Below are 108719 nucleotides of genomic sequence, written 5' to 3'. Positions count from 1 at the left end.
ACCATCCACTCCGGAACGAGACCAGATACGCGAGCGGAGCGGTGACGAGCAGACAACCAAGAGCGTAGACCGCTGTCGACACAGGGTCGGGCGGGGGGAGAAACGCGGCGGGAAGCCACGCACCCATTCCCGCGATACCGACGAAGAGTGCACGTCGTTCGTCGGCGGTCGGTGGCGACTCACGTTCGCCGTGACGACGACGAGCGGCCCCGTAGTAGACGAGCGGTGCCAGTAAGACGGCGCACGCGGCACCGAGTATCTGAGCGTTCGGAATCCCGCGTTCGGCGGCGTCTTTCGAGACGTAACGGTAGAGTCCGACGACACCACCGAGTTGGAGACAGAACGCGAACAGCAGTGCGAGGAGGGGGAGTGGTTCGGAGACCATAGCCGACGAGTGGACGAGTCGGTTACTAATTCTTGCGTCTCTCAGGGGGAAGAAAACCGCCGAAACCGCGCTGCCGGGGGAGACGAGTTAGAAGTAGTCGTTCTCGGCGAGACGGTCGACTGCCTCGCGGAGTCGCTCTTCGCTGGCGGCGTAGGAGATACGGACGTAGCCCGGTGCGCCGAAGGCACTACCCGGCACGGTGGCGACGTGAGCGTCTTCGAGTGCGCCCTCGGCCCACGACTGGTCGTCGTCGTCGACGGGGAGCATCATGTAGAACGCGCCGTCGGGGACGGCGACGTCGACGTCGTGTTCGGCGAGCAGGTCGACGAGCATGTCACGGCGTTCCTCGAAGGCCGCGCGCATCTCTTCGACCGACTCGTCGGTGTTGTTCAGGGCTTCGATACCGGCGTGCTGGACGAAGTTGACGGCCGAGGAGACCGAGTGCGAGTGGAGTTTGCCTGCCTGCGAGACGAGGTCCTCGGGCGCACAGAGGTAGCCGAGACGCCATCCGGTCATCGAGTAGGCTTTCGAGAAGCCGTTGACGGTGACGGTGCGGTCTTCCATGCCTTCCAGCGAACCGAGACTGGTCTGGTCGACGCCGTAGGTGATTTCGTCGTAGATCTCGTCCGAGATGACCGTGATGTCGTGTTCGACGGCGAGGTCACGGACGCCTTCGAGAGCCTCCTCGGTGTAGACTGCACCCGTCGGGTTCGACGGGGAGTTGACGACGAGGAGTTCCGTGTCGTCGGAGACGGCGTCCCCGAGGTCGTCGAGGGCGGGTTCGAGTTGGAAGTCATAGTCCGAAAGGTCGACGCGGTTCAGACTCCCGCCGGCGAGTTTGACCATCGCCTCGTAGGAGACCCACGCGGGGTCGAGGAGGACGACTTCGTCGCCGTCGTCGACGAGTGTCTCGACCGTCTCGTAGAGCGCCTGCTTCGCGCCGGGCGTGACGATGAGGTTCTCCGGGCCGCAGTCGATGCCGTCGGCTTCCAGTTTCTCGACGATGGCCTCCTTCAGTTCGGGCACGCCGTTCGAGGGCGCGTAGCCCGTGTGGCCGGCGTCCATCGCGTCTTTTCCGGCCTGAATGACGTTCTCGGGCGTCGGGAAGTCGGGTTCGCCGACCGAGAGGTCGACGACGTCCTTACCCTCTGCCTCTAACTTGCTCGCGAGGTCGCTGATAGCCAGCGTCGCGCTCGGTTCTACACGACCAACACGGTCGGCAAACTCCATGCTCATGCTAACACCTCCACCATCTCGATGGCGGCACTAACCGCTTCCGCTCCTTTGCTAACGCGTTCACGTGCTTCGGCCCCGCTCATGCCTGGGCCGGCGACGCCGAACGAGACTGGCTTGTCCCGGTCGAGACTGACTTCTGTGAGGCCCTGTGCCGCCGCGTCGGCGATGACTTCGTCGTGTTTCGTGTCGCCGGTGACGATTGCACCGAGGACGGCGACGGCGTCGACGTCGTCGCGTCGGGCGAGTCGGTCGGCGGCGAGCGGCGCGTCGTAGACGCCGGGTACTTCGTACGTTTCGACGATGTCGGCACCCGCGTCGGCGGCGGCCTCGCGGCCAGCCTCCTCCATGGGGTGGGTGACGCTCTCGTTGAACTGCGCCACCACGAGTCCGAGTGTGACCATGCTGGCGGGTTTGCGTGGTCGGTAAAAGAGGTATTCGTTGACGGCGAATGAGTGTACATGGGACTGAGAGAGAGTGTGTGGTCGTACGTACTCGGTCCATTCGTCTGCTGAGAGTAGCTCAGTACGTTTCTGTCTGGTTCGGCGATGAGCTAGACAACACCTCGAAAGCCCACGCGCTAGCACAGCCACACCCTCCCCAACCGACTGCGCTCCTCACTCGCTTCGCTCGCTGCGGTGCTCATCCCTCACACGAGTGGCTTCCGGCGACAAGACGCCGGAAAGCCACGCGCCACGACAGTTGGTCAATCCACGGGCGCTTGGCGCGCTCTATGCGCGCCAGAAATGGGGAAGGGTAGGCACGGTGCGGTGCGGGCCTGGTGGACTGCAAGGGCGAGTGCTCCTCGACCCCTCCCGGCGACGTAAGCACCACAGAAGTGAGTGTAGCGAACGACGAGGAGCGCAACGAGACCCGGAGGGTCGAGAGCGCGAGGGCTTTGCCGAGTATCCCAAACTGCACCAGAAACAGTGAGTTCGTCAACGATTCACGCGCCTCAGTCGTCCGGCTCCACTGCCGGGTCGTACTTCTCGTACCACTCTAGAATCTCCTCTAGTCGGTGAATCGCCCGGTCCGGGTCACCGACGTTGTGGTGCTCTTCGGGATACATCACCAGTTTCGCGTCGACGTCCTGCTTCTTCGCGCTCACGTAGAGTTGTTCGGACTGGCTCGGCGGACAGCGCCAGTCCTGTCCACCGGCCATGACGAGCAGCGGCGTGTCCAGATTGCCGACGTCGGTGATGCTCGACGCCGCCTCGAAGGTCTCCGAATCCTCCCACGGCAGGCCGAACTCGTTTTCGGTCCAGACCTGACAGTCGTCGGTTCCGAACAGCGACCGCATGTCGTAGATGCCGTGTTCCGGCACGGCGGCGGTCAGCAGGTCCGTTTGGGTGACGAGGTAGCCCTGCGCGATGCCGCCGTAGGAGAAGCCGTAGCCGAAGACACGCTCGGAGTCGGCCCACCCGCGACCCACCACGTTCTCCACCCCGGCGACGATGTCGTCGACTTCGACCGTTCCCCACTGTCCGTAGAGTTCTTCGACGAACGCCTGTCCGTAGGAGGAGCCACCGCGGTAGTTCGGCCGGAAGACGAGATAGCCGCGCGAAGCAAGGACAGCGTGCGGGAAGTAGAACTGCGGTTCGTCGTAGTAGACCGGCCCGCCGTGGATGCCGACGACGAGCGGTCGTGACTCGCCATCCGGGTCGTCGGGGTCGAAGTCGGGCGGATGATAGAGCAGACCGTCGATGTCCCAGCCGTCGCTCTCGTAGCTGAAGCGGCGACAGGCGGGAAACTCGAACTCGTCGAGCAACTCGTCGTTCAGCGTCGAGAGCTTTCGAAGAGAGTCGGGGTCGCCGTCCGAGTCGAGGTCTGACACGTCAACCGAGAAGACGTCGAGACCCTCCTCGGGGTGCGAGAAGACGAGCGCGGCCGTGTCGCCCGCGACGTCGAACCCCTGAACCGCGCGGTCGGTCCCCTGCGCCTCGAAGGTTCGCTCAGCGCCCTCACCCTCGTCGGCGTCAGCATCGACCCGAATCAGCCGAGAACGAGCCTCGTCGGCGACGACGGTGTAGAGCGTCTCGTCGTCGGCCCACTGCGGCGTCCCGCTCCACGCGAGTCGGCGGTCCAACTCTGCCGTCAGCGACTCGTACTCACCCGTGTTGCTGTCGAGCGCGTACACCTGCGACGGAACCGGCGAGTGCGTCGGGTGCTGTCCGACGAACCCCAGACGGTGTCCGTCGGGACTCCATCGCGGCGAGGAGACCGTGAGGTCCGAGTCGGTGAGTTTCTCTGTCTCGACGCCCGCGGGGTCGACCGTGTAGAGGTCGGCGACGAACGTGTCGTCCGGCCGTTCGGCCCGCGTCGTCACGAACGCGATACGGTCGTCGGGCCCCCACCGAGGCTGGAGTCCGGCGAACTCGTTCGTCGTCCCGCTGCTGTACGCCTCGTCGAGACGTGTCTCCTCGCCCGTCTCGACGTCGACGACAAACAGGTAGGTCCGGACGCTGTCGAGCCACCCCTTCCCGTTCACTTTGTGCTGGAGTCGTTCGGTGACGATTGGCCCGCCGTCCTCGCGCTCGTCGAGGTACTCCTGTTCTTCCTCAGTTGGGTCGCGAGCGGCGATAACGAGTCGCTCGCCGTCCGGTGCCCAGTCGAACTCCGAGACGCCGTGCTCGCGGTCGGTCACCTGTCGGGCGTCGCCGCCGAGCGAGAGGTCGAACAGCCACACCTGCGACTTCGGGTCGTCGCCCCCGCCGTTCGCGGCGTCGGTATCTTCCCCCTCCTCGTCGCCGTCGCTCGCGCCGTCCTCGTCGTTTTCGTCGCTTTCGTCGTCCTCAGCGTCTTCCTGTCGCCCGACGCGACGTGCCGGGTCCTCCTCGCGGGCGGCCAGAAACGCCAGTCGGTCGCCGTCCGGACTCCACGTCGGACTCGACGCACCGGGCAGGCGAGTCAGTCGATGTGGGTCGCGACTGCCGTCTGTCGGTGCGACGAACAGCGAGGCGACCTGCTCGTCCTCGTCGGGAGCGTACTCCGTCGTTGTGAACGCGACGCGCTCACCGTCCGGTGAGAGCGCCAGAGCCGTCGGCCGCGTCAAGTCGTAGAGGGCGTCGAGCGGAATCTCCCGGGCGTCTGGAGCGTCTGCCGTCATACCCGAGGCGACCGGTGGTGAACACAAAAAGGTGCGTTCTCCCGACTCACGTTGCCAGTTGTCACGGCGAACCCGTCGACCGAACGCCTCTTGTCGACAGACCGACTGACGAGCGTATGGACGAACCCCACGAGCGCACTCGTGACGTGAGTCGAGAGGCGCTCGCGGACGTCGCGACGCAGGCGGCGCGGGCCGGCGGCGACTACCTCGCCGACGAGTTCCGGACCGGTCACGTCGACGCCGAGTACGGAGCCGACGACGTGAAAGCCGTCGCCGACCGGGAAGCCGAGTCGCGAGTGCTCGACGTGGTTCGCGGGGCGTTCCCCGACCACGCGCTCCACGGCGAGGAGTCGGGGCGGGTCGGCGAGAGTCGCTACGAGTGGGTCGTCGACCCGCTCGACGGCACCAACAACTTCGCGAGCGGCCTCCCGGCGTTCGCCACCGCCGTCGCTGTCCTCGACGACGGCGACCCGGTCGTCTCGGCCATCTACGAACCGCTCCCCGACACGCTCTACGTCGCCCACGACGGTGTGGGGGCGACAGTCAACGGCCAGCAGCTAGAGACAGGTAGTGACGTCGCACTCGACAACGGAACCGTCTCGTTCGTCGTCGGCCTCCCCGCGATTCGTGACGAGGAACTCGCGAAGCGAGCTGAGGCTATCGAGTCGGCGCTCGGTGACCACTGTAAACGCGTCGTCGAGACGTGGTCGCCGTGCGTCGACTGGGGACTCGTCGCCCGCGGCGCACTGGAGGGTATCGTCTGTTTCTACCCCGACGTGTACGAACAGCACGCGGGCGAACTCTTGGCACGAGAGGCGGGCGTCGTCTCGACGTCGCGAGAGGGAGTGTACGTCGGTGCCAGCGACGAGAAGACGCACGACGACTTGCTCGACGCCGTTGGCGGCGTCGACGGCGTCTGAGCCGAGCTATCGAAGCCGCCGGAGCCAATGCTGGCGGCGGGCGAGCACTGCGATGCCCACAATCGGAAGCCCGAACACGATGACGTACGGTGCGGCGTAGGCCGCGCCGACGAACGTCGCGCGGAGGACGACCACCACGCCGTCGACGGATTCGAGAAACGCCGTCACCACGCCCGTATCGTACCACGCTGCGCCGCGGACGTACTGGTACTCCGGTTCTGGTTCCGAGAGGTTGACCGTGACAGTCGAGTAGGCGACGCGGCCTTCGAGCGCACGGAGTCGCGCTTCGAGTCGCTCTATCTCCTCTTGGGTCTTCGAGAGTTCTTGGCCGACTCTGAGTACGTCTTCGGTCTCGTTGGCCCGGTCGTAGAGCGTTCGGAGACGGTCACGCTCGGCGCGGAGGTTCCCGAGTCGCGCTTCGAGGTCGACCACCTGGTCGGTCACGTCCTGCGTCGCCGTACTCGACTCTTGGACCTCGCCTTCGGCTTTGACCGTCTCGAAGAGAGCGCTGAAGTTCTCTTTCGGCACGCGAAGCACGAGCGTCCCCGTCGTCCACGTCTCGTTCTCCCAGCCGTGGACCTGTTGAGTCGTGTCGCTGACGTAGCCCCCTTGTGATTCGACGGCCGCCGTCAGATTCGCCTCCGCCGACTCGAAGTCGTCGACCTGGAGTCGTATCTCGCCAGTCCGGATGAGTTCGCGCTGGGCGACGAAGTTCGTCGTACTCGCGCTGTCGGTTCCGGCGGACTGAGCGGCCTCGCCGCCGTCTCCGCCGCTACCACTACCGCCGTTCTCGGACCCGCCAGTCGAGGCGTCGAAGTCGGTTACTTGGCCACCACTCTCGTCGCTCCCACCCGCCATACTGTCCCCTGCACCGGAACAGCCCGCCGTGACGACGAGGAGGGCGAGAAGGAGGGTCACGAGATGTTGTCGTCGCATGCGTAGACAGACGCTCGATGATGCGTTAACAGTTGTCAAGAGTCAAAGAGGCCTTTTACCCATCGACCTGCCGGCGGCGTCAAGGCGAAGTGTCCGCCACTCCAACTGGTCGTATGCACCGTGACCTGATGTCGATGACGTGGCTCGACGGGTTGTTCCTCCACTGGCCCGTCGACCCGGCCCTCGTCGAGGAGCGGATTCCGGCGGGGCTCGACGTGGCGACCTACGACGGCGACCCGTGGCTCGGCGTCGTCGCCTTCGAGATGCCGGAGATTCGGCCCCGAGGCTCGCCAATCGGACTGGGTTTTCCCGAGGTCAACCTTCGAACCTACGTCGAACCGAGCGGCGGCGGCGAACGCGGCGTCTACTTCTTCAACCTCGACGCGGGCGACGTTCTCGGCGTCGCGATGGCGCGCCTCTTCTTCGCGCTCCCGTACTACCACGCCGACATGCACGTCTCGCGGGACGGCGACGAGGTTCACTTCACTCACCGACGAACCAACCCGCACGCGAGGCCGGCAGAGTTCGACGCCGTCTACCGGCCGACAGGGTCGGTGGCCAGTGCCGAACCCGGGTCGTTAGACGAGTTCCTCGTCGAGAACTACCGGTTCTACACGGAACGAAGCGGGCTCTGGTACTGCCCGATTCGCCACGACCCGTGGCCGTTGCAGGACGCCACCGTCGAGGTGCGGGCGAACACGCTGTTCGAGGCCAACGGGTTCGAGAGACCGGCTGGGGAACCGTTGGTCCACTACGCAGGAGAACTCCACGTGACGGCCGACCGACTCCACCGCGTCTGAGCGAGACATGAAGTGGAGAGACAATAGCACTCAGGAGACGATAGAGCACTCACGACCAGAATATATAATATATCCGATATAATTATCGGGGCGTCGCTCGTTCTGTCCACCGATGGCAGAGGACACGCTCGGATTCGACTCCCTGCAGGGACCGGCCACGTCGGTGACTATCGAACTCGACCCGGAGACCGGCGGGATTCGCATCCGCCGAGAGACGGCACTCGGGACCGTCACCGAGTACGTCGACCGATGACGACGGCGGCACCGGGACCCGACTCGGTTCACGGAGCCGAATCCGCCGGGCGAGAGACCGTCGGCCCCGTGCTCGCTCGATTGGCGCAACCGACCACAGAGGAGACGACACGCATCGCCGTCGTCGCCGACCCGCACGTCACGCCGACAGCAGAAGGGACGTGGAAGGTGTATCACCGGACGGAAGCGCGGTTCAGAGCGGCTATCGACGTCGTGAACGACCTCGGACCGGACGCGACGCTCTTTCTCGGCGATCTGACCAAAGACGGCGCACCCGCGGAGTTCGCCCTCGTCGACGAGATTCTCTCGGGACTCACCTCGCCCGCCGTCGCCGTCCCGGGGAACCACGACGTACCGAAGCAGTGGGACGAGTACGAGACGCCCACCGTCGACAGTTTCGGCGACCGCTACGGCCGAGGTCGGTATCCGTTCCGCGTCGCCGTCGGCGGACTCGACCTCGTCTGTCTCGACAGTGCGACTGGCGACGGCGACCTACGAGACACGCACGTCGGGCGTGTCTCCGAGGCACAACTCGACTGGCTCGACGACACACTGGACACCCCGACTGACGCACGGACGACACGGACACCCGTCGTCGCCCTCCATCACAACCTCCTGCACGCGCGGCGACACACCGGTGAGTTCCCGGACGCAGCGTTCTACCGTCTCCAGAACGCCGACGCCCTCCGCGCGGTCCTCTCTCGGCACGGCGTTCCACTCGTCCTCTCCGGACATCTCCACTGGCCCGCCGCAGCGACGCGCGATGACGTTCGAGAGCTACTGGCTCCGGCCACGTGCTCGTTCCCGCAAGCGGTGCTCGTCCTCGACGTGACCGACGGTGGAACGACCGTCCGTCTCGTCCCCATCGCCGACCGTGAGGGCGTCGCCGAGGCGTACACGCACGCACGGACCGGGAGCGCCCACGGGCAAGGAGTCGCCGAACACGCCGAACGTGGCTACTTCGGTGACCTTCCCGCGTTCGTCGAGGGGGCGGCGAGCGAGTCGCAGGAGACCGACGTGCCGGGTTCGGCCGTCCGGTGGTCCCGATGACGGAGACGCCCGAGCTCCTTCGACTGGCCCAGCGGCTGACCCGACCCGTCCTCGACGCTACAACCGTCGTTCGCCGTGAGCGTCGCCGCTCTGTCGACGAGCGGGAGTCGTTCGAGACCTTCGGCCGACGAGTACGCCGACTCACACCGGACGCTTCGGACCCGTCGCTAGAGCCACTCAGTGGGAGGCTTTTACCCGGTGTCAGCGGCGTCCGGAGTGGTCCGACGTTGGCAGCGGTGCGTACCAGCTACACCGAGACGGTGATGGCGGTTCCACACTACCGCGAGGAGTACGACGACACGCTCGAAGAGAGTCTCACCGTAGAGTTCGGCCGCGAAGTCGCCGAAGCGGTCGTCGCCGGCGACACGCTCTCGACGGAGCTACAGGACGCACTCCTGACGGCTGCAGCACTCGCTCGCACCGAACGCGACCAGTTTGTCGAGCGTATCGACGCCGAGGACGCGTCACTCGCCGCAGTCGTCGACGGCGTTCGGCGACTGGTCGTCGACCTCGGAACGCTCGACGACACGCCGCTCCCCGACCGGTCGTTCGACGAGTTACGCGCCCTCGACCGGGAAGTCGCCAGTCTGGAACGCCAGTGCGACCGACTCGTCACCGACCGGCAGGCGTCGATTCGGTCGGCCGCCCCCGCCTCGACCGACCCCTCGCTTCAGGCGTACCTCTATCAGCACGAATCGACTAGATACCCGGTGTTGACGTGTCTCGCCGACCTCGGTGAGGTGCTGACACAGGCCCGCCGTCGCGTCCAGCGTCAGTTGACGGTGACTGCCTGAGCGTCGACGCTGGACGTTCCAGAATCGACAGCCAGCATCCGATTCTGCCACGAGTCGGTGCAGGGTACTTATATCGACGCCGACAAAACGGGCGAACATGAACCGTCTGCATCCTCGTGTTCAGCTAGTGTGGATGCTTCGTTCGGCTATCGGCGCGACTGTCGTCGGCGTCGCCGCCTTCTTCCTCAACCGAGCGACGCTCGAACTGCCCGTCTTCGTCCCCGTCGGCCTCTTCGCCGTCCTCTTGGTCGTCGGCATCGGGTTCGCCGCGCTTCGCTATCGACTCTGGGGCTACGAGGTGCGTGGAGACTCACTCTACCTCGAACGCGGCGTCCTCACCCGCGTGCGAACGGTCGTCCCGTTCGTCCGCATCCAGCACGTCGACTCCGCGCGCGGCCCGGTCGAGCGAGTGCTCGGCCTCGCCAGTACCGTCGTCTACACGGCTGGCTCTCGCGGTGCAGACGTTCGCGTCCCGGGACTCACCGCCGACGGGTCCGACGAGTTACAGGACCGCCTGAAAGGTCTCGCTATCCGGGCCGAGGGTGACGACGCGGTATGAAGCTCTCGCCGCTCTCGGTCCCCTACAAGGCGGCCCAGAAAGGCGGAAGCATCGTCTTCACGCTCGCGTTCGTCCTCTTCTCGGGTGCGTCTGCCTTTCTCGGCAGTATCGGTGGACCGCTCGTCGCTATCGGACTACTCGGCCTCGTCGTCGTCGTCCTCGTCGGCTACGAGACGCTCTACTACCAGCGCTACGACTACGACCTCACGCCGGACACCTTCGACATCCGGTCGGGCGTCGTCTCGCGCCGGAACCGCGAGATTCCGCTGCGCAGGATTCAGAACGTCGACATCAGTCGAAACGTCGTCCAGCGCGTGCTCGGCATCGCCGCACTCGACTTCGAGACGGCCGGCGGCAGCGACACTGAAGCCGCGATTCGCTACGTCACCTTCGAGGAGGCGAAACGGCTCCAGAGCGAAATCGCTCGCCTGAAACGCGGCGACGCCGAGGACGCACCCGAGGTCGAATCCGACGAGTTGTTCGCGCTCTCGGACCGCGAACTCGGCATCGTCGGCGCGCTCTCGTTCGATCTGCGCGGGCCGGGCATCCTCTTTTTCCTCCTCTCGGGGTCGATTCCGGTCGTCTCCTCGTTCTTCGAGTTCGGTGTCGAGGCGACGCTGCTCGCGCTCGGTGCCGTCGCCGTCCTCGCCGCCGTCGTCCTCGTCTCGTGGCTCGCCGGGTTCGCCCTCGCCGTCGTCAACTACTACGGCTTTCGCCTGTCGCGGACGGACGACGAACTGCTGTACGAACGCGGGTTGCTCCAGCGCTACGACGGGTCGATTCCGTTCGACAAGATTCAGACGCTCACCGTCGAGGACAACCCGCTCAAACGACGGTTCGGCTACGCCACGCTGGCTATCGAGACGGCCGGATACGCCCCGGGTCAGGGCACCCAACGCGGGTCGGAGGCGGCGGTGCCGCTCGCCGAACGTGACCGCGTGCTCTCGCTCGCCAACGACATCGAGGCGTTCGGCACGCCCGAGTTCACTCGCCCGCCCAAGCGCATCCGGCGGCGGTACGCCGCGCGCTACCTCATCGTCCTCGGCGTCGTCACTGCCCTCCTCTTCGGCGTGAACACGCTCCTCGGCGCGTCACTTCCGTGGTACGGGCCGCTCGCCGTCCTCCCACTCATCCCGATTGCCGCCCACTACAAGTGGAAACATCGCGGCTACTGGCTGGGCGAGAACCACGTCGTCACGCGAAACGGCTTCTGGAAGCGACAGACGAAGGTCGTCCCCTACTACCGCATCCAGACGGTCATCGACTCCCGGACTATCTTCCAGCGTCGCTGGCACGTCGCCACCGTCACCATCGACACTGCAGGGTCGCTCTCGCTCTCGAATCAGGACGCCGCCGCCGTCGACGTGGAGGCGACGGACGCCGAGCGAATTCGTGGAGCGTTAGAGGACCGACTCGTGACGGCGGTTGCGGAGCGTCGTTCGCACCGGCGGCAGGCGGCACAGCCGTTCATCGGGCCGGTTGAACCGGACGTGCCGGCAGAAGAAAACGGCGGCGAGTCGGCGGACGGAGACGCGGTCGACTCCGAGAGCAGTGAACAGACAGACACAACCTCCAGAGATTCTGACCCGAGTAGTGTCTAAGGACGCGGAGTCAGCGTCTCGCCGCCTGTAACCCGGTGAACATCGAACCGGCCGTCGTCTTCGGATACTTCGACACGGTCGTACACCTGCACGCGGTTGAAGTCTTCGCGTGATGTCCACGTGTTGAGACAGCCGGACCTCTCGTCACGGGATGCAAAGTCGGAACCGCAGACGCCGATTCCGTAGTTGACCCGCTTGTTCTGCCGAGCGAGCGCACGGTGAAACGACTCCGAGACCACCGGATAGTCGGTGTCGTCGACGAACTCGGCGTACTCCTCTGCGACCCAACTGTCGATAGCACCGCGCTCGACGGGGTGACTCAGAGACGCGTCGAGGACTTTCTCGGAGTGCAACTGCCCGTCTTCGTGCTCGTGTTCGACCGAGATCCACTTCCACTGAATGTAACCTCGCTTTCGGAGACCGACCATAGAGAGACAACCGCTGACTGAGGCGAGACCGATAGTCGAGAGACACGCAAGCAACGTTCGTCTGGAGGACATCGTCTCACCTCCGAAGCGGGTGAGCAAAAAGCTACAGATCTGTACCGTCTTCGAAGACCTGAAACTCCACCGCGCGGCCGTCCGGGTCGTCCGCGAAGAACTGGTAGATGTCGTACTTCTCGTTCAGATGCGGTTCCTCACGAGCGGCGTCGCCGACGCGCTCGTGCATCGCGTCGACTGCATCACGAGCGTCGTAGACGAAGGTCACGGTTCCACCGTCGTCGGTGTGGTCGCGGGCGCAGAAGCCGAAAAGCAGGTTGTCGTGCTTGAGAATCGTGCAGTCGGGCTGTTCGAGCCACGTCTCCGCGCCGACGACGGTGGTGTAGAAGTCGACGACTGCGTCGTGGTTCTCTGTCGCGAAGAAGACGATGCCGGGCATACCGAGGTGGTCGCTCGCCGTCGACTTAACTGCTCAGTGGGGCGATAGGGTGTTCTCTCAGTCTCGCCGTCTGAACCGTCGGACCACCATCGTCAACCCCTTCACCGTCAGCAGACTCGCGACGGTCACCGCGGCGAGGCGTGCCTTCCCCAGCGAGGACGCCATCCGGACCCAACTCCCCCACATCGTCGTGGGCGTCTCCGCTTCCTGCCCGGCGTGCTGGACGGCGTGTACCACGTCGTCCGTCGTCACGCCTTCGTCCGCGTCGATGACGACTTCGTGTTCCTCGTCGCCGTCTGAAATCGTCACCCGAATCGCCCCGTCGTCGAGTTCGTCGGCGGGTTCTCTCTCGGGTTCGTCGACGGAGTCGCTCGCTGTCTCGTCGGGAGAGTCGTTCTGCACCTCTTCGGTGGATTCGGCTTCGGTTTCGACTTCCTCACTGGCTTCGGCTTCCACCTCTTCACTGGCTTCGGCTTCTTGGGTCGGTTCGTCCGCTTCCTCCTCGTCGACTGTCGTCTCCGCTTCCGGTTCGTCCGACGTCTCTTCCTCGTCCGCGTCGCCGCCGAGATGCGAGTACCGGTCTTTCTTCGACATTACGAGACCACCGCCTCCGTCTCGTCGTCGGCGTCCAACTCGATGATGAGCGTCGCGAGGTCACGGTACGCGTCCAAGAGCGACTCCTGATATTTGCGCAGACCGTAGTCGTCGTGTTCGGCGTACCGGAAGATGTCGAGGTGGGCGTCCCACGCCTGTTCCATCACGTTGTAACTCGGAATGGTGATGGGGAGCACCTCGACGCCGTCGACGTCCTCCAACGACCCCTGAATCTCCTGGTTCAGAATCGACCCGTCGACTTTGTTCGGGAGGACGCCGATGACGTTCAGCGAGAAGTCCGGTTGCGCGCGCTGGAGTTGCGACTCGATGGCAGTGACCGTCTCGACGACACCGCCGATGGAGCGCTCGCCCTTCCGCGTCATCTCCATCGGAACTAACACGTTGCCACTCGCGATGAGGGCGTTGTCCACCAAGAGGTTCAGCGTGGCGGGCGGGTCGATGAGGATGTAGTCGTACTCGTCTTCGATCTCTGCGAGTTTCGACCGAAGTAGGAACTCGGCTGTGGAGATCTGTTGGGCTCGAACCGTCGTTTCGAGCGACGCGAGCGACTCGTGTGCCGGGGCCAAGTCGAACAGTTCGTCTTCGATGATGACCTCCGAGAGGCCGACGTCGTCGTCGAGCAAGACGTCCGACAGCGTGACCTCGACGTCCCCGTTCTTCGCGTCTTGATAGCCGGCGTGGTCCGTGATGCTCGCCGGTTGCGGGTCCAAGTCGATTATCAGTACGTCTTTCCCCTGTTCGCCGAGTGCAGCGGCCAGATTCAGCGTCGTCGTCGTCTTCCCGACGCCACCGCTCTCTGACCAAATCGTGATTACAGTCATGGTTTCTGATTCGAGGGTTGGATACGAGTTGCGTCCAACAGAGTATGAATCACCCTATCCGACCAGTCGTAATAAAACACACCACGTGCGAGTAGTCCGAGGAAACGACCGTCGCCGCCAGACGGGCGAGACGGAGTACGCGGCGACGCTCTCCTCGCTCGTTGCTCTCCGCTACTCGCCGCGAGCGTCGTCGATGACGTCGGAGAACCGCTGTGCCTGTTCGGTGATGGCCTCGAAGTCGCCCGCTTCGACGGCGTCGTTGTCGACGAGCGCACTGCCCGCACCGACGACGATGGACCCAGCCTCGATGAAGTCGGCGGCGTTGTCCACGTCGACGCCGCCGGTCGGCATGATGGGAATCTGCCCGAGCGGACCTTTGATGCTGCTGATGTGACCCGGGCCGAGCGAGGACGCCGGGAACACCTTCACGAAGTCCGCGCCGCGCTCGTAGCCGCGGAGCGCTTCGGTGGGCGTCATGACGCCCGGTGCGACGAGTTTGCCGTAGCGGTTGGCGACGTCGATGACGTCCTCCTCCAACGTAGGCGAGACGACGAACTCCGCACCCGCGAGAAGGGCCGAACGGGCCGTCTCGCCGTCGAGGACGGTTCCCGCGCCGATGATGGTTTCCGACTCGCCGAAGGACGCGGAGACGTCCGAAATCATGTCCATCACGCCGGGCGTGTCGGCGGTGAGTTCGATAGCCGTGACGCCGCCTTTCTGGAGGGCGTCGGCGACGTCGATGACCGTGTCCGCGTCCGCGCCGCGCATGACGGCGACGACGCCGCTGTCTACGAGTCGCTGCATATCCGCGTGTTTGTCGAGAGTCGTCATTCGAGCGAACGTCGTCGGGGAGTACACATAAAAACCGGCGACGCCACGCAGGTTCGCCGCGACCGTCGCTCTATATCGTGCTATCTGTTCCCGTGACAGGACGCGACACGCTCAAATACTGAACGGCACTTACCTCAGGTGAGCGTGGCCGGGGGGTCCCCCGGCCCGCCCACGTTATGACAGCACACATCGACCTCGAACGGCTGTATCGCGAAGTGATTCCCTCCGTCGTCTCCATCTACGTGAGTCGCGACGGGCCGGGGATGGGCTCCGGTTCCGGATTCGTCACGGATGGGAACCACGTCGTGACGAACCAGCACGTCGTCGGCAGCGGCGAGAACGCCGACGACGTGGAGATTCGATTCAGCGACGGCAGTTGGCGAACCGGCCGCGTCGTCGGCACCGACGTCTACACCGACCTCGCCGTCGTCTCCGTCCCGACGCTTCCGGAGACGGTGGACCCCCTTCGAATCGCCAGCGAGAACCCTCGACCGGGGCGACAGGTCGCGGCACTCGGTAACCCCCTCGGCCTCGACGGGTCGATTACGACCGGTATCGTCTCCGGAGCGAGTCGGTCGATGCCGACGTCGAACGGCTTTGCGATTCCGGACGTGGTCCAGACCGACGCCGCCATCAACCCCGGCAACAGCGGTGGCCCACTCGTGGGTGTCGTCGACAGCGACGACGAAACAGACCCAGACCCCGCGTACGAAGTCGTCGGCGTCAACCGCGCCCGACAGGGTGACGGCATCGGCTTCGCCGTCTCACCAGCAATCGTCAACCGAGTCGTCCCGGCGCTCGTCGAAGACGGCGAGTACCGCCACTCGTACTTGCGGACCAGAACGCTCGACGTGACACCGACCGTCGCGGAGGCAAACGAGTTAGACCACCCCCGTGGCGTCCTCGTCGTCGACGTGGGCGAGGGAGTCGAGGGTGACGACCTCCGCGGGTCGCGCTACACCCGGACGGTCCGCGGCCGCGAGATTCCGGTCGGAGGGGACGTCATCGTCGGTATCGGCGGTCAGGAGGTTCACACCCACGAGGAACTGATGCGTATCCTCATCACCGAGACGAGCCCCGGCGAACCGGTCGAAATCGACGTGCTCCGCGACGGAGCGCCAGCGACGCTCAGTCTCGTCCTCGGTGAGCGCCCACAGCCAAAACGCCGCCGGAGTCGACGAGGGCGGAACCGCCGCAACGGACGAAACCGCGACGACGGGGGCGGACGCATCCCCATCGACTGAACGGAAACCACTCGGTCCCCCACGGCCCTCCACCGACGACAGTTTTTGTACGAAGACGGCGCCACCTCGGTCCATGCCTGTCGACAGCGGTTCGCTCTCACTCGTCCTGTTCTCATTTCTCGTCTCCGGTCTCGCCGTCGTCACCGTCGGTGCTGCGGCCACCGCGTGGCGAACCGAGAACCCCCGTCTCGAACGAGTTGGGTGGGTGCTCGCGCGACGGGCAGGGACGCTTCTCGGTGGTATCGGTCTCTTCGTGGCCGGAGTCGTCGCGTTCTGTGTCGCCGTTTCGTGGCGAGTGCTCGACGTCGTCTGGGTCCTCGAACTGTTCGCGCCGCCGACGGCGCTGTACGTCCTCGTCTTGGTCGAACGAGGCGTGCGCGGCCTCGTTTGCGGATGAGAGTAGGGCGACTCAGTCCGTCCGCGGAATCGTCACCGCGCCCGCCGCGAAGAAGACGAGCGCGAGCACGGAGAGAATCGCGAGATTCGTCACCACGGCCCCGATGGCGTCGCCGCTGTAGGTCAGGCCGCGGACGCCGCGGGCGAAGTAGGTCAGTGGCGAGAGGCCGACGAGAGGACGGAACCACGAGGGCAGCAGGTCCGGCGTGACGAACGTCTCCGACAGGAAGAGCAGCGGAAGTGCGATGGCGTTACTCGCGGCGACGACGCCGTCTTGGGAGTCCGCGAAGTTGCCGAGTAGCGCGCCGATACCGCAGAAGAGCGCGACGCCGACGGCGACGAACGGAATCAAGAGCAACGTCGCCGGTTCGAGCGGGACGGACACGCCAGTGACGACCACCGTCAGGCCGAGCAGGAGCAACCCTGCGAGGCCGATGACGACGACGTTGACGAGCGTCTGTGCGAGCAGCCACTCCCAGCGTTTCAGCGGCGTGGTCGCCAACTTCTCGAACTGGTTGCCGTCGCGGTGGCGGGCTATCTCGCTGCCGACTCGCGAGAGCGGTGTGAAGAGCACGACGACGGCGAGGTAGCCCGGGATGTAGTACGCTGGTGGTTCGGCGAAGATGCCGCCGCCGGTCGGTTGCGTCTGGACGAGTCCCGCGAAGATGGCGACGATGATGACCGGGAAGAAGAACGTGAAGAAGACGGCCGTGCGGCGACGGAGGAACGAGTGCCACCCCGCGCGCGTCGTCGACGTGATGCGCTTCAGTCGGCTCATTCGGCACCTCCCGTCGGCGCGGCAACCGCTCGTGAGCGTCTCCCCTCGAACGTCTCACCGGTCAGTCGCAGGTACACCTCTTCGAGGCCGGGCTGTTTCCACGTGAGCGAGTCGTATTCCACGCCCGCCCGTTCGAGCGCCTCGACAGCGGGACCGATGTCTCGCGGGTCGACATCGTGGAAGGTGAGCGTCTCCGCGTCCGCCTCGACGACGAATCCCGCGTCGGCGACGGCGTCGGTTCCTGCCTCGGTACGGACGACGAGGCGCGTCTCGCCGCCGTACTCGGTCACAAGGTCTGTCGGCGACCCGACGGCCGCGAGCGACCCCTCGTTCAGCAGGCCGACCCGGTCGGCGAGTCGTTCGACTTCGTCCATCGAGTGGCTGGTGAGAAAGACGGTCGTGCCGCCGTCTGCGAGGTCCTCGATGAGTCCCCACAGCGCCCGGCGTCCGGCCGGGTCGATACCGGTCGTGGGTTCGTCGAGGAAGAGTACGTCGGGGTCGTTGACGAGCGCCGTGGCGACACAGACCCGCCGTTGCTGGCCGCCAGAGAGGTTCTCGTACCACGTGTCGCTCGCGCCGTCGAGGCCGACGTCTGCGAGGACAGCCTCCGGGTCGCGCGTCTCTTCGTACAGGCCCGCGTAGTAGGCGACGAGTTCTCGCGCGGTCAGTCGCTCGGGAGGGGTGAACGACTGCGGGAGCAGGCCGACGCGTTGGGTGTCGACGTCGCTCGGTGGCGTGCCGAGGACGGTGACCGTCCCGTCTGCGTCTGTCGTCCCGGTCAGTGCTCGGACGAGCGTCGTCTTGCCCGCGCCGTTCGGTCCGATGAGACCGAACACCTCGCCTTCGGCGACGGAGAGCGAGACACCGTCCAGCGCAACCGTGTCGCCGTACGTCCGGCGGACGTCGTCGGCGACGAGTACCGCATCCATATCTCACCCTGCCCGCGTTTCGGAGGTAAGGCTTCCCTTTCGGTGGGCGGATTCGACTCGCGTTCCAATCCGGATGTCTCACCGACGGCGCTACGTCTGGTCGCTGGCGACGAACGCGTCTCTGACGCGCTCTGCCTGTGCACGCTCCGCGAAGGACAAGTAGATTTGACCGTCCCACTCGTCGGTAGCGATGGCGTCGGCCAACGAGGGCGCGATACCGAACCGGCCCATCTCCTCGCCGTCGTACGTCTGGACGATTTCGAACGCGTCGACGTTCTCGGAGACGCCGGCCGAGCGAACGGTCTCGGCGACGTCTGCCGTCGCCGACTCGGTCAAGGCGACTGGGAGAGCGGCCGCCCCGGCGCGACTCGATTCGACGGGCCCGACCCGTTCGAGGTCCTCCCCGTCGAAGAGGAGATGGTCGGTGTCGGGGCCGTGCAGTCGAACCTCGAACGTGGCGCTGGGGTCGGCAGCGATACGGTCGGCGGCGGCCGTCTGGTCGACGGCGGTCGAGTCGTCACTCGCTGGGAGACTCCCGGCACAGCCAGCACTCAGTGCGAGTACCGACGTGCCAAGAGCGCCGAGGAGGGTTCGTCTGGAGGGCTGCATGACTCGAAGTTGTCAGACAGAATAGAAAATAGTTGCGACGCTCGAGGTTCAGGGCTTCACGAGAATCTTCACCTGGTCGCTCTGGTCGTCGAGCAGCGACTCGAAGCCGTCGTCGACGATGTCGTCCAGTCCGATGCGGTCGGTGATGAGCGGTTCCGGGTCGAGTGTGCCGTCCGCGAGCATGTCGATGACCATCCCGTACTCCTCGTCGGCGCGCGGCCCGCCAAGATACGCGAGCGTCCCCGTAATCGTTCGCTCGCCGAGGACGATGTTGTTCGGATGCGAACTCACCTCTCCTTCCCAGATGCTCACGACGGTCATCGTTCCGCTCGGTCGCACGCTCTGGAGTGCCGCCTTGTACGTCGGTTCGATACCGGCGACTTCGAACGTGACGTCGACACCGCCGCCCGTCTCGTCGGTGATGAACTCGACGGCGTCCGTCTCGGTCGGGTCGATAGTGTCCGTCGCCCCGCAGTCGACGGCCCGGTCACGGCGGGCCGCCCGAGGTTCGGAGACGTAAATCTTCCCTGCGCCTGCTGCCCGCGCGGACTGGATGACCGAGAGGCCGATGGGACCGCTACCGAAGACGGCGACGCTGTCACCCGCTTGCAGGCCCGACCGGCGAACCGCGTGCAGGCCGACGGCCAGCGGTTCGACCAGTGCACCGTATTCGAGCGGGACGTCCCCGACGAGCGGCACGGCCTGCTCGGCGCTGACGACGACGTTCTCGGCGAACCCGCCGTCGCCGCCCGAGAGGCCGGTGAACCCGATGGAGTCGCAGATGTGGTAGTTCCCCTCTCGGCATTGGCGGCACTCGCCGCAGTAGAGGATGGGGTTGATGACGACGGCGTCGCCGACGGCGAGGTGGGTTACACCGTCGCCGACGTCGCTCACCGTTCCGCTGTACTCGTGGCCCATCGTGACGGGTGCGACGTCGCCGGAGATGGGGTGCGGTTCTCCCTCCGGGATGAAGATGGGTCCAGCGGCGTACTCGTGAAGGTCCGACCCACAGATGCCGCAGGAGTCGACGTCGACACGAACTTGACCGCTCCCGAGTTCGGACTCGTCGATGTCCTCTACGCGAATGTCACCTCGGCCGTGGTATCTCGCTGCTTGCATAGCACCAGATACTAGCGCCAATAATAGTTAACAATTGGCGTGCTGACGGGCGAGACGGATTCGGCGTCCGCTACGGCCGGTCGAGGAGTGCAGCGACTACGACCGGTCGAGCAGTTCATCCACGTCGATGGTCTGACCGCTCTCGGCGGCGTCGTACGCCGCTTCGGTGAGTGCCGTCACCTTCAGCGCGTCCTCGGCAGGTATCTCTAACTCGACGTCACCGCGGATGGCGTCGACGAAGTTCTGCAGTTTGCGACGGGTGATGTCGTCGAATCCGGGGTCGTCGGGCGTCGCCGTGTAGGTCGTCCCGTTTTCGATGACGCTGATGGTCTCGCCGTCGAAGCTGATTGTGCCGTCGGTGCCGAGGAGTGTCAGCATCTCGCCGGGAGCGGGCGAACTCTGCCCGGCACCGGAGACACCGATACTGGCCGTGATGTGTCCCTCGCCGTCGTCGCGTTCGAGCGTCGCCGCGAGGGCGCTGTTGACGTCGACGTCGTGGCCGCGGTTGTCCACCGTCGCGGCGACGGAGACGGGCGTGCTCCGTGTCGACCAGAGGAGGGCATCGAGGAGGTGTGACCCCGAGTCGTAGAGTTGGCCGCCGCCGGAGAGGTCGGGGTTGCTGCGCCACTGGTGTTGCGTCCAGCGAATCCACTCCTGTTCGAGGTAGCACGTCGCCATGTGCACCTCGCCGATACGACCGTCGTCGACGAGACGACGAATCTCGGCAAACCGTGGGTCGAGGTGGCGCTGGTAGCCGACTGCGAGCACGAGGTCACGGTCGTCTGCGAGGTCGATGAGATGCTGTGCGTGGTCGACGCTCGTCACCATCGGTTTCTCCAGGTGGACGTGGACGCCGTGTTCGAGACAGGCTTTCGCCTGCTCGTAGTGGAGCGTGTGCGGGGTGACGATGCAGGCGGCGTCGACGTGTTCCTCGTGAAGCATCTCCTCGTAGTTCTCGTAGGTCGGAACGCTGAGTTCGTGGGCGAACGCCGCGCGAGCGTCGTGCGAAGGGTCCGCGCCGGCCACGACTTCGACGTCGTCGAGTTCCGCGAGCAGACGAAGTTCTAGCCGACCGAGGTCACCGACACCGATTCCTGCGACTCTGAGCATGAGGAGTCGGCGCAGGGGGCGAGCAAAAGTCTGCTGGAGGTCTGGAACCAGAGTGCCGCGGCGCGAGAGCTTTTGTCCCTACCCGCAGAGAGTCGAACCATGAACTATCGACGACTGGGTTCGACGGGGACGAAAGTTTCGGAACTCTGTTTCGGCACGTGGCGCTTCGGGATGGAGTCGGGCGACGTCGTAGAGACGGGCCGAAGCGAAGCACACGACCTGTTGGACACGTTCGAGGCAGGCGGCGGCAACTTCATCGACACGGCGAACGTCTACGGTGCACCTAACGGCACGAGCGAGGAGTACATCGGTGACTGGCTGGCGGAGCGTGACCGAGAAGATTTCGTCCTCGCCTCGAAGGTCTACTTCCCGTTCGACGGGTGGGGCGAACCGGGCCCGAACGACTCGGGGCTGAGTAGAAAGCACATCCGAGCGCAGATAGAGGGCACCCTCGACAGACTCGGGACAGAGTATCTCGACGTCTACTACATCCACCGCTGGGACGACGAGACGCCTATCGAGGAGACGCTCTCCGCGCTCACCGACCTCGTCGACGAGGGGAAGGTCAACTATCTCGGAGCCTCGACGATGGCCGCGTGGCAGTTGACCAAGGCCCTCTGGAAGTCGGACGTCAACGGTTTCGAGCGCTTCGAAGTGACCCAGCCGATGTACCACGCGGCCTACGAGGAAGTCGACGACTACCTCGACGTCTGTGCAGACCAGGACCTCGCGGTCTGTCCGTACTCGCCGCTCGCCGGTGGCTTCCTCACCGGCAAGTACGAGCGTGCTGACGACGGGAGCGCCGTCGGCCCCGACGGGTCGCGTGCCAGCCTCGTCGACTACTTCCAAGACGCCTACGTCTCGGAGACGAGTTGGCGCGTCCTCGACGCCGTCGAAGCCGTCGCCGACGAACTCGACGCGACGCCCGCACAGGTCGCCCTGCGCTTCCTGATAGACCAACCCGAGTTCACCTGCATCCCTATCGTCGGTGCGCGGACGACCGAGCAGATGGAGGACAACCTCGGCGCGACGGAGATTTCGCTCTCGGTCGACCAGTTCGAGCGCATCGCGGCGGCACGCAACGACGAAGACGACGACGAATAAGGGATTTCCGCGACTCGCACCTTTTTTGAGCCGGCCGTCGACTGTCGACTATGGACTATCGACGACTGGGTTCGACGGGGACGCAGGTCTCGGAACTCTGTTTCGGCACGTGGCGATTCGGTCGAGAGACGAACGGCGTCCTCGAAACCGACCGCGAGCAGGCACACGAGTTGCTGGACGCGTTCGACGCCCACGGTGGGAACTTCATCGACACGGCGAACGTCTACGGAAGTCCCCACGGAACGAGCGAGGAGTACATCGGCGATTGGCTAGCTGGGCGTGAGCGCGAAGACTACGTTCTCGCCTCGAAAGTATACTTCCCGTTCGACGGGTGGGGCGAACCGGGACCGAACGATTCTGGATTGGGTCGAAAGCACATCCGAGCGCAGATAGAGGGAACCCTGGACCGACTCGGGACGGAGTATCTCGACGTCTACTACATCCATCGCTGGGACGACGAGACGCCCATCGAGGAGACGCTCTCGACGCTGACCGAACTCGTCGACGAGGGGAAGGTCAACTACCTCGGGGCCTCCACGATGGCAGCGTGGCAGTTGACCAAGGCCCTCTGGAAGTCCGATGTGGAGGGTCTGGAACGCTTCGAAGTGACACAGCCGCTGTTCCACGCGGCTTACCGCGACGACGTCGCCGACTACCTCGACGTGTGCGCCGACCAAGACATCGCCGTCTGTCCGTACTCGCCGCTCGCCGGCGGGTTCCTCACCGGGAAGTACGAACGCGCGGACCCGGACGACCCGAAGCAGGTGAAGGCCCCCGACGGGTCACGCGGGAGCTTCGACGACCGGTTCTCGAACTTCTACCTCTCGGAGCGCGGGTGGGAAGTGCTCGACGCGATTCGAGCGGTCGCCGACGAGAACGACGCGACGCCCGCACAGGTCGCCCTGCGCTGGCTGATGGACCAAGAAGCGTTCACCTGTGTGCCCATCGTCGGCGCGCGGACGACAGACCAGTTGGAGGAGAACGTCGGCGCGGCCGACGTCGACCTGAGCACCGACCAGTTCGAACGAATCGCGGAGGCGCGCTACGCAGAGGACGGGTCGCGGTGGGGTCACCGGAGCTGAGGACGGTTCGCACACCACCCGAAGACACTTGTTTCGAGCGTCTGAGTCGCCGACAATGACCGACCGGAACGCGGTTCGCCGCGGCTACGACGCGCTGGCAGAGGACTACCAACGAGCACGGGGAGAGAGTGAACACGACGAGCGACGCTTGGACAGCCTCGCCGAACGGCTTCCGACCGACGCTCGCGTCCTCGACGCCGGGTGTGGCGATGGGCGTCCCGTCTCGACACGATTGGGTGAGCACGACGTCGACGTCGTCAGTCTCGACTTCTCTCGGTCACAACTGAGTCTGGCGAGCGAGCACCTATCGACCGAATCGCTCGCGCAAGGAGACATGACGTCGCTTCCCTTCGACGCCGACTCGTTCGACGCGGTCTGTGCGTTCGGTTCGTTCATCCACATCCCCAAGAGTGAACACGAGGCGGTGTTGCGAGAGTTCGAGCGTGTACTCGAACCCGATGGCTGGCTCCTGTTCACGACTGGGTGTAGCAACTGGGAGGGACGGAACCCCGACTGGTTGGAGAGCGGCGTCGCCATGGAGTGGGACATCCTCGGCGTCGACGAGACACACGACCTGTTAGAAGGCGTCGGGTTCGCCGTCGAAGAGACGTGGGTCTTCGCCGACGAACTCGACGACGGGAACGACGACTCGAAGTTCCCGCTCGTGTTGGCGCAGGTCGCTCAGACTTAGAGTTTTTCTCGGACGCGCCGCGTAATCTCGTCGACATCGTAGTCGTCCTCTGCTTTGTCCCACACAGGGTCGCCACCGACGTCGACACGGAGGACGCCGTGGTCGCCCGTCACCAGCGCCACCGAGTCCAGTTGCTCGCCGAACTGACTCAGGAGCGCGTGCTGGATGTCTTCGGCGCGGTTCAGGAAGCCACAGGGAACGCAGTACTCGATGCTGACTGAAGTCACAGTCGGACGTTAGCGGCGGCGCGTCAAAAAGTGCGGTCGTCGGCTCGTCGGTTCGTCGGTTCACTCCCCGCCGACGGTCGGTCGCCACAGCAGGAGACCGACCGCACCCAAGAAGGCGACGGTAGAGATGTCGTAGGGCCACGTCGTCGCGGCGACGGCGACGGCCGACCCGCTCCCGAAGATGCTCGCGACGATAGAGCCGAGGACGGGCCACGCACAACTGACACACGAGAGCAGGCCGAGCGCACCAGAGATGCTGGCGGTCACGGCGTCGATGACCGTCGCGTAGACGAGGTACGCGAGTGCGACGTAGCCCACGACTTTGTACGGCATCAGGATGACCATGACCCACGCGCCTTGGTAGACGAGCGACGGTCCCCACCCGGGCGGGAGCATCCGCACGTCGAAACTACCGGCCGCCGCCGTCGCTCCGTGGCTGTGGGTGTGGCCGTCGGTGATGAGCGCGGCGAGCGGGCTAGAGTGACTCGGCCCGAGGACGCCGCCGACCACGGCGAGCAGAAGGAAGTAGCCCGCAGCGACGAGAATCGCGAGACGTCGCGTCCGCGGGTTCGAGGGCGCGGGGTCGGTCTTCCAGATTGCGTAGAGACCGACGTTTATCCAGAGAAAGCCGTAGAAGATGAACCGCCACGACTGGATGCGGACGGGTTCGACGAGGAGATAGAGGAGGACGACGAGGAGTTCGGCGTTCAGCACTGCCGCACCGACGACTAGCTCTTGCCGCGAGGGCCGCCAATCGCGTGGGGTGAGGGAAGCGAGAGACATGGTTCGAGAGAGGCGAGCACTCAGACCGCGAGCGTGTCGATGACGATGGCGAGGAGCATGACGCCGAGGTAGGCGTTCGAGGCGTGGAACGCGCGGAACGCGGCGGCCTCGGTCTGCTCGTAGTGAAGGCGGACGACGGCCCAGAGGAACACCGCGCCGACGACGACGCCCGAGAGGACGTACACCCAACCGAGCGCCTCGGAGGCGGCTAAGGCACCCGCCGCGAGGAACGTCGCACCGAGGTACCAGAGGATGTGGCGTCGGGTCGTCGTCTCGCCACGGACGACGGGCATCATCGGGAAGCCGCCGCGTTCGTAGTCGTCTTTGTACGCCAGCGCGAGGTTGTAGAAGTGCGCGGGCGTCCAGAGGAAGATGACCGTCGCGAGCGCGATGCCACCGAGGCCGACCTCTCCAGTGACGGCGACCCAGCCGATGAGTGCCGGGAGCGCGCCTGCGGCACCGCCGAGAACGGTGTTCTGGACGGTGTTCGGCTTGAGGATAAGCGTGTAGACGACGCTGTAGAACAGGATTGCGGCGAGACCGAGTACTGCCACGAGGAGGTTGACCGACGCGAACAGTGCCAGCGAGATGGCGGCGAGAGCGACGCCGAACGCGATGGCGTGGCTGACGGGGACGAGGTCCGTCGCCAGCGGCCGGTCACTCGTCCGTTGCATCCGGCGGTCGATGTCGCGTTCGAGGATGTGGTTGAACGTGCCGGAGGCGCCGATGGAGAGTGCACCGCCGCCGAGCGTGGCGAGGACGGTATAGATGTCGAGACCGGGGCCGCTCGCCAGCGCCATCCCGGCGGAGGCGACGAGACAGAGCAGCCACATCAGCCGCGGTTTCATCAGGCGGAAGTACGCGTTGGCAGTCGCCTTCGCCCGAGCGACGGGTTCGGTGGGGATGGTCGGCTGGTGGTCGTCGGCCGGCGGCAGGTCGGGTTCGGGCATGGTACCAGACGCGTCGTTGGCATCGCCGGTCTGGGCTTCGAGTGTCCACGCGAGCGCCGCGACGAGGCCGGCGAAGATGGCCATCGCGACGGCGAGGTGAAGCACGGAGAGGGTAAACGTCGCGCCGCTGGTGGCGACGACTGCGCCGACGGCCGCTTGGACGGGGTAGAGCAGGACCGAGACGCCGAGGGCGGCGCGGACACGTCGGGATTCGCCGCGTCGCCAGCCGACGACGGCGGTGGCGACGACGAGGAGGCCGACAACGAAGGCGACGAGTCGATGACCGAGGGCGACGTAGCCGTCGGTAGTCGTTGGGAGGGTCCAGCCGTCACCGCAGACGGGCCAGGCGGTACAGGCGGCGGAGGCGTCGGTGATTGCCGTCGTCGCGCCGACGGCGAGGAGGAGATAGACGCCCATCGCCGTCGCAGCGAGGAGGCCGGCGAACCGGTCGGGTGTCTCTGTGTCTGACACGACTAAGTCACTTGCATGGAGGTTAGGAATCGCGGTATTTAGGCGACGCGCTTCGTCGCTCAGTCGGACGCTCGTCCGCCGACGCAAGTCCGGCGACACAACCCCGAGTCAGTAGGTATTTACGGGTGTTGTCCTAACCCTCGATAAGCATGAAAGGCAAGCGTTTTGCGCTCATTTCGGTCCTCTCGGCGGCGCTCCTCGCCTTCGCCGTCGAACCGGTCGCGGCGCAGTCGACGTCCATCGACCTCATCAACGGGCTAAACGAGCGGTTGCTGTTGATCGGGGTGCCGATCACCATCTTGGTGGAGGTCATCCTCATCTACACCGTCTTCAAGTTCCGAAACAACAGCGACCCGAAGCCGACGCGTGAGAACCGCCGGCTGGAGATCACGTGGACCATCGCGACGGCCATCATCCTGCTGTTCGTCGGTGTCGCCTCCTACGGCGTGCTGGCGAACCCGAACATCACCTACATGGCCGACCAAGAGGTCGCTCCCAACGAGGGCGACGTCGTCGTCGAGGCGACGGCGTTCCAGTGGGGCTGGAACATGACCTACCCCGAGGAAGGCGGATTCAGTTCGGGAACGAACATCGTCGTCCCCGCTGACCAAGACGTCTACTTCGTCATCACATCAGACGACGTCATACACGGCTTCGCCGTGCCCGAACTCGGGCTGAAGCAGGACGCGATTCCGGGTCAAGAGAACGTCATCAAGACCGTCCCGACCGAACCGGGCACCTACCAGGGCTACTGTACGGAGTACTGCGGTGTCTCGCACTCGCAGATGTACTTCACCGTCGAAGTGCTCCCGCAAGACCAGTACGACCAGTGGGTACAGGAGCAGCAGGCTTCGGCCAACGAGTCGTCTGGTAACTCCTCGGCTTCAGGAAACTCGACCGCATCGGGGAACTCCTCGGCGTCCGGTAACTCGTCGGCCAGTCTCGCCGCACTCGCGAACTAACTACCTCTCTCCTCTCTCAGTTCTCTTCACCGTCGAGCGACTGCCGTCGGAGTCGTCGACACTCGCCTTCTGTGACGCTCACTGACTTCTCATCACTCTCGACGACGAGTGCACCCGTCTCGGTTACGTCGCGCGCGACACCCGCGATGGACGCCTGCCCACGACGCTCGACGCGGACGCGGTGACCGAGCGTCTCACTCAGCGCTCGATAGTCGTCGAGAACCGACGCGAACCCGTCTGCCGACTCCGCTTGGACACACCGGTCGAGCAGGTGCTCGTGGAAGCGAACGAGCAGTGCACTTCTGTCGACGTCGTGGCCGGTCTGTTCTCGAAGCGACGTGACGGCTCTGTCGGCCGCGACGTCGTCGGCGTCGACGTTGGCGTTGATGCCGACACCGAGCATCACGTAGTCCAGTCCGACCGACTCACCCGGGAACACCTCGTCGACTGGCTTGCCCGCGACAGGGACGCCGTCGTGGACTGACTCGGTGAGGATGCCGGCGAGTTTCTCGCCGTTCACGAGCAGGTCGTTCGGCCACTTGAGTCCGGCACCGACGCCGAACTCGGAGACGGTGTCGGCGACGGCGACGCCCGCGGCGAAGGTGAGTCGGCCGACGTGGTCGGCATCGAACTCGGGGCGGACGAGGGTACTCGTCCACAGCCCTCCGGCGGGGGCGCTCCACGCCGACCCGGTTCGACCGCGGGCGGCAGTGAGTTCCGACGCGACGACGACGGTGCCGTGCGGCGCGCCGTCGTGGGCGAGTCGTCTGAGTCGGTCGGTAGTGTTGGGGATGCGTTGGTGGACGTGGACGGGGACGTCGAGGCGAGTGGAGAGTTCCGCTTGGTTCATCGCGTGTGGGGTGGAGGGCGCGTGTGGTAAGGGTTCGTTCTGAAAGTGCGGCCCGTGCTGTTCGTCGTGAACGCAGTAGTGAGAGCAGAGAACGCCTCGAAAGCCAACGGGCTTTCGACCATCCCAACAGCCACGCTCTCCCCAGCCGATTCCTTCGTTCACTCGGTCATCTATTGACGGGGCAGGCGCTGTCTTGCTCTCGTACACGAAGTCGCGAAGCCACGCGCCGCTGTGGATGGTCGAGCGGTGTCGTAGAACAGCGCTACTTACTCCACACGCTCGTGGAGGATTCGCTCGATGATGCGACCCGTCGAGAGCAGTTCGCCCTCGTAGTTCGGTTGGCGGGCCGACGCCCGCTCGACGGCGCAGTCGATGCCGCGTGCTTCGAGTGCGGACCGAATCCCGTCGGCGTCGTGGTGCTGGTCGTAGCCGAGGACGATGACGTCCGGCTGAATCTCCTCGATCGGAACGAAGATGTCCTCGGGATGGCCCAGATGGGCCTCGTCGACGACGTCGAGTGCGGCCACCATGTCTCGGCGCTGGCGGTCGGGGAGAACCGGCTTCGCTTTGTGCGTCACGTTCTCGCGGCGGGCGATGATGACGTGGAGTTCGTCGCCACGGGCGGCGGCGTCGGTCAGATAGTGGACGTGGCCCGGATGGAGAATATCGAAGGTGCCTTGGGCGATAACAGTCGTCATTTGTCGGAGAGTTCGCTATCGATGTCTTCCTGCGTGAAGTCGAAGAACGATTCGGGGTCCGCGAGGTCGACGGTCAACACGTCGAGTTTGCGCTCGTTTCCTTCGCGGTCGAACGCCTGCCAGTCTGTGGTCCGATAGGGGAAGCCGACGATGATGTGGACGTCGCCGTTGCCGAACGTCGCGAGGTCGGCGTCACTCGGTTTGAGCACGCCGTTGGGGTGGGAGTGGATAGAGCCGACGGCGTGCATGTCGTTCGGAATCATACTCGTTTGGACCGTCGCGCTCACGGGGTTCGACTCCGTCCCGGGGATGATGAGCACGTCGGTGATGACGGTTCCCTCTCGGTCGAGACCGAGGTCACGGGCGTCTTCACCGCGGAGCAGGCCCATGTACTCGTCGGGGTGGGTCTCCTCGGAGGCTTCGAGCGCGAAGTCGAGCGTGTCGGCTGCGATGCCGATAATCTCGCCCGACCGGAACAGTCGCATGGTCGAACGTCCGGTTCGTCGGCATCTAAGAGTTGCGGAAGGGTGCGAGCCAGCATGGAAAGCTTAACCCCGACCCCCACTCTATCACGCGTATGAGCAGCGAGAACGCCGGGGATTCCGGCACTGGGTCAGATTCGCGACCCGTCGTCTACGACCTCGCACCGGATTGTACGGTCGACGACGTCGAAGTGAACAACTACTATCACGCCGTCGTCAACGGTGTCGTCGACTACGGTGTCTTCGTCGATATCTCCGACAACGTCTCTGGTCTCGTCCACGAATCGAATCTGAACGGCTCCTACGACGTCGAGGACCGCCTCATCGTCGAACTGGAGAACGTTCGAGAGAACGGTGACCTCGCGTTCGTCGCGGCCGACCCCGACGACTACGAGACGGTCACGGTCGACCACGAACCCGAGCGGACGGCCATCGAGGACCTCCGTACGGGCGAAGACGTCCACCTCGAGGGCGCAGTCGTCCAGATCAAACAGACCGGTGGCCCGACCATCTTCCACGTCAGCGACGAGAGCGGCATCGTCGCCTGTGCCGCCTTCGAGGAGGCGGGCGTTCGCGCCCACCCGGAGGTCGAACTCGACGACCTGGTCCGCGTCGGCGGCAGCGTCGAAGAGCACGACGGGGCGACACAGATAGAGGTCAACTCGATGACCCCGCTCGTCGACGACCAAGCCGAGGCCGCCCGTGAGCGCCGCGACGCCGCCCTCGACGAACGCGCCGAACCGCACGAGGTCGAACCCCTCATCGAGTGGCCCGCCTTCGACAAGTTGCGAGCGGACCTCGCGGAGGTCGCACGCCTCCTCCGTCGGACGGTCCTCGAAGGCCGACCCATCCGCGTCCGGCACCACGCCGACGGTGACGGGATGTGTGCGTCGCTGCCGGTTCAACTGGCCCTCGAAAACTACATCGAAGCGGTCCACACCGACCCCGACGCACCGCGACACCTCTTCAAACGGCTTCCCTCGAAGGCCCCGTTCTACGAGATGGAGGACGTCACCCGCGACCTGAACTTCGCACTGGAGGGGCAGGCCCGTCACGGCCAGAAACTCCCCTTCCTGCTCATGCTCGACAACGGGTCGACGGAAGAGGACGTCCCGGCCTACCAGAACCTCGCGCACTACGACATGCCCATCGCCGTCGTCGACCACCACCACCCTGACCCGGAGGCGGTGAACCACCTCCTCGACGCCCACGTCAACCCGTACCTCTACGACGAGGACTACCGCATCACGACCGGGATGATGTGTGTCGAACTCGCGCGGATGATCGACCCGTCGGTCACGGACGAACTCCGTCACGTCCCGGCCGTCGCCGGTCTCTCGGACCGCTCGAAAGCCGAAGCGATGAGCGACTTCGTCGACCTCGCCGAAGCCGAAGGTTACGACCGCGACAAACTCCTCGACATGGGTGAGGCACTCGACTACGCCGCCCACTGGCTTCGCTACTCGGACGGCGAGTCGTTCGTCAACGACGTGCTCAACGTCGGCTGTGACGACGAGGAGCGCCACGAGGAACTCGTCGAGTTCCTGTCGACGCGCGCCGAACGCGACGTCCAGCGCCAACTCGACGCCGTCGAGTCCCACGTCGACCACGAGCGTCTCGACAGCGGGGCACATCTCTACCGTATCGACCTCGACAACTTCGCCCACCGATTCACCTACCCCGCACCGGGGAAGACGACCGGCAAACTCCACGACAACAAGGTCACGGAGACGGGCGAACCCGTCATCACCATCGGCTACGGGCCGGACTTCGCCGTCCTCCGCTCCGACGGCGTCCGACTCGACATCCCACAGATGGTCGCCGAACTGAACGAGGAAGTCGTCGGCGGCGGCGTCAACGGCGGCGGGCACCTCGTCGTCGGTTCCATCAAGTTCGTGAAGGGCATGCGCGAGGAAGTCATCGACAGCCTCGTCCAGAAGATGGCCGACGCCGACCTCGACGAGGACCTGTCGAGCACGCCGACGCTCAACGACTAACAGGGCTCTCTCGCTCTTCGAACTCGATTCGCTTGCGCGCTACACCGACAGCCACGAGTACCGCGAGTGCGGTAGCGACGACGACACCGAGCGGTACTCGGTTGGTCCCGCCGCCACCCTTCCAGTCGGCGTCGAACACCTCCCGGTAGTACGCCGCCGGTTCCTCGCCGTCCAGAATCACCGCCACCTCGCGGTTCTCCCGGACTGAGTTGTTGTTCCAGTTGACGCTGCCGACGACGACTCGGTCGTCGGCGACGACGCCCTTCGCGTGAATCTTCTCGAAGCGACCTTCGGGGTCGACGACGCGGGCTTCGAGCGGCGCGTCACGACGCTCGGCCCACTCGTTCAGCCACTCGACGAGTCGACGGTTGTCTTCTTCGACGTACCACGCTCCCGGGAGGAGGATGCGAATTTCGACACCGCGTTCGGCGGCCCGGAGCGTGGCACGGAGGTAGGGATGGTGGCGACTCCCGATAGTCGGCTGAATAACCGAAATCTGCTCGCTCGCGTTGTCGACGACGCCGACGATGGCTCTCTCGGCGTTACCGGGTGCGGTCACGAGTCGGACACGGACGACGGCGACGGACTGTGGGTCGAACCGTGTCGGAAACGACCCGTTGGCAGGGTGAGTCGACGTGAACGACCGACCGCGGCGGAACTGCGACCACGGCGTCGTGTCTGGTCCCGTCGCGTCGTCTCGGAACACGGCCGCGAGTTCGTCCGCCGCCTCGGCCGAGTCGACGCGGACGCCCCACCCGCGACTGCTCCGACCGCCCGTCCAGCTGGGTTTCCAGTTCTCCGTGAGTACGAGCGCGTCGTCGTCCACGACGGCGTACTTCGGGTGGTGGAAGTCGTACCGAGCGCGCTCGCCGCCCAGTACAGACACCTCGACACCGGCGGCCGCGAGACGGTCGAGTGCGGCCGCCTGCCGGGTGGTTGTTCCGCCGACCGGGGCGTCGTCGACGAGAATCTGTACTCGCACACCACGCTCGGCCGCCGCGACGAGTTCGTCCGTGACACGCGCCGACGAGAACGTGTATCCGGCGAGGAGGAGTCTCCGGTCTGCACTTCGGAGGGTTCCCACGGGAACGTCGGGGGCGTCGGGGAGGACGAACGTCTCGGCAGTCGTCGCTCCCGAGACGTGGACCGACCGCGGTTCGAAAACGAGTGGTCGCCACGCCGGCGTCCGGTTCCAGCGCCACTGCTCGCCTTCCGGTGCGTTCTCGTAGGTGACTCGGTCGGTCGGTGTCCCGTTCCGTTCGAGTCGGAGCGACTCGCCGCCGTTGGCGAGTGCGAACGCCGCCGCTTTGACGACGTGACCCGACGTCCCGTTGGGGAGTGCCGACGGCGTCGCGGTGACGACGACGTGAGTCTGTGTGGCGTTCGTGGGGAGCGGGACCGTCGTCTCGCCGTCGGTGAGCGTCCAGTTGGCGGCGACGTCGTCACTGGCGTCGGTCGGCAGTCGAACGACGACGTACTCGCCACGGTCCTCGGCGGCGTACGGGTTCGGATAGAGTTCGACGATTCGCGCCGTCGACTCGTTGGTCGTCGTACTCGTGGTATCCGGAGACTCGGTGGCGACGACAGGTACAGACACACCGGCCGCTACGAGGAGGAACACGAGACAGAGCACGGTGACCCGAGACACGCGACGAGGTGGTCACGTCATCGAACAAAAGCACTCGGGGCTGCAGCGCCGGTAGACGAAGACAGAGAGAGTCGAGTGAGAGACCGCTTAGGCCGTCTGTTTGGCCGATAGTGCTTCCGAGGCCTTCTTCGACTCGGACTGAACGAGATACGACCGGTCGTCGCTGTATTCGGCGGCCGCTTCGAGCGCTTTCTGCGTCCCGATTTGTCGGAGTGCCCACGCGGCACTCGCACGAGCAGACTCGTTCTCGTCGTCGGAGAGCATGTCTGCGAGCGGGTCGACGGCGCGAGTGTCGCCGATGAGGCCGAGTGCGCGAGCGGCGTGCGGTCGGACCTTCTCGTTGTCCATGACCAGTTTGTCCGCGAGCGGTTGGGTCGCGCGCTCGTCGCCGATTTCACCGAGCGCTCTGAACGTCACCTTCTGTAGCTGCGGGTCTTTGTCGGTGTCGACGTACTCGACGAGCGTCTCGACGGCGTCGGTCGCTCGCATCTTACCGAGCGCCTTGATGGACTGTTTGTCGCGCTTCTGTGCACGCTGGTGCATTGCGTCGAACGCCGCTTGGTCGTTCATCCGGATGAGCGAGTCCAGACAGTTCTCCTCCATGAAGTCCGACCCGAGGTTGTCGAGTGCGAGCAGGATCATCTCGACGTTGCCCTCCTGCTCCCACCCTTTGACGGCCGCCCACTCCGGCGGGTAGTCTTTGTAGTGGCCGAGCACGTCGTAGAAGCCCTGCCGTTCGAGCTTCTCGTGGGTTTCGAGGTCGTCCCACTCTTGGGCATCTTCGAGGTCGGATTCGAGTCCGTCGGCCGCCTCGATGAGAGCGGCGATGGTCTCTTCGTCCTCGTCGGCGTCGAGGTTCGCAGACTCGATGGCGCTCTTCGCGTCGTCGAGTGCGCTGGTGAGCGCATCCTCGTCGGTGCCGTCGACAGAGAGATTCGTGTCGAGGGTGTCGTTCACCGAGGTGACGAACGATTCGACTGCCTCGACGATTTCGGTCTCGCCGCGCTCGGTCCAGCGCGTGTCCGCGACTTTCGTCTGCGCCTCGTCGACCGTCTCGACGGCGTCCTCGGCGTAGGGGCCACGCTGGGCTTCGAGGTCCTCACGGAGTTCGGAGAGTTTCGTCTCCAACTCTTCTTGGAGGCTCTCCTCGTCGTCGTCCTCGTCCGGTTCCGGGAGGTCGGCGGCTTCGAGTTTCGTCTCGATGTCGTCGAGTTCCGCTTCGACCTCGTCGAGGTCGTCTTCGGTCTCTGCGGCCTCCAGTTCCTCCTCGGCGGCCGACAGGCGCTCTTGGAGGCTCTCGGCCGAAATCTCGTCTTCAGCGGCACCCGAATCCTCGGGTGTGTCGTCCCCGTCACTCATATGTTGGACCTCGGTGCGACGATGAAAAGAGCGTTTCCCTTTGCGAACCACTCGGTAGCGGTGTGAGAGTGGGCGACCGCACCCTACCTGTGGGAGACCATGACGAAACCCACGTCGTTCGCGGACGCCCTGCCGGCTATCGGGATACGGACACGACCGGCACGGTAACATATGTCACACAGGTATATCTCTCTGCCGACTGTCGGGATGTTTTTCGACTCCCCGAGTGACGAACAGCTATGGCAACTGTCGCCGTCCCACAATGTGCTGTCGACGACTTGGACGTCGAGGCGAACCTGACAGAACTCGCCGACCGAACCGCTCGTCTCGACGCGACAGTCGACGTCGCACTCTTTCCCGAGTACGCGCTGACGGGGTTCGTCGCCGACGAACGAGTCGAGTCAGTCGCACTCACTCGCGACGGGCCGGAACTCGACACGGTCCGTGAGACGGCGCGAACGAACGACGTCGCGCTCCTCGTCGGATTCGTCGAACGGGAGGGGAGCGACTACTACAACGCGACGGCGTACGTCGAACCGAACGGCGAGACGACGGTCTATCGGAAACGACATCTCTGGGGTGGTGAGCGAAGCGTGCTCACACCCGGGAGCGAACGGGTCGTCGTCGAGACGCCGATAGGACGAACCGGTATCCTCACCTGCTACGACCTGAACTTCGTCGCCGAGAGTGCGGCACTGACCCGAGAGCGAGTCGATGCGCTGTTCGTCACGGGCGCGTGGCCAGCGACACACAGCGAGAACTGGCGACTCTTGCTCCGTGCGCGCGCACTCGACGGGGTTCGGTGGGTCGTCGGCGCGGGTCGAACCGGCGCTCGGCGTGTGCCGGGAACCGTTCCGCTCGACTACGCTGGACGGTCTGCCGTCGTCAGACCCGACGGAACCGTCGCGGCAGCGACGAACCGTGACGAGCGAACGCTCGTCGCCGAACTAGACCCGGACGTCTTGGCAGAACAACGAGCGTTCATCCCGGTCTACGAGGAGCCAGTCGACACAGACATCAAGTAGAACGTGTGTGAGCCGAAGCAGTCCGAAAGAGCAGTGCCGCTACTGGTCGTTCCAGCGCCAGTACGCAAGAAAGCTGTTCAGAGTGGGATCCACGAACTCACGAAGTCGGTTTCACGAAGCTCCCAGCGGTGTTCGGGGTGGCCGTCACGGACACGGAGTTCGATGACGGCGTCGAACGCGGAGGCGAGTTCGTCGACGATTGGGTCGGAGCGGCTGACCGGGAGGTGATAGTGGGCCATTCCGTGCGACGCACGGACGCGATTGCCGACGACGCGGAGAAATCGGAGCACCGTCGGAACGTCGTGTTCCGAGACGAGCGGTGCGAGCGAGTCGAAACAGAGACGCAACTCACCGCTAGACAGTCCGTTCGCATTGGCGTCGAACGCCCCAATCTCCTCTTCGATACACCACGCGAGCGACCCGAGTTGGGTCGGTTCGACACGCCGACGCGTGAGTCCAGCAGCCGTCGACGAAGCAGATGGCATCGCCGCAGCGCTTCGAGTCGGTGTCACGCGGTCGATGACTCGGGTGGTCTCTGGACCGACCGCTCCGTTGCCGACCTGGGCGCCAGCGTGGGTCGCGTCGGTGAAGACGAACAGACGGCGACGTGTCTCGGACACACCGTCACCGAGGAGTCGCCGAGTCGCGGCGTCTCGTACGTGTTCTGCCAGCGATCCGACGACGAGTAGGTTGCTCCCACGTCGCTTCAGGTCCTGTAGGGACCGAGCGAACGAACCGTTCCTATCACCAACATTCCCCATTACTTTCTTACTATTGATTCGTTAGATAATAAAGATTGTGGAGGAGAAAACGACAGTCGCTCGTGCCGGACTGTGCGTCAGTCTCCGGAGTCAACAGCGGTTTGCGTCGTCGCACGAAACGTCCCACGATGACAGAGTCGCTGTTCAGTCCACTCTCGCTTCGGGAGACGACCGTCCCGAACCGAGTGATGGTCTCTCCGATGTGTCAGTATTCGACGAACGACGGTGTCGCAACCGAGTGGCACCGCGTCCATCTCGGAAGTCGCGCCGTCGGCGGCGCGGGTATCGTGATGACCGAGGCGACGGCCGTCGAGGCCCGCGGCCGTATCACACCGCACGACCTCGGAATCTGGAGCGAGGAACACGCAGAGGCACTGAAGCCGATTACCGAGTTCGTCCGCTCTCAGGGGAGCGTCCCGGCTATCCAACTCGCTCACGCAGGTCGGAAAGCCTCGAAGACGCGCCCGTGGGACGGGAGCGAACCGCTCTCGCCCGACGAAGCGGGTTGGGAGACGGTCGCTCCCTCTCCGGACCCGTATCCCTACGAGGACGAACCGCCAGCGCAACGAGCGATGACTGCCGAAGACGTCGAGGACGTGACGCAGGCGTTCGTCGACGCCGCGAAGCGCGCCGACGAGGCTGGTTTCGAGATTGCAGAGGTACACGCCGCCCACGGCTATCTCCTCCACGAGTTCCTCTCGCCCGTCACCAACGACAGAGACGACGAGTACGGCGGAAGCTTCGAGAACCGGACGCGACTCGTTCGCGAAGTTACCGCGGCCGTCCGAGAAGTGTGGCCCGACGACAAACCGGTCTTCGTCCGCATCTCTGCGACCGACTGGCTTCCCGACCGTGAGTCGTGGGACCTCGACCAGTCGGTCGAACTCGCACCGCAACTCGCCGAGGCTGGCGCGGACCTCGTCGACGTCAGTGCGGGCGGTATCCACCCCGACCAGCAGATTCCCAACTCCGGCCCGGGATACCAGATTCCCTACGCCGAGGCCATCAAAGAGAACACCGGAGTCGCCGTCGGCGCAGTCGGTGGCATCACCGAGGCGGAACAGGCCGACCAACTGATTCGCAACGACCGTGCGGACCTCGCCATCGTCGGACGTGAGCACCTCCGAGACCCGTACTTCACGCTCCACGCCGCCCAAGAACTCGGTGTCGACGTCGAACTGCCAGTACAGTACCGTCGCGGATTCGACCTCGACTGACGAGCGTCGTCTTCGTCTATCGAGCGTCTCTCGGCAACGGGCGGCTAACCTTTTGGCCGTGCCCGTACAACCCCCACCTATGAGTTCCCGCCGTGACGACGACGACTTCGTCGACCTGCTCGACGACCTCGAACTGACGCTCGGTGACCTCCGTGACGAACTCGAGCGACGTCCCGAGGCACGCCGTCGGTTCCGACCGCCGACCCCGAGCGAGATTCTCCGGTTCACCGACGAATACACGATTCCGACGGTCGTCTCGATTCTGGAGGCGAACATCCGCGCGCTCGAACTCCTCCAGAAACTCCTTCGGCTGGCGAACCCGGAAGGCTCACTCCGCGAGGGAAGCGAAGAGACGCGCCGACGCGTCAGCGGCGTCCGCGACGAAGCCGTCGACGGACTCGACCGTGCACTCTCGGAACTGCAGCGCGCGCTCACGGAGGCGGACCTCCCGGACGACCCCGAGTCGCGAGACATCATCGAAGACGCGCGTGGGCTGACGGACGAAATCGAACGCCGAATCGAGTCGAGTCGCTCCGGGTCCCGCTCACGACGTGACTCGCGCGACCGGAGACGTACCGGTGGTCGGAGACGCTCGTCGCGAGAGCACGGTCACAGCGGACGCACTGAGCCGGTCGAAATCTCTGTGGAGGAAGAATCCGACGGCGGACGGGAGTTAGACGAGGTGGACGAGAAGAACGAGAGGAACAACAGTGACGGGTTCGGCGACGACGGCGACGAATTCGACGACGCTGAAGTCGACGTCGAATCCGAACTTCAGTCCATCAAAGACGAGTTGGACGATGTCGACGACGAGGGGGACAAGAGCGGCAACTAACGATAACGACAGCAGGTCGGTCGAATCGGTTGGCAGCACGCACATCGTCGGCAACAGCCGAGACAGCAGCAACAACACGTCGATTCGGTCTCTTCTGACATTGCAGTCAGAGAGAGGGACGACACACCGATAACCGCAGCAGTGGGCCGAGAGCAAGGTAGTTTCGCCGCAGAAACCCCCCGACTGTGTTTTCGACGATGGTGACGTATCTCTCGTCGATGAGTGACGACGAATCAGCTGAGTCGGAAGCGGTCGACACCGACTGGCAACAGCTGTGGCACCGCCTCCACGAGTCGCTCGGTCGTAAGTGGACGTTCCACGTGCTTCGGTTGCTCTCGGAACGTGACGTCGGGTTCAACGAGATGAAGCGTGAACTGGACGGCATCACGGCGAAGACGCTCTCCCGACGCCTTCGAGAACTTCGATGCCGCGGATTCGTCGAGCGGCACGTCGAGGCGACGCCGCCGTCGACACGATACTCGCTGACAGAACAGGGCCACACGTTCGTCGGAGCACTCCGAGAGCTGGAGTCCCTCGTCACCGTCGTCGGCTGCGACGACAGTAGACGAGACGCCTGTGCCGTCGTGACTCGGGAGCGACCGACGACAGCGGTAGCTGCAGGTGAGTGTTGTTGAGCTGCGTCTGTGCAACTACGTGTTGGGTGGTCGATTCGAACCTTCGCTCTGTCCGGGTTAGTACGACGCAGTGCACCACGGTACTAAATAAAGGCACGAACCGTGGCACGCAAACGTGGCTGCGCTCAGACCGGTTCGACTCTTCGGCTTGTGCCTGTTTGCGCGCGATGAAACGCGCTATTGGACAGGCTCGAACCGGTATCCGTCCCAGTCCTGGCTCTCCGGTTCCTTGATGCCGACACCGGGTTCGCGGAGTTCGTCACAGTAGACCGCTTTCACCTCGTCACCGATTTCGACGTCGTCGGTGGTGACCTGCCCGAGTGCGCGGACGGGTTCGCCATCGACGTCGAACTCGACGATGGCGAGCGTGTTCGGTTGGCGGACACCCGGCGGCGTCGCCATCGACGTCGTCCACGTGATGACCTCGGCCGTGTACTCGCTGAGGTCGACGGTGTCGACCGGTTCGCTGCCGTCAGGGCCGATTGGGTGGCCGGGGTAGGTGATGCTGCCGTCCGAGTAGCGGTACGCCTCTAGCGGTGGATTGTCGCTCATTAGTTACCCTCCAGAATCGTGGTCGAAACACAGTTCCCGAAGCCGCCGACGTTCGTCGCGAGACCGACGTTCGCGTCGACCTGTCGCGGTCCTGCCTCACCGAGGACCTGCTTGTAAACCTCGTACACCTGTGCGACGCCCGACGCGCCGAGCGGGTGGCCCTTGGACTTCAGGCCGCCAGACGTGTTGATGGGGAGTTCGCCGTCGCGTTCGGTGACGCCCTCTTCGACCGCCTTCCACGCCTCGCCCTCGTCGAAGAAGCCGACGCCCTCCGCCTGCAGGAATTCGAGGATGGTGAACATGTCGTGGAGTTCGGCGACTTCGATGTCGTCGGGACCGAGGTCGGCCATCTCGTAGGCGATTTCGCTGGACTTGACGACGCCGCCCATCGTCGTCGGGTCCGAGCGCTCGTGGACGACGTGGGTGTCTGTCGCACCACCGATGCCGGAGATGACGGCGTAGTTGTCGGTGTACTCGCGGGCGACCGACTCGGGACAGAACATCAACGCGGCGCTGCCGTCGGTGATGGGACAGAAGTCGTAGAGGCGAAGCGGGTCGGCGACGATGGGTGACTCCATGACGGTGTCGAGGTCGACTTCCTTCTGGAACTGCGCGTGCGGGTTGTCGACGCCGTTCTTGTGGTTCTTGACGGCGACTTTGGCGAGACTCTCTCGCGGTGCGTCGTAGGTGTCGAGATAGAGACGGGCCGTGAGACCGGCGAAACTCGGGAGCGTCACACCGTGTTTGTACTCGGCGGGATGCGTGATGGACGCGATGACGTCGGTGGCCTCTGCGGTCGTCTTGTGTGTCATCTTCTCGCCACCGACGAGCATCGTCATCTCGCTGGCACCGCTGGCGATAGACTGCCACGCGTGATAGACGCCAGCGCCGCCCGACGACGAGGTCTGGTCGATACGGGCGGTGTATGCGGGCATCGCCGCGAGGTCGTGAGCGAGAGCGTTCGGGACACCTGTCTGCCCTTCGAACTCGCCGCTCGCCATGTTCGAGACGTAGAGATGGTCGAGTGCGTCGGGTGAGACCCCGGCGTCTTCGAGACACTCCTGTCCCGCCTGTGCCAGCAGTTCGCGGATCCATGCGTCGCGTTGACCGAACTTGGTCATCGACGCGCCAATGATTGCTACGCGCTCCATAGGGGAGGCGCGTGGCGTACCGTTTTACAGTTTTCCCCTCCGACAATCGGAGACCTGTCTCGGATTCTTTATCTTCCGGCCACCCCGAGTGCACGTATGGACTTGGAAGACGTCGCGCCGACCGTCGGGGTCGGCGCCTGCGTCGCACTGCTCGTCGCACTCGGAGTGCCGTACGTCGCAGTCAGCGGGGGAGAGGCCGTCCTCGGCGCGTACTACGCCTCGGGACCGGTCGGCGTCGGTGGTGTCGCCTTCATGGCACTCCTCACCGTCGTCGTCTTCCTCTCGGGAACGCGCGGGACGGCAGAACCGGATCTCGTCGCCGGTCTCGCACTCGTACTCGGTGTCGCGACGTTCCTGCTCACCGTCGTCTGGGCGCTCGCCGTCGACGAGACGCTGCTGTTCAACCTCCCGGCGTCGGCCACCTGGATGACGAGTCATCGGTGGGTCGTCGTCGCTGTCGCCGCGGTCGTGCCGCTGGGTGCTGCTGGCTACGTTCGCGGCGTCCTCTGGCCGTGAAGCTGACGGTGAATCCAGCGTTCACGTCGTCGGCTGGTTTTCGCGCCAAAGTCGAAAGGCCCTTATGAGGTCGTGGGGTAGTATGGAGTGGACTAGGTCGGGCAGTTAGGCCCTGCTCACTTCCCGCGATAGAGTCTTTAGCGGGGACCGAACGACGGGCGCGTCCGGTCAGACCGGCACGGGCCCCGGGAGCCAACGTAGAAACCTCGTCCTGCGGGGACAGCGGCTCGACGAAACACGTCTGCAGGGACGTCGACTCGTCGTTGATTGGTGGCACTGGGTCAGGCGCGGAAGCGAGCAGCCCACCACCAGACGTGCGTCGCTCGTAGGGCCGCGGGGTGGAGGAGGCAACCGGGATTACCCGCGCTCGGAACGCCGGGCAATCCCGCCCTGTCCGCATTCATACTTCATCTATCCTTCTCAGCCACGGCGCCGTCGTGGCGAGACAGGAAATTCGGGAGACCGAGAGAACCGATAGCTTCGACTGTCCTCCTTCCTAACCGGCGAGTAGACTATGTCGGAGGCATCCGCGGAGGCGACGGCGAACGGCATCACGGCCCACTACGAGGAGACGGAGACAGAACGAGTGCTGAGCTTCGACTACGACGGCCGAACCGCGGCTATCGCCCAGAACGTCGACGGTTACGCCATGCTGAAGGTCCGACCGACCGCCGACGGCGACGAACTCGAACGGTACTACGGCTTCGACATGGCGCTCGACCACGCCGCCGAACTGCTCGGTGTCGGGGTCCACGACTTGCCCATCCCCGACGACGCGGCCGACATGGGGATGTGAGCTACGTCCCTCGCCAGTAGAACCGCGGCCCGAGGAAGAGATAGCCGAGCGCCAAGAAGAGGAGTCCGAAGGCGAACACCTCGCCGGGGTAGCCAGAGAGGAGAATCGCCAGCGCTTGCACGACGCCCATCACGAGCGCGTCCTGCCAGTGGAGGTCCGGATAGTTGATGGTCGTCACCATCATGAGTGCCAAGATTGCGACCAGCGGGACGAGAACGAGCGGGTCGGCGAAGCCAGCGAGGACGCCTGCCGAGAGAATCGTCGCCGCGAGCGTCGTCGGGACACCCTCCGTCGAGTCCGACTTGCTGTCGTAGGCGGTGTAGAGACCGAGGCGAGTGACGCCCATCGCGACGAACAGTGCACAGAGTCCCGCACCGGCCCACGAGCGAACCGGGTCGAACCCCCACGTCTCCAGCACCACGCTCACGACGAGCAGGGCGGGGGCGACACAGAACGAGGCGACGTCGGCCAGCGAGTCCAGATACGGTCCCGCGTCGGACCCACCGAACTGTCGAGCGAGGACGCCGTCGAGTCCGTCGGCGACGGCCCCGAGGAGGATGAGTCGGGCCGCGAGCGTCGTGTCCACGAGCGCGGCGACGGCGGCCAGAAAGCCGAGTGCCGCGTTGCTGACGGTGACGTAGTCAGCGAGTCCGAAGTGGCCGACGAACCGCGGTTTCATGTCTCGGCAGTCGAACAGGACCGGTTTACGTGTTTATATCCGCCCGCGAGCGTGACTGCATTCGACAACCGAACCACGCCGCATTTATCGGTCGCTCCCCGAGAGTCGACTATGCAACGCAGGACGTTTCTCGCGAGCGTCGGTACGGCCGGACTCACCGCAGTCGCCGGCTGTGCCGGCGTCGGCGGGTCGCAAGGCGACATCCTGATGCGTGCGACCGCGTTCGACCCCTACGAGTTCACCGTTAGCGTCGGTGACACGGTCACGTGGTACAACGGGAGCTCTCGCGGCCACACCGTCACCGCTTACGAGAACGCGATTCCCGACGACGCCGAGTACTTCGCCAGCGGCGGCTACGAGAACGAGCAGGCCGCTCGCGAGGCGTTTCGACAGGAGGGGTTCGATGGTGGTGGCGTCGTCGCCGGCGAGACGTACAGCCACACCTTCGAGGTACCCGGACGGTACGAGTACGTCTGTGTTCCACACGAACAGGCCGGGATGGTCGGGACGATTATCGTCGAAGAGTAGCCGTAGTAGTCCGTAGTCCTGCCGCTCGACGGCATCGAAAGAAGCGAAAATCGGGTCGAGAACGACGAGAGACGCGTTACTCTTCGTCGGCTTCGGCGTCTTCGTCGACTGCGACGTCTTCTTCGTCGACGTCGACTGCGGCCTCTTCCTCGGCGGCGACCTCTTCGGGTCGTGCTTCGAGGTCGAGTTTCTGGATCTCGACGCGGCGCAGCGGGTAGATGGTCTTGGCCTCGCCGTAGATGGCAGAGGAGAGTCGACCCTCGACGACGCTGTCGACGAGTTCCTCGAAGGTGTGGTCTTCGGCGGCCTCTTCGACGAGGTCGATCATGACCTTACGGATGGCCTTCTCTTGGCTGTTGTCGGCCTTCTTCGTCGTGAGTGCGACAGGCTGGACCTGCACGCGGTAGTCGTCCTTCGTCAGGACGGTCACGTTCACGTCGATCTTCGACGCACCGCGGCGGACGAGGCTGCGGAGGTAGTCACGAGTGAGTTCGTGCTTGACGAACTCGGTGTACGCCGAGTCGCTGCCGACGTCCGTGATCTTGAACGTGAGCTTCGTGTTGTTCGCACCGGCGTCGCCCGTGAGTTCACCGAGGGTGACCTCGATGGTGCGGCCGTTGATCTGTTCGACTTCGTCAGCGAAGGTCTCGCCGAGTTCCGCGCGGTCGAACTGCTCGGGCGCGAGAATGCTGTACCATCGCTTTCCTTTCTTCTGCTTGGATACTGAACGTTCGCTCATAGGTTGTGTCGTGTTGCGTTGTCTGCGACCGTCTCCGCGACGGTCAGGTTCACCACGTAGTCGTCGACGGTAGCCTGTAAGCCACCGGTCGTCTCCCGCTCGACGACGGTCACGATGGAGTCGCCCTCCACCGTCGTCGTCATCGAGTCGGTGTTGTCGGGAGTCACCGCGTCGGCGACGAGGCGAGCGTGTTCGTGCTCCGTTTCGAGCCGTGCTCGTCTCATCGCGCCAACGCCTCCCGAACCGCCGTGATGAACTCGGTCGTGTCTGTGTCTCCGTCGACCCGCGCTTCCGCGCGTGTGTCGGTTCCGTATCCCGTCCCGTCGAACGACTCGGCTGCCTCGGCCATCGCGGTTCCGAGCGCACTGTCGTCGACGCTCGCGGCGGCCGCCCGCATCTCGTCTACGGGCGAGTCACCGTCGGTGACGACGAGCGCCACGGGTTCCGGCGACCGGAAGTCCCGCAGCAGTCGTGCTATCGTCGGCAACGCCGTCGCCGACTCCTCGTCGGCGTCGACCCGAGCGACGAACACGCCCTCGTACCGGCCGGTCGTCGCCTCCCGGAGGAGACGGTGCGTGGCGACGGCGTGGGCGCGCCAGGCGTCCAGTGCAGCGGCCCGAGCCACGTTGCCGTGGCCGAGTGCGAGTGCTACACCGGTTCCGGGCTGTTCGCGGGCGACGGCGTCGAGCACGTCGGCGTAGCCGCCGACCGTCTCGAACGTCGCCTCGGGCGTCGCGTACGGGCGGAGTGCCCGCTCGACCGTCTCGGCGGCGCGTGGTGTCGCGTCGTCGCCCGTCGTCGCGTCGATGGCGACGAGAGAGGCGAGTCGGCGGTGTGCCGCCTCGTCGAGTTCGGCGGGGAGGTCCAACTCCGCGAGCATCGCTCGAACGCGCTCGACTTCGCCCGAACTGGGCGTGTGAACGAGCGTCGTGTGTGCGATACCGTCGCTGATGTCGGCGGTCGGAACGGCGAGACCCGGTCGGCGTTCGACCGTGCCGCGGCGTTCGGCCGCGTCGAGCATCGTCCCGCTGCCGTCGACACCGATGGTCGACTCGGCGGCGACGACGCCAGCGAGTCCGAGAATCGGGTCGGCTTCGACGCCGAGTTCTCGGGCGACTTCGAAGGCGGTCACGCTCGCCGGGCGACTCGTGCCCGCGAGTGCGACGTCGCCTCCCGTCAGTCCGACGACGAAGGAGAGTCCGTCGGCGTCGGGGTCGGGAGTCGGATTGGGGGCCGTTCTGACGTGGAACGGAATATCGGCGCTCCGACACGCGTCGGCGAGGATGCCACTCGCGGCCAGCGAGTCGCCGTCGGCTCTCGCGACGACCCGAACGAACGGGGCTTCGCGGAGTGCCGCGGCGATGTCGGCGGCGGGGGCGTCCTCGGCTGTGGAGCGCGCGGTCGACATGTACGGTGCTTACTCCAGCAGCTCGACGGCGACGTCGTAGCTGTACTTGAAGTCCTCGTCGAGCTTGTTACCGCGGTAGTAGTTGACGAGACGGCGAATCTTCGACTCCGTGTTCTGGAGTGCGCGCTTGTTCTGCGCGTCCTGCTGATTCTCGCGGACGTGCTCGCGCAGACGGACGGCGCGCTCCATGAGGTTCCGGAGGTCTTCCGGAATCTCGGGGGAGGCGTCGTTGTCTTCGAGAATCTGGGTGAGTCGCTTGCCGGTCACGAGCTTCACGTTCGGAACGGGCGTGCCCTTCACGCCTTCGTCGCGAAGCTTCAGACCGATTGCAGCGGGGTCGTGACCCTGCTCTGCCAGTTCGACGACGCGCGCTTCGACAGCGTCAGCGTCGACGTCACTCCACTCCGGGGCTTCGTCTGCCACCGGCTTGTCCGAAGAGGACGAGCCACGGCGGCGGGTGTGCATTCGTGCCATTGGTTGAGTTGGAACGCACAGACCGCAGAAAGCGTGTCCGAGAGCCGCGTATTCGGTACGAACGGCTCTCGGCGCACCTCCGTAATCCCAAGCCTGCGAACACAGGCGAGTCAGAGTTACGGCCGTGCTGTTCCCGTGAGTACCTCGCGGCGTCATCCGTTAAACCGTTTCGACTTCGACGGGACAGAAACCGAAGCGCCCTTTAGGCACGTCGAGGTATGAGGGAGTGCGGGCTCGTAGATCAGTGGTAGATCGTTCCCTTGGCAGGGGAAAGGCCCCGGGTTCAAATCCCGGCGAGTCCATTAGATTTTCCCGACACTACACGACGAGCGAAGCGAGGAGTCTGTGTCGGGGAAAAATCGGCTACGCGAGACGGGATTTGAATCAGGGAGCGAGAGGTGAGCGAGCAACGCGAGCGAACGAGAGCGACCGTGGTTCAAATTCCGGCGAGTCCACAAAGAACCATCTGTCACACAGAGAGTCGACTGCACAAGAACCATACGTGAGCTGAGAGTGTAGCGAGACAACGATGCCGACACTGCCGGACGGTCTCACGATTGGAACCCGCTACACACAGGAGGAAATCGAAGACCTGTTCGACACTGGCTTTGGCTACCAAATTTCGGGCATAAACCCTCGGCGGCCCAGTGACGGCGAGCGATACGTGCTGTTGTTCGCCAACGAAGACGGACCCTATAGCGACGCCGTGACCGAAGGAACGTTCGAGTACGTCGGCGAGGGGTTACAAGGCGACCAGAGCGAGAAATCGTCCGGGAACTCGACGCTCATCGACGCCGTCGACGAGGACTTCTCGATTCACTTCTTCTACCAGCACTCGGACGCCAGTGGATGGGAGTACCAAGGACTGGTCGACGTGCTCGACTGGGAATGGCGAGTCCAGAAGGGACGGGAAATTCTCGTGTTCACGATGGCACACCGGCGTTCGGAACACGACGTGACGTGGGTCGATGCCGTCCGTGCCGAGTTGGATCGATACCGAAGCGAGACCGGTTCTCGAAGGGTCACACTGAACGAACTCTACGACTTTTCGGAAGAGACCCTTGCCACGCAGTTCCCCGAGAACAACAGCGTCAGAGCCAAACTCCGACAGCAACTGCAGGTCCTCCGTGACCGCGGTGAGGTCGAATTCGTCGACGGCGCAGGTGAGTACCGCCTCATCGATGAGGAGAAAGACGAGGAGCGAGAACAGTTACAAACGAAATGGGACTCACCGCCGATGCTCACAGAAGACAACGACTCGTTCACCGAACACCGGCGACGAGTGCGTGATACGGTGTTCGCGGAACTCGTCAAAGAGAACTACGACGACACGTGTGTCGTCTGTGGGCGTTCACGAGAGACGCCCACCGGAAACCCCGAAGTCGAAGCGGCACATATCTACCCACGCTCTGAAAACGGCGCTGACGACCCCAGAAACGGGGTCACCCTGTGCAAACTCCACCACTGGGCGTTCGACAGCGGATGGCTCTCGGTGACGGATGAGTACGAACTGTTGGTCAAAGACGCTCCTGAGCACGAGGGGTACTACGAGTTCAAACAGTTGGAAGGCGATGAACTGGTGTTCCCCGAAAACGTGAACCTGCTACCCGACCCGCTGTACCTCGACGCCCACCGACGACTCCACGGCTTCTAGCTATCCTCGACTCCGCTCCATCTCCAACTCTCGCAACGTATCCGGCGCCTCCAGCAGTCGGTCCAACCGCTCGTCGAACTCGTCGTCGTCGATGGAACCTTCGGCGTACCGTCGTTTCAACAGCGTGAGCGGGTCTTCTGTGGGTTCATCTCTCACCTTCGACTCGCGCTCTCGCTCGGACTCACTCTCCGAATCAGATTTGAACAAGTTCCAGAACGCCTCGTCGTCGTCGAACAGGTCGAAGAAGAGCAGCCATGCAAACCCGTAGAAGACCCAGAACCAGAAGCTCAGACTCGCGCCAGCGGTGACGAGTGCGACGACGCCGACGACACCGAGGACGAGCGCGACGACGTGTGCGAGTCGGGAATCGAGCAGAGCCTGTGCGTCGACCATACGAGAACGTCGCGCGGGAGTATCATAAAGAGAGACACACGGCGCCGTCGCTCCGGAGTGTAAGCGTGAGTAGAGTTCGTCGGTCGGTCAGACGTTAATGTGGCCTTCGTTGCGGAGTTGGTCGGCTTCGGACTTCTCGTAGCGCCACGTGACGTCGGCTTTCTCGTCCTGCCAGTCCCACGGTTCACAGAGGACGATGTCGTCTTCGCGAATCCAGATACGCTTGCGCATCCGACCCGGGATGCGACCCATGCGTTCCTTCCCGTCGTTGCAGCGGAGCGTGACACGGCCGTGGCCCTGCATATTGGTCACGACGGCGAACAGCTCGTCGTCGTCAGGCATGCGAAGGTTCCGACGCCCAGATTCTTCGCTCATGAGTGAGGGTTGTCGTCGGGTCAATTAAATCGTAGCATTCTCTGGTTCGAGGAGGAGTTCGGTGCGTATTCGCCCCGATTCAGTCACTCGATTCGGAGATACATCCCTTTCGACGCTGGGGCGGTCCGTTCGAAACCGAAGCGCTCGTAGAACCCGTCGACGTCGGCCATGAGGTTCACGTACGCCGACGACGGGGCGTGCTCGTGCAACCAGTCGACGAGCGCCTGCGTGATTTCGGTGCCCAACCCCTGTCCCTGATGGTCGGGGTGGACGACGATATCCGTCAGTTGGAACACCGTGCCGCCGTCGCCGACGACGCGACCCATGCCGACCACTTCCTCGTCGTGAGCGACGGTGACGGCGTAACAGCTGTTCGGGAGTCCACGCTCGGCCGCATCGAGTGTCCGTGACATCATCTCGGCCGCCGCACGGAGACCGACGAACTCCTCCGGCGTCGGCGGTGTCTCACGAAGTTCGTAGGACATGGTGTTGCAGTCGTCCGAGCGGTGATTAGCTCTGTCTATCGGCGAGTGGTCGGTGTCTGTCGATTTGGGCCGTGGCAGCGTCCCACTCGACACTCGCGAAGTCGAAGCCCTTATTAAGGGAACCACAGAAGATGTGGATGCGTTCGAGGGCTCGTAGATCAGTGGTAGATCGTTCCCTTGGCAGGGGAAAGGCCCCGGGTTCAAATCCCGGCGAGTCCATAATTCTCTGCCGCTCACGACAGTGAGCGGCTGTAATTCTACGCGAGACGGGATTTGAATCAGAGAGAGAAGCGAGCGCAGTTCGAGTCTTGGTGACCCTGTCAGGGTTCTCGTGACGGTACTCAACGAGTGAGCGACAGACCACTGTCAGGGTGAGGCCGTCTGGGGGTGGGTTTTTATCCGCTCGAAACATTCTGGTAGGCAATGATTGCGCCGGAGGGGGGGAATCGCTGTCGAAATCAGAGTTCCCGTCGGGAGAGAGGGCAGGCAGAGACGCTCAGTATCGTGTTGCTGCTCGGACTAGTCGTGACTGGAACGACAGTTGTCGTCGCAGTCGGGAGCGTCGCAATCTCAGACACTCAGTCCCGGTCGGACATCGAACGAGTCTCGAACGCAATGACACTCTTCGACTCGCACTCGTCGACCGTGGCGCTTGGCGAATCGAGTGTTCGAACGGCCCGATTTGGGCAGTCGAGTGGGAGTTTCCGCGTCGACGACACCGCCGGGGAGATTACTATCGTCCACCGAAACTACGATGGGCCAGGAACCGACCACACGCTGTATCAATCCTCGCTCGGGAGCGTCGTCTACGAGACGCGGGATGGCGAAAGCGTCGCGTACCAGGGCGGCGGAGTCTGGCGGACCAACGACAGGGGAAACAGCGTCATGGTCTCACCCCCCGAGTTCCACTTCCGTGACTCCACGCTGACGCTCCCAATTATCCGAGTTACTGGGTCCGATGGCGCTTCGGGCAGCGTGAAAGCCACCATCCAAGAGTCAGTGCGCGGCGAGCACGTCTATCCCTCGGCTGCGACATATCCAGACGGACAATCGTTCGCTAACCCCATTCAGGAGGGTGAAGTCGCGATTCAGGTCCAAAGCGAGTACGCAGAAGGGTGGGCCAAGTACTTCGAAACGCGGACGGACGGGACGGTGACGCTGTCCGGCGATACGGCGGAGGTCGTGCTTGAGTCTGCCGGTGCTGTCGGTGCGTTCAGTATGCCCGCCGAGGGGAACGGCGTCGACGTCCGCGCGATGAAAGATAGTGACCACCCGAACGCAGACTTCACCGTCACGCTCGTGAACGACGGCCACTTCAACAACATGCACTGGTCGCTTTACGCCGACGAAGGGTCCGAGAAGATCGAGTTCCACGTCTACGCGGACAAAAAATGCAAAGCCGGGAGCTACGACGGGCGAGTAGACCTGAGCATCTTCTACAGCGACGAGAGTGGGTCGTACGAGGGGTGGCAAGCGGACTTCAACCCGTCGTCGACAGCAGCGGTCGATGTCGACTGCAGTGCCGGTGAGATGACCATTGACTTCACGAGTACGAGTAGCCAACTGGCGTACAAATCGATAGACATCACCGGCAGCGACAACAAGTGGAAGTTCGGGAACGAAATCGGTGCATGGAGCCATCGGAGCGAGACGACGACGTTCAGCCATCCGTCGGACACCGCAGGTCAGCACACCACTGGTGAGACAGTGTCACTTGACGTCATCACGAACCACTATCTGGCCTCTATGGGACCGGAGTTCGACATGAAGGTCTCGGACGGACCTGGCGGAAGTAGCCGCGTCGACGAGGATGCCTCGTACGGAAATCTCGACTACGACACTAGTGGCTCTCGCTACATCACGTTCCTCCACGTCACCGAAAACGAGGTTCGAATCGAACTCGACTGAGTGACGACGCTATTCGATACTCATGTCGATTCTCGTTGCCGTGACGTACAGTTGGTCGACAGCGATACTACACGTGACCGTCCCGTCAGAGACGACACAAACGTCGTCTGTCCCATCATCGTCCCACGACGCCGGTATCTGCGACTCCAGATACCGCTCCCATGCTGGCGCGCGTGCAGGGTCGGTCGTGATTTCGAACGACACAGCGTAGCGGGAGTCTCCGATAACCGTCTCGCTGGTCGGGTTCGTCCGAGTAGCCATGACGTCGGTAATCGAGCGTTCGGACCGTACCAACACCGTGGTCGACCCGCTGACACTCGTCCGCTCGCCGCTGGACCGGGTCTGTACGAGCGGGATGACCGCAGTTCTCACATCCGCGTCCTCCGTGAAGACCATCCCGACACGGTTCTTCACGGTCGTTCTCGATGGGTCGACACGGAGCACCATGCCTCCTTCGTAGACGAGCGCGGTTTCGTCTCCGGCTTGGTAGACGAGGGGTGTCAGTGAGATGTCGTTGCTGTCCCAACTCGATGTGCCGTCGAGATTGTTGACCGACACGTTCATTCGCGTCTCGGTTCCAAATCTCAGATTCGCGTCTGCGAGTTTGAGTTCGGTCGCTCGACCGGGTGCGCCGTCACGATAGATGTCCTGTAGGTTGTCAGCGAGGACGTCGAACGCGCGTTCTGCGTTCGTGATGCGTTCGTTGTCGCGAACGTCCTGCAACCCGCCGTACCCAACGACGTACACTGTCCCAATCGACATCGTGATGAGTGCGAAGACGAACACGAAACTGAGCGTCTCGCTCACTGCACGGTCGGTGCTACGCATTCTCCACCATCAGTTCTCCATCCGTGTAGCGAATCACGACGTCCCCACCGTTGGCGACGCTGTCGGCGAGACGGTCCGCAGGACTTGACCCGGGGAGCGTCGGAAGCGTGAACGGCACACGGACCGTCACATCGGGTCTCTCCGTCGAGAGTCGTAGGTACGGCGAGTCAGAGGGTGGGACGACCACCTCAAGTGTGTACGAGAGACCGGTCACTGTCTGTGGGAGACTTGGCTGCAGTTCGACGGTCGGCGCTCCATCACTCGCTAACACGAGTCTATCCGCTGCGCCGAGGTCACCAGCAAACTGTTCGCCGATTACCTCCAGTTCCGTCCGGATAGTCTGTTCCTGCTGACTCTCGAGAAGGCCACTGAGGCCGAGGAGAAGCCCCGAGATGAGTATCGCACTGATGCCCAGTGTCAACACGTAGTTCAACCCGACCGAGACAGCACGGTCGTCACGCATGGAACTCACCCGGAGCAACCCGGAGTTCCGTCTCATACGTCAGATCTGGTGTCCGATACGTGAGGTCGACGGTTACCGCGTAGATGGCCTCCGAGGCGGGCGGGTCGCCGTCGGGTGCCGAATAGCTAGCACCGAGACCAGAGACTGTCTTGTCGACGAGCAATGAGTACGTCCCCGACCCTTCGGTCGGATTCCCGAACCGAACGTCGTACGGAGTCCCCAATTCGTCGAGGAACGCGAGTCCGCGGCAGTAACCGCCTCCGACGGTCGCTGTAGAGAAGACGACGGTCGTCTCGGACCCCGAATCGTCCAGACACTCCACCGTTGCACCAGACGGGTCGGTAACTCTGACGACCGTCGCCGTCCCGGGTTCGTTTCTGAATATCCGAACGGTCCATACGTCGGTTCCGTCGTCGAATCTGACCCGGAAGGCATCGTCGTCGGCTTCGTCTTCGAGCGAGGCGCGTGTTGCTGTGAGAGAGAATTGTCGCGTCTGGACTCCACTCGCGACCGTCCAGTCACCACTGCCGCTCGGGCCGTCGAAAGGACTGTCGACTGTCTGTTGGATTCGTGCCCCTCGTGTGTAGACCGGGTTCTCAACACGTAGTAGGGCTGTACTCCGCACCTCGTATTGCCGGAGTAAGACCTCTGTGTCGACGATTGCTGCACCGATAGCGGACTCTTGGTCGTCGTACGTCGCCTGCTGGTCGTTCGCCCTGTCGACGACGCTGCCGACGGCAGTGCGAACGTCGTGTTGGCGCGATAGCGCATCGGTCGCCCCCGTCTGGTCTGCTCCGCGCGTCGCGAGGTTCTCCGTGTAGATTGCGGAGTTCAACACGAGTGCCAGCACAACGAACGTGATGGCCAGCGAAAGTGCACCGATAAGGAACAGTTGTGCACGGTCACGGGCTACATCCGCCATACGACCACCTCCACCCGGAGGACGTTGTAGACGAGCGACGTCGACACGTCGCTCGCGTAGAAGTTCGTCGTCGAGAGCGACGTCCCCGTCGTTTGCTCGGCGACACCATCGTCGTCGGCGTCGTCGTACAGGGGGTCGTCGTCAAACAGCGTGACGTAGGTCGAAGCGGTGACCGCGTTGTCACTGGGTTCTCCCCGGTAGATGTATCTGATTTCGCGGTAGCCACCACCCGGTGCCTGGTATCCGACGTGGACGTTGTACGCGATTCCTCGCACCCCGTACGTTCGCTCCAGGAGTCGGCCGAACTCGATATCCGGCGGTGGTGGCGCGTTCATGTAGTAGGGCCGTCTGGGCCCCGCGTCGTAGAACTGACCGCCAATCTCGTTCCAGAACAGGACCGCTCGTTTGAGCGACCCGTCTTCGGTTGCTTGTGCGAGAATGCCCGACGCCATCGCGTCTTGCTGATTCTCGATGTGCTGACTCGAGGTGCTCGCCGACAGCGGCGTGACTGCAGTCACCTGAAGCGCGAACACGACACTGCCGACGACGAGGAGTGCTGCGGAGATTGCTTCCAGTGTATGTGCCTGTGCACGCATCTTACCACATCCTGACGAGGAGTGTCACGTCGGTGTTCGCTAGCGAGACAATTCGACGCCCGACGACGACTGAACCAGTCTCTGTCGGCGGGTCGCTCGTCGCAGAGACGAACGGTGTGTCACTTCCGTCGCAGGCAGCGTCTCCCTCCTCAACGAGCGACTCCCCATCACGATCCCAGCAGAGCGTGGCTGTCGACCCGTCGCCGTCAAGGTCTGCTGTGAGTCTGACGTCGACCGACTGAGCGTCGTCGACACCGATTCGCTCGGTGAGTGAATTTCCAGAGAACCGGCACTTCGACTGCGTCGCTCCGCTGAAGAACGCGAGCGTGCAGTCGGTGTCGAGCAGATAAGGCTCGGTGGGGTCGCCCAGCAGTCCAGTCGCGAGCTGTGTCGCGACTCGGTCGGAGGTGACTGTCTCACGCTGGATTCCCTCGTAGGGTTCGATCATACCGGGGATGAACGCGACGACGAACGCGACTGCGAGCAGAAAGACGCCCGCACCGATGGCGTAGTCGATAGTCATCTGCCCCCGGCGTGAACGTCTCATCCGACCACCATCCAGACAACGAGCGCAATCGTCTGCAACACGACCACGAACTTCACACCGGAGACGATGTCGGCGTCACGGATGTAGCCGGAGATGAACCCCGAGAGGATGGCCTGCAACGTGACGGCGTGGAAGAACAAGACGGAGAGTAGGTTCGAGTCGACACCGCCGCCGAAGCTCATGCCACCGCCGCCACTGCCGCCTCCTGCTTGGTCCGTCAACCCGGCCATGACGTCGAGGAACTGTGTCTTCAGGATGGCCATCACGGCCAAGAGCGTCAGATAGGTCATGATGATGATGACCACCTGCATCCGAGTGCGAGATTTCCGTTCGCGGTCGATGTCGTCTTGATTCTCGGAGGCCTGTGCCGCCGTACTGAGGACGGCCGTAATCTGACTCGACGCCTCCTGTGCCTTACTGATGAGTTTGACCGTCCGAGCGAGACGTGGGATGTGATACTTGTTGTTGAACTCGACGAGCGCCTCCCTGAGACTCATGCCGTAGTTGACCTTGCCGTGCATAATCGCGAACTCGTCGGCGAGTTTGCCCGACGACGTCTCGGAGACGCTTTTGATGGATTCGAGCAGCGTCTGGCCCGTATCGTTCGCACTCGACAGTTGCCGGAGGTTGTCCGAGAGTTTCCCGACGACGGCGGTTCGCGAGTGGACGTTCCACGTGTGAAAGATGGCGAGCGGAATCGCGACGACGTACACCGGGACGTACACCCAAATGACCGTCCCCCAGACGGGTGCGGCGACCATCCCGTCCCAGGTCGTCGGTGCCGACCCACTGGCGACGGCGATGCCCACCAAGACGAGTGCGGCCGGAATGGTGAGTACGAGCGTGAACAGGGGGAAATCACGGAAGAAGTGATGTGGGTTCCGGAGCAGTACTTTCGTCTTGTAGGTCCCCTCACGAGATTTGATCCGGTCGAAGACGCCGTAGTCGCCGACGAAGCTCTCGACGATACCGAGGTGGAGGAGTCCTTCCTTTCGACTGTCGTCCAATCGAGAACTGGCGTCCGACGGACTGAGGTAGCCGTCACCGGTCTCGTCTTGCTTGACCGTCGAGACGAGGACCAAGAAACCCACGCCAGTGATGGGGATGAGACCGTACACCGTCCCGTAGAGCATTATGTCGTCAGCGTTACCGAGCATGCTCATGATGACGAGGATGATAATGAGCAAGAGCGGAAACAGCGAGAGCGTCATGTACATCTCGCCGAACAGTTCCAGCGTCTCCAGCGTCAGTTCCTGTTGCTGTTTGGCCGTCCGCATGTACTTGTCCTTCTTGTCGTCGAGGAATTGCTGCATGTTCCCCCCGGAGTTGACGATAGAGAGCATGTCGGTGAGAAACTGCGAGAGTTCGTCGCTCGGCGTCTCCATCGCTTGGTTACGGATGGCCGTCCGGTAGTCGACGCCGAAATACTCCGTCTCCTGGACGATACTCTGGAACTCCTTTGCGACTTCACCGTAGGTGTCCTCGGCTTTCGCCATCGCCTCCAGCACTTCGAGTTGGTTCAACCCGCCCACCGACAGGGCGTACATGAACGAGACGGAGTCCGAGAGGAGCATGTTTATCTGGCGTTTTCGCGACGACGCTTTCGAGTAGGGGATAGCGACGAGTGACCCGAACCCGAACGCGAAGCCGAGCGACCCGAAGACGACGCCCGCGAGACCGATAGCCGCCGGTACTTTGGCCGCGACGACGAGGTCGTAGAGCGTCTCGTTCGGGATACGTGCCCCGAGCGACAGCGCCTCGGCCGAAAGCAGGCCGAGCGCGAACACAGCGTAGGCGAGGAGCGTTCCGACGAGCCACAAGACACCGCCAGTGAGTACGCCGACTGCGAGTGCACGTGAGAGGTACAGTTCGACCGTCTCAGACATCCGTGCCTGGGCGAGTTTCTCTTCGACGTCGGCGACGAACTCGCCCTCGTCGTCGAACAGACGGCTGTACAGCGGATAGAACGCGTCACTCAACACGTCCGAGCGGGCACCGACGCCCGACTTGGAGTCGAGGCTCACTCGTCCTCCTGTTCGTCGACGCCGAACCGCCATCCAGCGGCCGCGTCGTCTTCGGCTTCTCGGCTCTCGTCGTTCGCACGTTCGTTCTCCTCGTCGACCGTGGTTTCGGCCTCGTCGGTCGTGTCTCCGTCGTCGCCTACGCTCTGTTCGTCCAACCCGCTCGCGTCGGCGAGGTCGAACCCGTCGACGTCGTCGAGGGAGTCGTCGTCCGAGTCGATGCCGAGAAGCTCGAAGCGCTCGACGTCGTCGACATCGTCGACGTTGCTGAAGCCGTCGATGCTGTCGAAGTCGTCGAACCCGTCGATGTCGGCGAAGTCGCTGAAGTCACCGAAGTCGTCGGCTGCGGCGGTTCCGCTCTCTGCCTCGCTGGAAGCCGTCTCGCCGTCGAGTGCCGGTGTCGACCCGCCGTCGTCGAGTTCGTCGGGAAGCGAACTCCCGCCGTCGAGCGCGGGAGCCTCGTCGGCCGAGTCGAGTGGGTGAGCGTCGGAGTCGAACGGGAAGGTGGCGTCGGTGGATGCGTCGACTGCACCGCTGGTCACGTCGGGAGCGGGTTCCATGTCGGCTAGTGCGTCCGCGACGCTCCCGTCGACGGTGCCACGGTAGTCGGGAAAGAGTTCCTCGTCGGCCCGGCGGAGAATCTCGTTCGCCTCGGCGAGAATCTCGTCGGTCGGGTCCGGCCGGGGCACCATCTCCTCTTTCTCGGGGTCGATGTTGATGAGCACCGACTCCATCTCACGGAGGTCTTCGAGACTCCGTTCGAGTCGGTCGTTCGCCATCAAGGAGAGAATCGTGTCGGGGTCGTTGATGAACGCCTGAAACGTCGCGGCCACCTGCGTGTAGGTGTTGAGACCCTCGACGATGAGGTACGCGAGGACGACCTGCCGCTCGAACAGTCGCTCGTCGAGTTCCCTTCTGTTCCACCCGCGGTCGAACATAATCTCGTCGAGCGTGTTCGAGTCGCCCATGTGGAGATACTCGTCCGTCTCGGCCTGCCACTGATAGACGTCTTGGACGTTGATCTCGTCGTTCTCGGCGTCGTAGTGGTTGATTTCGGTGAGCGACTTGTTCCGGCGCACTTTCCGTCCCTTCACCCGCGTCGACGTCTGGATGGAGACGAGGTCGAGCGCCGAGAACATCGTCTTCGAGACGTTGATCGGTTCCGTCGTGAAACGCTTCAACACCTCGCCCACGGAGTCGGCGTGGAACGTCGTGTAGGTCGTGTGCCCCGTCGACATGACCTGAAAGAGCGTCCGACCCTCCTCACCACGAATCTCACCCATCACGATGTAGTCGGGGCGCTGTCGGAGTGCAGCCTCCAGTAGGTCGAACTCGTCGACGTCGCCTTTGTCGTCGTCGGAGAACGACGGACGGGTGACAGAGGCGATCCAGTTGCGCTGTGGCAACTCGACTTCGCGCGTGTCCTCGATGGAGACGATCTTCGAACTCGACGGGATGAAGAGCGAGACGGCGTTCAGCGAGGTGGTCTTCCCCGACGCCGTCCCGCCCGCGAAGATGAGCGACTTGTTGTTCTCGATGCAGAGCCACAGGAACGCCATCTCGTCGAGCGAGAACGTCTTCCAGTTGATGAGGTCGAGTGGGGTGAACGGGACGTCCTTGAACTGGCGGATGGTGTAGTTCGTCCCGTGGTCCGACACCTCTCGGCCGAGCGTCAACTGAGCACGAGAGCCGTCGGGGAGCGTCGCGTCGACCTGTGGTCGGCGTTTCGAGATGCCTTTCCCCGACCGCTGGGCGAGTTTGACGACGAACTCGTCGAGTTCCGACTCGCCGTGGACGACGTTCGAGATGATCTGTTCGTACTCGCCGTGGTAGACGAACACTGGCGAGTTGTAGCCGTCACAGGAGATGTCCTCGACGTTGATGTCGTGTTTGATGGCGTCGATACGCTCGTAGCCGATGAAGTCCCGCGTCAGGAAGTACAGGAGTTTGTTCACCTGATACTCGGTGAGTGTCTTGGCGTCCTCGACGATGACAGCAGGCTCTGGTCTGGCCGAGAGGCCGTCGAGGGCTGATACTTCGGCGTCGGGGTTCTGATACCCGAAGAGATGAAACAGACGGCTCACCGTCGCATTACCGTCGACGTTGAGGTCGAGTCGGTCGGCGAGCGTGTTGGCGAACCCGTACTCCCCGTCGCGCGGCTGCGAGAAGAGGTCGTAGCGGTCGAGCAGTCGATACGTCTCGCGTTCGATAACTGCCCGTCTATCCTCCTCGGCAGAGGCGACGACGTCCGTATCGGAGTACTTGATCGCCGTTCGGAGCTTTCCCGTGAGAAACGATTCGAGGTCCGACTCGATGTCGTTGAGGTACGGTTCGACGACGTAGTACTTCTTCTCGTTTTCCTTCGTCGAATGAAAGATAATGACGAACGCGTGTGGCTCGTTCACCCAGTAACGTTCGACTTCGCGAAAGTGGGTCTTCTTCGCCATCGGGACGGCCTTCTCCAGGTCGTATCGGTTGACGATGGTCGTCTCTCCGTCGGTAGTCTGGAAGAACGCGTCCTCGTCGAGATCTTCGTCGACGTCGACGGTCCGTTCGTCGACGAGGTCCTGCAGTTCTTCGCCGCGGTCGTGAAGTCGTGAGAGCGTCTCACCCAGGTCGTCGGGGTCGAATCCCAGCGCTGCCGAACGGTCGAACGGTTCTTTCTCGCCGTCAGCGTCGTGCGGGACGGACCCATCGTCTTCGTAGTAGTAGAGACGTTTGTAGTGCTCCCACATCCACTCGTCTTTGACCACCGGAGTCGTCTCGGGGTCACAGAAGGATTCGAACGTCTCCTGGTGTCGTCGCGCGTCGGTTCCGGCGACGCCGAGACGCCGTTCGAGGTCGTCGGGTGGAAAGCCGAGATGGTCTGCGGGGTCGATATCGATTCGTTCCCAATCGCTCGCTGTCGGGGTGTGTGTCTCGTCTGCCTCCCAGCGATCACTACCCGGTGTGGGGCCGATATTGGCGTAGAGCTCCTCTGCCGACCCATCAGGGCCGTACTCTTCGAGGTAGTCCCGCCACGAGTACGAACCGACGACGGCAGTTTGTGACGCAGTCGTTCCCTCCGCTGTCTCTTCCGACGACTGCCCTGTGTCGGTGGTTCCCTCCAATTTCCCAGCAGGACCATCGACGCCGTCTGTAGCCATTGTCAACAACATGCTGTCACTGCTAAAAAGTCTTCTTCCGCAGAGTGTATGGGTAGCCATCCATTCTGTCGGAGTGACAATCTGACCGAACGGGTGCGGACGAATCGCTCGTGAGACGCGTTTCTGGGTGCGATTGCCGATAAGGTCCGAGTGTCACGGCCGGCCCAGACGAGTCGCTTTCAGAGCGCACCGGTATGGAACCCCAACCGTCGTTATCGGCAGTTTAACCGCCGTTTAGTAAGGCAACAGTGATGACATACCCAAGTGGTGTGCCCGGAAATGATTGGTCGACGTTTCAAGCGAAAGTCAACGTCCCCAACCAATGTCAGACAACAATCAACCCACCGATTCCGAGTCCGCCCCCGGACGTCGCGGGATGCGCGCCATCTCTCGACTGTTCGTCGTCGCGATCACCATGATCGTCGTCTCGGGCAGTATCGTCGGCGCTGCCGGCGCAACCTCGGCATCGTTCGGCAACTCTCAATCGCAAGTACAGGAGTTCGTCCAGTCGCTCACAGACGACCAGGACGGCATCAACAACGAGAAGACCTCCGACCAAGACATCGCGCAGATGCAAGGTCAGGCACAGGCTGGCGCTGGCAACGGCCAGGCACAGGCCCAGGAGTCCTCGCAGGCTGGCAACACCGGCCAGTACGGCGTCCGCAACCTCCAGCAGGTCGCACAGGACGTCTACCAGTACGGTACCAACCTCCAGCAGGGCTGGTTCAACTTCCAGGGTCAAGACCAGACGGTCGACCAAGAGCGTCTCGCTGGCCAGGACGGCAAAGCGAACGACCAGACGTCGACGCAGGACGTCGACCAGATGGGTACCCAATCGCAGTACAGCAACTTCAGCGAGCAGTACCAGGACCAGAACGCTGAGCAGTTCAGCGAGGGTTACCAGGTCGGCTTCAAGAACGACCAGCACCAGAACCAGGGCGTCGACCAGAGCGCTTCGCAGTCGCAGCACTCCAACGTGAGCCTGCAGGTCCAGATCCAGGACGCTAACCAGACGCAAGCGGGCGGTCAGCTCTACTCCGTCGACAGCCGACAGAACCAACAGCAGACCGTCGACTCCGACCAGCACCAGAGCCAGTCGGGCGACTTCAGCGGACAGTTCCAGGGCGAATCCTCCGAGCAGAACCAACTCGCCAGCCAGACCGGCGAAGACAACGCACAGCGCCAGAAGGAAACCGCCGAAGCCGACCAGACGCAGTCGCAGTCCGGTGACTTCAGCGAGCAGACCCAGGGCGCAACCTCCGACCAGGACCAGGGCGCGTACCTCGAAGGCGAGGACAACACCCAAGTCCAGACCGAATCCGCACAGCAGAAACAGGACCAGTCCCAGAACGCTGATGCGAGCAGTCAAGACCAGAGCGCCGACACTGAGCAGTCCGAGTACCAGCAGCAGTTCGGCGACGACAACGACCAGAAGCAGCGCGAACAGGCCGTTCAGGAACAGGATCAGACCCAAAACGGTGCGTACAACGACCAGGGCCAGGACGCCGAGTCCTCCCAGGACGCTTACCAGAGCCAGGACGGTACCGACAGCAGCCAAGAACAGACCCAGAGCAACAAACAGAACGCTGACCAGGACCAGGACGGCATCGCTAACGACCAGAGCCAGTCCCAGGACAGCGACGAATCCGCCGAACAGATCGCCACCGGCGACGACAACTCTCAGGAAGAGTCCCAGGGTGTGACCCAGGACGCCGACCAGGACCAGGAGGGCGTGCACAACGACCAGAGCCAGTCCCAGGACGCCGACGCTGACGCCAGCCAGGCCGCACACGGCGACGACATCACCCAGGACCAAGAACAGGACGTCGACCAAGACGCCACCCAAGAGCAGGACGGGTACAACAACGACCAGAGCCAAGAGCAGGACGCCGAGGCCGAGGCAACCCAGCACGCTCAGGGCGACAACGTCGACCAGAACCAAGAACAGGACAGCGAGCAGTCCGCCGACCAGAGCCAGGACGGCGAGAACAACGACCAGAGCCAGTCACAGAGCGGAAGCTCGACGCAGGTTCAGGTCAGCTTCTAAGACACTCGTCTCACTGTAGCGCGGTTTTTTTTGCGGTCGTCACTACATCCGAGAGTGGCGACGCTCGCGGCGATGTGACTGACGAGACTCGGGAAGTTACAAATTCCCAGACGTTGTCGGCGCCCAACATTTATCAGACACGTCTCTGAAAGGGCATCAATGCCGAACGTCAACGAAAACTCTTCTCACCCGACACCGAACGAGATTACCGATCTCGCGGAGCGTATCGTCTCTGGCGAGACGACGGAGCGACAGTTCTCGGGAGAGCTATTGAACTTTAGAGAGAAGCCAGACTCCGACTCAGAGACGGAACTCGTGGAGTTGGCTGTCCGGAGTGGCTTCGGAACCGTCCGGAAGATTACCGCACCGAAACATCAGTTCTCGCAGACTCTGAACCGAAAGGGGTTGACGCGTAACGACGTGCTGCGACTCGATGCATCAGAGGGCACCGTCCCGATTCAACTCGTCGAAACGGGAGACGGAGTCGAAGTCGCACCGCAACCCAGCAGATCGGACGACTGGCGGGTCTTCGGCGTGCTCTCGTTTACGAGTGGCGTCTGTCTCACAGTGCTCGTCGGTACCCTCGGTCCGCTGTATTGGTCGAGTTCGGCGAGTCCACTGGTCGCCGTGGCGCTCCTCTTCACACTGTCTGTGCTGGTCTACACGGCAAAGACGTGGACGTAGCTGAGAGAGAAACGCAGACGCACTAGGGGTTGAGCAACGGTCGTTCTCTACATCGATCTTTCTGGTTCTGTCACTACTGCTCGCTGTTGCTCGCAGAAGCTGGCGGGCGTGACGGGACTCCCGCGAGTGAACGAAGTGAGCGAGTGGGGGTAAGTCACGGCCGTGGGGCTGAGCGAAGCGAAGCCGAACGGCCGTGACGGGATTCGAACCAGAAGAAGACGTTCCAGCTCGGCTCGCTTTGCTCGCCTTCGCGGGCTGCGACTTCTAGGGTTCAAGAATCCCACCACCGTCGCTGTTCGTCCTCACTGTCGCTCGGACAGAACAGCGGGCGTGACGGGATTCGAACCCGCGATCGAGAGGTTAGGAACCTCTCGCCCTGTCCACTAGGCCACACGCCCCGGCGGAGCTACGAAAGCGCACACGAAAAGCGTGCGCTTCCAGCGCAGAGAATGTGCCCGACTGGTCGGGCAGAAAGGGGAGTTAGTTGTTCTTCTCGGTCTCGGTTTCGGTCGGGGTGCCGGTCGTCTCGGTAGCCGTGTTGGTCGAGTCGGTGGAGTCTGCGCCGATGTCGGGAGTCACTTCGTCGTCCTCGTCGTCGGTCTGCGTCCGAGAGCCTTTGCCCTCTCGCATCTGCTCGAGTTCGTCTTCGACTTCTTCGCGGCCCTTCTGGAACTCACCCATCGCCTGACCCGTCGACCGAGCAAGCTTCGGAATCTTGTTTGCGCCGAACAGCAGGACGAGCACGAGGAGGATGATGAGGAGCTCCGGCCCGCCAGGGATCGGTCCAAACAGTGGAATCACGGTGTCAATCATCTCTACCCCTGCCTAACCATGTCTCGATTATAGGCTTTTTGCTCGTGGCGGTTCGCTACATTCTTCCGGAGCAGAGTACGCTTTCCCCGAGCCGTCCCCCATTCAGTAGCGTACGTGAACGCTTGTCAGGCCATGTCGAGAGCACAAACGTCATTCGTCGCGCGAGAGAACGCCTGCTTATGGTCGACGTAGGAGACGACGCACCCGACTTCACCGCACCGTTCGTGACCGACGAAATCGGTCCGAAGACGCTCTCGGAGCACCTCGACGAAGAGGCACCCGTCGTGTTGGCGTTCTTCCCCGGCGCGTTCACCTCGGTCTGTACCGACGAGATGTGTACGTTCGAGTCCGAACTCGCCGCCTTCGAGGACGTCGGCGCGACTATCTACGGTGTCAGCGTCGACACCCCCTTCGCGCTGCAGGAGTTCAAAGCGCAGAACGACCTCTCGTTCGGTCTCGTCAGCGACACGAACAAGGAACTCATCGACGCCTACGACGTCGAGATGGACTTCGACGACTTCGGCTACTACGGACTCGCCAAGCGCGCCGTCTTCGTCGTCGACGGTGACGGCGAAGTGGCGTACACGTGGGTCAGCGACGACCCCGGCGTCGAACCCGACTACGACGAGGTCGAACAGGCCGCTGTCGACGCCGCCTAACTTCGCGTCCCAACGGTCGCAAACCGAATCCCACGGACTTTTTCTCGTCAGCGCGTGAAGTCGTATCCATGAGCAGCGACACCGACGACATCGACGACATCGACGATATCAACGGCGCGCGGAGCTACGACCCGGAGGCCGAACACGCCTTCCCCGACGAGAAGCTGAACGAAATCCTCCCCGTCATCGAGAACGACGTCGAGATATCGACCTACCTCAAGGCGCAGAACGTCAACGCAGTGGCGCGTAAGGGGTACAACGACCACGGTCCGAAACACATCGAAATCGTCCGGAACCGGGCACTTCGACTCTACGACCTGCTCAAGGCGGGCGACGTCGAGTTCAACGGGGCGGCGGACCAGCAGCTCGATGAGGCAGACGAGTCGGTCATCATCGCGCTCGCGGCGACGATTCACGACATCGGTCACATCGTCCACCGTGACAGTCACGCCTACTACTCCATCCCGCTCGCAGCGGACCTCCTCGACCGCTTCCTCCCGCAGTTCTACGACACCGACGAAGTCGTTCGGATGAAGGCAGAAGTCCTCCACGCGATTCTCTGTCACCACACCGAAGAAGACCCGCTCACGACCGAGGCCGGTGTCATCCGCGTCTCCGACGCACTCGACATGGAACGCGGCCGGTCGCGAATCCCCTACGAGAAGGGTGGTCGCGGCATCAACACGCTCTCCAGTCAGGCAATCAGCAGCGTCTCGCTGAAACCCGGCGAAGGCGTCCCGGTGCTCGTCGAAATCGAGATGGTCAACGCGGCCGGTGTCTACCAGGTCGACAACCTCCTGAAGGCAAAACTCCACAACTCGAAGCTCGAAAACGAGATTCGTATCGTCGCGGTCAACACCAAATCCGACGACGACCAACTCGTCGAACGCATCGAACTCTAAGGGCGCGCTCTACGCCCTCGCCACGAGACACGGACACGAGGATCAGGACACCTAGCAGCCGTGTGACACGGACGAACCGTGTGTGAATGCGAGACGACCCCATCGTCGAAAGCGTCGTTTTTTACGCTGCCGACCGTCTCGACAGACAACCGTGTCATCTGGGCTGGGTCACTCGCTCGCGCTCCTCCGTGACCGCGAGTTCGCTGCACTCGCCGGAACTGCGTTCGCGCGGAGTCAAGCGTACTCGACGGTGCTCATCGCACTCGCACTCTACGCCGAGCAGTTCGGAACGACGGGGTTCGTCGAAGGACTGTTCGGAACCGCGTTCGCGTTCGTCCAGTTACTCATCGTTCTCCCGCTGGGCCGAAAGATAGACACCGGGAACGCGAAACGGTTCCTCCTCGCCGGTCTCGTGCTGAACGTCGCCGTCTTTGGAGGGTTCGCGTTCGTCGAGAGTGCGACACACGTCATCCTCGTCCGAGTGCTGCAAGGGGTCGGCGCGAGTCTCCTCTGGATAACCGGGTCGACAGTCGTCGGCGAAATCAGCCCCGAAGACGAGAGCGGTCGTTGGCTCGGGTCGTACAACCAGGTCGCGGCGTTCTCCAGTCTCGCAGGCGACGTCGTCGGCGGCTATCTCCTCTACGCCTACGACTTTCGGCTCACCTATCTCGTGCTCAGTCTCGTCACCATCGGTGCGTTCGTCCTCGTGTTCGCGTTCCTCCGCGACAACCCCGGTGGGAAGACCGACCCCGAGGACGCGACGAGCGTGGAGACGTTCCGCGCTCTCCTCGCCCGACCGATGGTCCGGGCACTCGTCGCCTTCCGACTCGCCTTCAGCTTCGGGAAGATGGCCGTCATCATCTTCCTCCCCATCCTCGCCCGGACCGAGTTCGGCATCAACGCGTTCGCTATCGGGTGGATTCTCGCCGGCGGGAAACTCACGAAGTCGCTACTACAGGGCTACACGGGCGACTTGACGGACCGAATCGGGCGGAAACCGTACTTCGTCGCCGCAGGCGCACTGCTCTACGGCGTCGGGACGGCGATGATTCCTCTCTCCTATCTCGCGGAGGGGGCGCTCTCTCCAGTCGCGTTCGGGTTCGCCGGCCAGTCTGTCGAACTCGGTGGTGCGTTCTTCACGCTGTTCGCCGCGTACGGACTGCTCGGCGTCGGTGACAGTCTCCGACTCCCGGCGAGTATGGCGCTGTTCGTCGAGGAGGGCGAGCGGTTCGACTCCGTCGCTAGCAGTCTGTCGCTGCGCTCTATCTCGTGGAAGGTGGGACAGGTCGTCGGCCCAGCAGTAGTCGGGATAATCATCGACGTCGTCTCGACGACTGTCGCGTTTCTCACCGCGGCGGGGTTCATCGTCGTCGCGACAGTCGTCTTCGCAGTGACACGCACGAGAGCGACGACGGAAGCGGACACGGTAGCGACGCTCGGAGACTGAGGAACGAAAGAGAGACGAGAACAGAGACGACGAAGAACTTCTCAGACTGCGTTTCGGCCCGTGGCTCGTTCGGCCAGGTCGGGGTCGTCGGTCGCGCGTTCGTCGGCTTCGTCGACGAGTTCCTCGGCAGGTTCGCGCTGTCTCGTCGCCGCCGCATCACGAATCTCCTGCTCTATCTCTTCGCGTCCGCGTTGGAACTCGCCCATCGCTTGTCCGCTGGCACGAGCGAGTTCTGGAATCTTGTTCGCACCGAAGAGAAAGACGATGACGACTAGGATGATGAGGAGTTCGGGACCACCGGGAATCGGCCCGAACAGTGGGGTGTAGTCGAACATGACGGGACGAGTACGCTTCCGAACGATATGAATCTCACCGTCGCGTGCTGGCGTTCAAGCACGGCGGGTTGGAACGGTACTCCCGGCCCGACTCGAACGAGTGACCTCACCGAAACGGATTGACGGCGACGAGTGCATCCGAGATGGCACGTGAGAGCGGGAGTGCGAACCGTCCCTCGACAGAGAAGAGGACCCACCCGCTCACGAGGAGGTACACCGTCATCGATGCGGCGGCGACACCAAGGACGACGGCACCGACGCGGAGAAGTCGGCCGTCTCAGTCGTTACCGACGAGTGCGCTGCTCACGGACCACAGATCGACGGCGACTCCCACGAGGAGTGCGACGAGAGCGTACAGTTGAATCGCCTCGCTCTGGACGGTGTCGAAGAGTACGAGCGCACCCAGATACAGCGGGACGCCACCAGCGACGGCGACGGTGTACGCCCGCCACAGCGTCGACCACTCCTGTCGAATCACGCGCCGAACCGCCGGTGTCCGAACGAGCGCGTAGACACCGACCGGATAGAGCGGGTGGAGGTACCGAACGGTGAGCATGTGATGGAGTGGGAGGCTTCTGAGGTAGAAGACGACGAGTATCGCCGCGTAGAGGGCGACGAACACGTCAGTCGACTGCGTGGCCGAGAGAAAGCGAAGCGACGGGCGAGACCACCGAGTCGAGTCCGAGAGTCGAGCACGCACCGACCCACCGTCGGTGAGCAGTCTCCGCCGACGCCACACCGCAACGAGAGGAAGCGTGAGCACGACGCCGAACAGTGGCATCGACTCGAGGACGCTGAGGTTGACGGCCCGGTCTTGACCCGTCCGAAGCGGGCGGTAACCACTCCCGAAGAAGACGTCGGCGAGTCGCTCGACGTCGGTAATGACGTGGAACGAATGAGTCAACCGAGACTGGAAGTAGGCGAGACCACCGACAACCGTGGCGACTGCGTCGCCGACGAACACGGCGAGGCTACCGACGAACGCGATGAGACCGCTGAGCGTGTCACCTGCAGGGTTCGAGGACGTTGAGGTTCCTGCCATCCCCGTCGGCCCGTCCGACGCGGAGCCAGTGGTCTCCGGCGGACTCGGAGAAGCCCCCGAAGATGCCACCGAGGACGAACTGGCCGCACCGACCGAGTCGCCAGCGAGTGGCTGACTCTTGTAATCCGGCAGGAGTCGAAGTGGTTGTACCGGGTTTCCGGTGATGGCGTAGTTGGTCAGCGCGAACGGGAGAAGCGAGACGGCGAACACGAGGGCGACGACGGCGAGATGCCGCGGGCGGTTCGTCCGCGCCGTCGCGAGGTCGATGGGCACAGGCGCGACAAACAGAATCAGCGCTTCGGCGGCGTGGACCCACGTACAGAGACCGATTGCTGCGTACGTGACGGCCCGAAAGCGCGTTTCGGCGCGAACCGTCGCGGCCGTGCAGTTCGTACACCGTCGAATCGGCGTGGCCGAGCGCGGGGACGTCGAGGGCGAACTTGACGACCGGGTTGCCGTCGACGCGCTCGGGCGTTACATACGCCGGTGGGGCCTCGAGGTGGTAGGTTCCCGACCCGAACATCCCGCGCGTGAGTGTCACCTCGTCGGCGGGGACGGAGTCGACAGACACTTCGGCCTTCCCGCGCCGGGGGCCGGTGAAGACGACGCCGCTCCGAAGTCGACGAACCCGGCGGTGACGACGCCCAGACAGATGAGACAGCCAACGGCCAGCAGCACGCGGTCGCTCCGCTTCGTTGCCGCAGTCTATCAAAAGCCGATACTTATGTGTTCGGTGGTAATTCTGTCTCCGAGACTGAAAGCTTAGAGTTCCTGGTCCGTCGGCCGAATGAGCATCTCGTTGACGTCGACGTGAGAGGGTTGGCCGACGGCGAAGGCGATAGACCGGGCGATGTCGTCTGCTTCAAGCGCGTCCATCGCTTCCAGCGCTTCTTTCGCCTGCTCTTGCTGCTCGTCGTCCGGGATGTGCTCGGCGAGTTCGGTGTCGACGTAGCCCGGTTCGATGAGCGTCACACGGATGTCGTTCTCGCCGGTGACCTCCTGACGGAACGCCTCGGAGAACGCGTTGACGCCGAACTTCGTCGCGTTGTAGCCGCTCGACCCGGCGTAGGCCTTCCGCCCGGCGACGGAGGAGATGTTCACGACGTGTCCCTCGCCCTGCTCCTGCATGATTGGTAGTGCGGCGTGCGTGACGTTCATCAGACCGAGGAGGTTGACCTCGACCATCTGTCGGAAGTTGTCGGTGTCGGCGTCTTCGACGCGCTCCAACAGCATCACACCGGCATTGTTGACGAGGATGTCGAGACTGCCGAACTCCTCCGCTGTCCGGTCGACCATCTCCTGAATCTCGTCTTCGTCGGTGACGTCCGTCGGGACGACGAGCGTCTCGCCGCCCTCGGACTCAATGCGGTCGGCGAGTTGTTCGAGTTCGTCTTCGCGACGTGCAGCGAGTGCGACGCTCGCGCCCGCCTCTGCGAGGGCTTCCGCCGTCGCCTCGCCGATTCCGGAGGATGCGCCGGTGACCAGTGCCGCTTTCCCGTCGAGGTCTTCGGTGAGTACGCTCATTGGACTCCGACCTTCGTGCGGGAGATGAAAGAGGGGTCCGCTGGGAGCGACACTGACCGGTACTGTCGCTTGCGGTCGATACGGCCGGTAGTCGCCTCATCTGAGTTCCCAGAACACTTTGTACGCGTCTGCGATGTCCAAGAAGTCGAACACGAAGTAGAGCGAGCTTGCATCTTCCTCGACTTGGAACGCGAGTTCACCGCGACGCGATTCGTCGGGTGCGATATCCGACCCCTCGTTGTATCCTCGACTGAGAGACGACGACCCCGCGAGATCCGCGGTAGACGATAGCCCAGTCCCCGTCTTCACACGCATCTGAAGCATCGTCGAAACGGTGAGCGGCTCTTCGGTCCCGTTCGTTATCTCGACGTCCGGGATGACGTACTCCCGCCCGTCCTCCGCTTCGGTGTACTCTCCCAATTTCGACTCGGTTCTGACACCGTGAACGACGACCGAGACGCCTCCGTTGGAAGCCGATTCTCCTGTCGAGAGTATCTTCGTGTTCAGTTTCTGAGAGAGATTTGCGATCGATTCGGCCTCGTCAGAGAGGTTCACGGTTACGCGCTTGAACTTGAACAGATCGAAGGCGCTGAAGTCGAACTGCATCGTCAGTTCGCCGACGTCTTTCGGAACCTCGTACACGACGTCTCCACGCGAAACTTCGCCTGGAGCGAGTGTTCCGCTATCGAAGGGGTGCGTAGTGACACCGAACGACGCGTCGTACACGTGGTTCTCACCGTCTTTGAGGCGTGTCTGCCAGAAGCTACTGAAGTCGATGAACTTCTCGCTGATATTCTTCACGGCAAGTCGAACGACGACGAATTCGTTTCCACTCTGTGCTTCCTGAAACTCACCGAGTTTGTCTGTCGTGGACACACTTCGGGCGACCATCGTGAGATTCTCTCCTTCGACAGCTTCACCGAGCGTCACGGACACCGACTGCGACGTCGACGCCTCGTTATCGCTCGACTCGTCGAACGTTTGCGTCGAGTCAGTAGTGGCTGACTCTGTCTGCGTCGTCGCTTCGCTCGTGGGCTCCGCTGTACCGCCCTCACCCGACGAGGAGTCACCGGTACATCCTGTGAGCAGAGTAAGCGCGCCAGCAGCAACGAACGAACGTCGGTTCAGCGGAATCTTCTCTGTCATGAGATAATCAGAAATGTGATAGTATATGTGTTAAGATTGTTGAATTACACACTTGAGAGAATTTACTGCACGAGTGCCATCTGTGCGGGAGAGACAGAGAACGCTCGTGAGCTAGACCGATAACGAGTCGTCGACTCGTGGGGAGAACTATCGACCGACGTCGTCGAACACTCTCAGACGAAGTTGCGAGCGAGATACGACTCGCTCGCTGAGAAGTCTTCGACAGAAGTGCACCGGCCGGGAGTTGAACCCGGATCGTTGGCTTGGAAGGCCAAAGTCATGCCATTAGACCACCGGTGCGCTCGTGGTACAATCGTTCATTCTGCCTCACCCATTAAGGGTGTTACCCTTTTCAGTCGTCGCCGAGGCTGAACGCCTGCGCCGCCTCGCGGAGTTTCGGTGAGATGGCCGGCGTCTCCGCGGCGTCGACCGGGCCGTGCTCTCGAATCTCGTCGAGGCTCTTCGGGAACTCCCGAAGATCGTAGTGCAGACCGATTCCGGCCTTCGCACCCTGTCCCATCGCGACGGGAATCTGGTTGTGGCCGGGGACGAGGTCACCGACGGCGACGACGCCGTCGACACTCGTCCGACCGTGGTCGTCGACGGCAACGGTGCCGTCGTCGTTGATGTCACAGCCCAGCTGGTCTGCGAGGCCGTTGTTGTACTCGGACCCGTACATCGGGAACCCACCGCGGTACTCGCGGACGGTGCCGTCCTCGAACTCGAAGCTCTCCAGCCAGCCGTCGTCGCCTTTCGTCATCCCCGAAATCTCCGCTTCGACGATGTCGACGGGATGCGCGCGGAGTCGTTCGTCCGTCTCATCGCTCCACTCGGGGTCCTTTCCTCGAAGCAACAGGTCGACTTCGTCGGTGAAGTTGAGCATGATCATTGCGACGTGGGCGGCGCTCTCGCCGTGGCCCATCACGTAGACCGACTTGTCGACGAACATGTAGGCGTCGCAGTGGAGACAGTAGTGGAGGCCACGGCCCGTCCGCGGCAGCGGCGGGTCCGGTCGCTCGTCGGAGAACCCAGTCGCGAGGACGACCTTCTCGGTGACGTACTCCTCGTCGTTTCCGGTCACACGGAACCGGCCGTCGTCGAGTCGCTCGACGTCTGTGACGAAGTCTCGGTGGAAAGTCGCCCCGTACTCGGCCACTTGGTCACGGGCCGTCTCCAAGAACTCGTTTCCGGAGACGTCCTCGGTGATACCGATGACGTTGTGTGTTTCGAGCATCATCGCTGCTCTGCCGCCGCCGCGGTCGACGACGGCAGTGTCGTGTCCCAGTCGCGTCGTGTACAGCGCAGTCGTCAATCCCGCCGGGCCGCCGCCGACGACGACGACTTCGTACTCAACGGTGTCGGCTACTTCCGTCTCGGACATTGTCTACCCCCACTTACCGCTGGCGGGGGTTAAGTCCATAGCACCTGTGCACCGCGAGTATCCGCCCGCCACGTGCTGACAGCCGACACGACCATCGACGGTACCGTCAAAATCAGCAGTGATAATTTGGCGCATACCTTCTTTGCCGGTTCTTCGCAACGACGACTACACTGGTCATGAGACTCATCACTAGCCTCTCACAGTTGGTAGCCAGCGCATCGAGCGAGATGGACGGAGAGACGGAAGGCAGTGACGCTGCGGTTCGGGAACCTGAGCAACGCGAAGCACAGTCGACTGGGCAAACTGTTGAGACGCCCACTCACGCCCATCGAGAGAGCGACGACGCGGACTCGACGTTTCTCGAATACGACATGTTGGCCGACGCGATTCCGTTGGCCGTGTTCGTCCTCGACACCGACCGGACGGTTCGCTGCTGGAACCGCGCCGCCGAGGAGTTGACCGGGACGCCGCGAACGGACGTCGTCGGCACCGACGAGGTGAGCGTCGCCTTCTACCAGGACGGGCGACGGGCAAGGACGCTCGCCGACAAAGTCGTCGAAGCACCGGAGTCCGCCGACAGTGTGTTCGGCGTCACTCGTTCGACCGACGTCGACTACACTCGCTACGAGGACACGAGTACGATGCTCGACGCCACCCACGAGGAGATTGCCATCTGGTTCACCGCGACGCCGATATATCGCGACGGACAGTTCAGCTCGACGCCCGACCAACGTGAGTCGCTCAGTCTCACGTCGTTTCTCCGCCGAGACTGGCAGGTCGCTTCCTGCTGGCCACACCAAGCGTCAAACGTTTTGTACGCGCCCCTCCCATCTGTCGGTATGTTCGACGACTCCGCTTCGGTGCCACCTGCGCTCCAGAGCGGGCAGTCCGTCCTCATCTCCGGACCACCGATGACGGGCAAGTACGAGGTGCTGCTCCGGCAACTCACCTCGTCTGCAGACCGTCTCATCGTCGTGTCGACCGACACACCGGCCGACCAGATTCGACGCGACGTCGCCGACTACGCCGACCTTCCGGCGGAGGCACTCGGCATCGTCGACTGCACCTCGAAGGCGAGCGGAAAGGACGTCTCGGACACCGACACCGTCCGCTACGTCTCTTCGCCGGAGAATCTGACACGGGTGGGCGTCCAGTTCACCGCGCTCTGTGAGCAGTTTCAGGGCGACGACGTGGCCGTCGGACTCCACTCGCTGTCGCCGCTCTTGATGTACTGGGACGTCGACCGTGTCTATCAGTTCCTCCGTGTGTTCTTGGACCGCGTCAGGTCGTCGTCGTGGTGCTGTGCGGCCGTCATCGGGTCGACGATGCACGACGAGCAGGTGCTGCACACGCTGTACGACCCCTTCGACGCGATTATCGAGACACGCGAGAGCAACGAAGGACGACAACTGCGTCGTCGCGGACGGCGGGAAGCGGCCTCGGAGTGGACCTCGTTCTAATCCGGAGACAGGTAGATAGTTACGAGCGCTGGTCGGGGAGCGTGACCTTCGCGACGAAGCCGTCGCTCCTGTCGTCTACCTCCGCAGAGTCGGTGAACCCGCTCACGACGGCGAACCCGTCGCTCGTCGTGGTGAGTGCATCGGGAATCTCCGGGCGTTCGGTCCCGAACGCGTATCGCCACGTCCACTCGCCGTCCTCGTCGAGTCCACCGAGCCACAGTTGCGGGCCGACGACGTCGGAGCTCCGCGTCCCGACGACGGCGTACCCGCGCGCTGTTGCCGTGATTCCCTCTGCAGTGTACTCCTCACCCGAAGCCCCGTACGTCTGTTCCCACACGAGACGTCCCCGTGAGTCGGTTCGCACGACCAGTGCATTCGTCGTGAAGGCGTTCTCGGACGACGTCGTCCCTGCCAGCACGTAGCCGTTCTCGGTCGGGGTACAGTCTGTGAGCCGACTGTCTTCGCCCGCCGAGTACGTCCGCCGCCACTGCTCTCGGCCTGTCTCGTCCGTCTTGAGCAATAGGAACTGGCGGGTACTCTCGCTGTGCGTCACCGTCCCGGCGAGGACGTACCCGTCGTCGACGGCGACGACGGTCACTACTTCGACCGCTCGGCCACCTCCGTACGTGTTCGTCCACTCCACTGTCCCGTCGGGTCCGAGTTTCGCCAGTGCCGCGGAGTCGGCCGCGATACCGGCGACGGCGTAGTCACCTCCGGCGGTCTGGACGACGTCGTTCGCTCGGTCGTCGTCACAGCGCCGAACGTGGAACCGCTGTGTCCAGCGCTCTGTACCGCGCGGCCCCGTCGCGACGACGTAGAAGCGGTCGTTCTCACGTCCGCGTCTTCGGGTCCGACCACAGAGGACGTAGCCACCGGTGGTCGTCCGCACACCCCCGAACGCGCTGTCGAACCCGGGGTCGCCTTGGCGCGCCGTCCACCGTTTGTCTCCGATCGCGTCCCACGCGTACTGCCACGCTTCGCTGCGGTCCGCATCGAGCGTGACGGCACCGACGGTCGTGACGCCACCGTCTGCCGTCGCGATAGCGTCACGGAATCGTTCTTCTCCATCTCTGTCACCGGTTCGGTACCATCGAACGACCTCGTCGCGTCCGAACACAGGTGGAGGAGACGAGTCGTCGTCTGTGGATGTTGCTGTTCCGACACCGGTTCCCCCCACACCTACCATCGCCGCGACGCTCGCAGTTCGGACGACATCTCGTCGACTCAGTCGACACGACGTGTCTGCGTCGGCCGCTACGGGTTGTTCTGTCGTCGGTTCTGCTGCGCTGTCGATGTTTGATTCGTTCATTGTCTCTCCGTGGTTAGCCGTCGATAGTGAGATAGGAGACCGTCTCCTCGGCGTGGCCCGTCTCCGAGTCGTCACTCTGTTCTTCTTCGAGCAGGAAGTCGACGCCCGACGACGTGAGGTTCTTCCAACGGACGGTGACGGAGTTCCATCCGTTGTAAGACATCACGTCCGCGAGGAAGACCGGACGCTGATAGGACCGCGAGAAGTCGACGTGCGTCCACGAGTCGTCGGCGGTCACCCTCTTCGCCTCGTAGTCGTGGCTACCGAGAGAATCGCGTCCGGGTTCGAACGCCATCCAACTCACCATCTCGTCGTAGTGATACTCGTTCTCGTGACCTGCGTCCTCCTCTTGGACGCGGAACTGGAACCCATCACGGCTGGCGTTCTGAATGCGGGCGATGATGGGGTCGTCGCCGACGGTCGACTGGGGCATCGCGAACAGGACCGGCGTCGAGTCGAACGCAGTGTCGAAGGAGACGCTGTGCCACTCGTGGTTGACGTGCTTCCTCCCTACTTCGATGGCGTTGCCGCCCTCCGCGGCGTACACTCCCGGGTTCGCCATGACGAAGCCAGCCCGCTCCTCGAGGTGAAGGTCGTTCAGATAGGCCCACTCTTCGACGCGTGCGTCGAAGGTATTCCCCGTCAGCCCCGTTATGCGGGCGTGGGCCGGGTCGTCGCCGGCGTGTGACAGTGCCGGTGCGACGATGGCGGGGTGAGAGTAGCGGTTGTCGACGGTGAACGTCTTCCAGTAGTCGTCCAGCCAGACCATCCCCGCGTCGAACTCGAACGGCGGTTTGGGAATGCCTCGTGGTTGGCCGTACTGGTTCATCGCGTGCTCGACGCAGTAGAGGTGCCACCGAATCTGCTCGCTGGTGGTCGTCCCTTTTCGGGTCGTCTCACAGAGGAACCCTGGAACGTCGAGTAGGCCAGCGACACGGTGCATCAGCATGTCGCGGTCGGCGTCGAGCGTGTTACCCATGCGGTAGGCGGGCGTTCCGGTGAGACCGAACGCCTCGTTCAGGTCGCCCACTACTCGTTCGCCGAACGAACGAGCAGGCGACGTCCACGTCGGGAACATCGCCTGCCCGACGCTCCCGTCGCCGGATTTGTAGATACCACGTGCCGAGTGGAGGTCGAACACCCAATCCGGGTCGTACTTGACGACTTCTTTCCAGATGGCGCGCGCCAGCGGGGTTCGCGGGTCACCGCTTCGAGGAGGGAACTGTCGGTTCAGGTCGCCGTTGTCGTTGTAGCGACTGTTCTGTCCGATGGCGACTTCGTTTGCACGTGGGATGACGACCAACTCGCCACGCTTGACTCTCCACGACGCAATCTGTGTCGCCGCGCGGTACCCCGACGGTTCGTTTCCGTGGATACCGCCAATCACGACCGTCGTCGGACCAGTTCGGCCGGAGTCGTAGACGTGGACGTCGGTCTCGTACTTCGTTCCCGTCATCAGGGAGTACTGATTAGTGCTGGGCATAGATTTGTTTAATAATTATTATGATTCTCTGATGCTCTCTGACTGCATCGCTCGTTTCACACTATCGTCGGTTCCATCACGCTGATCCACTCACGGCCGTTCCAGACGGCTGGACCCCACAGTGCCTCTCCGTCGCCGTTGTGGATTCCCATGTCTCCGCGGTACAGGCCGTCGGTGTCTCGGAGGTCGGCCTCTTGAACCATCCCGTCGCTCCGGAGTCGCTGAAACTCGCTGGCGTCGCTGAGGAACTCCGTCTCGTCGAGCGCGTCGTGCGACGGTCGATGGATGTCCACGTCCAGAGTGTTTCGACCGTAGAGGAAGGCGTCGGTGTAGTTTCGGAACGTCGTGTTCCGGATGTCGACACCCTTCGCGTCGACGACAGCAATCGCTCGGTGGCCGTCTCTGAGGCCGTTCGTGACCTCTCGGGAGAAGTGACCGTTGAAGTAACAGCTATCGATGCTGAGACCGGGCGATTTAGAGACGTAGATACCGTGCGGGAACTCGGAACTCGCCCCGTTACCTTCGAAGTACGTCCCGTAGACGGTTTGGGACCCACCGCCTCGGGCGTCGATACCGTAACTGCCGTTGTTCTGGATGGTGCCTCCGTTCCACCGGGAGGCGTATCCGCGAAGCAGGACGCCGGGCGCGTTGTTCCCCTCGTAGTAACCGTTCCAGAGAGCGTGACATCCGTAGAAGCTCGTACTGTGGGGTCTGGCCTCACTGCTGAGTCGAAAGCCGACGCCCCGACACGACCAAGCCACACAACTCCGGAAGTTGATACCGAAGGACCCTTTGAACGCCCCGCTGGCGTCGTTATACGTTTCGACGGAGACGCCGTGGGACCCCGTCTGGAAGAACACGAGGTCCTTGTACGTCGAGTACGGCGCTGCGCGAATACGCAGTCCGATGTTTCCGCCTCGAATCTTCAGTTTTTGTACAATCGCTTTGTTCCGGTAATCGTTCTGTCCGCGGCCGAGCACCTCGATGACGTTCTTGTCGGGGGCGTGTCGAGCATCGATGACCGACCCGGACGGGTGACCACCGGTGAGGACGACTTCTTTCTGCGATTGGTCCAAGACGATCGGAAACTCTTCGCCCGCTTCCTGTGCATCGTACGAACCATGGACGAAGATGATGTCCCCGCTAGCCGCGTGTTCCCACGCATCTTGGATGGTGTCGTAACCGTACTCGCCGCTGGCGACGACACGCCGCTCCCCGAGATTGAGCTCCGGGCCGATTTGAAGGGCCGTCGTTGCCCGCGACTCTTGGACCTGGTCGGCAGTCGAAGGGAGGTCCGAAGAGCCCTTCTTTCCCTCCACCGTACCCGTCCCCTGCTTAGTCGCGCCTAAGAGCGACCCGGCCGCGGCGGTCCCCAAAAACGAACGACGTGACCAGGTTGTCGGGTTCGAGTCATCCGGTTTTTCCAGATTGTTCATTTTGGAATACAGTATAATTTTCTAATTAATTATAGAATAATTATACGGCCTAGCAAGGTTACTAAATTGTTACCAAGGCATAAAGTAATTAACCTTACATATAATTGGTTGAGATAGTTGCTCTATAATAATTATTTATATATGTCTGGAAATAATTGATAAAATAGAAGACACATATAATGACAGAAGATTGTGGCGACCCCTGCTCGGTCAGAGAAATCAGTTCCCTGCTCTCCAAGAAGTGGCGGTTGAACCTCCTCCGTGCAGTTCAAACCGATGGACCGTGTCGATTTAGCGATTTGAAACGACGGTTCGACATCTCTTCGAAAGTTTTGACCAACAGTTTGAACGAACTCACCGACTACGGAATCGTCGAACGAACTGCTCACAGCGGTGTCCACGTCACCTACTCACTCACCGACTCAGGGGCAGATTTACTGGATACGGTCGGCGACCTCGACAGTTGGACGGCGCGAAGCGGCCGGAAGACCGTTCCGACGGTTCTCGTCGTAGACGACAACCCTCGGCTGAACAACCTCTTTGCGGACCTGTTGCACTCTGACTACGACGTCAGGCAAGCGTGCGAGCGTCGGCAGCTAGAACGACAGCAGTTCGAGGTGACGGACGTGGTGGTGTTTCACTACAAGCCACGCGGCCCAATCGACCACTCCGCCCTCCAGTCGGTTGCAAAACCGGAATGTGACTGTCGACTCGTCGTCGTCGTTCCCACCCGGCGTCACCTCGAACGTCTCGAACTGCACCACTGTGGACATCTCGTACTCCCCGTAACGAAACCGGAACTACGGAGATGCATCGAGCACGTGCTCGACTGTCGGGCAGACGACGAGTGAGTCAGGACGTCATCGGCGACGGCGAGGCTATGCGTACACGGTCGATGGCACCGACCGACGTGGGACGTCGGCCGTCAGTTCGTCGCGGTGCCGTCTTCGCCGTCGAGACGGCTCCGACAGCCGGATGCTCTCTTGCCCGAGACGACTTCGACGCCGGTGTGCTGAAGGAACGTCTCGCTATCTACGTCCGCTAACTGCGCTCGAAGGGCATTCTCGAACGACTCTTTCTCCTCGCCGAACGTCGTCGGTGAGCAGAACGACAACGAGAACACGTAGCCGACGATTCCGTCTGCGTCCCACTCTCGCTCGACGGGGAACGTCCGTGTCTCGACGTCGACGAACCCGTGGTCGGCGAGGAGTTCGTCCCACGGGTCGTCGTACTCGACGTCCGCCGGGTCGACCCGGGCGGGAATGTCGTCGAGGTACTCGGCGGCGAGTTCGTACACAGCCTCCTGCCACGCGTCGGTGCCCTTGGTCAGCCACTCGCGGTCGGTGAGTAGGGCGACGCCACCGCCGGGTTCGGTCAGTTCTCGCAGCGTGTCCAGCGTCTGCGACTGGTCCATCCAGTGGAACGACCGCCCCATCGTTGTGAGTCGGAGCGGTGCGAGGTCGTCGGTGAACTCGGCGAGGTCGGCATCCGACCCCACCAGAAACGAGAGGTTCTCGCGTCCCTCGTCGTCGGCCAACCGTCGGGCGTGACGCAACATCTCTTCGTTCGGGTCCATCCCGACAACCTCGCCAGCGGCTGCGGCCAGTGGGAGTGCGAGGTGGCCTGCGCCACAGCCCAAATCGAGGACGCGGGCCGACTCGTCGAGGTCGAATCTGGTCACGAGGTAGTCGAGTGGGTCGTCGCCGTACCGTGGTCGGTACTCGGCGTAGTAGGCTTCGGTGCTCTCGAACGGATTCGCGAGGTCCGAGGTGTCGGCGTCGGTGGATGGGGACATCGTGTAGACACGTTCGTCGACAGAGGAGAGTAAAGACGTTTCGACGGCGTTGGATGCACCACTGCGTCAGTGCGTAGTGCTGAGTGCTCAGTGGCCGCCGACCACGGCGTAGCAGTTCCCGCTGGAGACGAACGTCTCGACGACGGTGAGGTCGCTCGCATCGAGGTCCGTGCGGAACTCCTCGGGGTCGTAGATGTGGTAGTATCTGGGCACCGTCTCACCGCCGGGGAGCGTCCAGTCGACGGTCGTATCGAACCCGTGCTCGGCGTCGAAGGTGTCGTGCGCGGTACTCCAAACGCTCACGACCGCTCGACCCTCGGGAGTCAGCACGCGAGCGAGTTCGGAGAGACTGGCGACGCGTGCGTCGCGGCTTTGCAGGTGATGCAGCGTGGCGACGTACACCGCGAGGTCGAACCCGTCGTCGACGAACGGGAGGCAGGCGGCGTCGCCGTGGACGAGGTCGACGGCGAATCCGCGTTCGGTCGCTCGCGTCTGCGCTTCGGTGAGTAACCCGCGGCTGAGGTCGAGACCGACGACTCTCTGGACGTGGTCGGCGAGGAGTTCGGCGTGTCGACCGTTGCCACACCCGAGGTCGAGCGCTCGCTGCCGGGCGGTCCCCCACTCGTCGACGAACGTCTCGACCTCGGGCCACGCGTACTCGCGCGTCGACGCGAAGTGCGCGGCGATGCGGTCGTAGGTCTGTCGTGGGTCCGACTCCATGTGGAGGAGATGTTCGCGGTGAGATAAATGCCCGCCGACTTCGTCGATTCACGCGACGGAGACGGCCAGAATACGAACGTCGCTGGCGACTCAGATGACGAGCGACGTCGCGTAGGCGACGAGGAGGAGGATGGCGGCGTGCTTCGCGCCGTCCGAGAGGCTTCCCTCACCCAGTTGCCCGGCGATGAGTCCCGAACAGACCGCCTGGATGGCCGTCGTGTGGAAAAAGAGGAGGCGGTAGGCGTCGGTGTCGACGTCGCCGATACCGCTGAAGACGCCAGTCGTCCCGGAGATGGCATCGGTCGACCCCTGTCCGACCGTCTGGGTCGCCTCGATAGCGGGGAGGGACGACACCGAGAGGGCGGCGATGATGCCGAGGAAGACGAAAAAGGAGATGTAGATGACCATCAGGTAGGTAATCATCTCGGTGCGTCGTTCGCGGCGGAGTCGACGACTCGACTGCGCCTCGTCGGCGGCGATGCGAAGGATGGGCGCGATGTCGTCCGTCGCTCGCATCGCGTTCGTGATGAGCGTCACTGCACGGGTGACCGTCGGCGACGACGTTCGTCGCCCCATGCGGTTCAGCGCCGTCGAGACGTCCGCACCCCACTCGATGTCGCGCCAGGTCCGCTGGACCTCCGGCGTCAGTGCACCGAGGTCACTCTGGGAGACGCGACGGATGCTCTGGACGACGGTCACGCCGGCCTCGTTGATGCTGGCCATCCGGTCGAGGAAGTCGGGAATCGCCGCCTCCATCGCTCGCAGACGGCGTTTCCGCACCTCGTACGCCAGCGCGAACACGCTCAAGACGAGGATGGTCACCTGGACGAGCGGTTCGTCGATGCGGTCGATGCCGGCGACGAGATCGACGTTGGCGACGGACGGGAGTTGCGTCGGCCAGTCGGTTCGGAGCATCAACCAGAGGAGACCGAGCGGAACCGTGAGCACGAGCGAACGCGCCGGGTGAGCGAACGCCATCCCCCAGGGGTCGTCGAGCCATCGTCGCAGTGGTCGGAGTCGGTCGTACGTGCGGAGACGCTGGCGGTTCACGTCGTGTGCATCGGTCTGAGTCGCACCGCCGTCGGCGACGTAGTTGTGTGATTCGGCCGTCGTCTGTTCCTCGAAGGGACTGTCGTCGCCGCCCGTCTCCATCGACTGCGTCAAGCTGTCGATGTAGACGACGAACCCCGCACTCGCGAGCGGGATGGCTACGTAGCTGATGAATCGGATGAAGCCGAGCGTGTCCTGGAGGACGAGTCCGATGACGACGAGGATGGTGATGAAGAACAGCGGTCCGGCGACGAGGACGGTGACGTACACCTCGGCGAACGTCGCGAGCAGTTCGAGATACTGCTCCTGTTGGGACTGGGCCTCCTCTTGGTACCGTTCGTACTGCTCTCGGAGGAACTCGGAGAGGTTTCGCCCGCTAGAGAGGACGCTGGCGAGGTTCTCTGCGAACTCCTCCATCCCGTCGCTCGGCGTGCGGCGACCGAGTTGCTGGAGGGCGGTCAGGATGTCCGTCCCGAAGGTGTTCATGTTTCGGACCGCCACGCCGATTTCGTCGGCCGATGCCCCGTAGACACTCCGGTTATCGACGAGTGTCTCTAAGACGCTCGGGAAGGACATCCCGCTGCGCGACAACGCGTAGACGAACGCGACGGTTCGCGGGAGCGTCACCTCGATGGCGCTCGCGCGGGCGACGGCCAACTGGTCGAGATACACCCACCGTGCGCGGTACGCGCCGAAGGCGAGCGACGTGCCGACGGTACTGCTCGCGAAAAAGAGGAGGACGAAGAGTTCGAGGCCGCCGAGCGACGAGATGGAGGCGAGGTTGCCGAGGAAACCGAACACTCCGGGGAGCGCGTTCTGTATCTCTTCGGAAGAGATGGCGAGTACCGAGAGAAAGCCCGCAGAGAGATAGACACCGAGAATACTGCCGACGATGCCGAATATCGTACTGTACACCAGCGTTCGTGAGGCGTACACTCGGTGTGTGATGCCGATGTGTGCGGCCTGCATCCGTCGCTTCTGTCGCTCGGCACCGTTGGCTGTACCGACGTAGTCGCCGAAGAGCGACAACCCGACTCGCGTCACGGCGAGTCGCACCCGCTCGTCGGTCAGGTCGAAGAGGAGGAGCACACAGAGGAGCGCGGCGAAGCCGAGTGGAACCAGCCAGAGCATCAGGTCGACTCCGCCGTGACCAACCCGTCGTCGAGTCGCTTCGTCACCCGTTCGGGGTCGGCGTAGTACTCGTTGACGAGTGCGGTGAACCGACGGTAGTCGCCGACGCCGTACGTCTGTAGCTGTTCGAGGAAGTGCTCACGTCGGCGAATCTCGCGCAGGAGTTCAGACCGCGACCAGCCGCGTTCGGCTTGAATCTCCGACAGTAGGTCGCTGTCGTTCCGTCTGAACGAGTCGCTCTGCGCGTTCCACTTGAACGCCGACGAGTAGTCGAGTTCGCCGGTCCGCTGGTCGATACCCCCGATTTCGCCGATAGTTTTCGACCGGCGAACGCGCTCACCCTCGAAGCGCGTGAGCGTCTGAATCGAGAGCAGGTCGAGCGACTGGACCATCGCCCGCGGGACGTTGATGGGTTCGTTCTCCAAGCGGTTGATGACCGTCTCGATGCTGTCGGCGTGCATCGTCGAGAACGTCGTGTGGCCGGTGTTCATCGCCTGAAAGAGCGTCACGGCCTCGTCGCCACGGACCTCGCCGACGATGATGTACTCGGGGCGATGGCGTAGTGCCGACCGGAGCAGGTCGTACATGTCGATGTCCGACCCCTCGTGGAGTTGCTCGCGCGTCACGCTGGAGAGCCAGTTGTCGTGGTACAAAGAGAGTTCGCGCGTGTCCTCGATGGTGAGTACCTTCGCCCGCGGGGGGATGAACATCGACACGGCGTTCATCGCGGTGGTCTTCCCCGACGCTGTCCCGCCCGCGAAGATGAGCGACTTGTTGTGCTCGATACAGAGCCACAGGTAGGCCATCATCTCGACGGAGAACGTCCCGTAGTCGATGAGGTCGATGGGTGTGAACGGTTCGTCGGCGTACTGGCGGATGGTGAACGCCGACCCGCGTGGCGTCACCTCTTGACCGAGCGAGAGTTCGATTCGCGAGCCATCGGGAAGCGTCGTCGAGACGACGGGGTTGCCGACGCTGACGTGGCGACCAGAACGCTGTGCGAGACGGATGACGTAGTCGTCCAACTCGTCGCTACCGAAGACGATGTTCGTCTCGATGTCGGCGTACTCGTCGTGGTAGATGAAGATCGGAAGGTCGTACCCGTCACAGGAGATGTCCTCGATGTGGCTGTCGTGTAACAGCGCGTCGGCCTTACCGTAGCCGACGAAGTCCCGATAGAGGTAGTACAGCACGGTGTGGTACGTCTTCATGTCGACGTCGATACCGTACTGCTGGAGGAGCGTCGTCAGTTCTTCACGGAGCACCGACTCGCCGACTGTGTCGGCCTCGGGGGACCGATACAGCAGTGGGTCGCGGATGTCGACGGCGACGCGCTCTCTGAGGTCTGCCGTGAACTCGTCGGTGTCGGGTTCGACGACGTGGTAGTAGTGCTCGCTCGCGGTCGGGTCGAAGGTGACGACGACGTAGGCGAACGGGGCGTTCACCCAGTAACGGTCGACCTCTTCGTGTCTGGCGGGAATCGTGTACGTCGAGAGCGGTCCGTCTTCACCCGGCCGGAACGGCCGAGCGTCGAGCGTGGACCCACGAAGGACCTCCATCGCGTGTGTGAGATGTCGACGCAGGGCTGCGAGTGACCCCTGTTGGTCCGCTTCCGTCTGTAATTCGTCTCGTGACATGTGGCTCCGAGTCAACTGCGCGAACATACCGTATACCAATACTTAAAGTCGACCCTGAAATTCTCGAAAAACAACATGCATCTGAGTAGCCGTTCAGGGCCTCTTTCGTGTGCAGAACGGGGAACACACGGCAGGGAGAGGTGGACTGTCTGGGGCGTTACGTTCTTACTTGGCCATACCCAAGGGCGCGTACGGAATGAGGCGTGATTACTTCGAACTGACCGTCGAATACATCGATTGGGTTGAACACGATGGGGACCCCGAGAAGCCACTGGTCCGCATCGACTTCCACGGACCCGAGGGGTTGCTCCGAGAGCGACTCACGGGAACCGACGGCGACCTTCTCTCTGCGAGCGAAACTGACGTCGCCTTTCGGCTTCAGGCCCCGCTGGACACACCGGATTCGACTGGTGTCGTCGGCGTCACCAACCGGACGACGGGTGACTTCGTCCTCGAACTGAACGAGGACGCCAACGACGTCCTGAAGTTCATCCGCGCGGCCCGCGAGTACGGAAGAAGCGGCGACGACGACGACGGCCGATACCGGGTCGAACTCACCGTCGAGGGCGAACCGCTCGTCACCTACGAGAAGCGTACCTTCCTCGTCTACGACGCCGACGGGGGACTCCTCCGAGAGAAGAGTCTCATCCCCTCGGGCGTCGAACTCTGAGGCCGTCGAGTGCGCGCAGTATCGGCCGAAACCGCGCCACCTAAACCGTGATGTCTCATATCGACCCCCGTGAGAAACGTCACTGACCGCACGAGCAACCCCTTCGGGATGCGCCCCTCGTGCGAGCGGTTCGTCGCAGGGTACGGCGACGCGAACGCCGACTTCCACGTCGTCGGCGACCATCCGGGTCGACACGGCGGCGTCGACTCCGGCGTTCCGTTCACCAACGACGCCGGACTACGACTGCAAGAAGCACTCGCCGACGCGGGACTCCTCCGAAACGTGGGCACCGAACCGGAGGTACGGCGGACGTTCCTCTCGTACTTGCACATGTGTGTCCCGACCGGCGACGGCGACCCGGACGTGTCCTCGTACGGCGACATGGAACGGTTCTTCGACGCGGAACTGCGCGCCATCGCCGCACACGTCCTCCTGCCCGTCGGCGCGCGCGCCACGCGACACGTGCTGGAGAACTACACCGCACAGGCGCACAAGACCACCGTCGATATGGAGCGACTCCACGCGACCGAACTCCGTGGCAGCGGCTTTCTCGTGCTCCCTATCCGTGATCCGAGCGAGTGGGACGGCGACGACCGTGGGGAACTGGTCGACGGACTCGCGACCCTCCGTTCGACCGACTTCCGCCGCGAGGCCGACCTCGGTCGGTTCCTCGCGGGCGACGACCCGTACTACGTCCGGTAACCCGAACGAATAATTAGGTGTTTTCTGTACTGCTCGCCGTGGGAGTGTGCAACCGTCCAGCGACGGCCACGATTGATTGACAATATTAGAACTCTGTCCGTTTTACTGGCCGGATTGATTCCGAACAGAGCGGAAATATTGCATCGGCTGGCTGGAATTGGTAGTAACGTAGGACTTTTCACAGCATCCGTCCAAGAGGATACTGGCGCGCGTGGTGTGGACGAACAGACCGCCGATGCGCGCCGGGTAACTGCGAGACTGGTGCTCTTCGCAGTTGGCTTGGTCAGTCACGGACCCGCGCTCTGCGCGGGTCCGATGTCACTCGAACTATCCTGAGAGGCTTCGATAGTCGAAGATACACGGAGAAGTCGTCGGCCGGTGAGTCGCGACGACGCCAATTACGCCGACGAGTCGTCTGTCCGGTCGCGGAGTTCCGTCCGTCGAATCTTTCCGGTGACGGTCTTCGGCAAGTCATCGACGAACTCCACCTCGCGCGGATACTCGTGGGCGGACAACTCCTCGCGGACGTGCTGTTTTATCTCCTCGCCCAGCGCTTCACTGGCCTCGTAGCCGTCGGCGAGGACGACGTAGGCTTTCACGATGTTGCCGCGTTCGGTGTCGGGTTTGGGGACGACGGCCGCCTCGGCGACGGCCTCGTGTTCGCCGAGCGACGACTCGACTTCGAACGGGCCGATGCGGTAGCCCGCAGAGATGATGACGTCGTCGGCGCGGCCCTCGAACCAGATGTAGCCGTCCTCGTCCATCCGCGCGAGGTCACCCGAGAGATACCAGTCGTTCTCGAAACACGCCTCGGTCTGCTCGGGTTTTCGCCAATATTCGGCGAAGAAACAGGGGAAGTTGCCGCGGTGGGCGATTTCTCCCGTCTCACCGCGCGGGAGTTCCTCGCCCGTCTCCGGGTCGACGATGGCCGACTCGACGCCCGGGAGCGGTTTCCCCATACTGCCGGGGCGAATCTCCATCGTCGGGTAGTTATTGACGACCATGTTCCCCGTCTCCGTCTGGCCGTAGGTGTCGTGAATCGTCACGCCCAACCGCTCTTCACCCCAGTCGACGACGCCCGCCGAGAGCGGTTCGCCGATAGAGAGCGCGTGCCGTAGGTCCACGTCGACGCCGTCGAGGACTGCCTCGTTGGCGCGGAGCATCCGATAGGCCGTCGGGACGCTGAAGAGCACCGAAATCGGGTACTCGTCGAGTAGTTCCGCCCACGTCTCGGGGTCGAACTCACCTTCGTAGGTGAACAGCGTCGTCCCCCAGAACCACGCACCGAGCGTGTTGATGGGACCGGTCAGCCACCCGAGGTCACCCGTCGACCAGTACAGGTCGCCCTCCTGCAGGTCGACGGCGTACTTCTGTGTGGCCGCGACACCGGCGACCCAGCGATGTTTGTGCAGTACACCCTTCGCCAGTCCGGTCGTCCCCGAGGTGTAGTAGAGTAGTGCGTCGTCCTCGCCTGTTGTGGCCGCCACCTCGTACTCTCGACTCGCGTCGGCCATCGCCGTCCGATAGCTGACGTCACCGCGCTCGATGCCGGTGCCGTCCTCCGAGAGGACGATCACCGTCTCGACGGACGGGGCGTCTTCGACTGCCTCGGCGACGGTGTCGCGGTTCGCTGCTGTCGTCACCACGACTTTCGCCTCGCAGTCGTCGAGGCGGTAGGCGATACCGTCGGGTCCGAACCGTTCGTTGACGCTCCCCCACACGGCCCCCCGTTTGAGCGTCCCGACGAGGGCGACGTAGTGTTCGGGGACGCGCGGCATGTACGAGAACACCCGTTCACCGCGCGCGACGCCGAGCGATTCGAGGACGTTCGCGAACCCGTTCGACTGCCGCGCGAGTTCCCAAAACGAGAGGGCCGTTCGTTCACCGTCGGTGCCGACGTGGTAGAGCGCGACTTTCCCTCTATCCTCGGCGTGGCGGTCACAGACCTCGTGAGCGATGTTCAACTGGTCGGGTGCGTCCCAGTCCGCTTCGGCGTAGATGTCGTCCCAGTCGAACGAGTCGTACGTCTCCTGATACGAGTGGAGGTTATGTTGTGGCATCAAAAACCATGATGGAACCGTGCGTGATAAACACTCGCCCGTGGTGTGTCGAACGAAAGCTCTCGAACCGGACGCCGAGAGTCTGTTTAGTCGTCGAGGGCGGTGAGTTCGGCCGACCCGTTGGTGACCGAGAGTCGGAGTCGGTTGCCGCCGTCGCCGAGTCGCCCGGTGATCCGACGAGGCGTTCGCGTCGTGTTCGCGAGTTCGACTCCGTCGGCGGCGACGTTCCCGTTGGATGCCGCGAGGACGACGTCGGCGTCGAGCGACCCGGAGACGGCGACGTCGATGGACCCGTTCTGCGTCGAGATATCCACGTCTCGGCGGATGTCGAGCAGTTCGAGGTCTATCGACCCGTTCGAGGTCTTCGCGCCGTCGACGCCAGTACAGCCACTCGATTCGAGCGCGCCGTTACTCGTCGTGAGCGTGACGAACCCATCGACGTCGGTGGCCGTGACGCGTCCGTTCTGGGTCGAGAACCGTCCGTCACCGGTGGTGCCGGTCACGTCGACGCGGCCGTTTCCGGTCTCGACGGCCGAGACGGCCAGTGACGACGGCACCTGGAGTTCGAAGTCGGTCGCTACCCGCCGGCGTGCTCGGTCGGTGGTGTAGACCGTCTCGATGGCGAGCGACCGGTTGCGGACTGCCGTTCGGACCTCGACGTCGTCGAAGGCGTCACGGCTACCGATGGTCCGCTTTGTGACAGAGAGTTCGACGGCGTCTCGGTCCCACGTCGTCACGGTCACCGACCCGTTTCGACTCGTCACCTGTAGGTCGGTTGCGTTGCCGACGTCGACGGTGTCGGTCGTCCGTTCACGGACTTCGTTCCTCGGCGTGGTGCATCCGGCGAGCACTGCCGACGCCAAGGAGCCACCGAGTGCGAGAAAGGCGCGTCGAGAGCGGGGTATCACTGCCAGAGAGACGAGCGACGGGGGCAAAAACGTGTCCCGTCGACGCCGTTCGGTGGTCGTCCACAGTCTCTCAGAGTCGGTCGGCTAGCTGTCGGAGTGCGATACCGCCCTTCGTCCGCACCGGGTGGCCGTGGCCGACGGCCAACACGTCGACGTCGGGGATGCGGTCGGCGAGCGTCCGGATACTCCGCTTCACGTTCGACAGACTGTAGGAGAACACCCACGGCGAGGGGTGGAGTTCGCCGTCGATGGTGCGTACGAGGTCACCGACGAAGGCGACACCGTACTCGTCGTGAACGAAGGCAGTGTGGCCGGGCGTGTGACCAGGCGTACGGTGGGCGACGAACGGACCGATTTGGTCGCCGTCTTCGACAGGTTGGATAGTGAACGTCGGGTCACTGACGAAGAGTTCCGTCGCCCGCTGGAAGAGTCCCTTGTGGTTCGTGAGCGGTGGCGAGTCAGTTCCGCGGAAGTAGTCGGCGTCGGGAGCGGCGAGATAGACGTCGGCGTCGAGGTCGAGTTTCGCCAGCGTGCCGACGTGGTCGAGGTCGTAGTGGGTCAGCAGTACGCGGTCGATATCTGCCACGTCGTGGCCGATGTTGTCCATGCGCGTCCGGATGCGGTCGGCGTCCCACGGCGTGCCGGCGTCGACGAGCGTCAGACCGTCGTCGGCGACGAGGTAGGCGTTGACGCCACGCAACCGCATTCGCCAGACGTGATTCGGCGGAAGTCCCATATATCCATATCGTGGTGCCCGACGTGAAAGAGGTTAGCGTGTCGCCACGAGATACCGACCGACGTCACCGAGAAACACCAGTGCGGCCAGCAACGGGAGGACGACGAACAGCGCGAGGTCGACACCGGCCATCTCTGGGAGCACCGGACCGGCGGCGAAACCCACAAGCGGGCCGACTGCACCGAGGAGGTAGAACCACGCGGCACCGCGGCCGAACTTGAGGACGGTCGTCGCCAGCGCAACCGGGAGGAGGACGGCGCCGAGCGGAAACAAAAGGACGAGTGATGGGTCGGCGACGAGCGTCTGAACGTACGCCGTCGGGTCGCCGAAACCCCACCCAGCCGTCAGCGCCGACGCGGGGTCGGACGTGAGTCGTGCGAGAAGCGCATCGATGGCCGAGAGGTTCGCCGCGACGAACTGCGCGAATCCGGCGACGTAGATGGAGAGTGCGAGAAAAACCCCGAGCCACCGGTTCCGGAGTCGAGTTCGTCGGCCGGACGACGACTGTGTCGTACTGGAAGTGCGCGTCGTCCGCGACGACGTGGTTCGGTCGGTTCCGGTCTGCCCGGACGGACTCGTGGAACTCCTGGACGCCGTCGATTGCTGTCGTGTTCGACGCCCACTCGACGAGGAGTTCGACGCCGACTGCGACGACGTAGAACGCTGAGACGACTGAGCCCGAGACGATTTCGAGGTCTTCGACTGCTTCGACTGCTTCGACTGCTTCGAGGTTTTCGACGACTGTGACGACGTCGAACTACTCGAAGTCGTCGAGGCGTTCGAGGACTGGGAGGACGAAGACGACTGCGTCGAACTCGAAGCGGAAGCGGAAGCGGAGGTGGTCGCCGACTCGCCGGGTGAGGAGGGAAGCCCGTTCATCCGTTTTCGGACGTACGTCTCGTGGCCCAGTCGGTCGTACGCCGAGCGTTCCGTCTCGTCGCGGAGCACGTCGTACGCCCGGCGGACCGTCTTGAACTGTGTCCCTGCCCGGTCGTCGGCGTTGACGTCCGGATGGTACTCGCGGGCACGCTGTCGGTACGCGCGCTTCAGGTCCGTTTTCGTCGCGTCCTCGTCGACGCCGAGCAGGTCGTAGAAGTTTTCGGGCATCCCTGGACGGAGACGGCTACGACATGCCCCTGTTTCAATGTATCGGGGTACTGAACCAACTGCGAAGGATTAGTAAATTCTGGAGAACGTTACGGCACGAGAACGCCGACGGCGACGACGACACCGGTCCCGACGATGGCGAGTCCCGCAGACTGAAGGTGGAATCTCCGCGCTCGTCGCCGGTCGGTAGCGTGGTCGTCCGCGTCCGTGACCTGTCGACGCTCGGTGCCGTCGTCGCTCACGTCGTAGACGCCGGTCGACGCGAACCGAGGGCAGAATCCGGTCTGTGCTTGGAGAAATCCCTCGGCGACGACGAAGAGCGAAACGACCGTCACGAGCAGGACGAACCGTGAAATGTCGGTCGCGAGGACTGCAAGCACGACGAGGAGGGTCGCGAGCGACGCGAGTGCACCGAGAGCGGACCGTTTTCGCTGTTCGGCGGGACCGATGTTGCAGACACCGGGCTGGTAGTCGGTCATACTCGAATCGACGGGACGACGGTCAAAGTGGTCCCCGGTTGCGGCACACACCGCCTACTCGACGCGGCGGTCCACACCCTCGCGGTGGCGGAGGCGTTGTGCCTCGTCCCACTCCTCGAAGATGCCGTACTCGGTCATCGTCGTCATCCCAGCGAGTGCGGCACGGAGTTTCAGGCCGACGAGCGGGATGTCGGCGACGGCGATGACGACGTCCGCCTCGATGACCGCACCCTTCCGCAGGATGACGTCGACGAGGTCCACCAACGCGTCGTCCTCAGACTTCGTCGGGCGCATCGCCCCCTCCCAGTTCGGGCGTGAAGGTGTACGGCGGCCACGGCCCGGTGAATCGGACTTCGATACCCGGGTCGGCCGCGACGTCGTCGAGGAGCAAGCCGACGGCCTCCTGTTCGTCGTCCGTGGCGAGGACGGAGAACCGGGCGAGCACGTCGACGTCCTCGTCTGCGCCGCCGATGTCCAACCCGACCGTCGACCGTTCGCCGAGGTCGACGAGGTCCGTCACCTCGCCGGAGAGTCGGTCGGCGAGGTCCGCCGCCTCCGCGCGACGCTGTTCGCTCACCAGTTGGTCGAGACGCGACTCGTACTGTTTGTTCAAGAGGAACTGTGTCCCCTCGCTGGCTTCCTCGCGGCGCTCGGCGAGGTCCCGAAGTTCGTCGTCGGCTTCCTCCAACTCCTCGCGAGCGGCCGCCTCGTCCCAGACGATTTCGATGCGGTACTCCCAGCGTCCAGCAAGGGCGTCGAGGTGGTCGGTCAGCGTCTCGGCTTCGTCACTGAGCCACGACCGTAGTGCCTCGTCGTCGCCGCGGACGATGGTGTCGAACTGGAACGGAAGCGGCGTGCCGAACGCCTCGCCCGCGTCGTCGACGACGGACTGGTGGGTGAGTATCCACCGTTGAATCTGCGTCGCGGAGTCCGAGTCGTAGAGCGAGGTACAGTCGTGGACGACGGCGACGAGTCCGGCCTCGCGGACGACTCGCACCGGTTCGTCGTCGAGGCCCGTCGTCGACAGCGACGTCCCCTCGTCGTCGAGGGCGACACAGTAGAGATATCGTCCCGTCTCGAAGTCGGCAGGAGACTCACTCATGACGCATGCCCCCCAGCATCGCACCGCGCTGGTCGTGGTCCAGTTGCTGGACGGCGTCGGAGACGAGCGAGTCCAAGTCGCCGCGCAGGCGAGCCACGTCGTCGTCGATGTCCTGGTCGTCTTTGAGGCGCTCCAGTTCGTCTTCCATCGCCGCGAGTTGCTGGCCGAGTCGCTCTATCTCGTCGTCCGTGAGCGACCCCGACTCCATCCGGCGGATAGCTTCGCGTTCGAGCGCGTCTACGAGCAGTTCGACGACGGTGACGACGAGCGTCGTCAGGCCGTTCGTCGCCTCCTCGCCGTCGATGTCAATTGTCGTCATCGGCGGATGCGTTCGCGCTCTCCGTCTCGGCCGTCGACTCCTCGTCGGCCGTGTCCTCACTCGCGTCGTCGGCCACTACTTCGCTCGTCTCGTCGTCGGGTTCGTCCGAGTCGGTCGCTCCCGCCCGAACCGTCAACCCTCGCTCGGGCGGTTTCCCTATCTCACCTCGTCCAGAGGCGGCCTCGACACGCTCCATGTCGGTTCCTTCGGGGAACTCCAGACCGTACTGCGAGGCCGTCTCGAACGAGGCGATGGCTGCGCGGAGTTTGATACCGAGCAGTTCCGTCTCGCCGACCGTGACGGCGATATCTGCGTTGATGACGACGCCTTTGTCGAGGAGCATCTCCACGACGTCGGCGAGGCTGTCCTTCTGTCTGGTTGGGGCTGTTCCGTTATTCATCGTCGTTCTCCGTTCGTTCTTTCGCGTCGTCGAACCGCTGTCCGTAGATTCGGGGTCGGTTCGGAGCGGTCGAGTAGCGGGTCTCCTCGGGGACGGTCGAGTAGCGGGTCGACCCGCCTAAGTCCGCCCGCGAGGTGGGCATCGTCGAGACGGCGGTCGGGTTCCGCGAGTTCGGTTGACCCGCCGACTCGGTCCGTTCTTGGTTCTTCTCGACGACTTCGGTCAGTCGTTCACGAGCGTCGAGGATGCTCCCTCGGAAGTCGGCGACCGACTCGCTTATCTTCTTCTGGATGGCCGCCTGCTTCGACTCGTCGGTCTCCAACATGCCGAGTTCGGGTTTCGACAACGACGACTCGTCGTCTTCCGCCTCGGCCGCCGTCTCTTCATCTTCGTCCGCTTCGTCGCCGAAGAGACCGCTGTCGCGGTCGAGAAACCCGTCGTCCGCGTCGCTCTCTTCGCTTCCCTCACCGGACTCACTGAGGCGGTCGAAGATGTCGTCCAACAGACTGTCGTCCGCCTCGTCGCCGGCCTCTCGGTCGAACAGTCCGTCGACGGCCTCGTCGAACTCGCGCTTGTTTCGCCAGAACTCGCGGACGTCGACCGCGTCCCAGAGGTCGGTGAGTTTGACGAGTTCGTTGAGGTTCCGCAGTTCGACGGCCTTCGTCGGGTCGCCGCTGGTCACGGCGTCGGGGAGTTCGTCGGCGTCGACGGTGTCCGGCATTTCGCTGGCGTCGATTGCGTTGGGCAGTTCCTCGAAGTTGATGGTTCCGAGTACGTCTTCTGCTTCGTCGGCGACGAGGTGCAGGTCGTCGAGGAGTTCTTGGGCCCGTTCGTGAGACTCCGGGTCGTCGTCGAGACCGGCCAGTTTCCGCAAGAGCGACTGGGCCTCTTCGACCAGTTCACCCGCATCGGTGACGGTGTCGACGGCCGTCTCCGCTGCGTCTTCGACGGCGTCGGGTGCGTGTTCGACGGTGACGACGTCGGTGACGTCGCTTTCACTGTTCTCGCGACTCTCGTCGGACTCCTCGTTCTCGCTCTCGGCACTCTCTCCGTCCGTCGACTCCGTGGAGTCGTCCGTGGACTCCTCGGCGTCGTGTGCGTCCGTCGTCTGTTCGTCGGCGTCGTCTGTCTGGTCTGTCTCGTCACTCATGGGTCTGGGTCTCCGCTGTGTCGTCGCCGTCGTCGCCATCGCCGCCGTCTTCGAGATGGAGTTCGAGTATCCCGTTTCGGTACGCGCCAGCGATGACGGTCAACCCGTAGCGTGGCAGTCTGATGCGTTTGTAGACGTTGTTGTCGACGCCGACGACGAGCGTTCGTCCGTCGACACCGGCAGCGACCGTCTCGCCCTCCACTTCCGGTAAGTCGAGGTGGACGACGACTCCCTCGTCGGTCTCGCGAACGTTCACTGGTGACTCCGGAGACACCTCCGCGTTCGACGGCCGCCCGCTCAGTTCGTCGTGCTCCGGGTCGCGAATCGAACCGATCCGAATCGAGTAGTCGACCGTTCCGCGGTCGGAGACGGCCCGGCCGTGACGGACCGACTCTCCATTCTCGCTCATCTGGTCGAGCGTCTCCAAGAACCGACGGAGCGAACCAAGGATGCCGTCGCCGCCGGCGGGACGCTCCTCGTCTCGGCTGTCGTCTCGATTCGTGTCCGACCGGCCGGGCGTCATCGCTTCACCTCGACTCGGCCCGAGAGGTTCTCGTGGGCCGCCTCCGCGACGTCGAGTTGGGCTTCGAGTTCGGTGCGTCGTTCTCGGTAGGTCGCTTCGGGGCGCTCGCCGAGTTCGTACAGCAACTGGTTCTCCTTGAGTTCGTCACGAATCCTGGAGACGTCGTACATCTCCTGGATGGCCATCGAGTGGATGGTGTTGAGCAGTGAGACGAACGGCTTGAGGAGCAGGTCGTCGACGAGCAGCATCTTACTGGGCCGCTCCGATCTGGATGTCGACGAAGTTGTACGGTGCCCACGGGCCGCTGTACTGGACGGTCAGGTCCTCGTAGTCGTCGCGGACGGCCTGTACGGCTTCCGAGAACGCCTCTTGGTCGTCGTAGGCGACGAGATACGAACGGTTCATGCACAGTCGGTCGCTGAACAGGTCGTTCTCCACGTCGCGTTCGGCGGCCGCCGCGAGGCGTTCGGCGATGTCGGCGACGGTGTCGTCGTCGACCGTCGCTCCCTCGTCGACGACGATTTTCACGCCCAGTTCGACCATCCCGTCGACGTCGAGGAGGGCTTTTCTGAACGCACGTCGACCGCTGCGGAGGACGCTCTTGAGCGTCCGTCCGCTCTTGAACACCATCCCGAACTGCATCGGGACGACGGTGCGGCCGTCGGCGGATTCGATGACTTCTCTGAGGACGTCGTCGTGTCGTCGGACGTTCTCGTCCGAGCGTTCTGGTTCGAGCGTGTCGATGTCGCTGACGATGGCGGTGAGCGAACGGTACGAGACCGTTCGAATCGGAGTACCGCCGTCGACGCCTTCGATGGCCAACTCGAACTCGTCGTCGTCGACGACGCCGTAGGTGTAGAGATGTTCACTCATGGGCGGCGCTATCGTTGACTCTTCTCCGAACGCACGGGTAGCGTTTGTGGCCGATAGAACAGAACGTCGTCGTCGCATTTGGCCAGAGTAGTTATGCCATCCGATTGTGTTGGCCCAACTATGCCTTCGACAGCATCACCGAACTCCTCAAGCCTCGCAGACGTGCTCGACCGTATCCTCGACAAGGGGATCGTCATCGACATCTGGGCGCGCGTGTCGGTCGTCGGTATCGAGATTCTGACCGTCGAAGCACGTGTCGTCGCCGCATCCGTCGACACCTTCCTGACGTACGCATCAGAGATATCGAAGATAGAGCAAGCCACCCAAACTGGCGACTTGGACGACATCCAAGACCTCGAAATCGAGACGACTTCGGCCCGCAAACACGAACAGAAGATCGAGAAGACACGGGCAGGCGTCGACGCCTCCTAAGCACCGAAGGCGTCTCGCTGACCACACACTTACGCACCTACGCACCACGTACCATAGACGAGGGTTACTTTCGTGACATCGGACACTGACGACGCAGACATCGAATCAATCGACGGTATCGGCCCAAAGACAGCAGATACGCTCCGAGAGGCGGGTATCGATACCGTCGGTGACCTCCGCACGATGGAGCGAACCGACCTCTACGACATCGAGGGTATCGGCGCGGCGACGGCGTCGCAACTCCTCGCTGTGGTCGATGGTGACGACGCAGAAGCGAACGAAGGCGACGACGGGTCGGCCGACGAGAGCAACGACGCAGACGAGAACGACGCTGACGACGCCGACGAAGACAGCGACGACACCGCGACGACCACGAACACCGAGTCGTCGGGGGCGCCCGGGCTCATCGAAATCCGTAACGAGACGGTCGAGTTGGCACCGGAACTCATCAGTCGTGACCTCGACGGCGTCATCGAAGTGACGAAACGTGGCGACGAGTGGGTCGCCGTCGTCGAGATGATCGAACGAAAATCCGTCCCGGACACCCAAGACATCCTCGGGCGGTACGAGATAGAGTTCGACGAAGCTGGCACGCTGACGGGCTACCGTCGCGTCAACCGCTACCGACGGACCGAGTCGAACCCCGACGAGTTCTGACCACGGCGACGACCGCAATGGGGAACCCTCATGGTTCTTCCCTTCTTCTCGCCGAACGTGAAGCGAATCCAGTTAGGGAACACCGTCTTCGAGGGGAAAAACGACGTCTACCTCCTCGACGGTGACCGAACGGTCCTCGTCGACGCCGGTGTCGCACTCCCGGACGTCCGCGAGCAGTTACGCGACGGCCTCGCGGCCCACGACCTGACCGCCGCCGACATCGACGACATCTTTCTCACGCACTGGCACCACGACCACGCCGGACTGGCCGGTGAACTCCAAGCCGAGAGCGGGGCGACCGTCCACGTCCACGAAGACGACGCCGCCCTCGTCGCCGGCGACGAGACGGTCGTGAGCGCACACAGCGACCTCCTCCTCGACGCACTCGGCGACTGGAACATGCCCGAAGGCCCACGCGAAGAACTGCTCGACTTCCTCGACTTCCACGACGAACTCGCGGGCGAGGACGTGGACGTCACTCCCTTCGTCGACGGCGACACGTTCGACGTGAACGGCCAAACTTTCGAGGCGGTCCACCTGCCGGGACACGCCGCCGGACTCGCGGCGTTCGGCTTCGACGGCGACGAGGGCCGAGAGGCGTTCGTCGGCGACGCTATCTTGCCAAAATATACCCCGAACGTCGGCGGCGCGGATTTGCGAGTCGACTCACCGCTCGCGCAGTACGTCGACAGCCTCCTCCGACTCGTCGAGATGGACCTCGAACGCGCGTGGCCCGGCCACCGCGACGTCATCGACGAACCCGCGGCGCGCGCACTGACGATTCTCGACCACCACCGCGAGCGAACGGAGAACGTCGTCGGCGTGCTCGAAGAACACGGTTCCTGCGACACGTGGACGGTCAGCGCGCACCTGTTCGGCGAGTTGGAGAACATCCACATCCTCCACGGTCCCGGCGAAGCCTACGCGCACCTCGACCACCTCGCACACCACGGCGTCGTCGAACGCGACGGCCACGAGTACGAGTTGACCGACGAGAACGTCGACGTCGACGCGCTGTTCCCCGTCGTCGAGAGTCGCTCCTGACTCCTCACCCACTGCACCAGCCACCGTTATTTTCGCGCCGCTCGTAGGCCTCCTCGTGTGCACACTCACCATCGCGTGGCAGGTGTTCGACGAGGCTCCCGTCGTCGTCGCCGCCAATCGCGACGAGGCACTCGACCGGCCCGCCGAAGCGCCTGCGAAGATCGAAGACGACCCCGGCGTCGTCGCGCCGAGAGACGTCGAAGCGGGCGGAACGTGGGTCGGGTACAACGAGCACGGCCTCTTCGTCGGCGTCACCAACCGCTGGGTGACGGGACTGAAGAGCGAGCGTTCTCGGGGACTGCTCGTCCGCGACGCGTTGCGTCGAGAGAGCGCCGAGGCCGCACTCGAACTCGTCGAGGAGGCGGTGAAGGACCACGAGTACGAGGGGTTTAACCTCGTCGTCGCCGACGCCGACGCCGCCTACCTCCTGGAGTGGGACGGCCACCTTCACGTCCGCCAGTACGAACCGGGCGTCCACGTCGTCGTCAACGTCGGCACCGACGACTCCTTTTTCGTCCCGGATAGGCGACCAGACATCGGTCGACAACAGGCGGCGAACGCCCGTGCGGTGCGAGAGGCGCTCCGACCCGAAGACGGCGAGACGGGAGACGAGTGGGTCGAACGCGCCGCCGGAGTCCTCGGCGACCACGAGTACGGCGTGTGCATCCACGCCGACCGGTACGGGACACGCTCGTCGTCGCTCATCACACTCGGCCGAGACACGGACGGGTCGCTTCGAGCGCGCTATCAGTTCGCGCCGGGGCCACCCTGCGAGACGGAGTATCTAGCGGTGGAAAGCCAAGTATAAGGAGGAGCCACTTCGTTGTAGACGTATGAGCGAGCACACGACGCCGGGGTGGTTTGCGTGAGCGTCTCCGAAGCGGAAGCCGAACTCTCGGAGGACGAGCGTGCGGGACTGGAACTCATCCGCCAGTCGGGTGGCATCCACCAGAGCGACTTCTGGAAGGAGCTAGACGTCTCCTCTCGGAAGGGCAGTCGCATCGCCGAAGCGCTGGCCTCGACGGGTCTCATCGAGCGCGAGGATACGGTCTACAACGGACACAACACCTACTACCTCCAGCCTGCGGCCAAAGACCTCGATTTCGCCCTGCTCATGGCGGGCGACATGCTCTCGCCGTTCATCGGTGAAGAGGAGATCAACGCCAACAGCGACGCCTTCTCGCAGTGGCTGATGAACCTCGCGTACGACGACTACTGACGGCCCCTTCTCGACTCACCGAGATTCGACTCCCCGTTTTTGCAGTCTCACAGACGACGCGATTTATCAGCACGACGGCCGTCTTCTCGGCGATGAAAATCACCACGACCGAGGTCGGTGACGACGCCGCCGGTTCGGCCCGCGTGTTCAAGTCGCTCTCAGAGTCGCTCGGTGTGATGGGCGTCGCTCTCAACTACTTCGAGCGCGCCCCCGGCGAGCCAATCGGCTACTGTTATCATCGCCATCACGAGCAGGAGGAGGTGTTCTACGTCCTCTCGGGAACTGCGACGTTCGAGACGGAGGCAGAAACCGTCACCGTCGACGCTGGCGAACTGATACGGTTCGCCCCGGGAGAGTGGCAACAGGGGTCGAATCGCGGCGAGGAGCGACTGGTCGTACTCGCTATCGGCGCACCGTTCGAACAGGGACCGACCGACCTCCGCCGAGACTGCCCGGCTTGCGGCGAGCGAACGCCCGCCGACCCCGAACCGATGGGTGACGGTGTCGTGTTCTACTGTGCCGTCTGCAACACGGAGACCGGTCGGTACGACTGACTAGTCGCGAGCGCGTCGAACGAAACGGGAAAAACTTGGACGTCGGTGAGTGACTTACTCTTCTTCTTCTGCAGCGTCGCCCTCGCTCGCGAGCACGTCGTGCTCGGAGAGGATCTCTTCGAGTTCCTCCGTGGAGGGTTGGCTGAACTGCTCGGTCTCGACGTCGACGGTGGCGACACCGATGCCGTCGGGTGCGAGTCCGTCTTCGTTCACTTCGCCGAGGGCTTCGACGGCGAGGCCGATGCCGGCGTCGAGGTCCATATCTTCGCGGTAGTTCTCTTCGAGGTAGTCGCGAATCTCCGCACGGTCGGCGCCGATAGAGACGGCCTTCCACTCGTAGGGCGTCCCCGAGGGGTCCGTCTCGTAGAGACGCGGCGTGCCCTTCTCGACACCCGCGATGAGGAGGGCGACACCGAACGGACGAGCGCCACCGACCTGCGTGTACTGCTGGATGTGGTCGGTGATCTCCTTCGTCAGCGTCTCGATGCCGATAGCCTCGCCGTAGCGCAGGTGGTTGACCTGTGCCTGGCGGCGGGCGAAGTCGATAAGCTGGCGAGCGTCGGCGACGTGGCCGGCGCTGGCGATGCCGATGTGGTCGTCGGCTTTGTGAATCTTCTCGACGCTCGACGGTTCCATGAGCGGCGACCCACTGCGTTTGTCGGCCGCGAGGACGACGCCGTCTGCCGTCCGGATGCCGATGCTCGCTGTCCCTCGCTTGACGGCCTCACGCGCGTACTCAACCTGGTAGAGACGCCCGTCGGGCGAGAAGATGGTGATGCCACGGTCGTACGCTTGCTGTTGCGCTTGTCCCTGCATAGAGTATCACTCGAAATCGAGTTCCGTCGCTCCCACGAACCCCGACGAGAGACGCACATCGAGGACCGTATCTCGTGCCAGGGCGGTCCGGTCGGAATCCGCGAAGACGACGCTTCTCTCCTCGGGAACTCCGGCCGGCCGTCGTAAATACCTTTCTTCACAGGCACGTACCGTCCCGGAGACACCGCGAACCCGGATACCGACCGAGTGCCCGGAGATTTCGTCGATGCAGGCCAACGCGGCCCGCGCCTCCGAGACGTAGCCTCTACGGGCTCTGACCACCGTCTCGCCGACGCATCCCGAGAAGTGAAAGTCGAGGACCGTCAGGTCGGCGTCGGCACTCCCTGCGTCGCCGACGAAGTTCTGTGCAGCGAACCAGAGTTCGCGTTGGAACGACCCGCGCGAGAGGTCCGCGTCCGGCCACGTCTCCAGTTCGACGGCGAGATAGCGCCATCGCGGTCGGATATGCTTCGGGAGATGCTTCATTCGGCGCTCGGAACCTCGTCGCCGTCGCCCGCTCGCTCGGCGACCAACACGCCGACTTGCTCGTGGACACACTCGACGGCCGTGAGCGCGAACCCGGCGTCGGTGAGCGCGTCGGCGAGCATCCCGACCGTCGCCGGGTCGTCGACTTCGGGACTGTAGAACGGCTCGTCGGGGTTCGGTTCGCCGAAGAACATCACGTCGCCGAGGACGAATCGACGGGGACCGAGGTCCGCAATGGTCTGAATCGCCTCGCGTTTCTCCTCGTCCGAGAGGTGGTGCATCGCGAAGTTCGAGACGACGATGTCCACCTCGCCGTCGTAGTTCGGGTCACGGAACCGGCCCTCGCCGAACTCGACGTTATCGAGACCTTCTTTCTCAGCTTTCTTCCGGGCCTGTTCCATCATCCCTTCGCTGATGTCGCGGCCGACGACGCGTTTCGCCCTCGGGGCGAGTGCGAGGGCGATGGCTCCCGTACCCGTCCCGAGGTCCAAGACGACGTCGTCGGGCGTCGGGTCGGCGTGGTCGACGACGAGCGACGCGCAGGCTCTGTACTCGTCGCTGGACTGTGTCTCGTCGTAGTCGGCGGCTATCTGGGAGAAGCGGTCGGCGTGTTCCTCAATCGTCTTCTTCATGGCTGGCCTTTTCGACACCCGGGGCAATGAACGACTCGGACGTCAGTCGACGGTTGCGCTCGGCGAGTCGACCCCACTCCGCGAGGCCCTCTCGAATCTGGTCGGCAGAGAAACCGATGGTCTCGCCGACGGCGACGAGTTCTCGCGAAGCGCGAAGTTGGAGATGCGAGCGGGGCGTGCCGCTGACGACGTACGGAGCGTCGTAGTGGTCGACGAGTTCGCGGAGTTTTCTGAGGTTGCGAATCGCCTGTACCCGGTGACCGCCGTCGAGTCGGAGGACGGGTCCGAGGTCGAACTCGACGCGGACGCCGTTCTCGCGTGCCGCGCGTGCGAGGACGTGATTGAAGTCCCCGTCGTGTGCCATCGGTCGGGTGAGCACGTCGACGCGTTCCTGTTCGACGGCGAAGCGGTTGAGTGCGTTCGTCCCACCCTGCAGGAGGAGGAGCGTGGCCTTCGGTCGGTAGTTGCCGATACCGCCGCTGGCTCTGTCGGGCGTGTCGGCGACGACTTCGACGGCGTCGACGACGTCGATGGGAGTGGCCGCACGGATTGCTTCGTAGTCCGGCGTCGCGTCGCGGGCACGGACCACGAGTCCGTCGTATCCGTAGCGGGCGGCCGTGTCGGCGAGTCGTGCCGCCGTGCTCTCTCCGTCGGGATACGCGTGGGCCGCCTCGTACATACCTCAGAGATGAGGACTCTGTGGCTTGGTGATTACGGTTCACAGGGACCGGCACTGCTTGGGTGTGAGACTGTTCGAGTGTGACCACCGACCGAGACGTGGGTGCAGTGAGCGCCGACGTGGTGGCTCGACAGCCTTCGTCCGTAGACGGCCGTCTCGACGGGTCTTCCGGGGGCTCACAGACATGGGAGTCTTTACTCAAAATAGAATAAATGTTTTGGTGGTGGCCCTCACAGAGAGTACCATGAAAGCAATCGCAGTGCGTGAGGGAACGAACACTCCGGAGGTCATCGAGAAGCCGATTCCGGAGCCCCAGGAGGGCGAGGTGCTCGTTCGGACCCTTCGCGTCGGTGTCGACGGGACCGACCACGAGGTCATCAACGGTGGCCACGGCGGCGCACCCGAGGGCGAAGACCACCTCGTACTGGGCCACGAGGCAGTCGGCATCGTCGAGGACCCGAACGGGACGGAGTTCCGTGAGGGTGAAATCGTCGTGCCGACGGTTCGACGGCCGCCGAACGGCACCAACGAGTACTTCGAACGCGGCGAACCCGACATGGCCCCAGGGGGCCAGTATCACGAACGCGGTATCGTCGGGGCACACGGCTTCATGGCCGAATACTTCGCCAGTCCGACGGACTCGCTCGTGCGTATCCCGCCGTCGCAAGCGGAGGTCGGGTTCCTCGTCGAACCCATCTCGATTACGGAGAAGGCGGTCGAACTGGCCGAGGCGTCCCGGTCGTCGTTCACGTGGGACCCCGAGTCGGCGCTCGTCCTCGGCAACGGGAGTCTCGGTCTTCTGACGCTGGCGATGCTCGACGAGAACGAGAACTACGAACGTCTCTACTGTCTCGGTCGACGTGACCGACCGGACCCGACTATCGACATCATCGAAGAGATGGGCGCGACGTACGTCGACTCCCGGCAGACGCCGGTCGACGAGGTTCCCGACGAGTTCGAGGGGATGGACTTCGTCTACGAGGCGACGGGCTACGCGAAACACCCGTTCCAGTCGGTGCAGGCGCTCGCGCCGAACGGCGTCGTCGCTCTCCTCGGCGTGCCGAGTTCGTGGGAGTTCGAGGTCGACGGCGGGCAGTTCCACGAGGAGATGGTCCTGCACAACAAGGCGATGGTCGGCAGCGTCAACTCCAACGTCCGGCACTTCGAGTCGGCCTCGCGGACGCTGACGAAGATGCCCGAGTGGTTCCTCGACGAACTCGTCACCGGCGTCTACGGAATCGACGAGTTCGAGAAAGCGTTTGACGAGGGGGACACCATTATAAAAACCGCCGTCCAATTCAGCGCATATGAAGAACGTTGACGACCTCATCGCGAGTGCCGCGGAGTTGGCCGAGCGTGGACTGTCGAAAGGTGAGATTGCAGACGAGTTGAACGTCTCACGAGAGACGGCCAGTTGGCTCGTCGAGCGGAGCGGTGCATCGAGTACGCCCGAACTGTCGACCGACGACTCCGAGTCGGCGTCCGGCGGCCCCTACGACATCCACGTCGACTGGAGTGCGCTCGGCCGCGACAGCACGCGACTGACGTACCTCGGGCAAGCGATGGCCGACCTCCTGTCGAAAGAGGGCGAAGAAGTCGACCTCACCGTCGGTATCGAGAAGGCGGGCGTTCCCCTCGCGACGGTCGTCTCGCGTGAACTCGAAACCGACCTCGGTTCGTACGCCCCCCGCAAACATCAGTGGGAGGAGGGTGACATCGAGGACCTCGGTGGGAGTTTCTCGCGGAACTTCGCACAGATTCGTAACCGCGACTGTTACATCGTCGACGACACCATCACGAGCGGGACGACGATGAAAGAGACCATCGAGGCCGTCCGCGAAGAGGGTGGCAACCCCGTCGCCTGCGCGGTCATCGTCGACAAGCAGGGTGTCGAACAGGTCGACGGTGTACCGGTCCACTCGCTCATCAATGTCGTCCGCGTCGGCGACGAAGAATAAGGTAGCGCTGACGCAACCCCTTTGTGACTCGCTCTCCTACGACGACGTATGACCTTCCAACCTGGAAGCGACCTCAGTTCCGAAGAGGTCCAAGAACGCGTCGACGAGACCATCGAACAGAACCACATCGTGCTGTTCATGAAGGGGAACCGTCTGATGCCACAGTGTGGCTACTCGATGAAGGCGCTCGAACTCATCGGCCAGTACGAAGACGAGTTCGAGACGGTCGACGTCCTGCCAGCACTCGACCAGTACCGTGCGGCCCTCGAAGGCCACAGCGGGTGGGAGACGATTCCACAGACGTACGTCGACGGCGAGTTCGTCGGCGGCAGCGACATTCTCGAAGAGCTCGACGAGCGCGGTGAGTTAGAAGAGACGCTCGCATAATCCGGATTCTCGTCTCCACTGTACCTCCCGAAGCAAAGAGTAGGTCTAATAAGCCTACAGCCCTAACAAGCGGGTAGGTGCAGTTGGATTAGCGTCGCGGGCGTTGCAATCAACCACTACCAGTTACCCATGTCAGGCCGTGTATATCGACTCCACTCGACACTCGAACTGCCACTCGAAGACGTAGAGACGTACTTCGAGAACAATCCCAGTCTTCCGTCGGAGATTGCGGACATCGACATCACGAGACGAAACAACACACTCATCATCAAAGCGGTGGCGGCGGACGAAAGTCTCAGTAAGTACACTCCGACGGCACAACTGAAGGCGAGTGTCACCGAGACGCGCGTCTACGAGGAGGAGCCACCGCGGCCGGGTGGCCCACAGTGGGGCCAGGAGGAAGAAGAGGAGATTCCCTCCGAACTCGTCGAGTTCGCCTGCTTCAAAGGCGACCGCGAGACGGTGCTCCAGAACACGGCGCTGCAGTACCCGATGTTCCTCGTCCTCCGTGACCTCGCACGGCAGGCCGAGAAAGGGACGTTGACCGCCATCACCGAAGTCGACGGTGACCTGCAGGCGACGCGTATCGTCGAGGGCGACGACCGGCCGGCGAGCATCGAAGTCGTCGAGACCCCCTCGAAGAGTTCGAACAACGGCAACGGCGTCAACTGGCGCGACAACAAGTTCATCAGCTAACTCTCGGACGAACGCCCGCGAGACGGCCGCTCGTCCCGGGAGACGAGCAAATTCGGCGTGCGTCGAGCATGCGGGGCGGTATCATTCATCAATCAGCCGAGTGGGCAAAAGACACTTTAGGCTGGTAATTATATCTCATTATACGATGCCAGCGAACTTCCCGGACTATCTCGACGTCGACTACACCGACGGTGAAGGTGAGACGGCCGAGGACTACCCGAGCATCAACCACAAACTCGAGAAGGCTATCGAAGTCACGAAGCAGGGTCTCGAGCAGTACGAGAACCCCGCCGTGATGTGGACCGGTGGCAAGGACTCGACGCTCACGCTCTACTTCGTGAAGGAAGTCGCAGAGCGCTACGACCTCGAACTCCCGCCGACGGTGTTCATCGACCACTACCAGCACTTCGACGAACTGATGGACTTCGTCGAACACTGGGCCGACGAGTGGGACCTCGAAGTCGTCTACGCGCGCAACACGGACATCGGGAACTACGTCGAGGAGAACGACCTCGAACCCGGCGACGACATCCCGATCGACGCACTCAGCGAGCACAACCAGCACCACGTCCGTAACATCCTTGAGTACGAGGAGGACAGCTTCCCGTTCCTGCTCGACACGTACGTCGGCAACCACCTGCTGAAGACCGTCGCACTCAACGACGCACTCGAAGAGTACGACATCGACGGCATCATCTCCGGCATCCGCTGGGACGAGCAGGAGGCCCGTGCCGACGAGACGTTCTTCAGTCCGCGTCACGACCCCGAAATCTACCCGCCGCACGACCGCATTCAGCCAATCCTGCAGTTCGACGAGGCCGACGTCTGGGAGGCCTTCTGGCACTTCGTGGTGCCGGAGACCGTCGAAGAGTACCCCGACGAGGGCTACGTCCCGCAGGACTACGACGACCTGCCGAACGGCCTCACCCACGAGGACATCCCGGTCTCCCCGAAGTACTTCGAGGGATTCCGCTCGCTCGGCAGCGAGATTTCGACCGACAAAGCCGACTCCGAGCCTGCGTGGTTGCAGGACCTCGACAACACGACCGAACGCGCCGGCCGCGCCCAGGACAAAGAAGACCTGATGGAGCGCCTGCGCGACCTCGGCTACATGTGAAGTTCGTCGCGTAACGCCCGAAACTCCACGCGACGCTCGCTGTCTCCTCTCGTTTTTCGCACCGCATAGCCGTGCCCAGTGCTAGGCAGTGACTACGCAAAACTAGATAGTCACAGAGAGCGACAAGTGAAGTGGTATGACCACATTCCCCGATTACCTCGATCTCGATTATTCGGCCGGTACCAAGCAGACGGCCGCCGATTACCCCTCGCTCATGGACAAGATGGCGAAGGCCACGGAAGTGACACTTACCGCGCTCCAGCAGTACAAGAAGCCCGCCATCATGTGGACCGGTGGGAAAGACTCCACCGTCGTCCTCTACGTCGTCCGCGAAGTCGCGCGCGAACACGGGCTGGAAGTGCCGCCCGTCGTCTTCCTCGACCACTTCGAACACTTCGACGAAGTCGAGGACTTCGTCCACCAGTGGGCCGACGAGTGGGACCTGAACCTCATCTGGGCCGCCAACGAGGACTTCCGTGACCTCGGCGTCGCCCCCGGCGACTCCGTCGCCGTCGCCGACCTCAGCGAGAGCAACCAGCGCGAACTCGAACGCCTCGGCTACGAGGGTGACGAGTTCGTCCTCGACGCCGACTCCTTCGAGGGGAACCACCTCCTGAAGACCGTCGCGCTCAACCAGGTCATCACCGAACACGGCTTCGACGGCATCTTCTCCGGCGTCCGCTGGGACGAACAGGAGTCCCGCGCCAACGAGACGTTCTTCAGCCCCCGCCACGAGTCCGAGAAGTACCCGCCACACGACCGCGTCCACACCATCCTCCAGTTCGACGAGGGTGACATCTGGGACGCCTTCTGGCAGTTCATCGTCCCCGACACCGTCGAGGGCTACCCGACCGGTCACGTCCCGGAGAGCACCGCTGACCTCCCGAACGGCCTCACCGCACGCGACCTGCCCGTGAGCCCCAAGTACTTCGAAGGCTTCCGCTCGCTCGGCACCGAGTCGGGGTCGGGCAAGAGCGACGACCGACCGGCGTGGTTGCAGGACCTCGACAACACGACCGAACGCGAGGGCCGCGCACAGGACAAAGAGAACCTGATGGGTCAACTGCGCGACCTCGGGTACATGTAACACGACCTTTTTCTACGTCGGGTCGCCTACGGCGACCACTCCTTGAAAAAGCTCTCTTCGCGGTTTCACCGCGAAGGCTTGGAAGACGCGAAGCGTCTTCCCTTGGGCCAAAAAACCCGCCCCGCGCCTCGCTACGCTCGGCGCGGTACAGCGTGCTAGGTGCGAACCGCACCGCAACCGCACCGCAACCGCGCCGCCACCGCGACCACTCAGCACCGACCACCGAGACACACCTGTTTGCAAGTGTTTCGGCCGCTCCGGCGGCAACCGTAGACTGTTTAACGCAATCGTCGCCTACTCCGAGTCAATGACCGACGACTGGGTGAGTCTCTTCTCCGGTGGCAAAGACTCCTCGTGGGCGCTGTATCGGGCACTCGAAGAAGGACTGAACGTCTCTCGCTTGCTGACCGTCCATCCCGACGGCGACTCCTACATGTATCACGTCCCCGAGACGCGCCTCGCGCGTCTCGTCGCCGAGAGCGTCGGTATCGAACTCGTCGAAGTCGAACCCGGCGACTTGGAGGCGGAGTCGGCGGAGGATTCCGGCGCGCAGGGCGACGCCGAACTCGAACCGCTGGAGGCCGCGCTGACCGAGTTGCAAGGGGAGATAGACCTCGTCGGCGTCACCGCCGGGGCCGTCGAGAGCGAGTTCCAGACCCATCGGATTCAGGGGATGTGTGACCGCCTCGGCATCGACCTCTTCGCGCCGCTCTGGCAGGAGGACCCCCGCGAGCTCGCCGACGCGATGCTCGACGCCGGGTTCGAAATCAAGATTATCCAAGTCGCCGCCGGTGGTCTGGACGAGTCGTGGCTCGGCCGCACGCTGGACGAGGCGGCGCTCGAAGAACTGGAGGAACTGAACGAGCAGTACGGCGTCCACATCCTCGGAGAAGGTGGCGAGTTCGAGACGTTCGTCGTCGACGGCCCGCACATGGAGAAGCGAATCGAGTTGGAGTACGACACTGAGTGGGAAGGGACGAGAGGCCGGATTCGGATTACGGACGCGCGATTAGAGTAACTGCGTCGCTGATTCTCGATTCTCGATTCTCGTAGAAATCGAAGCGGAAAGTCGACGGGGCGTTTAGACCATCTCGTCGGTAATCTTCGTGTGCGCGCCGATGAGCGCACCCGAGAACTCCAACCCCTCGATTCGGGTCCCTTCGTCGATGATGGAGCGTTTGATGTCGGAGTCGACGATGGTCGTGTTCGGGAAGACGATGGTGTCGTCGAGCGAAGAGTCAGTGACCGTCGCTCCGGCCATCACGTGGACGTTGGTACCGAGTTCGGAGTTCTCGATGGTGGCCGACTCGTTGATGTAGTTCTCGTCGTCGAGTTTCCACGCGACGGCGTCGAGATAGCTGTCCGGCGTCCCGATGTCGAACCACGCGCCGTCGAAGGTGAAGGCGTGGACGTCCTCTTGGGACTGGAGCCACTGGATGAACCAACCCGGTTCGTCGGGGTTGTTGCCGCTCGTGAGATACTCGTCGAACTTCGGGAGGTCCTCTTGGCGGAACGCGTAGCACGCGATAGAGACGAGCGTACTCTTCGGGTCTTCGGGCTTCTCTTGGAAGTCGACGACCTTCTCGCCGTCGAGTTCGACCAGTCCGTAGGATTTGGCCTTGTCGTAGGAGCCAACGTCGTACGCGGCGATAGCGGGCGTTCCCTTGGACTCGAAGTAGTCGATGAACTCCGACATCTCGAAGCTCAGCAGGTTGTCACCGGCGACGACGACGAGGTCGTCGTCGACCCCTTCGCGCTCGATGAGTTCCTCGATAGCGCCGACGACGCCGAACTTCTCGTCTTCCTCGCGCGTCTCTTCGACCGAGAGCGTCGGTTTCTCGTACTCGCTGTCGGCGAGATACTCCTCGAACTCCGTCGCGAAGGCTTCGTTCGTACTGACGAACACTTCGTCGATGCGTTCGTCTTCTTCTAGATCTTCGAAGATGATGTCGATGACTGTGTCCTCACCGACCGGGAGAAGCATCTTCGGACGGTGCTTGGTGATAGGCCACAACCGGGTCGCGTAACCGCCTGCCAGCACTACGGCTTTCATATCTGTTCACTTTCGTTCCGGTGGTATGGTTCTTTCCCCTGCGGCGGATACCACAGCCAATCAACAGGAAACGGTTTGTCTCTCCGACTAGTAGGTCCCCGCGATGGACGCGACGACGACGCGACAACGAATCGCCGAAACACTCCGCGAGCAACCGGCGACGGCGAGCGCTCTCTCGCAGACGGTCGGGGTTCCCCGGTCGTCGGTGTACGACCACCTCCAGCACGTCGCCCAGTCGCTCGACGGGACCGACGAGGAGTTCTTGGTCGCCCCGCCGGAGTGTCGCAACTGTGGCTTCAGTGCGTTCGACGACCCCGTCAACTACCCTTCGCGCTGTCCGGAGTGTCGAAACGAAGGAATCGAAGAGGCCGTGTTCAAAATCGAGTGAGAGAGAGAGTAACCGAAATCGTCGAGACGAAACGTTGAAACGCGCGACGAGAGAACTCACACACATGGAACTGCGGGTCATCGAAAAGACCGACGAGGAACTCCGCATCGAGATCGCCGGCGAAGACCACACCTTCATGAACGTGCTGAAAGGCGCGCTCTTGGAGACGGAGGGTGTCGCCGCCGCAACGTACGACGTGAACCCCGAACAGTCCGGTGGACAGACAGACCCGATTCTCTCTGTCAAGACCGAAGCAGGCGTCGACCCCCTGGACGCCGTCGCCGAGGGTGCACGCAGCATCCAGGCGATGACCGACTCCTTCCGCGACGCGTTCACCGCGGCGTAATCGTCGACGCCACCGTGCAACCGGCCGATAGACACAACCACCTCCCGCTGGTGGTCTCTTCTAGAAACGGGACCTCATCGACGTTCTCACGATGAGCGACTGTGAACGAGGAACTCTCTCACGATGTCTGATGTTGCCGGTGCGACTGTCGACCGGGGAACTGCACTCAAAGTACTCGCAAGTTTCGCCGCTGCGGGAGTCCTGTTGTACTTC

The 108719-nt window shown here is 63.4% G+C and carries 120 protein-coding genes, 4 tRNA genes and 1 other RNA gene (2 of these 125 only partly in view); 51 read left to right on the top strand and 74 right to left on the bottom strand.

The features are described 5' to 3' along the window. The 4 genes from BM083_RS11725 to BM083_RS11710 form a co-directional block, all read right to left on the bottom strand. On the bottom strand, positions 1-385 hold the 5' portion of the coding sequence (locus tag BM083_RS11725) for a hypothetical protein (RefSeq protein WP_089869594.1). It extends 26 nt beyond the left edge of the window; 385 of the gene's 411 nt are visible here — the first part of the coding sequence; the start codon lies at positions 383-385; its stop codon lies beyond the left edge, outside the window. Positions 386-472: 87 nt separating this feature from the next. Beyond that, entirely contained in the window at positions 473-1621 is a 1149-nt protein-coding gene (locus tag BM083_RS11720) for a pyridoxal phosphate-dependent aminotransferase (protein WP_089869592.1), read from the bottom strand. Next, on the bottom strand, positions 1618-2022 hold the full coding sequence (gene ribH, locus BM083_RS11715; RefSeq protein WP_009365927.1) for a 6,7-dimethyl-8-ribityllumazine synthase: 405 nt from the start codon (positions 2020-2022) through the stop codon (positions 1618-1620). The genes BM083_RS11720 and ribH overlap by 4 nt, the downstream gene beginning before the upstream one ends. Positions 2023-2573: 551 nt before the next feature. Beyond that, positions 2574-4724, bottom strand: a complete 2151-nt coding sequence (locus BM083_RS11710) for a S9 family peptidase (protein WP_089869590.1) — start codon at positions 4722-4724, stop codon at positions 2574-2576. Positions 4725-4840: 116 nt separating this feature from the next. Between BM083_RS11710 and BM083_RS11705 the strand changes: the two genes are divergently transcribed. After that, on the top strand, positions 4841-5644 hold the full coding sequence (locus BM083_RS11705; RefSeq protein ID WP_089869588.1) for an inositol monophosphatase family protein: 804 nt from the start codon (positions 4841-4843) through the stop codon (positions 5642-5644). 6 nt (positions 5645-5650) lie between these two features. Here BM083_RS11705 and BM083_RS11700 read toward each other — a convergent pair whose 3' ends face one another. Further along, entirely contained in the window at positions 5651-6580 is a 930-nt protein-coding gene (locus tag BM083_RS11700) for a DUF4349 domain-containing protein (protein ID WP_089869585.1), read from the bottom strand. A gap of 113 nt (positions 6581-6693) precedes the next feature. Here BM083_RS11700 and BM083_RS11695 point away from each other — a divergent pair, with 113 nt between their 5' ends. The 6 genes from BM083_RS11695 to BM083_RS11675 all read left to right on the top strand — a co-directional run bounded on the left by BM083_RS11695 (position 6694) and on the right by BM083_RS11675 (position 11636). After that, on the top strand, positions 6694-7380 hold the full coding sequence (locus BM083_RS11695; protein WP_245756884.1) for a YqjF family protein: 687 nt from the start codon (positions 6694-6696) through the stop codon (positions 7378-7380). 112 nt (positions 7381-7492) lie between these two features. Then, the gene (locus tag BM083_RS23310; protein WP_177197614.1) at positions 7493-7633 is read left to right on the top strand and encodes a hypothetical protein; all 141 of its coding nucleotides are present in this window, start codon (positions 7493-7495) and stop codon (positions 7631-7633) included. Continuing rightward, positions 7630-8682, top strand: coding sequence for a metallophosphoesterase family protein (locus BM083_RS11690; RefSeq protein WP_089869583.1), 1053 nt, complete (start codon positions 7630-7632; stop codon positions 8680-8682). The genes BM083_RS23310 and BM083_RS11690 overlap by 4 nt, the downstream gene beginning before the upstream one ends. Further along, positions 8679-9476 carry a DUF7260 family protein gene (locus BM083_RS11685; protein ID WP_089869582.1) on the top strand — a complete coding sequence of 266 codons (798 nt, stop codon included), beginning with the start codon at positions 8679-8681 and terminating at the stop codon, positions 9474-9476. The genes BM083_RS11690 and BM083_RS11685 overlap by 4 nt, the downstream gene beginning before the upstream one ends. Positions 9477-9573: 97 nt before the next feature. Then, positions 9574-10035 carry a PH domain-containing protein gene (locus BM083_RS11680; RefSeq protein ID WP_089869579.1) on the top strand — a complete coding sequence of 154 codons (462 nt, stop codon included), beginning with the start codon at positions 9574-9576 and terminating at the stop codon, positions 10033-10035. Next, a complete protein-coding gene (locus BM083_RS11675) occupies positions 10032-11636 on the top strand; it encodes a PH domain-containing protein (protein WP_089869577.1) in 1605 nt (534 codons plus the stop codon). Before BM083_RS11680 ends, BM083_RS11675 begins: the two co-directional genes overlap by 4 nt. Here BM083_RS11675 and BM083_RS11670 read toward each other — a convergent pair. The 5 genes from BM083_RS11670 to BM083_RS11650 all read right to left on the bottom strand — a co-directional run bounded on the left by BM083_RS11670 (position 11633) and on the right by BM083_RS11650 (position 14782). Next, positions 11633-12136 (bottom strand): hypothetical protein, encoded by a 504-nt coding sequence (locus BM083_RS11670; RefSeq protein ID WP_089869574.1) that lies wholly within the window; start codon positions 12134-12136, stop codon positions 11633-11635. The two genes, BM083_RS11675 and BM083_RS11670, sit on opposite strands and share 4 nt — an antisense overlap. A 31-nt stretch (positions 12137-12167) precedes the next feature. After that, a complete protein-coding gene (locus BM083_RS11665; RefSeq protein WP_089869573.1) occupies positions 12168-12515 on the bottom strand; it encodes a glyoxalase in 348 nt (115 codons plus the stop codon). 57 nt (positions 12516-12572) lie between these two features. Next, positions 12573-13109: a hypothetical protein gene (locus BM083_RS11660; protein WP_089869572.1), complete on the bottom strand. Its 537-nt coding sequence runs from the start codon at positions 13107-13109 to the stop codon at positions 12573-12575. After that, positions 13109-13951 (bottom strand): ParA family protein, encoded by an 843-nt coding sequence (locus BM083_RS11655; RefSeq protein WP_089869571.1) that lies wholly within the window; start codon positions 13949-13951, stop codon positions 13109-13111. The genes BM083_RS11660 and BM083_RS11655 overlap by 1 nt, the downstream gene beginning before the upstream one ends. Positions 13952-14122: 171 nt before the next feature. Further along, the gene (locus BM083_RS11650) at positions 14123-14782 is read right to left on the bottom strand and encodes a bifunctional 4-hydroxy-2-oxoglutarate aldolase/2-dehydro-3-deoxy-phosphogluconate aldolase (protein ID WP_089870072.1); all 660 of its coding nucleotides are present in this window, start codon (positions 14780-14782) and stop codon (positions 14123-14125) included. A 176-nt stretch (positions 14783-14958) separates the two neighbouring features. Here BM083_RS11650 and BM083_RS11645 point away from each other — a divergent pair, with 176 nt between their 5' ends. Together BM083_RS11645 and BM083_RS11640 are read left to right on the top strand one after the other, a co-directional pair. Further along, complete coding sequence (locus BM083_RS11645; RefSeq protein ID WP_089869570.1) at positions 14959-16026, top strand: S1C family serine protease; 1068 nt, start codon at positions 14959-14961, stop codon at positions 16024-16026. Between the two features lie 73 nt (positions 16027-16099). Further along, positions 16100-16423, top strand: a complete 324-nt coding sequence (locus BM083_RS11640; protein WP_089869569.1) for a hypothetical protein — start codon at positions 16100-16102, stop codon at positions 16421-16423. Between the two features lie 12 nt (positions 16424-16435). On the opposite strand, the gene BM083_RS11635 is transcribed toward BM083_RS11640, so the two are convergent. The 5 genes from BM083_RS11635 to BM083_RS11615 all read right to left on the bottom strand — a co-directional run bounded on the left by BM083_RS11635 (position 16436) and on the right by BM083_RS11615 (position 20967). Continuing rightward, on the bottom strand, positions 16436-17200 hold the full coding sequence (locus BM083_RS11635; protein ID WP_009365941.1) for an ABC transporter permease: 765 nt from the start codon (positions 17198-17200) through the stop codon (positions 16436-16438). Continuing rightward, on the bottom strand, positions 17197-18129 hold the full coding sequence (locus tag BM083_RS11630; RefSeq protein ID WP_089869568.1) for an ABC transporter ATP-binding protein: 933 nt from the start codon (positions 18127-18129) through the stop codon (positions 17197-17199). The genes BM083_RS11635 and BM083_RS11630 overlap by 4 nt, the downstream gene beginning before the upstream one ends. A gap of 90 nt (positions 18130-18219) precedes the next feature. Further along, positions 18220-18738 carry a preprotein translocase subunit SecD family protein gene (locus BM083_RS11625; RefSeq protein WP_089869567.1) on the bottom strand — a complete coding sequence of 173 codons (519 nt, stop codon included), beginning with the start codon at positions 18736-18738 and terminating at the stop codon, positions 18220-18222. Positions 18739-18786: 48 nt separating this feature from the next. Next, entirely contained in the window at positions 18787-19857 is a 1071-nt protein-coding gene (locus BM083_RS11620; RefSeq protein WP_089869566.1) for a 2,3-butanediol dehydrogenase, read from the bottom strand. Between the two features lie 96 nt (positions 19858-19953). After that, entirely contained in the window at positions 19954-20967 is a 1014-nt protein-coding gene (locus BM083_RS11615) for a Gfo/Idh/MocA family protein (RefSeq protein WP_089869565.1), read from the bottom strand. 99 nt (positions 20968-21066) lie between these two features. Between BM083_RS11615 and BM083_RS11610 the strand changes: the two genes are divergently transcribed. The 3 genes from BM083_RS11610 to BM083_RS11600 are packed head-to-tail and all read left to right on the top strand — an operon-like array spanning position 21067 to position 23844. Next, positions 21067-22071, top strand: coding sequence for an aldo/keto reductase (locus BM083_RS11610; RefSeq protein ID WP_089869564.1), 1005 nt, complete (start codon positions 21067-21069; stop codon positions 22069-22071). Positions 22072-22121: 50 nt separating this feature from the next. Beyond that, positions 22122-23153, top strand: coding sequence for an aldo/keto reductase (locus tag BM083_RS11605; RefSeq protein ID WP_089869563.1), 1032 nt, complete (start codon positions 22122-22124; stop codon positions 23151-23153). A 55-nt stretch (positions 23154-23208) separates the two neighbouring features. Continuing rightward, entirely contained in the window at positions 23209-23844 is a 636-nt protein-coding gene (locus BM083_RS11600) for a class I SAM-dependent methyltransferase (protein WP_089869560.1), read from the top strand. Here the strand turns inward: BM083_RS11600 and BM083_RS11595 are convergent. The 3 genes from BM083_RS11595 to BM083_RS11585 are packed head-to-tail and all read right to left on the bottom strand — an operon-like array spanning position 23841 to position 26221. After that, positions 23841-24071, bottom strand: coding sequence for an Rdx family protein (locus tag BM083_RS11595; protein ID WP_089869557.1), 231 nt, complete (start codon positions 24069-24071; stop codon positions 23841-23843). The two genes, BM083_RS11600 and BM083_RS11595, sit on opposite strands and share 4 nt — an antisense overlap. 60 nt (positions 24072-24131) lie before the next feature. Continuing rightward, positions 24132-24854 (bottom strand): DUF7546 family protein, encoded by a 723-nt coding sequence (locus BM083_RS11590; RefSeq protein ID WP_089869555.1) that lies wholly within the window; start codon positions 24852-24854, stop codon positions 24132-24134. Positions 24855-24874: 20 nt separating this feature from the next. Then, complete coding sequence (locus BM083_RS11585) at positions 24875-26221, bottom strand: heme o synthase (RefSeq protein WP_089870071.1); 1347 nt, start codon at positions 26219-26221, stop codon at positions 24875-24877. A 203-nt stretch (positions 26222-26424) separates the two neighbouring features. Between BM083_RS11585 and coxB the strand changes: the two genes are divergently transcribed. Continuing rightward, the gene (gene coxB / locus BM083_RS11580) at positions 26425-27237 is read left to right on the top strand and encodes a cytochrome c oxidase subunit II (protein ID WP_089869553.1); all 813 of its coding nucleotides are present in this window, start codon (positions 26425-26427) and stop codon (positions 27235-27237) included. 16 nt (positions 27238-27253) lie between these two features. Here the strand turns inward: coxB and BM083_RS11575 are convergent, their stop codons facing one another. From BM083_RS11575 to BM083_RS11565, 3 genes are all read right to left on the bottom strand, one after another. Next, positions 27254-28087 (bottom strand): biotin--[acetyl-CoA-carboxylase] ligase, encoded by an 834-nt coding sequence (locus tag BM083_RS11575; protein ID WP_089869551.1) that lies wholly within the window; start codon positions 28085-28087, stop codon positions 27254-27256. A 266-nt stretch (positions 28088-28353) separates the two neighbouring features. Continuing rightward, on the bottom strand, positions 28354-28785 hold the full coding sequence (locus BM083_RS11570) for an FAD synthase family protein (protein ID WP_089869549.1): 432 nt from the start codon (positions 28783-28785) through the stop codon (positions 28354-28356). Beyond that, positions 28782-29270: a Mov34/MPN/PAD-1 family protein gene (locus tag BM083_RS11565; RefSeq protein WP_089869547.1), complete on the bottom strand. Its 489-nt coding sequence runs from the start codon at positions 29268-29270 to the stop codon at positions 28782-28784. Before BM083_RS11565 ends, BM083_RS11570 begins: the two co-directional genes overlap by 4 nt. Before the next feature lie 92 nt (positions 29271-29362). Between BM083_RS11565 and BM083_RS11560 the strand changes: the two genes are divergently transcribed. Then, entirely contained in the window at positions 29363-31264 is a 1902-nt protein-coding gene (locus BM083_RS11560; protein WP_009365956.1) for a Hef-associated nuclease, read from the top strand. On the opposite strand, the gene BM083_RS11555 is transcribed toward BM083_RS11560, so the two are convergent. Both BM083_RS11555 and BM083_RS11550 read right to left on the bottom strand, forming a co-directional pair. Then, positions 31254-32912, bottom strand: coding sequence for a phospholipase D-like domain-containing protein (locus BM083_RS11555; protein WP_245756883.1), 1659 nt, complete (start codon positions 32910-32912; stop codon positions 31254-31256). The two genes, BM083_RS11560 and BM083_RS11555, sit on opposite strands and share 11 nt — an antisense overlap. An 87-nt stretch (positions 32913-32999) precedes the next feature. Continuing rightward, positions 33000-34271 (bottom strand): HEAT repeat domain-containing protein, encoded by a 1272-nt coding sequence (locus BM083_RS11550; protein WP_089869545.1) that lies wholly within the window; start codon positions 34269-34271, stop codon positions 33000-33002. Positions 34272-34510: 239 nt separating this feature from the next. Between BM083_RS11550 and BM083_RS11545 the strand changes: the two genes are divergently transcribed. Beyond that, on the top strand, positions 34511-35296 hold the full coding sequence (locus BM083_RS11545; protein ID WP_089869542.1) for a carbon-nitrogen hydrolase family protein: 786 nt from the start codon (positions 34511-34513) through the stop codon (positions 35294-35296). Between the two features lie 77 nt (positions 35297-35373). On the opposite strand, the gene BM083_RS11540 is transcribed toward BM083_RS11545, so the two are convergent. Beyond that, complete coding sequence (locus BM083_RS11540) at positions 35374-36057, bottom strand: DUF7504 family protein (protein ID WP_089869539.1); 684 nt, start codon at positions 36055-36057, stop codon at positions 35374-35376. Between the two features lie 128 nt (positions 36058-36185). Here BM083_RS11540 and BM083_RS11535 point away from each other — a divergent pair, with 128 nt between their 5' ends. From BM083_RS11535 to BM083_RS11525, 3 genes are all read left to right on the top strand, one after another. Beyond that, complete coding sequence (locus BM083_RS11535) at positions 36186-37274, top strand: NADH:flavin oxidoreductase/NADH oxidase (protein WP_089869537.1); 1089 nt, start codon at positions 36186-36188, stop codon at positions 37272-37274. A gap of 79 nt (positions 37275-37353) precedes the next feature. Continuing rightward, a complete protein-coding gene (locus tag BM083_RS11530; protein ID WP_089869534.1) occupies positions 37354-38109 on the top strand; it encodes a DUF7547 family protein in 756 nt (251 codons plus the stop codon). A gap of 218 nt (positions 38110-38327) precedes the next feature. Next, entirely contained in the window at positions 38328-38744 is a 417-nt protein-coding gene (locus tag BM083_RS11525; protein ID WP_245756882.1) for a winged helix-turn-helix transcriptional regulator, read from the top strand. Between the two features lie 177 nt (positions 38745-38921). On the opposite strand, the gene BM083_RS11520 is transcribed toward BM083_RS11525, so the two are convergent. Further along, positions 38922-39296 (bottom strand): Zn-ribbon domain-containing OB-fold protein, encoded by a 375-nt coding sequence (locus BM083_RS11520; protein WP_089869531.1) that lies wholly within the window; start codon positions 39294-39296, stop codon positions 38922-38924. Beyond that, positions 39296-40447, bottom strand: a complete 1152-nt coding sequence (locus tag BM083_RS11515) for a thiolase family protein (protein ID WP_089869529.1) — start codon at positions 40445-40447, stop codon at positions 39296-39298. Before BM083_RS11515 ends, BM083_RS11520 begins: the two co-directional genes overlap by 1 nt. A 96-nt stretch (positions 40448-40543) precedes the next feature. On the opposite strand from BM083_RS11515, the gene BM083_RS11510 reads away from it, so the two are divergent. The 3 genes from BM083_RS11510 to BM083_RS11500 all read left to right on the top strand — a co-directional run bounded on the left by BM083_RS11510 (position 40544) and on the right by BM083_RS11500 (position 41759). After that, positions 40544-40963, top strand: coding sequence for a DUF7548 family protein (locus tag BM083_RS11510; RefSeq protein ID WP_009365967.1), 420 nt, complete (start codon positions 40544-40546; stop codon positions 40961-40963). Positions 40964-41048: 85 nt separating this feature from the next. Further along, an RNA gene (ffs, locus tag BM083_RS11505) (signal recognition particle sRNA) lies at positions 41049-41363 on the top strand. A 114-nt stretch (positions 41364-41477) separates the two neighbouring features. Next, the gene (locus tag BM083_RS11500) at positions 41478-41759 is read left to right on the top strand and encodes a DUF7111 family protein (RefSeq protein WP_009365968.1); all 282 of its coding nucleotides are present in this window, start codon (positions 41478-41480) and stop codon (positions 41757-41759) included. Position 41760: 1 nt separating this feature from the next. Here the strand turns inward: BM083_RS11500 and BM083_RS11495 are convergent, their stop codons facing one another. Then, on the bottom strand, positions 41761-42438 hold the full coding sequence (locus BM083_RS11495; protein ID WP_089869527.1) for a protein sorting system archaetidylserine synthase: 678 nt from the start codon (positions 42436-42438) through the stop codon (positions 41761-41763). Positions 42439-42549: 111 nt separating this feature from the next. Here BM083_RS11495 and BM083_RS11490 point away from each other — a divergent pair, with 111 nt between their 5' ends. Continuing rightward, the gene (locus BM083_RS11490) at positions 42550-42966 is read left to right on the top strand and encodes a plastocyanin/azurin family copper-binding protein (protein ID WP_089869525.1); all 417 of its coding nucleotides are present in this window, start codon (positions 42550-42552) and stop codon (positions 42964-42966) included. Positions 42967-43042: 76 nt separating this feature from the next. On the opposite strand, the gene BM083_RS11485 is transcribed toward BM083_RS11490, so the two are convergent. From BM083_RS11485 to BM083_RS11470, 4 genes are read right to left on the bottom strand one after another with little or no spacing between them, the layout of a single operon-like run. Further along, on the bottom strand, positions 43043-43705 hold the full coding sequence (locus BM083_RS11485) for a 30S ribosomal protein S3ae (protein ID WP_009365971.1): 663 nt from the start codon (positions 43703-43705) through the stop codon (positions 43043-43045). Further along, positions 43702-43929 carry a KEOPS complex subunit Pcc1 gene (locus BM083_RS11480; protein ID WP_009365972.1) on the bottom strand — a complete coding sequence of 76 codons (228 nt, stop codon included), beginning with the start codon at positions 43927-43929 and terminating at the stop codon, positions 43702-43704. The genes BM083_RS11485 and BM083_RS11480 overlap by 4 nt, the downstream gene beginning before the upstream one ends. Next, positions 43926-45113: an exonuclease RecJ gene (locus tag BM083_RS11475; protein WP_089869523.1), complete on the bottom strand. Its 1188-nt coding sequence runs from the start codon at positions 45111-45113 to the stop codon at positions 43926-43928. The genes BM083_RS11480 and BM083_RS11475 overlap by 4 nt, the downstream gene beginning before the upstream one ends. Before the next feature lie 9 nt (positions 45114-45122). Next, a complete protein-coding gene (locus BM083_RS11470; RefSeq protein ID WP_049893532.1) occupies positions 45123-45587 on the bottom strand; it encodes a 30S ribosomal protein S15 in 465 nt (154 codons plus the stop codon). 230 nt (positions 45588-45817) lie between these two features. On the opposite strand from BM083_RS11470, the gene BM083_RS11465 reads away from it, so the two are divergent. Together BM083_RS11465 and BM083_RS11460 are read left to right on the top strand one after the other, a co-directional pair. Further along, positions 45818-45889: transfer RNA gene (locus BM083_RS11465), tRNA-Ala, on the top strand. A 227-nt stretch (positions 45890-46116) separates the two neighbouring features. Continuing rightward, positions 46117-47241 (top strand): SRA domain-containing endonuclease, encoded by a 1125-nt coding sequence (locus BM083_RS11460; protein WP_089869521.1) that lies wholly within the window; start codon positions 46117-46119, stop codon positions 47239-47241. Here the strand turns inward: BM083_RS11460 and BM083_RS11455 are convergent, their stop codons facing one another. From BM083_RS11455 to BM083_RS11445, 3 genes are all read right to left on the bottom strand, one after another. After that, entirely contained in the window at positions 47242-47634 is a 393-nt protein-coding gene (locus BM083_RS11455) for an SHOCT domain-containing protein (RefSeq protein ID WP_089869519.1), read from the bottom strand. Between the two features lie 87 nt (positions 47635-47721). After that, positions 47722-48009 (bottom strand): translation initiation factor eIF-1A, encoded by a 288-nt coding sequence (gene eif1A / locus BM083_RS11450; protein ID WP_009365979.1) that lies wholly within the window; start codon positions 48007-48009, stop codon positions 47722-47724. Positions 48010-48092: 83 nt separating this feature from the next. Next, the gene (locus BM083_RS11445; protein WP_089869517.1) at positions 48093-48494 is read right to left on the bottom strand and encodes a GNAT family N-acetyltransferase; all 402 of its coding nucleotides are present in this window, start codon (positions 48492-48494) and stop codon (positions 48093-48095) included. Between the two features lie 147 nt (positions 48495-48641). Between BM083_RS11445 and BM083_RS11440 the strand changes: the two genes are divergently transcribed. Together BM083_RS11440 and BM083_RS11435 are read left to right on the top strand one after the other, a co-directional pair. Next, positions 48642-48713, top strand: a tRNA-Ala gene (locus BM083_RS11440). Positions 48714-48917: 204 nt separating this feature from the next. Continuing rightward, complete coding sequence (locus BM083_RS11435; protein WP_089869514.1) at positions 48918-50402, top strand: DUF7289 family protein; 1485 nt, start codon at positions 48918-48920, stop codon at positions 50400-50402. A 9-nt stretch (positions 50403-50411) separates the two neighbouring features. Here the strand turns inward: BM083_RS11435 and BM083_RS11430 are convergent, their stop codons facing one another. Genes BM083_RS11430 through BM083_RS11400 form a run of 7 tightly spaced genes read right to left on the bottom strand, consistent with a single transcriptional unit; the run spans position 50412 to position 58925 of the window. After that, entirely contained in the window at positions 50412-51230 is an 819-nt protein-coding gene (locus BM083_RS11430) for a DUF7289 family protein (RefSeq protein ID WP_089869512.1), read from the bottom strand. Further along, positions 51223-51693 (bottom strand): DUF7266 family protein, encoded by a 471-nt coding sequence (locus BM083_RS11425; RefSeq protein WP_089869510.1) that lies wholly within the window; start codon positions 51691-51693, stop codon positions 51223-51225. The genes BM083_RS11430 and BM083_RS11425 overlap by 8 nt, the downstream gene beginning before the upstream one ends. Continuing rightward, positions 51686-52615: a hypothetical protein gene (locus tag BM083_RS11420; RefSeq protein WP_089869508.1), complete on the bottom strand. Its 930-nt coding sequence runs from the start codon at positions 52613-52615 to the stop codon at positions 51686-51688. The genes BM083_RS11425 and BM083_RS11420 overlap by 8 nt, the downstream gene beginning before the upstream one ends. Next, positions 52603-53211 carry a DUF7288 family protein gene (locus BM083_RS11415; protein ID WP_089869506.1) on the bottom strand — a complete coding sequence of 203 codons (609 nt, stop codon included), beginning with the start codon at positions 53209-53211 and terminating at the stop codon, positions 52603-52605. The genes BM083_RS11420 and BM083_RS11415 overlap by 13 nt, the downstream gene beginning before the upstream one ends. 1 nt (position 53212) lies before the next feature. After that, complete coding sequence (locus BM083_RS11410) at positions 53213-53758, bottom strand: DUF7287 family protein (RefSeq protein WP_143085718.1); 546 nt, start codon at positions 53756-53758, stop codon at positions 53213-53215. Then, on the bottom strand, positions 53755-55815 hold the full coding sequence (locus BM083_RS11405; protein ID WP_177197612.1) for a type II secretion system F family protein: 2061 nt from the start codon (positions 55813-55815) through the stop codon (positions 53755-53757). Before BM083_RS11405 ends, BM083_RS11410 begins: the two co-directional genes overlap by 4 nt. Then, positions 55779-58925, bottom strand: coding sequence for a type II/IV secretion system ATPase subunit (locus BM083_RS11400; RefSeq protein ID WP_245756881.1), 3147 nt, complete (start codon positions 58923-58925; stop codon positions 55779-55781). Before BM083_RS11400 ends, BM083_RS11405 begins: the two co-directional genes overlap by 37 nt. Positions 58926-59247: 322 nt before the next feature. Here BM083_RS11400 and BM083_RS11395 point away from each other — a divergent pair, with 322 nt between their 5' ends. Together BM083_RS11395 and BM083_RS11390 are read left to right on the top strand one after the other, a co-directional pair. Then, positions 59248-60972, top strand: coding sequence for a midas domain-containing protein (locus BM083_RS11395; RefSeq protein WP_245756880.1), 1725 nt, complete (start codon positions 59248-59250; stop codon positions 60970-60972). A 159-nt stretch (positions 60973-61131) separates the two neighbouring features. After that, positions 61132-61656 carry a hypothetical protein gene (locus BM083_RS11390; protein ID WP_089869498.1) on the top strand — a complete coding sequence of 175 codons (525 nt, stop codon included), beginning with the start codon at positions 61132-61134 and terminating at the stop codon, positions 61654-61656. Positions 61657-61981: 325 nt separating this feature from the next. On the opposite strand, the gene BM083_RS11385 is transcribed toward BM083_RS11390, so the two are convergent. Then, positions 61982-62054, bottom strand: a tRNA-Arg gene (locus BM083_RS11385). A gap of 82 nt (positions 62055-62136) precedes the next feature. Then, positions 62137-62469 carry a Sec-independent protein translocase subunit TatA/TatB gene (locus tag BM083_RS11380; protein WP_049893534.1) on the bottom strand — a complete coding sequence of 111 codons (333 nt, stop codon included), beginning with the start codon at positions 62467-62469 and terminating at the stop codon, positions 62137-62139. 179 nt (positions 62470-62648) lie between these two features. Here BM083_RS11380 and BM083_RS11375 point away from each other — a divergent pair, with 179 nt between their 5' ends. The 3 genes from BM083_RS11375 to BM083_RS11365 all read left to right on the top strand — a co-directional run bounded on the left by BM083_RS11375 (position 62649) and on the right by BM083_RS11365 (position 65477). After that, positions 62649-63128: a redoxin domain-containing protein gene (locus tag BM083_RS11375; RefSeq protein WP_089869496.1), complete on the top strand. Its 480-nt coding sequence runs from the start codon at positions 62649-62651 to the stop codon at positions 63126-63128. 68 nt (positions 63129-63196) lie between these two features. Then, entirely contained in the window at positions 63197-64030 is an 834-nt protein-coding gene (locus BM083_RS11370; protein WP_089869494.1) for an HD domain-containing protein, read from the top strand. A 151-nt stretch (positions 64031-64181) separates the two neighbouring features. After that, the gene (locus BM083_RS11365; RefSeq protein WP_089869492.1) at positions 64182-65477 is read left to right on the top strand and encodes an MFS transporter; all 1296 of its coding nucleotides are present in this window, start codon (positions 64182-64184) and stop codon (positions 65475-65477) included. A gap of 41 nt (positions 65478-65518) precedes the next feature. Here the strand turns inward: BM083_RS11365 and BM083_RS23970 are convergent, their stop codons facing one another. From BM083_RS23970 to BM083_RS11330, 6 genes are all read right to left on the bottom strand, one after another. Beyond that, entirely contained in the window at positions 65519-65812 is a 294-nt protein-coding gene (locus tag BM083_RS23970) for a twin-arginine translocase TatA/TatE family subunit (protein WP_089869490.1), read from the bottom strand. 277 nt (positions 65813-66089) lie between these two features. Further along, positions 66090-67127, bottom strand: coding sequence for a hypothetical protein (locus BM083_RS11355; RefSeq protein ID WP_089869488.1), 1038 nt, complete (start codon positions 67125-67127; stop codon positions 66090-66092). A gap of 489 nt (positions 67128-67616) precedes the next feature. Beyond that, complete coding sequence (locus tag BM083_RS11345) at positions 67617-68378, bottom strand: SDR family NAD(P)-dependent oxidoreductase (RefSeq protein WP_089869485.1); 762 nt, start codon at positions 68376-68378, stop codon at positions 67617-67619. A 96-nt stretch (positions 68379-68474) separates the two neighbouring features. Continuing rightward, complete coding sequence (locus tag BM083_RS11340; RefSeq protein ID WP_089869483.1) at positions 68475-69524, bottom strand: DUF4352 domain-containing protein; 1050 nt, start codon at positions 69522-69524, stop codon at positions 68475-68477. Between the two features lie 229 nt (positions 69525-69753). Continuing rightward, positions 69754-69824 (bottom strand) — tRNA-Gly (locus tag BM083_RS11335). A gap of 52 nt (positions 69825-69876) precedes the next feature. Further along, a complete protein-coding gene (locus BM083_RS11330; RefSeq protein WP_089869481.1) occupies positions 69877-70905 on the bottom strand; it encodes an NAD(P)/FAD-dependent oxidoreductase in 1029 nt (342 codons plus the stop codon). A 176-nt stretch (positions 70906-71081) separates the two neighbouring features. Between BM083_RS11330 and BM083_RS23655 the strand changes: the two genes are divergently transcribed. Continuing rightward, on the top strand, positions 71082-72365 hold the full coding sequence (locus tag BM083_RS23655) for a DUF7504 family protein (RefSeq protein ID WP_218148960.1): 1284 nt from the start codon (positions 71082-71084) through the stop codon (positions 72363-72365). A 19-nt stretch (positions 72366-72384) separates the two neighbouring features. On the opposite strand, the gene BM083_RS11315 is transcribed toward BM083_RS23655, so the two are convergent. The 3 genes from BM083_RS11315 to BM083_RS11305 all read right to left on the bottom strand — a co-directional run bounded on the left by BM083_RS11315 (position 72385) and on the right by BM083_RS11305 (position 76593). Further along, complete coding sequence (locus BM083_RS11315) at positions 72385-73674, bottom strand: PQQ-binding-like beta-propeller repeat protein (RefSeq protein WP_089869480.1); 1290 nt, start codon at positions 73672-73674, stop codon at positions 72385-72387. 13 nt (positions 73675-73687) lie between these two features. Beyond that, a complete protein-coding gene (locus BM083_RS11310) occupies positions 73688-75130 on the bottom strand; it encodes a succinylglutamate desuccinylase/aspartoacylase family protein (RefSeq protein WP_177197611.1) in 1443 nt (480 codons plus the stop codon). A gap of 83 nt (positions 75131-75213) precedes the next feature. Next, the gene (locus tag BM083_RS11305; protein ID WP_089869476.1) at positions 75214-76593 is read right to left on the bottom strand and encodes a right-handed parallel beta-helix repeat-containing protein; all 1380 of its coding nucleotides are present in this window, start codon (positions 76591-76593) and stop codon (positions 75214-75216) included. A gap of 179 nt (positions 76594-76772) precedes the next feature. On the opposite strand from BM083_RS11305, the gene BM083_RS11300 reads away from it, so the two are divergent. Beyond that, complete coding sequence (locus BM083_RS11300) at positions 76773-77444, top strand: winged helix-turn-helix transcriptional regulator (protein WP_089869474.1); 672 nt, start codon at positions 76773-76775, stop codon at positions 77442-77444. Between the two features lie 74 nt (positions 77445-77518). Here the strand turns inward: BM083_RS11300 and BM083_RS11290 are convergent, their stop codons facing one another. The 4 genes from BM083_RS11290 to BM083_RS11275 form a co-directional block, all read right to left on the bottom strand. Further along, positions 77519-78388, bottom strand: coding sequence for a class I SAM-dependent methyltransferase (locus BM083_RS11290; protein ID WP_177197610.1), 870 nt, complete (start codon positions 78386-78388; stop codon positions 77519-77521). An 87-nt stretch (positions 78389-78475) separates the two neighbouring features. Continuing rightward, positions 78476-79108, bottom strand: coding sequence for a class I SAM-dependent methyltransferase (locus tag BM083_RS11285; RefSeq protein ID WP_089869469.1), 633 nt, complete (start codon positions 79106-79108; stop codon positions 78476-78478). A 90-nt stretch (positions 79109-79198) separates the two neighbouring features. Then, a complete protein-coding gene (locus BM083_RS11280; protein WP_089869467.1) occupies positions 79199-81289 on the bottom strand; it encodes a type II secretion system F family protein in 2091 nt (696 codons plus the stop codon). After that, entirely contained in the window at positions 81289-82926 is a 1638-nt protein-coding gene (locus BM083_RS11275) for a type II/IV secretion system ATPase subunit (RefSeq protein WP_089870067.1), read from the bottom strand. Before BM083_RS11275 ends, BM083_RS11280 begins: the two co-directional genes overlap by 1 nt. 196 nt (positions 82927-83122) lie before the next feature. Here BM083_RS11275 and BM083_RS11270 point away from each other — a divergent pair, with 196 nt between their 5' ends. Together BM083_RS11270 and BM083_RS11265 are read left to right on the top strand one after the other, a co-directional pair. Further along, positions 83123-83596, top strand: a complete 474-nt coding sequence (locus tag BM083_RS11270; protein ID WP_089869465.1) for a DUF5793 family protein — start codon at positions 83123-83125, stop codon at positions 83594-83596. A 69-nt stretch (positions 83597-83665) separates the two neighbouring features. Then, on the top strand, positions 83666-84298 hold the full coding sequence (locus BM083_RS11265) for a uracil-DNA glycosylase family protein (RefSeq protein WP_177197609.1): 633 nt from the start codon (positions 83666-83668) through the stop codon (positions 84296-84298). Between the two features lie 398 nt (positions 84299-84696). Here the strand turns inward: BM083_RS11265 and BM083_RS11260 are convergent, their stop codons facing one another. The 13 genes from BM083_RS11260 to BM083_RS11200 all read right to left on the bottom strand — a co-directional run bounded on the left by BM083_RS11260 (position 84697) and on the right by BM083_RS11200 (position 93955). Beyond that, positions 84697-86358: an acetate--CoA ligase gene (locus BM083_RS11260; protein ID WP_089869462.1), complete on the bottom strand. Its 1662-nt coding sequence runs from the start codon at positions 86356-86358 to the stop codon at positions 84697-84699. An 86-nt stretch (positions 86359-86444) separates the two neighbouring features. Continuing rightward, positions 86445-87266, bottom strand: a complete 822-nt coding sequence (locus tag BM083_RS11255; protein ID WP_177197608.1) for a DUF4097 family beta strand repeat-containing protein — start codon at positions 87264-87266, stop codon at positions 86445-86447. Between the two features lie 70 nt (positions 87267-87336). Then, positions 87337-88002 (bottom strand): MBL fold metallo-hydrolase, encoded by a 666-nt coding sequence (locus BM083_RS11250; protein WP_089869458.1) that lies wholly within the window; start codon positions 88000-88002, stop codon positions 87337-87339. 33 nt (positions 88003-88035) lie between these two features. Next, positions 88036-89109 carry a DnaJ domain-containing protein gene (locus BM083_RS11245; RefSeq protein WP_089869455.1) on the bottom strand — a complete coding sequence of 358 codons (1074 nt, stop codon included), beginning with the start codon at positions 89107-89109 and terminating at the stop codon, positions 88036-88038. A gap of 89 nt (positions 89110-89198) precedes the next feature. After that, positions 89199-89588 (bottom strand): hypothetical protein, encoded by a 390-nt coding sequence (locus tag BM083_RS11240; protein ID WP_089869454.1) that lies wholly within the window; start codon positions 89586-89588, stop codon positions 89199-89201. Between the two features lie 54 nt (positions 89589-89642). Next, positions 89643-89882 carry a gas vesicle protein GvpM gene (gene gvpM / locus BM083_RS11235; RefSeq protein WP_089869451.1) on the bottom strand — a complete coding sequence of 80 codons (240 nt, stop codon included), beginning with the start codon at positions 89880-89882 and terminating at the stop codon, positions 89643-89645. After that, on the bottom strand, positions 89863-90690 hold the full coding sequence (gene gvpL / locus BM083_RS11230; RefSeq protein ID WP_089869449.1) for a gas vesicle protein GvpL: 828 nt from the start codon (positions 90688-90690) through the stop codon (positions 89863-89865). The genes gvpM and gvpL overlap by 20 nt, the downstream gene beginning before the upstream one ends. After that, complete coding sequence (gene gvpK / locus BM083_RS11225; RefSeq protein WP_089869447.1) at positions 90683-91009, bottom strand: gas vesicle protein GvpK; 327 nt, start codon at positions 91007-91009, stop codon at positions 90683-90685. The genes gvpL and gvpK overlap by 8 nt, the downstream gene beginning before the upstream one ends. After that, entirely contained in the window at positions 90996-91409 is a 414-nt protein-coding gene (gene gvpJ / locus BM083_RS24075; RefSeq protein ID WP_089869446.1) for a gas vesicle protein GvpJ, read from the bottom strand. The genes gvpK and gvpJ overlap by 14 nt, the downstream gene beginning before the upstream one ends. Continuing rightward, positions 91402-92559 carry a hypothetical protein gene (locus BM083_RS11215; protein ID WP_143085716.1) on the bottom strand — a complete coding sequence of 386 codons (1158 nt, stop codon included), beginning with the start codon at positions 92557-92559 and terminating at the stop codon, positions 91402-91404. The genes gvpJ and BM083_RS11215 overlap by 8 nt, the downstream gene beginning before the upstream one ends. Next, positions 92552-93082 (bottom strand): gas vesicle protein GvpH, encoded by a 531-nt coding sequence (gvpH, locus tag BM083_RS11210; protein WP_089869443.1) that lies wholly within the window; start codon positions 93080-93082, stop codon positions 92552-92554. Before gvpH ends, BM083_RS11215 begins: the two co-directional genes overlap by 8 nt. Then, on the bottom strand, positions 93079-93330 hold the full coding sequence (gene gvpG / locus BM083_RS11205) for a gas vesicle protein GvpG (protein WP_009366042.1): 252 nt from the start codon (positions 93328-93330) through the stop codon (positions 93079-93081). Before gvpG ends, gvpH begins: the two co-directional genes overlap by 4 nt. Before the next feature lies 1 nt (position 93331). Then, the gene (locus BM083_RS11200) at positions 93332-93955 is read right to left on the bottom strand and encodes a GvpL/GvpF family gas vesicle protein (RefSeq protein WP_089869440.1); all 624 of its coding nucleotides are present in this window, start codon (positions 93953-93955) and stop codon (positions 93332-93334) included. A gap of 120 nt (positions 93956-94075) precedes the next feature. Here BM083_RS11200 and gvpA point away from each other — a divergent pair, with 120 nt between their 5' ends. The 6 genes from gvpA (at position 94076) to BM083_RS11170 (ending at position 97861) form a co-directional block, all read left to right on the top strand. Then, positions 94076-94387, top strand: coding sequence for a gas vesicle protein GvpA (gene gvpA, locus BM083_RS24135; RefSeq protein ID WP_049893539.1), 312 nt, complete (start codon positions 94076-94078; stop codon positions 94385-94387). Positions 94388-94459: 72 nt separating this feature from the next. Continuing rightward, positions 94460-95044: a gas vesicle protein GvpO gene (gene gvpO / locus BM083_RS11190; RefSeq protein ID WP_281244179.1), complete on the top strand. Its 585-nt coding sequence runs from the start codon at positions 94460-94462 to the stop codon at positions 95042-95044. A 57-nt stretch (positions 95045-95101) separates the two neighbouring features. Next, positions 95102-96088 (top strand): MBL fold metallo-hydrolase, encoded by a 987-nt coding sequence (locus tag BM083_RS11185; protein ID WP_089870065.1) that lies wholly within the window; start codon positions 95102-95104, stop codon positions 96086-96088. Between the two features lie 55 nt (positions 96089-96143). Continuing rightward, positions 96144-96896, top strand: a complete 753-nt coding sequence (locus tag BM083_RS11180; protein ID WP_089869438.1) for an NRDE family protein — start codon at positions 96144-96146, stop codon at positions 96894-96896. 57 nt (positions 96897-96953) lie between these two features. Beyond that, on the top strand, positions 96954-97307 hold the full coding sequence (locus BM083_RS11175; protein ID WP_009366048.1) for a helix-turn-helix transcriptional regulator: 354 nt from the start codon (positions 96954-96956) through the stop codon (positions 97305-97307). Between the two features lie 92 nt (positions 97308-97399). After that, positions 97400-97861 (top strand): cupin domain-containing protein, encoded by a 462-nt coding sequence (locus BM083_RS11170; protein WP_089869436.1) that lies wholly within the window; start codon positions 97400-97402, stop codon positions 97859-97861. Between the two features lie 54 nt (positions 97862-97915). Here the strand turns inward: BM083_RS11170 and psmA are convergent, their stop codons facing one another. From psmA to BM083_RS11150, 4 genes are read right to left on the bottom strand one after another with little or no spacing between them, the layout of a single operon-like run. Continuing rightward, positions 97916-98677 carry an archaeal proteasome endopeptidase complex subunit alpha gene (gene psmA / locus BM083_RS11165; RefSeq protein WP_089869434.1) on the bottom strand — a complete coding sequence of 254 codons (762 nt, stop codon included), beginning with the start codon at positions 98675-98677 and terminating at the stop codon, positions 97916-97918. 6 nt (positions 98678-98683) lie between these two features. After that, entirely contained in the window at positions 98684-99163 is a 480-nt protein-coding gene (locus BM083_RS11160; RefSeq protein ID WP_009366051.1) for an Rpp14/Pop5 family protein, read from the bottom strand. Then, positions 99160-99795, bottom strand: a complete 636-nt coding sequence (locus BM083_RS11155; RefSeq protein WP_089869432.1) for a class I SAM-dependent methyltransferase — start codon at positions 99793-99795, stop codon at positions 99160-99162. Before BM083_RS11155 ends, BM083_RS11160 begins: the two co-directional genes overlap by 4 nt. Then, the gene (locus BM083_RS11150; protein ID WP_009366053.1) at positions 99779-100474 is read right to left on the bottom strand and encodes an RNase P subunit p30 family protein; all 696 of its coding nucleotides are present in this window, start codon (positions 100472-100474) and stop codon (positions 99779-99781) included. Before BM083_RS11150 ends, BM083_RS11155 begins: the two co-directional genes overlap by 17 nt. Positions 100475-100718: 244 nt before the next feature. On the opposite strand from BM083_RS11150, the gene BM083_RS11145 reads away from it, so the two are divergent. From BM083_RS11145 to BM083_RS11115, 7 genes are all read left to right on the top strand, one after another. Beyond that, a complete protein-coding gene (locus BM083_RS11145) occupies positions 100719-101795 on the top strand; it encodes a glucose 1-dehydrogenase (RefSeq protein ID WP_009366054.1) in 1077 nt (358 codons plus the stop codon). Continuing rightward, on the top strand, positions 101782-102432 hold the full coding sequence (gfcR, locus tag BM083_RS11140; RefSeq protein ID WP_009366055.1) for a transcriptional regulator GfcR: 651 nt from the start codon (positions 101782-101784) through the stop codon (positions 102430-102432). Before BM083_RS11145 ends, gfcR begins: the two co-directional genes overlap by 14 nt. A gap of 48 nt (positions 102433-102480) precedes the next feature. Beyond that, positions 102481-102819 (top strand): glutaredoxin family protein, encoded by a 339-nt coding sequence (locus tag BM083_RS11135; protein ID WP_089869430.1) that lies wholly within the window; start codon positions 102481-102483, stop codon positions 102817-102819. Positions 102820-102948: 129 nt separating this feature from the next. Further along, positions 102949-103515 (top strand): DUF7110 family protein, encoded by a 567-nt coding sequence (locus tag BM083_RS11130; protein WP_009366057.1) that lies wholly within the window; start codon positions 102949-102951, stop codon positions 103513-103515. A gap of 145 nt (positions 103516-103660) precedes the next feature. Then, positions 103661-104632, top strand: a complete 972-nt coding sequence (locus tag BM083_RS11125) for a phosphoadenosine phosphosulfate reductase family protein (RefSeq protein WP_089869428.1) — start codon at positions 103661-103663, stop codon at positions 104630-104632. 136 nt (positions 104633-104768) lie between these two features. Then, positions 104769-105719 carry a phosphoadenosine phosphosulfate reductase family protein gene (locus tag BM083_RS11120; protein ID WP_089869426.1) on the top strand — a complete coding sequence of 317 codons (951 nt, stop codon included), beginning with the start codon at positions 104769-104771 and terminating at the stop codon, positions 105717-105719. 307 nt (positions 105720-106026) lie between these two features. Next, positions 106027-106737, top strand: a complete 711-nt coding sequence (locus BM083_RS11115) for a diphthine--ammonia ligase (protein ID WP_009366060.1) — start codon at positions 106027-106029, stop codon at positions 106735-106737. 63 nt (positions 106738-106800) lie between these two features. On the opposite strand, the gene BM083_RS11110 is transcribed toward BM083_RS11115, so the two are convergent. Then, positions 106801-107772 carry a nucleotidyltransferase family protein gene (locus tag BM083_RS11110; RefSeq protein WP_049893540.1) on the bottom strand — a complete coding sequence of 324 codons (972 nt, stop codon included), beginning with the start codon at positions 107770-107772 and terminating at the stop codon, positions 106801-106803. Between the two features lie 103 nt (positions 107773-107875). Here BM083_RS11110 and BM083_RS11105 point away from each other — a divergent pair, with 103 nt between their 5' ends. The 3 genes from BM083_RS11105 to BM083_RS11095 form a co-directional block, all read left to right on the top strand. Next, a complete protein-coding gene (locus BM083_RS11105) occupies positions 107876-108160 on the top strand; it encodes a transcriptional regulator (protein ID WP_009366062.1) in 285 nt (94 codons plus the stop codon). Positions 108161-108224: 64 nt separating this feature from the next. Continuing rightward, positions 108225-108506, top strand: a complete 282-nt coding sequence (locus BM083_RS11100) for a DNA-directed RNA polymerase subunit L (RefSeq protein ID WP_049893632.1) — start codon at positions 108225-108227, stop codon at positions 108504-108506. A 123-nt stretch (positions 108507-108629) separates the two neighbouring features. After that, positions 108630-108719 carry the 5' end (the start) of a lysylphosphatidylglycerol synthase transmembrane domain-containing protein gene (locus tag BM083_RS11095; protein ID WP_089869424.1) on the top strand. 930 nt of this gene lie beyond the right edge of the window, so only the first 90 of its 1020 coding nucleotides appear in the window; its start codon is at positions 108630-108632; its stop codon lies beyond the right edge, outside the window.

It is taken from the genome of Halogranum rubrum (genome assembly GCF_900114455.1).
Taxonomy (GTDB): domain Archaea; phylum Halobacteriota; class Halobacteria; order Halobacteriales; family Haloferacaceae; genus Halogranum; species Halogranum rubrum.
Note: the sequence above shows the minus strand (reverse complement) of the source record. Positions and strands in the feature narration are given on the sequence as shown.

Bases quoted from the DNA above. Each gene is read 5' to 3' on its own strand.
- gvpM (WP_089869451.1), bottom strand. From the start codon at position 89,882: ATGCGCCCGACGAAGTCTGAGGACGACGCGTTGGTGGACCTCGTCGAC.
- BM083_RS11610 (WP_089869564.1), top strand. From the start codon at position 21,067: ATGAACTATCGACGACTGGGTTCGACGGGGACGAAAGTTTCGGAACTC.
- BM083_RS11470 (WP_049893532.1), bottom strand. From the start codon at position 45,587: ATGGCACGAATGCACACCCGCCGCCGTGGCTCGTCCTCTTCGGACAAG.
- BM083_RS11135 (WP_089869430.1), top strand. From the start codon at position 102,481: ATGACCTTCCAACCTGGAAGCGACCTCAGTTCCGAAGAGGTCCAAGAA.
- BM083_RS11305 (WP_089869476.1), bottom strand. From the start codon at position 76,593: ATGAACAATCTGGAAAAACCGGATGACTCGAACCCGACAACCTGGTCA.
- BM083_RS11540 (WP_089869539.1), bottom strand. From the start codon at position 36,057: ATGGGGAATGTTGGTGATAGGAACGGTTCGTTCGCTCGGTCCCTACAG.
- BM083_RS11425 (WP_089869510.1), bottom strand. From the start codon at position 51,693: ATGCGTGACGACCGTGCTGTCTCGGTCGGGTTGAACTACGTGTTGACA.
- BM083_RS11605 (WP_089869563.1), top strand. From the start codon at position 22,122: ATGGACTATCGACGACTGGGTTCGACGGGGACGCAGGTCTCGGAACTC.
- BM083_RS11435 (WP_089869514.1), top strand. From the start codon at position 48,918: ATGATTGCGCCGGAGGGGGGGAATCGCTGTCGAAATCAGAGTTCCCGT.
- BM083_RS11720 (WP_089869592.1), bottom strand. From the start codon at position 1,621: ATGAGCATGGAGTTTGCCGACCGTGTTGGTCGTGTAGAACCGAGCGCG.
- BM083_RS11260 (WP_089869462.1), bottom strand. From the start codon at position 86,358: ATGCCACAACATAACCTCCACTCGTATCAGGAGACGTACGACTCGTTC.
- BM083_RS11475 (WP_089869523.1), bottom strand. From the start codon at position 45,113: ATGTCGACCGCGCGCTCCACAGCCGAGGACGCCCCCGCCGCCGACATC.
- BM083_RS11695 (WP_245756884.1), top strand. From the start codon at position 6,694: ATGCACCGTGACCTGATGTCGATGACGTGGCTCGACGGGTTGTTCCTC.
- BM083_RS11115 (WP_009366060.1), top strand. From the start codon at position 106,027: ATGACCGACGACTGGGTGAGTCTCTTCTCCGGTGGCAAAGACTCCTCG.
- BM083_RS11105 (WP_009366062.1), top strand. From the start codon at position 107,876: ATGGACGCGACGACGACGCGACAACGAATCGCCGAAACACTCCGCGAG.
- BM083_RS11390 (WP_089869498.1), top strand. From the start codon at position 61,132: ATGCCGAACGTCAACGAAAACTCTTCTCACCCGACACCGAACGAGATT.
- BM083_RS11330 (WP_089869481.1), bottom strand. From the start codon at position 70,905: ATGTCCGAGACGGAAGTAGCCGACACCGTTGAGTACGAAGTCGTCGTC.
- BM083_RS11445 (WP_089869517.1), bottom strand. From the start codon at position 48,494: ATGTCCTACGAACTTCGTGAGACACCGCCGACGCCGGAGGAGTTCGTC.
- BM083_RS11455 (WP_089869519.1), bottom strand. From the start codon at position 47,634: ATGGTCGACGCACAGGCTCTGCTCGATTCCCGACTCGCACACGTCGTC.
- BM083_RS11345 (WP_089869485.1), bottom strand. From the start codon at position 68,378: ATGAGCGTACTCACCGAAGACCTCGACGGGAAAGCGGCACTGGTCACC.
- BM083_RS11400 (WP_245756881.1), bottom strand. From the start codon at position 58,925: ATGGCTACAGACGGCGTCGATGGTCCTGCTGGGAAATTGGAGGGAACC.
- BM083_RS11565 (WP_089869547.1), bottom strand. From the start codon at position 29,270: ATGCGACTGTTCCGGTCGGGCGAGATTATCGGCATCGCAGCCGACACG.
- BM083_RS11110 (WP_049893540.1), bottom strand. From the start codon at position 107,772: ATGAAAGCCGTAGTGCTGGCAGGCGGTTACGCGACCCGGTTGTGGCCT.
- BM083_RS11585 (WP_089870071.1), bottom strand. From the start codon at position 26,221: ATGGGCGTCTATCTCCTCCTCGCCGTCGGCGCGACGACGGCAATCACC.
- BM083_RS11520 (WP_089869531.1), bottom strand. From the start codon at position 39,296: ATGAGCGACAATCCACCGCTAGAGGCGTACCGCTACTCGGACGGCAGC.
- psmA (WP_089869434.1), bottom strand. From the start codon at position 98,677: ATGCAGGGACAAGCGCAACAGCAAGCGTACGACCGTGGCATCACCATC.
- BM083_RS11315 (WP_089869480.1), bottom strand. From the start codon at position 73,674: ATGAACGAATCAAACATCGACAGCGCAGCAGAACCGACGACAGAACAA.
- BM083_RS11620 (WP_089869566.1), bottom strand. From the start codon at position 19,857: ATGCAAGCAGCGAGATACCACGGCCGAGGTGACATTCGCGTAGAGGAC.
- gvpG (WP_009366042.1), bottom strand. From the start codon at position 93,330: ATGCTGCTCGTCGACGACCTGCTCCTCAAGCCGTTCGTCTCACTGCTC.
- BM083_RS11250 (WP_089869458.1), bottom strand. From the start codon at position 88,002: ATGGGACTTCCGCCGAATCACGTCTGGCGAATGCGGTTGCGTGGCGTC.
- BM083_RS11120 (WP_089869426.1), top strand. From the start codon at position 104,769: ATGACCACATTCCCCGATTACCTCGATCTCGATTATTCGGCCGGTACC.
- BM083_RS11480 (WP_009365972.1), bottom strand. From the start codon at position 43,929: ATGAGACGAGCACGGCTCGAAACGGAGCACGAACACGCTCGCCTCGTC.
- BM083_RS11615 (WP_089869565.1), bottom strand. From the start codon at position 20,967: ATGCTCAGAGTCGCAGGAATCGGTGTCGGTGACCTCGGTCGGCTAGAA.
- BM083_RS11670 (WP_089869574.1), bottom strand. From the start codon at position 12,136: ATGTCCTCCAGACGAACGTTGCTTGCGTGTCTCTCGACTATCGGTCTC.
- BM083_RS11240 (WP_089869454.1), bottom strand. From the start codon at position 89,588: ATGACCGACTACCAGCCCGGTGTCTGCAACATCGGTCCCGCCGAACAG.
- BM083_RS11460 (WP_089869521.1), top strand. From the start codon at position 46,117: ATGCCGACACTGCCGGACGGTCTCACGATTGGAACCCGCTACACACAG.
- ribH (WP_009365927.1), bottom strand. From the start codon at position 2,022: ATGGTCACACTCGGACTCGTGGTGGCGCAGTTCAACGAGAGCGTCACC.
- BM083_RS11155 (WP_089869432.1), bottom strand. From the start codon at position 99,795: ATGAAGAAGACGATTGAGGAACACGCCGACCGCTTCTCCCAGATAGCC.
- BM083_RS11310 (WP_177197611.1), bottom strand. From the start codon at position 75,130: ATGACGGGAACGAAGTACGAGACCGACGTCCACGTCTACGACTCCGGC.
- BM083_RS11275 (WP_089870067.1), bottom strand. From the start codon at position 82,926: ATGTCACGAGACGAATTACAGACGGAAGCGGACCAACAGGGGTCACTC.
- BM083_RS23970 (WP_089869490.1), bottom strand. From the start codon at position 65,812: ATGTTCGACTACACCCCACTGTTCGGGCCGATTCCCGGTGGTCCCGAA.
- BM083_RS11280 (WP_089869467.1), bottom strand. From the start codon at position 81,289: ATGCTCTGGCTGGTTCCACTCGGCTTCGCCGCGCTCCTCTGTGTGCTC.
- BM083_RS11700 (WP_089869585.1), bottom strand. From the start codon at position 6,580: ATGCGACGACAACATCTCGTGACCCTCCTTCTCGCCCTCCTCGTCGTC.
- BM083_RS11245 (WP_089869455.1), bottom strand. From the start codon at position 89,109: ATGCCCGAAAACTTCTACGACCTGCTCGGCGTCGACGAGGACGCGACG.
- BM083_RS11410 (WP_143085718.1), bottom strand. From the start codon at position 53,758: ATGAGACGTTCACGCCGGGGGCAGATGACTATCGACTACGCCATCGGT.
- BM083_RS11525 (WP_245756882.1), top strand. From the start codon at position 38,328: ATGAGTGACGACGAATCAGCTGAGTCGGAAGCGGTCGACACCGACTGG.
- BM083_RS11685 (WP_089869582.1), top strand. From the start codon at position 8,679: ATGACGGAGACGCCCGAGCTCCTTCGACTGGCCCAGCGGCTGACCCGA.
- BM083_RS11270 (WP_089869465.1), top strand. From the start codon at position 83,123: ATGAGGCGTGATTACTTCGAACTGACCGTCGAATACATCGATTGGGTT.
- gvpA (WP_049893539.1), top strand. From the start codon at position 94,076: ATGCCTTCGACAGCATCACCGAACTCCTCAAGCCTCGCAGACGTGCTC.
- BM083_RS11635 (WP_009365941.1), bottom strand. From the start codon at position 17,200: ATGAGCCGACTGAAGCGCATCACGTCGACGACGCGCGCGGGGTGGCAC.
- BM083_RS11415 (WP_089869506.1), bottom strand. From the start codon at position 53,211: ATGCGTGCACAGGCACATACACTGGAAGCAATCTCCGCAGCACTCCTC.
- BM083_RS11515 (WP_089869529.1), bottom strand. From the start codon at position 40,447: ATGGAGCGCGTAGCAATCATTGGCGCGTCGATGACCAAGTTCGGTCAA.
- BM083_RS11550 (WP_089869545.1), bottom strand. From the start codon at position 34,271: ATGAGTGACGGGGACGACACACCCGAGGATTCGGGTGCCGCTGAAGAC.
- BM083_RS11300 (WP_089869474.1), top strand. From the start codon at position 76,773: ATGACAGAAGATTGTGGCGACCCCTGCTCGGTCAGAGAAATCAGTTCC.
- gvpJ (WP_089869446.1), bottom strand. From the start codon at position 91,409: ATGAATAACGGAACAGCCCCAACCAGACAGAAGGACAGCCTCGCCGAC.
- BM083_RS11665 (WP_089869573.1), bottom strand. From the start codon at position 12,515: ATGCCCGGCATCGTCTTCTTCGCGACAGAGAACCACGACGCAGTCGTC.
- BM083_RS11560 (WP_009365956.1), top strand. From the start codon at position 29,363: ATGAGCAGCGAGAACGCCGGGGATTCCGGCACTGGGTCAGATTCGCGA.
- BM083_RS11530 (WP_089869534.1), top strand. From the start codon at position 37,354: ATGAGTTCCCGCCGTGACGACGACGACTTCGTCGACCTGCTCGACGAC.
- BM083_RS11430 (WP_089869512.1), bottom strand. From the start codon at position 51,230: ATGCGTAGCACCGACCGTGCAGTGAGCGAGACGCTCAGTTTCGTGTTC.
- BM083_RS11630 (WP_089869568.1), bottom strand. From the start codon at position 18,129: ATGGATGCGGTACTCGTCGCCGACGACGTCCGCCGGACGTACGGCGAC.
- BM083_RS11340 (WP_089869483.1), bottom strand. From the start codon at position 69,524: ATGACAGAGAAGATTCCGCTGAACCGACGTTCGTTCGTTGCTGCTGGC.
- BM083_RS11375 (WP_089869496.1), top strand. From the start codon at position 62,649: ATGGTCGACGTAGGAGACGACGCACCCGACTTCACCGCACCGTTCGTG.
- gvpH (WP_089869443.1), bottom strand. From the start codon at position 93,082: ATGACGCCCGGCCGGTCGGACACGAATCGAGACGACAGCCGAGACGAG.
- BM083_RS23310 (WP_177197614.1), top strand. From the start codon at position 7,493: ATGGCAGAGGACACGCTCGGATTCGACTCCCTGCAGGGACCGGCCACG.
- BM083_RS11405 (WP_177197612.1), bottom strand. From the start codon at position 55,815: ATGGCGGTTCGGCGTCGACGAACAGGAGGACGAGTGAGCCTCGACTCC.
- BM083_RS11145 (WP_009366054.1), top strand. From the start codon at position 100,719: ATGAAAGCAATCGCAGTGCGTGAGGGAACGAACACTCCGGAGGTCATC.
- coxB (WP_089869553.1), top strand. From the start codon at position 26,425: ATGAAAGGCAAGCGTTTTGCGCTCATTTCGGTCCTCTCGGCGGCGCTC.
- BM083_RS11545 (WP_089869542.1), top strand. From the start codon at position 34,511: ATGGCAACTGTCGCCGTCCCACAATGTGCTGTCGACGACTTGGACGTC.
- BM083_RS11150 (WP_009366053.1), bottom strand. From the start codon at position 100,474: ATGTACGAGGCGGCCCACGCGTATCCCGACGGAGAGAGCACGGCGGCA.
- BM083_RS11690 (WP_089869583.1), top strand. From the start codon at position 7,630: ATGACGACGGCGGCACCGGGACCCGACTCGGTTCACGGAGCCGAATCC.
- BM083_RS11535 (WP_089869537.1), top strand. From the start codon at position 36,186: ATGACAGAGTCGCTGTTCAGTCCACTCTCGCTTCGGGAGACGACCGTC.
- BM083_RS11575 (WP_089869551.1), bottom strand. From the start codon at position 28,087: ATGAACCAAGCGGAACTCTCCACTCGCCTCGACGTCCCCGTCCACGTC.
- BM083_RS11710 (WP_089869590.1), bottom strand. From the start codon at position 4,724: ATGACGGCAGACGCTCCAGACGCCCGGGAGATTCCGCTCGACGCCCTC.
- BM083_RS11600 (WP_089869560.1), top strand. From the start codon at position 23,209: ATGACCGACCGGAACGCGGTTCGCCGCGGCTACGACGCGCTGGCAGAG.
- BM083_RS11625 (WP_089869567.1), bottom strand. From the start codon at position 18,738: ATGCAGCCCTCCAGACGAACCCTCCTCGGCGCTCTTGGCACGTCGGTA.
- BM083_RS11170 (WP_089869436.1), top strand. From the start codon at position 97,400: ATGAAAATCACCACGACCGAGGTCGGTGACGACGCCGCCGGTTCGGCC.
- BM083_RS11200 (WP_089869440.1), bottom strand. From the start codon at position 93,955: ATGAGTGAACATCTCTACACCTACGGCGTCGTCGACGACGACGAGTTC.
- BM083_RS11655 (WP_089869571.1), bottom strand. From the start codon at position 13,951: ATGACTGTAATCACGATTTGGTCAGAGAGCGGTGGCGTCGGGAAGACG.
- BM083_RS11675 (WP_089869577.1), top strand. From the start codon at position 10,032: ATGAAGCTCTCGCCGCTCTCGGTCCCCTACAAGGCGGCCCAGAAAGGC.
- gvpL (WP_089869449.1), bottom strand. From the start codon at position 90,690: ATGAGTGAGTCTCCTGCCGACTTCGAGACGGGACGATATCTCTACTGT.
- BM083_RS11645 (WP_089869570.1), top strand. From the start codon at position 14,959: ATGACAGCACACATCGACCTCGAACGGCTGTATCGCGAAGTGATTCCC.
- BM083_RS11590 (WP_089869555.1), bottom strand. From the start codon at position 24,854: ATGTCTCTCGCTTCCCTCACCCCACGCGATTGGCGGCCCTCGCGGCAA.
- BM083_RS11640 (WP_089869569.1), top strand. From the start codon at position 16,100: ATGCCTGTCGACAGCGGTTCGCTCTCACTCGTCCTGTTCTCATTTCTC.
- BM083_RS11100 (WP_049893632.1), top strand. From the start codon at position 108,225: ATGGAACTGCGGGTCATCGAAAAGACCGACGAGGAACTCCGCATCGAG.
- BM083_RS11510 (WP_009365967.1), top strand. From the start codon at position 40,544: ATGGACTTGGAAGACGTCGCGCCGACCGTCGGGGTCGGCGCCTGCGTC.
- BM083_RS11500 (WP_009365968.1), top strand. From the start codon at position 41,478: ATGTCGGAGGCATCCGCGGAGGCGACGGCGAACGGCATCACGGCCCAC.
- BM083_RS11650 (WP_089870072.1), bottom strand. From the start codon at position 14,782: ATGACGACTCTCGACAAACACGCGGATATGCAGCGACTCGTAGACAGC.
- BM083_RS11285 (WP_089869469.1), bottom strand. From the start codon at position 79,108: ATGGAGTCGGACCCACGACAGACCTACGACCGCATCGCCGCGCACTTC.
- BM083_RS11660 (WP_089869572.1), bottom strand. From the start codon at position 13,109: ATGTCGAAGAAAGACCGGTACTCGCATCTCGGCGGCGACGCGGACGAG.
- BM083_RS11395 (WP_245756880.1), top strand. From the start codon at position 59,248: ATGTCAGACAACAATCAACCCACCGATTCCGAGTCCGCCCCCGGACGT.
- BM083_RS11370 (WP_089869494.1), top strand. From the start codon at position 63,197: ATGAGCAGCGACACCGACGACATCGACGACATCGACGATATCAACGGC.
- BM083_RS11680 (WP_089869579.1), top strand. From the start codon at position 9,574: ATGAACCGTCTGCATCCTCGTGTTCAGCTAGTGTGGATGCTTCGTTCG.
- BM083_RS11420 (WP_089869508.1), bottom strand. From the start codon at position 52,615: ATGGCGGATGTAGCCCGTGACCGTGCACAACTGTTCCTTATCGGTGCA.
- BM083_RS11160 (WP_009366051.1), bottom strand. From the start codon at position 99,163: ATGAAGCATCTCCCGAAGCATATCCGACCGCGATGGCGCTATCTCGCC.
- BM083_RS11290 (WP_177197610.1), bottom strand. From the start codon at position 78,388: ATGTCCCCATCCACCGACGCCGACACCTCGGACCTCGCGAATCCGTTC.
- BM083_RS11215 (WP_143085716.1), bottom strand. From the start codon at position 92,559: ATGAGTGACGAGACAGACCAGACAGACGACGCCGACGAACAGACGACG.
- eif1A (WP_009365979.1), bottom strand. From the start codon at position 48,009: ATGAGCGAAGAATCTGGGCGTCGGAACCTTCGCATGCCTGACGACGAC.
- BM083_RS11380 (WP_049893534.1), bottom strand. From the start codon at position 62,469: ATGATTGACACCGTGATTCCACTGTTTGGACCGATCCCTGGCGGGCCG.
- gvpK (WP_089869447.1), bottom strand. From the start codon at position 91,009: ATGACGACAATTGACATCGACGGCGAGGAGGCGACGAACGGCCTGACG.
- BM083_RS11485 (WP_009365971.1), bottom strand. From the start codon at position 43,705: ATGAGCGAACGTTCAGTATCCAAGCAGAAGAAAGGAAAGCGATGGTAC.
- BM083_RS11125 (WP_089869428.1), top strand. From the start codon at position 103,661: ATGCCAGCGAACTTCCCGGACTATCTCGACGTCGACTACACCGACGGT.
- gfcR (WP_009366055.1), top strand. From the start codon at position 101,782: ATGAAGAACGTTGACGACCTCATCGCGAGTGCCGCGGAGTTGGCCGAG.
- BM083_RS11130 (WP_009366057.1), top strand. From the start codon at position 102,949: ATGTCAGGCCGTGTATATCGACTCCACTCGACACTCGAACTGCCACTC.
- BM083_RS23655 (WP_218148960.1), top strand. From the start codon at position 71,082: ATGAGACTCATCACTAGCCTCTCACAGTTGGTAGCCAGCGCATCGAGC.
- BM083_RS11570 (WP_089869549.1), bottom strand. From the start codon at position 28,785: ATGACGACTGTTATCGCCCAAGGCACCTTCGATATTCTCCATCCGGGC.
- BM083_RS11490 (WP_089869525.1), top strand. From the start codon at position 42,550: ATGCAACGCAGGACGTTTCTCGCGAGCGTCGGTACGGCCGGACTCACC.
- BM083_RS11705 (WP_089869588.1), top strand. From the start codon at position 4,841: ATGGACGAACCCCACGAGCGCACTCGTGACGTGAGTCGAGAGGCGCTC.
- BM083_RS11495 (WP_089869527.1), bottom strand. From the start codon at position 42,438: ATGAAACCGCGGTTCGTCGGCCACTTCGGACTCGCTGACTACGTCACC.